This window comes from Niastella yeongjuensis, from assembly GCF_900110245.1.
GTDB classification, from domain to species: Bacteria; Bacteroidota; Bacteroidia; order Chitinophagales; family Chitinophagaceae; genus Niastella; species Niastella yeongjuensis.
This window is the reverse complement of sequence record NZ_FOCZ01000010.1, coordinates 57,672-173,014: the sequence shown is the minus strand read 5'-3', so window position 1 is coordinate 173,014 and position 115,343 is coordinate 57,672. Positions and strand designations below refer to the sequence as shown.

The window sequence follows — 115,343 nt, the reverse complement described above, 5'->3', positions numbered from 1 at the left end:
GATCTACGTTAGTAAATTATATTTTTGATTTATATCAAAAAAAAAGCCCCCCACCAACCTCCCCCAATGGGAGGAGGTTGGTGGGGGGCCATTTATTAATTACCCAATCACTTCAACTCATATTTATACTTATAGCGTTCGTACAATTGCTTTTGTTTGTTCTCAAGACTTACTTCACGGCCCTGGATAAAAGCATGTTGAATAATGCTGGTGCGCATATCGAGTATGTCGCCATCACTTACTACAATGTTGGCATCTTTGCCTGCTTCCAGCGATCCTGTTTTATCATCAACGCCCAGAATTCTGGCTGAATTCAACGTAATGGCCTGTAATGCCTGCTCTTTGCTTAACCCATATGCAGCAGCAGTACCGGCATTGAAAGCCAGGTTACGGTACCGGCTTTCGGCATGTTCATCATTCAACGCAAACAATACCCCGGCCTTTTGCAGCATGGCAGGTGTTTTAAAGGGCTGGTCAACATCATCGTCTTCCGCAGCCGGCAGTGCATGTTCATCAGACAGGATCACCGCAATATTGTTTTGTTTCAAGAGATCGGCAATTTGAAAACTTTCACTGGCACCTACCAACACTACGTCAAAACCAAACTCTTTTACAAAATCAATAGCGATCAGCATTTGTTTTACCTGGTCGGCGTGAACAAACAGCTTTTGGGTTTTATTGAATAACCCTTTCAACGCTTCAAACTTCAGGTTGCTTTCCTTATGGGTTGTTTCCTGCAGGTAAGCTTTTGCCTGGCGAAACAGGTCTTTTATCTCATCTATTTTTTTCAGTGCCTCTTTGGCCGGATCGGTTTGTGGTTGTCGCACGCCGGCAAAAGCAGCAAACCGGTTGGGGCGGGTAACAAAGGTGGGCATGTTCAGGTGAATGCCATTGTCTGTTTTATAGGCAGCATCTTCCCAATTCCAGGCATCCAGCTGTACTACGGTTGAAGAACCGCTGACCGTGCCGCCCTGCGGGGTAACACCTGCCAGCAAAATACCATTTGCTTTCAGGGTATTGATGATCTTTGAATCGGAATTGTAAGCAACAATGGAACGAATGCTGTTATTGTATTCGCCCAGCTCGTTGTAGTCGTTGCTGCCACGTACCCCGCTGCCGATCTCTTTCAATCCCAGATCGGTTACCGGTAATATCAAACCGGGATAAACCTGCTTTCCTTTTGCATCTATTACTTTGGCATCGGCTGGCACAGTGATATTTGCACCTACCTGTACAATTTTTCCATTGTCTACTTCAATGGAACCATTTTCTACTACCTGGCCATTACCAACGTGTATGGTACCGTTAGTGATAAATAACTTTCCGGTGTATGGTTTGGCCGGGTATACATCTTCCTGTGCCTGTACCGTTATCAGCAACGCCAGGCAATGTATCAATATGATTAAATTTTTCATCGATTGCATGTTTTTAGTTGGAGTTAGCATCGTTTTCATCTACATCAACGGTAATCAATCCATCGTGGTGGTCATGATCGCCACAGCTTAAAATAACCTGGTAGCTGGGGACGGCGGGTTGAACGGGGCCACCACTTCTTTTTTCACCCAACATTTTTTGAACGAGGCGGTTCCTTTCAACGGCAATCTTTTTACGCATGTCCGCGTCGCGTGCCCGGTCGAAATAAACTATACCATCAACGATCGTTTGCTCGGCCTTTGCATAAATGCTCAGCGGATTATCGCTCCATACTACCACATCGGCATCTTTACCTGGTTTCAGGCTGCCTACTTTTTCTTCCACATGCAGGGCTTTGGCCGGGTTCAGGGTTACCATTTTGAATGCATCTTCTTCCGACATGCCGCCGTATTTTACGCTTTTGGCGGCTTCCTGGTTCAGGCGGCGTGCCATTTCTGCATCGTCTGAATTGATACATACATTCAGGCCTACCCGTTGCATAATGGTAGCATTGTAGGGAATGGCGTCCTGCACCTCTGTTTTATAAGCCCACCAATCGCTGAACGTAGACGCGTTGGCGCCATGTGCTTTCATTTTATCGGCCACTTTATACCCTTCCAGAATGTGGGTGAAAGTATTTACGTGGAAGTTGAATTTCTCCGCCACGCGCATGGTAGCCGTGATCTCGCTTTGCACATAGGAGTGGCAGGTAATAAAGCGCTTTTTATTCATGATCTCCACCAGGGCTTCCAGCTCCAGGTCGCGGCGTACAGGCGCAGCAGCCGGCGTAACAGCAGCACCTTTCTTTTTAGGTGCGGCAGCAGCCTCTATATCTTTACAGCCTTTTTCATATTCGCAGGCGCGGGTAAAGGCATCCATTAACACTTCTTCAACCCCCATACGGGTATCGGGAAAGCGGTTGTTGTTTTGCGAGGTAGTGCGTTTTACGTTTTCACCCAATGCAAATTTAATGAAGGGGTCAGCACCTTTGAATTTCAGTTCTTCGTCATTGGCGCCCCAACGCAGTTTTATCAATTGTGTTTGTCCGCCAATGGTATTGGCAGAGCCATGCAAAATGTGGGAAGACGTAACGCCGCCGCTCAACTGGCGATAGATGTTTATGTCCTCAGGGTTCAGGTTATCGGCAATACGCACTTCAGACGTTACTGATTGTGTTCCTTCATTAATAGAAGCGGCAGCTATGTGTGAGTGTTCATCGATAATACCGGGAGTAACAAACTTACCGGTAGCATCAATTACTTTAGCACCGGGGTCCGACAGGTTTTTACCGATCTGTGCGATCTTTCCGTTCTTTATCAATACATCGGTATTTTCCAGTTTGCCTTCTTTTTCATTGGTCCAAACGGTACCGTTCTTAATCAGAATGGTTTCAGGCTGTGGCAGGGAATCCCAACCATACCCATCGAACGGATACACCACTTTGCCTAATACACCCAGCGGTTTTTTCTTGCTGGTATCAGGGGCCGGCGTGCCTGCCTTTGCAAAACTGGCCGACCACAATACGGTATTGCCTTCTGCATCAACGCCATTTCCGTTCCAGACGTCGCCATTAACCGTACCACCCAGCCGAATGTTTGCAGCCCGGGGCTTTTTTTCAGTAGCAAAACTGATGGTTACCAGCTTGCCATCGAACGTGAATTTTGTTTTGATGGTGTCTTTGACAAGAATGCTGGCCTCGGTGGTGCTTTTCACATCCAGGGTATAACTGTTGCTACCACCGGCCGACTTTACCTGTAATGTATATTGCCCTGCTATAGCTGACCAGTTTTCGTCTTTTACATTGTAGCGTTGGCCCTGTACCCAGTTTTGCAGGATCACCGTTTTTTCTTTGAACACTTCACCGGTGGTGATTAAAAAGCTCGCCACTTTACCGGCATCGAGACTGCCTACTTTGTCATACACGCCCAATACAGAAGCTGGTGTTTTGGTAAGGGCCTCCAGCGCTTTGGTTTCGCTTAATCCATACTCGATGGCCTTGCGCAAATTGGTCAGGAACTGTTTGGTATCTTTTAATTCAGTAGCGGTTAAACAAAATGGGATGGCTGCTTTTTCCAGCGCAGCCGGATTGGCCGGCGCCAGTTCCCAGTGTTTCATATCGCCCAGTGAAACAAAGCGTGCTTCATTGGGGTCTTCCACATCCATTGCCTGCGGAAAATTCAGCGACAGGATGTAAGTGGCTTTGGTAGCAGCAATGTCTTTTATGCGTTGGTATTCATTGCCCCCGCCTTTGATGATGTATTGAACGCCAAATTCATCCCCAATACGATCGGCGCGCAGGTCGTTCCATTTATCACCTGCATCGAATATCTGGGGTAACGATTGGATCTCGTTCCAGGATCTCAACGACAGGTTCACCCCTTCAGCAGCCGGATTGTTTTTATACCACTGTGCATCGAGGTAAGTCTGGCGCAACAAGGCAATAGTACCCATCATGGAGGAAGGATAACTTTGGGTAGAAGTTCCTTTACTGAATGAATAATGCGCTGCCGCTTTTTCTTTCAGCATTACCAGGTTTTCTTTTTCACTGGCCAGGCTAACCAGAGCACCGGTGCCACGTGCTATGCCATCTTTTTGATGGGTAAGAACGGTACCAAAACCAATGTTCCGTAAAGGTTCTGCTTTAGCGTCATCGGTATTGAACAATTTGGCAGCTTCTATTTCGCTTCTGATGGCCTGGTTCCAGCCAAATACGCCCTTGGTATTGGACGTCAATTGTGCCGGAGCGCGGAAATCGAATGGGGCGCCCTGCCGTTGCGGAACGGCCACGCCATAGTCACTATAGATGTCGATAAAAGAAGGGTAAATAAATTTACCGCTGCAATTGATCACCACGGCATCTTTCGGAATTGTTACCGAAGTACCTACGGAAACTATTTTTCCCTCACGAATAACCAGTGTGGCATTGGCGAGCGTGGTTTGTACATCTTTTACAATGGTGGCATTGGTGAAAGCAAAACATTTTACTTTTGGATCAGCAACGCCATTAACAGGAAAGGTTACCTGAGCCATGGCAGTTGAATGCAGAATGAACATCAGACCCAACAGGAAAAGGAGCTTTCCGGGTGGAAAGAAACAGTACTTTCTCATGTGCTTTTTGGTTTATGATTAAATTCAGGAACAGAGATCGAATTTAGTTAAATGAACTAATTTAGTCGGGTTAAAAAGTTTTTAACCGGTTAATACACTACATGAATATTGCGCAATACATCGACCACACCCTGCTAAAACCTGCAACCACCATACATGAGCTTAAAAATCTATGTGAAGAAGCGATCCGGTATAATTTTTATGCGGTGTGTGTGCCGCCGCCACTGGTAAAAAATGCCAGGGGAATTTTGGTTAACAGCGGGGTAAAAACGGCTACGGTCATAGGCTTTCCTTTTGGTTATTCCATTGCCCGCGCCAAGCTGGTTGAAGCACAGCAGGCCATTCAGGACGGAGCCGATGAACTGGATGTGGTGATAAACCTGATCGCATTAAAAAGCAAAGCCTGGCAATACCTGGAATTGGAAATGGAGGCCATTGTGGAGGCAGCCCATGCCCAGAACAGGCTGGTTAAAGTGATCATCGAAAGTGGGGTCTTAACGGATGAAGAGATCATTAAATGTTGTGAAATATATGCCAAAACCGGGGTGGATTTTCTAAAAACCAGCACCGGATATGCCGAAAAGGGCGCCACCATCGAGGCGGTGCAACTGATGCGGGCACACCTGCCGTCTAGTATAAAAATAAAGGCTTCCGGTGGTATCCGCAGCTATGAGCAGGCGGACCAGTACATTAAAGCCGGGGCCAACCGGTTGGGAACCAGCTCAGGGGTAGCTATTGTAACCGGGGCGCCTCAAAACGGCAATACGGGATATTAATTATGCCCCTTGCAGGTGGCAGCCTGTTGGATTATCTTTGGCGAAGATTTTGCATTTAAATTGGTAGAAGCTGCATAAAACCCATAGTGTCAATTCAATACCAGCTCTATTATGTGGCTTAAAAAAATATATTTCGCATGAAGTACATTATCAGTTGCGTTTTATTGATCCTGTCCCATACTTTATTTGCCCAAACAGCAGATACTAATACAGTGGTGGTGTTTAAAGACCCCCGGATCGATATGCTGGAAAAAAAGCAAATGCAGATCAATGAATTTACCACCCGGGATGCCCGCAGCCGGGTACAGGGGTTTCGGATCCTGGTGATCAGCACCAACGACCGCAATAAAGCCACCAATGCAAAAATCAAGATATACCAGGAGTTTCCCGAACTGAGAGCTTACCTTGACTGGCAGCCCCCTTATATGAAATTAAAAGTGGGTGATTTCAAAAACCGCAGTGAGGCTGAACCCTATTTGTCATCCATACAACGTTTTTTCCCATCCGGTGTGTATATCATCCGGGATGTGATTGAGGTGAACCCGGATAAGTCGAGTACGTTGTAGTGGGGTGCATTGTCTTCGAATTGCTATCTTTTTAGTAAATTTGATTATATCGAATTTTGAGATTATGTCGGTAAATTATGTTTCAGATAATAGTGGTCAGACCATTGCTGTGCAAATTTCCATTGAGGACTGGAAACGGATAAAAAACAAATATCCTGATGTGGATGAGCTGGATGGTCCCCTTCCAGAATGGCAAAAACAATTAATTGATCAGCGATTGGCGGCGATCGCCCAAAATCCTGACAGATTACATCCTATTGATGAATTGTTTTCTGAATTAGATAAAGAAGATTAACAGATTGGTATCGGTTGCAGGTAAAAGGATTAGAGAAACGCTTCGCTCTGGATATCAAAACTGCCATTCTACGACTGAAAGACAGACCCACTGTTCACGCAATCCGTTATAAAAACGTTCGTATTGCCCACCCTGATGTATTTCCCTATGCCATTCATTTTTACATTGATGAACCCTCTCAAACCATTGTTATAACAGCCATTGTTCATAATAGCAGGGCTCCCCTTTACTCTCAAAAACGCACGTAAAAATACCATCTTTTCCCTACTTATCCCCTTTCCGATTATCTTTGTGGGTATGAGCATTTTACAAAAGAAGATCCAAAGCCTGGCAAAAACATACGCTGCTGAGTTTATAGATATTCGCCATCATTTACATGCACATCCTGAACTAAGTTACCAGGAATTCGAAACATCGCGTTTCGTTCAACATAAATTAACTGAATTTGGTATCCCCTTTACCGTTATGGCCGAAACCGGTGTGGTGGGGTTGATTAAAGGAAAGAATCCTGACAAGAAAGTGATTGCCCTGCGGGCCGATATGGATGCACTTCCTATTACCGAACAAAATGATATTCCCTATAAATCAAAGAATGAAGGGGTAATGCATGCCTGCGGGCACGATGTGCATACTACCTGCCTGCTGGGTGCTGCTAAAATTTTACAGGAATTAAAAGATGAATGGGAGGGAACCGTAAAACTGATCTTTCAACCTGGTGAAGAAAGAAACCCCGGCGGCGCCAGTATTCTTATCAAAGAAGGCGTGCTGGAAAATCCCAAACCACAAGCCATCTTCGGATTGCACGTACACCCCCAACTGGAAATTGGTAAACTGAGTTTTCGCGGTGGTCAGGTAATGGCCAGCGCCGATGAAATATACATTACCATCAAGGGTAAAGGCGGACATGCAGCTGCGCCGCATTTAACCGTTGATACCATTCTGATAGCCTCCTACCTTATTGTTAGCCTGCAACAGATCATTAGTCGCAACAGAAACCCCTTATCGCCTTCGGTGTTGTCTATCTGTTCTATTCAGGGCGGACATACCACCAATGTAATTCCCAGCGAAGTGAAACTGATGGGCACCTTCAGAGCACTCGATGAAGAATGGCGTTTTAAGGCACATGAGCTCATTCGCAAACAAGCCACCGAACTGGTACACAGTATGGGTGCGGAAATTGATCTGCACATCGATGTAGGTTATCCAACAGTATTCAACAATGAAGAATTGAGCAAAACAGCCCGTACACTGGCTGAACAATATATGGGTAAAGAACAGGTGGAAACCACCGAAGTACGGATGGGCGCAGAAGACTTTGGCTATTATACCACACATATTCCCGGTTGCTTTTACCGGCTGGGTGTAATGAATGAGGCGAAAGGTATTACTTCAGGAGTACATACACCCACCTTTAACATAGATGAAAATGCTATTGAAACCGGCATGGGCATGATGGCCTGGCTGGGCAGCAGCACAACGTTTTAATGATATACCGGCAGCATTATAGAAGATGAAATGCTGCCGGTATATTATCCTACTCCATTTAGTAAAAAAACATATCGAACCTTGAAATAAAGACGGAAGGTTTGTCGGCAGGATAATCATCTTCCTCATTGTTTACTGCTGGTGTCTCTATCTTCATACCCACCTTGTTATTTTCAACAGCTGTTTCTTTACGGCCGTTGCCAGCAATGATCGTAAGTAATAGTATAGCTACTGCCAGCAATAAGTGTTGCATACAGTTACTTTAAGGCGTTAACATTTTTACCAGACAGCTCAATAGAAGAATTGTTATCAGACCCAATCATGGTCAGCTTCCTGATCACTGCTGAATTATCACTTAGCCTTGAACCAGTCATTTGCAAATTGAGATTGAGGAAAACGGCATGTCTGTTCAGATCAATTCTGGAGCTTTCGCTGTAGACATTTAACTGATTAAAATATGCAGAAGCATTATCAGGGAACAGATAACAGTTTTTCAGGCTGATAGTATAAGATGGCGCCGAGGTAGAATCACTGGTTCCATATATTCTAAAAGTGCTGTAGGCCCCATTGAGTTGTGCAGCAGCTGGCAGATAGATATTCACCAGGCCATTATTCCTGGTTCCCTTTTCCATTTCATAGTCTGTAAATCTTGAATCATTGATAAAAAGGGTATCGTTTACCGTTTGATACTTTACAAAGCGGGCAATATCCTTTTGTATTTCCAATTTAAGGGTATCGGATGTTTTTATGGCACAATTACCCATTCCCTTTAGTGAAATAAACCGGGCGGGAGATACCGGTAAATAGGTCATCGGAGTAAATTCTTCTCTTTTAAAAGCAGTGAATTCACCACGTTTATATTTGGCATATACCATTAGTTGTACAACTGTTGTGAGTATAAGGATGGTAAGAAAAATGCCCAATAATATTTTATTGCTTGTTTTCATTATCAGTTCTTGATTGTATTAAGCAAAATGTTGTTTCTTGAATTTTTCGAACCGGGGTTTTAATTCTTCAGGGTCCATCCCCAGCAGAAACATCGTGCGAAAAACCTGCGGCAGGTCTTTTTCAACGAAGTCATTTTTACGGTAGGTCTGCGCATTTTTTATTGCAGCGGGCGAAACAAAATACCCGATGCCCCGCTGGTTATGAATGATCTCCTGTTGTTGCAGAAAATCATAGGTGCGCATTACCGTATTGGGGTTTACTTCCAACTGTACCGCCAGTTCCCGAACGGAAGGGATCCGCTCCTCTACCTTCCATTCCTTTAGCATGATTTTCTCACACACATAATCGGCAATTTGTAAGTATATAGCTTGCGATTCTCTGAATTGCATATTTACTTTTTTAAACGTTAAACCTCTTTTTCTTTCAACCGGAAGTACGCAACGACCCACAAACAGGGCGCCAATGCGTATTTGGCAAGAAAAAGTAAGATATTACTAAACCATTCCGGCAACAGTATCATTACATCCCCCTGCGCGGTATTCCACACCTTGTAAACAGTAAACGGCTCAAAAAAACTACCGTCTGGCATAAACGAACCCAGCACTTTATGTACAAAGAAAACCAGGATCAAAAAAACAACCAGGCCGGAAACCAGTGTCTTTATATACTGAAACTTTACAAAATATACCGAACCCAATAAAAAGATAGATTGTACTGCAAAAAAGATAAGCATGATGTAAAAAAGGAATTCCTTAGCTGAATCGTCCGGTACAAATACATTTAAAAGATCCTGGGGCGGTCTGGCGGCCTTATGGTGCTGTTCAAGCCAGCTGGCCATAACCCCGTTCGACACTTTAAGCATAATAACATCAAAAACATAAAACACCAGCGTATAACTGATAAAAAACAGGATCACGCCAAAGACAATCGTAGTCAGTAATTTTTCCAGCGCTGAGGCAGGTGTCAATAAAAAGTGAATGCCCTTAGGGGCTTCAGACAGGTCATTGAAGATGGTGCTGGCAAATAAACAACCGGTAAGGAACAAACCTGCATAATAGGTAACCACCTGAATCCGTAACCCCATTGGGTTTTCAGGGTTCACGATCATTAAAAATGAACACCACAAAACCAATAACCCGCCAATGGCAGCCAGTGACAACAGGTATCTTCTTTTATTTTCATTCCAGTGTTTGCCAAGATACAGGAACCAGCGTTTCAAATCAAAAACAGCATTCATAGCATTAGTTTAAGCGTTAAAAACAGATTGAATAGCATTGCCATTTAGTACGATGGCCTTGTACAGTAATTCCAGATCGAGTTTGCTTTCATCACCAAGCGTATTGCGGGTAATAACTGCGCTGCCCCGTAACGTAGGTTCCCGGAACAAAGCCTGTTTTATTTCTTCACTGTCATAAGAAATATGAAATGAAAGCCTGTTAGTAATATTATCCACGGTCTGGTCGAACAGAATGCGGCCCTCATCAATAATGGTAACCCGATCGATCAGGCTTTCGAGGTCTTTTACCTGGTGCGTGCTTATGACGATGCACTTGTTTTCATCGAGACAGCCGGCAATTACTTTACGAAACTGGCTTTTACTCATAATATCCAATCCGTTGGTTGGTTCATCCATCAATAACACAGAGGTATTACAGGCCAGTCCAAAACTGATCAACACCTTTTTCTTTTGCCCATAGCTCATTTGCTGCATGGTGTTGGAGCGGGGAATGTCGAATTCGGTGATAAAACGGTTGAATTGATCCTCGTTGAATTTGGGGTAAAAAGGGGCATTGTATTTTATCAGATGCTCGATAGGCATGTCGGGCAAATAAAACTCTTCAGGTACCATAAAGATGTCTTGCAAAAAAGCAGGTTGCCGTTTGCCGGGTGTAAACCCCAGCACATTTACAGTTCCTTCCTGCGGGAACAACAAACCAGCCATGTTTTTCAACAGGGTCGATTTACCGGTGCCGTTCTTACCAAGCAATCCATAGATGTGGCCGGCTTGCAGTTTCAGGTTAAGGCCCGTAAAGATCTTTTTGCGTCGATACCCAAAATGAAGGTTTTGGACTTGTATCATATTTGGCGTTTTAGTGTACTAGTTAAATAGTACACGCAAACATAGGGGCTTTTTCCGGATTTCCAAATCCGTTTGTCGAAAAAAGGGATGAGTGGGAAACAGTACCGTGAGATAAGCCTATTGTTCAAGGGTAGACTGGTATTTCTCTATTATATCTTTGTCTTTTATCTTCAACGTGTTGTAGGAAAAATCGGTGGGCTTGCAATCGCGGCCGCAAAAAACAGGGATGGCGGTTTCGCTGTTTACAATTTCTTTCATTTTGGCATCGTCCGATGCAGTTATGGCCAGGTTGCTTTTGTTTTTCAGGTATACCAGCGTTTCATAGGCATCTACGGCCATCAGCTGGTTGGGCGAATACAACAGGTTTTTGATGGCATCGTATTCGTTCAGTTTTATTAACTGAATAAATATCTCAGGCGCTACTTTATTATTGTAAGTGCTGCTTTGTAAATAAGCATGTTGAAACAACAGGGATTTTGTGACCTCATTGGAGGCAATGGGAACAAATTTGTAAGCCGGGTATTTATTAGCCAGGTCATTGAATATCGGTTGGTATACCGTATCTACAATAAGGCTATCACAATCAGTACAGCCCTTTAATGGAAAATCAATGGCCGGTAGTACCTTATCTTTTAAATACATGAAATCAAAAAAAGGAATGGGTTGATTATCTTTGGCACATTCCCTTCTCATGGGATTATCGATACTTACTTTCTTATAGAAGATACTATCCCCAATTACAGACAGGGTTATGGTAATGGAAAGATATCCGTTCGGCGGATAGCATTTGTATTCCCTGAAACCGATCAACCCGGCATTTAATGAGCTGGACAGGATCAGGTCATTCTTTTTTGCATCTTGTGCAAATGCTTTATCTGAAGTAACCGTATTGAACAGTTTATTTAAATAACGGATATTCTTTTGATCGAATTTTATATTCTTTTCACTTACTTCAACGGGCTTAATGGAATCGCAAAATGCTTTTATGACTTTGATAACAGAATCAACCCTTTTTACATTGGTTGCATAAAACCGGCTTTGCCCGGTCATTGTTTGTGAAAACCCCGCCTGGGTATATGCGATGGCGGTCATTAAAATTGTGTTTCGTAAAGCGATGCCCCATTTCATGCCGGCTATTTCAGGATGTACCGCAATTCTTATACCTTCCGGTAAATCCTTACGACCGTTTATTCGTAATTATAAAATCCAGAAACAATCCAGAATCCCAATAATCGCCTCAATTATTAACCATTACATATTATTCACATAACATATACTTTCCCCACCCCTGTCACGTAACCCGTTTTCCCGTAAATTGCGCGCCAATTGTTCTTTTAATTAAGTTTCTATGAATCACCCACATGATCACTTTTTCACTATAACTCATTGATTGAAAAGTTATCATGAAACTACCAGCCCAATCCCGAACAGTCGGGGTACCTGGAGACAAATTAAAAAATAACTGATGAAAAAAGAATTGCGAAAGGAATCCGCACTAGAGTACCATTCCAAGGGGCGCCCTGGCAAAATCGAAGTGATCCCGACCAAAGAAGCCAAAACCCAACGCGACCTGTCACTTGCCTACTCACCCGGTGTCGCTGAACCCTGTTTGGAAATTCATGCAAATCCAGAGTCTGTTTATAAATACACCGCCAAAGGGAATCTCGTAGCGGTTATCAGTAATGGTACCGCTGTGCTTGGTTTGGGCGATATTGGTCCCGAAGCCGGTAAACCCGTGATGGAAGGTAAGGGTGTACTGTTCAAAATATTCGCCGACATCGATGTATTCGATATCGAGATCAATGAAAAAGATCCCGAGAAATTCGTTCAGATAGTTAAAGCGCTGGAACCCACTTTTGGTGGCATCAACCTCGAAGATATCAAAGCCCCTGAATGCTTTTATATTGAACAGGAGCTGAAGAAGCAAATGAAAATTCCGGTGATGCACGACGACCAGCACGGAACCGCTATCATCAGTGCTGCCGCCCTGCTGAACGCCCTGGAATTGCAAAAGAAAAAGATCGAGAAATGTAAGTTCGTGGTTAATGGCGCCGGTGCCGCCGCCATTGCCTGTATCAAATTATACGAAGCTCTGGGCGCTGTACGCGAAAACATCCTGGTTTTCGATAGTAAAGGATTGATCCACGAAAGCCGTACCGACCTGGATGTGCTGAAAAAAGAATTCATCTCAAAAGGCAAGAACGTTACGCTGGAAGAATCGCTCAATGGCGCCGATGTATTCATCGGGCTCAGCAAGGGTAATGTGTTAAGCCAGGAGATGGTGAAAAGTATGGCCAAAAACCCGATCGTGCTGGCTATGGCCAACCCCGATCCGGAGATCACCTACGAAGACGCCCTGGCCGCCCGTAAAGATGTGATCATGGGTACAGGCCGCAGTGATTATCCTAACCAGGTTAACAACGTACTGGGCTTTCCCTTCATTTTCCGCGGTGCACTGGACGTTCGCGCCACACAGATCAACGAGGCCATGAAACTGGCTGCCGTTAAAGCCCTGGCTGAACTGGCCAAAACGCCGGTTCCGGATATTGTGAACATTGCCTACAACGAAAAGAATTTATCGTTTGGCCCTGCTTATATCATTCCCAAACCCCTCGATCCCCGGTTATTGAGCACCGTGGCCCCCGCCGTTGCCAAAGCCGCTATCGAGAGCGGCGTTGCACAAAAAACCATCACCGACTGGGAAACTTACGCCATCGAGCTCGACAAACGTTTGGGTCTCGATAACCAGTTGATGCGGGTATTGGGCGCCAAAGCCCGCCGCAATCCCAAACGCCTGGTGTTTGCAGAAGCTGATAACATTAAAATATTGAAATCTGCCCAGATCGCTTATGATGAGCGCATCGCATACCCCATTTTGTTAGGGGATGAAAAAACGATCAGGCAAATGGCATTGGACAACAGCATCGACATCGATGACATGCCCATCATTGACCCGCGTAATGACGAGTATGAAGAAAAACGCAAACAATTCGGCGAGCTCTTCTTCAAAAAACGCCAGCGTAAAGGGGTGAACCAGTACGAAGCCACCAAAATGATGAAAGACCGTACCTATTTTGGTTGTATGATGGTGGAAAATGGCGATGCTGATGCCGTGATCTCTGGTTTAACCCGCAACTATGCAGATGCCATCCGCCCGGCCCTGCAGGTAATAGGCATGGAAGAAGGTGTGAAAAAGATCGCAGGGATGTACATGCTGTTAACGAAAAGAGGTCCCCTGTTCCTGGCTGATACTACGGTGAACTTAAACCCAACGGCTGAAGAACTGGCCGATATCACCCTGCTGGCCGCCAAAGAAGTACGCAGCTTTAACCTGGTGCCGCGTATTGCCATGCTGAGCTACAGCAACTTCGGCAGCAGCGATACACCGGAAGCCAAACTGGTTGCCCGGGCTAAGGATATTGTAAAAGAAAAAGATCCTACTATTATCATAGATGGTGAAATGCAGCCCAACATCGCCTTTAACCAGGAGATCCTGCGCGATAACTATCCATTCAGTGAGCTGGTTGACCAGGAAGTGAATACCCTCATTTTCCCCAACCTGGCTGCGGGTAATATTGCCTATAACCTGATGAAAGAAATTGGCGGCGCCGATGCAGTAGGTCCCATTTTGCTGGGTCTGAAAAAACCGGTGCATGTGCTGCAATTGGGTAGTTCTGTGCGCAGCATTACCAATATGGCGCTGATCGCCGTTATTGACGCACAGTTAAAATGCCAGAATGCAGGCCAGGAAGCGGCTAAAAAGCCAGCCTGGTGGAAGAAGAAATAATTCACTCTCCAGTCCGCCAGCTGGCGGAGAGGAGGAAGTTACAGGTTTCAGGTTACAGGGAATCTTTTACCCTTGCCTGAAACCTGTTGCTTTTTTCGAAACCGCAACAAAAACCCCCTCTTTTGCGTTTTGGAGGTTTAGGCGTACTTTTACATTATTGCTTATCAATCATGACTTTATTTACTGAGTTTGGCCGTTACCTATTGATGATTAAAGGAATGTTTTCGAAACCTGAAAACATGAAGATGTATTGGAAAGAGCTGATGCACCAGTGTAATGAAATTGGGATCGGCTCATTGGGTATAGTAGTCATCATTTCGGCATTCATGGGGGCGGTTTCTGCCTTACAAACAGCGTATCAGCTGGTGAGCCCTGTAATTCCCATGAGTACGGTTGCACAGATTGTGCGGGATACGGTTATTTTGGAGTTTGCCCCTACCCTGGTATGTATTGTGCTGGCAGGTGTAGTAGGCAGTAAAATTGCCAGTGAACTTGGTAATATGCGCGTAAGTGAACAGATTGATGCCCTTGAAATTATGGGTATCAATACCAAAGCTTACCTGGTGTTGCCTAAAATACTGGCAGCCGTTATCGTAATCCCATTGCTGGTGGTAGTTTCGGCCGCATTGGGTATTTATGGCGGACAACTGGCTTCCACCACGGCTGGTATTCTGTCGCCACAACAATATGAAACAGGATTATTACAATATTTTCAACCGTATAATGTGTTCTTCGCCCTGGTAAAAGCTTACACTTTTGCCTTTCTTATTTCCAGTATCCCAGCCTACTACGGGTATCATGTAGAAGGTGGCGCCCTGGAAATTGGCCGGGCGAGCACCAAAGCCGTGGTAGTAAGCTGCGTGAGTATTCTGGGGGCCGATTATGTGCTGGCCGCATTATTGTTACACTAATGGTTGAACACCTATGAATTCATAAACCATGATTGAAGTAAAAAACATAAAGAAAGGATTTGGGGAGAGAACCGTATTGAACGGTGTCAGCGTTACCATGCAAGCTGGTAAGTGTAACCTTATTATTGGTGCCAGCGGTAGCGGTAAAACGGTTTTTATGAAAAGCATGGTGGGCCTGCTGGTACCCGATGAAGGCGAGATCTGCTATAATGAAAAAGACTTCAATAAACTGAACAACGAGGAAAAGAAAGAGATCCGCCAGCAGATCGGTATGTTGTTCCAGGGTTCGGCGTTGTTCGACAGTTTAACGGTTGAACAAAACGTTATGTTCCCCCTTAACATGTTCACCAAGGATACATATGCCAAGAAGTTAAAGCGGGTGAACGAGGTGCTGGAGCGGGTAAAACTGAAGGACGTTAATAGAAAATTCCCCGCCGAACTCAGTGGTGGTATGAAAAAACGGGTGGGTATTGCCCGTGCCATCGTATTAAATCCTAAATATCTTTTTGTTGACGAACCTAACTCCGGGCTCGATCCGCAAACTTCCCTCGTTATTGATAAACTCGTTAAAGAGATCACTACCGAATACGACATTACTACCGTTGTAAACACCCACGATATGAACAGCGTTATGGAAATCGGCGATCATATCATTTTCATGTTCCAGGGTAAAAAAGAATGGGAAGGCAGTAATAAAGAGATCATCTTTAACAAGAACGAACGCCTGAACGAATTCATTTTCGCCTCCGACTTCCTTAAAGACGCCAAAGACATGCGCATGCTGGAACAAACCGGTAAGATCAATAATGACCGGGACATGGACAAACTCTTAAAAGGTTAATACAGCTTTAAGCGGCAGGCAAATACAATTACCGGTTTTCGGGGTCTGTTTTTTGGGGGCCGGTTATTAATTTTCTATTAAACTACCCTTGCACGTGTCCGACAACCGGCGGATCGCTCCCTTGTACGCCTTGTTCGCTGGCCGGCAACGTTGCCGGTAATTCCCTGATACTTTAGGCCATTATCTCATTAGCATATTCAGCTATTATCCCCTATTTTTGCGGACCCGATAAATGTCGGGAATCTAAATATTTCCGCTGATGAGTATTTTAGTAAACAAACAATCAAAGATCCTGGTGCAGGGCTTCACCGGCACAGAAGGTACCTTTCATGCTACTCAAATGATAGAATATGGTACCAATGTAGTAGGTGGCGTTACACCAAACAAAGGGGGCACATTGCATTTGGACAGGCCGGTATTTAATACCGTAGCGGAAGCAGTTAAGGAAACCGGGGCTAATGTGTCTATCATATTTGTACCACCGGCTTTTGCATCCGATGCGATTATGGAAGCCGCTAATGCCGGTATTGAACTGGTAGTATGTATTACCGAAGGTATTCCTGTACAGGACATGGTGAAAGCCAAATTATACCTGCAAGGCACTAAAACCCGTCTCATTGGGCCTAACTGTCCTGGTGTAATTACCGCAGGCGAATGTAAAGTAGGTATCATGCCTGGTTTCGTTTTCAAAAAAGGTAAAATCGGTATCGTATCAAAATCTGGTACCCTCACTTACGAAGCTTCTGACCAGGTAGCTAAAGCTGGTTTGGGTGTTTCTACAGCTGTTGGTATCGGTGGCGACCCAATCATTGGCACTACTACCCGCGAAGCACTGGAAATGTTTATGAACGATCCGGAAACTGAAGCAGTAGTAATGATCGGTGAAATTGGTGGTGGAATGGAAGCCGAAGCTGCCCGCTGGTATAAAGAAAATGGTAAAAAACCTGTAGTTGGTTTTATTGCCGGTCAAACAGCTCCTCCCGGACGCCGTATGGGCCACGCTGGTGCCATCGTTGGCGGTGCTGATGATACAGCTGCTGCTAAAATGAAGATCATGGAAGAATGTGGTATCACCGTAGTATCGAGCCCTGCTGATATTGGTGCAACCATCGCGAAGATCATTAAGAAGTAAGCGAACCGCTTAAACATATACAACCTTGCAGATCTGCCCGGTTACAACAACCGGCAATATCTGCAAGGTTTTTTTATTGGGGATTAGTGAGTACGTACATATTCAGCCAGCTCTTCTTTGCTTTTGCTGAAAGTAAACACATTGTACACCACAAAGTAATTCTTGGGATCAATGGTTTTACCATACATATACTTGGCTATTTCCAGCTTGCTGGCCTCAAAAGAAAATACCGAAAGCAATGCCTTGGCCTGGTTCGATGTAAAGAGATTTTGATCTATGCCCGCTCTGGCAATAGCCATGCGCGAATCATCGAAACTTTCCCGCCGCACCGTTTCCACAAATGAATTAAAGGTATTATCGTCCATGGGTCGGGGTGCTCCATTATTGTAATTATTGCGGGGAGGCCAGCCATTACCCGACTGATTGTTTGGAGGAGGTGGTGGCGGTGGAACAGGACCACCTGGCAGTGGCGGTGGCGCATTAACCGAACCAGGGTTTCTCCAAATGACCTGGTTATTCTGGTATTGATTGTTTGCTAAAGATTGTTCATCCGTCACTACACGGCCAAACCTGTTAATAATAATATCAACATAATATTGCGGTTTTATAGCCACGGCTTTGTTGAACAAAACAAAACGTCGCAGGCTCGCTAAGCCACCGCTTTTTTGGCTGGTATACAATACAACCTGGTGAGCGCCTGGTCTAAGCCCCTGAATATTCAGGTTAACGCCGGCATCGGCATATAACTGGCCATCGATCTCAAACTTTACATCTTCGGCACTTAAATTGGTAATGCTTAAGAGGCTATTACCACTATTAGGATTTTTAAGGCTACTCAAACCTTGTGCATGTGACGAAAAAGCCACTGCCATTGAAAAAATCAGGATACACGTTTGTCTCATACTGGATGTTTTGTGCTAATAAAGGGCTCCCGTAAAACGGGACAAGTTTTGATATACCTAGAACGAAATACCAGGTATTTCCGTTGCACAACTAAATGGCACAACTACTTATATTTAATATTACTATATATAAAATAACGTCAATAGGTTAGCTATTATTGCCAACCGGCAGGCGGGAGCACTTTAACAAATTGCCATATGTATTTTATCGGCAACTTGCATCGAATTACTGAAGTTCAGAAGTCAGGTATGCAAGTCACTTCAGGCTCTAACGTGTAATCCCTTGACTTCAGTATTCATTAACTTGTATAAAATTTGGCGAATGATATTTAAGAGAATTTTAGCGTTAGTATGTACAGCCTTTATTTTTTTATCAACATATGCCCAACAAAAGATGAAGACATACGACAAAGAGTGGAAACATATTGACAGTCTTGCTCAACAAAGCGGTCTTACCGAATCGGCCCTTACCGAAGTGAATAAAATCTATTCACAGGCTAAAAAGGAAGGGAACGACGCCCAGGTAGTAAAAGCACTATTATACCGGGCAGAATTACAACAACAGAAAGAAGAAAACGCAACTCAAAAAAGCATTCTTCAGCTGGAAGCAGAACTTGCGGAAGCAAAAGAACCGGTACGGGCTGTGCTGCAAAGTATAACCGCTAAAACTTACTGGAATTATTTTCAACAGAACCGCTGGCAATTATACAGACGTACCAATACGGTAAACTTTAAAAAAGACGACTTCGCCACCTGGACCATCGACGATTTTAATAAAAAGATCAGTGAATTGTACCTGGTCTCTATAAGCAACGAAAAATTATTACAACAAACAAAGCTGGAGCCGTTTGATCCCATTATTACGAAAGGCAACACGCGGTATTTACGCCCTACCCTGTTCGATCTGCTGGCTCAACGTGCGCTGGAGTATTTCAAAAACGATGAACGCGACGTTACCAAACCCGCCTTTGCTTTTGAAATAAATGATGCTGTTGCATTTGATGAGGCTAAAAAATTCATGCAGCATACCTTCACTACCCGTGATACCGTTTCGCTGCAATACAAAGCCCTGCAACTATACCAACGCCTGCTGCAGTTTCATGCAGCAGATGCCAAACCCGATGCCTTGCTCGATGTGGACATTGACAGATTGCAATTCATACATGATCATGCAACCGTAGAGAACAAAGAACCCCTGTATGTAAAAGCGCTTGAACAAATTGGTTCCCATTATGGCCTGATACCCGCTGCTACACAAGCCTGGTATTTACTGGCCCAGTGGCACAGCAGCCAGGCGCAGCAATACAATCCCCTGAAGGGAGAAACTTATCGCGATGAATATTTGAAAGCGATCAGTATTTGTGAAAAAGTTATAGCACAGAAAGACGACAGTGAAGGAAAAGCCAATTGCTATAATCTGCGGCATGATATACTGCACCGTGAACTGGACCTGCAAACAGAAAAAGTAAATGTGCCCGGTCAACCCTTCCGTACCCTTATCAATTTCCGCAATTTTACTAACCTGAGCTTCAGGATTGTAAAAATGGAACGCAAAACACGCGAATCCCTTGGGGACAATAACTGGTCTGATGAGTATTGGAAAAACCTGCTGGCTTTACCGGTTATTAAAAGTTTCAGCCAGTCATTACCCGATACCAAAGACCACCAGAAGCATTCCACAGAAATAAAAGTAGATGCATTGCCCATTGGTGAATATGCACTGATCGCCAGCGTGAACGGCCAATTTGCCATGGATGAGAACCTGATGTCTGTTCAATTTTTCTATGTTTCAAATATTGCGCACATCAACAAAGGCACCGATTATTTTATTTTGAACCGCGAAACCGGCCAGCCGCTGACAAAAGCCACGGTACAGGTCTGGTACCGGTCATACGACTATATCAAACGTAAGTATACCTACAACAAGGGACAAAACAGCGTTACTGATGAGCATGGGTATGTAAAGCTTGATCCCAAACAAAACAAGGATGAACATAATTTCCAGCTGCAAATAACCCATGGCGATGATCATTTGTACCTGGATGATTACATTTATAACTATACCTATGACGGAAGTCCTGATAAAGAGGAAAAGATCGTAAAAACGGCGTTCCTGTTTACCGACCGCTCTATATACCGGCCGGGACAAACGATCTATTTCAAAGGCATTGTTATAAACTCCAATAGCAAAACAAAAGAGAACACCGTTGTTCCCAATTTTTCAACCAGCATTTCTTTATGGGATGCTAATGGGCAGCATGTAGATTCCATATCGGTTACTACTAATGAATATGGCTCTTATTCAGGCAAGTTTACCATCCCAACCGGTTTGTTGAACGGGCAGTTCCGGCTTGCTGATGAAAAAGCAGTGGGCAACCAGTATATTTCAGTAGAAGAATACAAACGGCCCAGGTTCCTCGTTGAGGTAAACAAACCAACCGGCACCTATCGTTTAAATGAAGATATAACGGTGACTGGTATCGCCAAAGCGTATGCTGGTAACTCCATCGATGGCGCTATGGTTAAGTACCGGGTGGTACGCAGAACTAACATGCCTTATTGGTTTTATGGCGGCTACAGCAAAATGATCTGGCCGCCCCGTGGTGAAGCGAATATGGAAATAGCGCATGGGGAAGTAACCACCGATACCAAAGGCGAATTTAAGATCAGCTTTAAGGCAATACCCGATAATACGGTTGCGAAAAGCAGTCAACCCACCTTCGATTACGAAGTAACCGTTGATGTTACCGATGTAGCCGGTGAAACAAGAAGCGGCAACACCAATGTATCGGTGGCTTACCAGGCATTAAAATTAAACCTGGATCTTCCAAAGACAATTCATGCCGACAGTCTGAATAAAATACACCTCAGCAGCACCAACCTCAACAACCTGTTTGAAAAAACAACGGTTACCGTTTCTGTTCATAAACTGAAAATGCCCAACCGCCTCTTCAGAGACCGGCTTTGGCAGCAACCCGACCAGTTTGTTTTATCACAGGATGAATTCTACAGCCTGTTCCCTTATGATGTGTATAAGGATGAAAACGATCCTTCTAAATGGGCAAAGGACCAAAAGGTGGTTGAAAAAACAGACACCACTTCAAACAGCAAACCCTTCACCCTCGATCATTCTCCTTTAACACCCGGCTGGTATGCTGTTGAAGCCATCACCAAAGACAAGTATGGCGAGGAAGTTAAAGACATCCGGTATGTGCAGGTTTACAATCAGTCAATTGTTAGTCCGCTTGCTTCTGGTGGCATCGAAAGTGGTAATACAACAGTAGAACCCGGTGAAAAAGCCAGTTACCAGGTAAGCACTACAGTAGATGATGCCTTTATCATTCATGAAGTGAATAAAAAAGATAATATCAGCGACAGAAGCTTTTTTACGTTGAATAAGAACAGCCGTTCATTCGATTTACCGGTAACAGAAAATGACCGCGGTGGTTTTGGAATTAAGATCGCCTTTGTAAAACACAACCGGTTTTATTCAGACGACCAAACTTTCTTTGTTCCATACACCAATAAGGAATTGACCATTGGGTACGAAACATTCCGCGATAAAACGCTGCCCGGCAGCACAGAAAAATGGAAAGTGAAAATAAGCGGTTATAAAGGGGATAAAGTAGCGGCAGAAATGCTTACTGCTATGTACGATGCATCGCTCGACCAGTTTCAACCCCATGCCTGGTCTAAGCCTTCATTATTTGACCTTTACTACCCAGCCCGCAACTGGGAAAGCAACACCTGCTTTGCCACCGTGCAGTCACTGGATAAATATTATGAAACCAACGATTATGAAAGCTTTCATAAAGAGTATGATGCATTGATGGACATGCCCGAACACAGGGTGTACGCGTTACTCGCGGGCGGTCGCGGTGGCGACAAGAGAAAGAAAGAATCAGCGAAAATTGCAGCAGCTCCGCAAATGGCAGCAGCGCCAAGAGCAGTGAAAGATGAAGAGATTAGCGCTGACTTTTCCAGTAAAAACATAGCTAACGACACGGCAAAACTAATAAACGACGAAATTGCGCAGGGTGAAAATGAAAAGAAGCCAGATGCGGCTTCCGGCATACAGGTACGCACCAACCTCAACGAAACAGCGTTCTTCTTCCCCGACCTGCATACCGATGCCAATGGCAATATTGAATTTTCTTTCACTATGCCAGAAGCGGTAACACAATGGAAATGGATGAGCCTGGCGCACACCAAAGACCTGGCGTTTGGCATGGACACCAAAACCATTGTTACGCAAAAAGACCTGATGGTGCAACCCAATGCCCCCCGCTTTTTGCGCGAAGGCGACCACATGAACTTCAGTGGTAAAATTGCCAACCTTACCGATAAGGAAATAACCGGTCAGGTACAATTGCTGTTGATAGATGCCACTACCAACCAATCGGTTGATGGCTGGTTCCACAACGTAATGCCCAACCAGTATTTCACCGTTCCGGCCAACCAAACCGTTCCGGTAACCTTTAATATTGAAATACCTTACCAGTACAACAAACCCGTAACCTACAGGCTTATAGCCAAAGCAGGCGACATGAGCGATGGCGAGGAAGCTGTACTGCCGGTAGTGAGCAACCGCATGCTGGTTACAGAAAGTCTGCCCCTGCCTGTTCGTGGTAATGGCACCAAAAACTTTACGTTTGAAAAGCTGTTAAAAAGTGGCAGCAGTGAAACGTTGAACAATCATTCGCTTACTGTAGAGTTTACCACCAACCCTGCCTGGTATGCGGTACAGGCATTGCCTTACCTGATGGAATACCCATATGATTGTGCCGAACAAACCTTTAACCGCTATTATGCCAATGCCCTGGCTACCAGCATTGCCAATGCATCACCCAAGGTTAAAGAAATCTTCGAGCGTTGGAGAACTACCGATACAGCCGCATTGATGAGCAACCTGCAAAAGAACGAGGAACTGAAATCCGTGCTGCTGGAAGAAACCCCCTGGGTAATGCAGGCAAAAAATGAAGCTCAGCAAAAGAGAAACATTGCCCTGCTGTTCGACCTGGTGCGTATGAGCAACGAGGAAGTAAAAGCCATTAGCAAACTGCATGAACTACAAAGTGTGAACGGTGGGTTCACCTGGTTTAAAGGCGGCGCCGACGATCGTTACATGACCCAGTACATAATGACTGGTGTGGGCCACCTGAAAAAACTGAATGTGAACACCAAGAATGACCTGCTGGAAGACATGGTAAAAAAAGCCCTGCCTTACCTGGATGACCGCATTAAGGAAGATTATGAGTACATGCTGAAACACAATAAGGGCAAAGAAGATTCCGACTATATCAGCCCGATCCATATTCAGTACTTATATATGCGCAGCTTCTATCCTGAAGCAGGTGTACCCGGTGGTGTGTTCAAAGCTTATAACTATTACCGGTCACAGGCACAAAAACACTGGGTAAAACAAAGCCGCTACATGCAGGGGATGATCGCCTTGTCGCTGTTCCGTACCGGTGATGTACAAACCGCTAATAATATTGTAAAATCAATAAAAGAGAATGCCATTCACCATGAAGAAATGGGCATGTACTGGAAAGAATTCACAGGAGGTTACTACTGGTACCAGTCACCTATCGAAATTCAGTCGGTATTGATTGAAACCTTTACCGAGGTAACAAAAGATCTGACATCGGTGAACGATATGAAATTGTGGTTGTTGAAACAAAAACAAACCCAGAACTGGAAAACCACCAAAGCCACTGCCGATGCCTGCTATGCATTGTTGCTGCAAGGCACCGACCTGTTGACCAATACGCCTGATGTAACCATTGACCTGGGTACAACTGTTGTACGCAGCAAAGACCAGCAACAGGAAGCCGGCACCGGTTATTTTAAAAAGGTGTTTGATGAAAAACAGGTGAAACCAGAAATGGGCAATATCAAAGTAACTGTTACCAACACCTCCCCCCCCACCCAGGCCCCTGCAGCCTGGGGCGCTGTTTACTGGCAGTATTTTGAGAACCTCGACAAAATAACGTCGGCAGCCACACCCTTGCAACTGACCAAAAAACTGTTTGTTGAAAAGAATACCGATCGCGGTCCGGTTTTGCAACCTATAAACGAAGGAGACGCAATAAAGGTGGGCGACAAAGTAAAAGTGCGCATAGAACTGCGGGTTGACCGTGCTATGGAATATGTGCATATGAAAGATATGCGGGCCGCCTGTATGGAACCAGTGAATGTGATCAGCCAGTTTAAATGGCAGGGCGGACTGGGTTATTATGAAACAACAAAAGATGCCAGCACCAATTTCTTTTTTGGACAGCTACCTAAAGGCACTTACGTTTTTGAATATCCCCTGTTTGTTACCCATACCGGTACTTTCAGCAATGGCGTTACAACCATTCAATGTATGTACGCGCCCGAATTTACCAGCCACAGCGAAGGTGTTCGGGTGAATGTAGAATAATTAGGACCATCATCCACATATTAAGGCTGCATCTGAAAGGTGCAGCCTTTTTTGTTCCAGGTTACAAGTTCCAGGTTGCAGGGAATACATTGAGATTTGGCCGCGTAACGGGAAACTGGTAACCGGAAACCTGGAACCTGAAACTTGAAACCTGTAACTCTTTATTTTTGCACCATGCACGTTGATTTTATACTTATTGGCCAGGGTATTTGCGGCACCTTTTTAAGTTGGGAGTTGCAAAAAGCAGGCTATTCCTTTCTGGTGATCGATGACAACAAACCAGGCACCGCTTCCAAAGTAGCAGCCGGCATCATAAACCCGGTTACCGGCCGCCGCATTGTAAAAACCTGGATGATCGATGAGGTAATGCCTTTTGCCTGGCAACAGTATACAGCGCTTGGAAAACAATTACAAGTCACGGCCATCGAGCAAAAAGACATTGTTGATTTTTTTCCCACTCCACAAATGAAACTGGCCTATGAAAAACGTTATGCAGAAGATACCCAATACCTTTCTATTCACAACGATCCCGACGCATGGAGCAATTACTTTAACTACGACTTTGGTTACGGCACCATTACTCCCTGCTACCTGGTAAACCTGCCGGAGTTGTTGCCAGCCTACCGGCGTTTGTTGTTGAACGATAACCGGCTGCTTGAAGAGCCCTTCGATCACACACAGCTACAGGTACTTGCCGATACCGTTCATTATAAAGGCTTCACCGCGCAACGCATCATTTTTTGTGATGGCATTGCGGGCTTTAACAATCCGTGGTTCAGTAACCTGCCTTTTGCGCCCAATAAAGGGGAAGTGCTGCTGGTAGAAGTGCAGGACATGCCCACACAAAATATCTTTAAAAAAGGGATCAACTGGGTGCCGTGGAAGAAGAATATCTTTTGGGTTGGCTCCTCATACGAGTGGGATTTTGCCAGCGATCAACCCACCGATAATTTCCGGGACAAGACCCTGGCGGCTTTACAGCAATGGATAAAAACACCTGTTCGCCTGTTGGAACATACAGCAGCTGTACGCCCGGCTACTATTGAACGGCGGCCATTTATCGGCTTTCATCCAAACCAACCAGCTATTGGCATTTTTAATGGCATGGGCACCAAAGGCTGCTCCCTGGCACCTTTTTTTGCTCCGCGGTTGGTGCAACACCTGCAATACCAGACGCCCTTACAACCCGAGGCCGATATTCAGCGATTTAAACGGGTATTATCGAAATAGGCATATTTTTGCTTCACCCGCCGAAGCCCTGGCGTAGGTGGGCTGATACATTTATAATTTCAAATCAATTACCGTGGGCGAAGAATCAAACGATTTGTACGTAATACCTGCGAAGTTTCGCAAGATCGAGAATTTGCATATCCTGTTCTGGCTGGTGAAAGACCTTTGCTGGTGCCTGATATTGAAACCGCTGGGAATTGCCATGATCTTCCCCACCCTCATAGTCGCCATCTGGATCGCCTGGCGCAACCGCCACATTGTTGCTGAGCTAACCCATAATGCGGCCATTGCTTTGTGGATCGTTGCCAACTCTATGTGGATGATCTCTGAATTTTATAACGTCGATGAAAAGGTAAGGCCTTATTGCATCATTCCTTTTTCACTGGGCATACTGATCCTGCTTTATTATTATCTTATCTATTCGCCCTTGCAAAAAAAGAAGGCAAAGGCCGCTGTAGAAATAAACAAAAATGCCGAACGCAGCGACTATGCTGCATCCGGCATAAAACACTAATAATCATGGTAGGCGAAAAAGAGGTAAAATAGTGCGTTAGGCTGCCAGTTTATTAATGTTCAACATTTCAATGATGTCCTGCCGCAATAACGAACTCATAGCGGCATATAATTCCGGCATGTCATGCCGCATGCGAATGGGATTTTCAAAAAACACTTCCACACTCACTGCCCAGAATTCGTGGTAATTAGTGCCTGCATAATCACCCAGTAAATTCTTGCGGCCATTTTGCATACTTTCAAAAATAGGACGGGCCACTTTTGAAAAGTTCTTGAACTCCTTTTTAAAATGTTTGTCTTCTTCTGTTTGGGAAATGAAATTTACATAGGCCAGCGCGTGCCCCATTTCATGTAAACCCATGTTCCAACTGGGAGTAAGTCCTTTTACTCCTTTGATAAACTTGTCCCATGACAAATAAATGCCGCTGTGGTCTACGTGCCCTTCAAAGGGGCGGGAATAAAAACCATAGTGATAATCGTCTTTCAACACATAAATGTCTTTGAAAAAGTTAAACAGGTACTTTTCCAGTTTAAATGTTAACTGAACAGCCACGGCACTGATGAGAATGGGCATTTCAGCACGTTCTTCCACCTCGATATAATGGAATTTTTTTGCCTTTTTGAACAGGTAAGCTCTGAAGAGGAATTTGTGCTGGTCATCTACGCTTAATCGGTTGTAATATTTCAGGTGTTGGGCAACAATGGCATGATAAAAGGTTTCCTGTGCCAAAAAGAGCTTATACTGTCTCTTTTCGTACAGGTAATTGTACCATTTTATAACAGGACCTTGCAATACAATGATGCCGAAGACCACCAGAAAAATGATCAAAATCTCCATAAGGGCTCTATTTTTCTTTCGTAATGACTTGACGGGATCAGATCAACGAACAGTGGTTTTCAAATAGAGAAAATGGATCGGTGTACGGCTTTCAGGGATTTTTGGGAGGAATCGTAATTACATTAAAGGGGTGTGATCAACTATAGAGGGTTCTTATCCGGCTACAAAGTATAAAGAAAATTTTAAAAAAGAAAGACCCTACGGGTAAAATTATCGTTAGTACTGGCTGTAATCGTCGTTAACCGGTTCCAGGAAAATGCCCGGTTTTAACATGTCCTGATTCAATAATTTGCAGATAGCATCATATAATTCAGGCAGTTGTATCTTAAATGAAGAAGGCCGTTCAAAAAAATTCTCTACGCAAACTGCCCAGAATTCCTGGTAATTGGTGGCAGCGTAACTTCCCAACAAATTCATTTCCCCAGCCTGCATGCGGTTGAACACTTCCCGGCCGGTTGCTGTGAACATTTTAAACCACCGGTACTGGAACCCTTCGTCTTCCCCCGCATGTTCGTGTTCAGGAAAATTCACATACGCCAGCGCATGCGCCATCTCATGTAAACCAACATTATCACCATCGGAATAGTTCGCAAAAGAGTTTAAAAAATTATTCCACGACAGGTAAATCCCATCTTCACTCACATGGCCCTGAAAAGGTACATTGAACAACCCATAGTGATAGCTGCGCTTCATGACGTAGATCTTATTAAAATGATCCATGAGAAAATGCTGTAACCCGAAAGTGAGTTGCACAGCCGCAGCACTGATGAGGATCGACATATGCTCTTCCTCCTCCATTTCAACAAACTCAAAATGTTTGGTAGCCTTGAATATAATGGCCCGCTTCAGAAAACGCTCACGCAGTGTTTCATTTAAATTACGGTAATAGGGAATGTATCGCTGTAGTATTACATCGTATTCAATGTGTTTATTAACGTATTGTTCCTTTACTTTTTGGGCCAGATGCCTGTTACGCAGGTAATGTGCAAACGAAAGCCCGCCGGCTACTACTACAATCAGCAAAAAAATAATTCCGGATGTCATTATTCGATATTGGTAATTATGGGCTCAAAACAAGAAATTCCCCGACCGAAAAATAGTAAAAAATACCCAACATTGGGTAGTAACGGGCAGCTATTGGGAGGCAGTTGTGTTAAAGTTCATAACAGGAATTAGGTTTTTTCTCTATATTTTGCCGGAATTTGAAAATCAATCGTTACGAAATTGATTTCCCCGCTTACCGGAAGCAGGAAAGCAGCCGTTTTGAATTACCTTTGGCCCCCGCGTATTATAATGCGGGGATTAACTAAGCTTATCAGATTATTTAAATATTATAGGAATGTACAGAACTCATACCTGTGGAGAATTACGAATGGCACAACAGGGGCAACAGGTAACGCTTGCCGGCTGGGTGCAAACCATTAGAAAATTCGGTAGCATCACTTTTATCGACCTCAGAGACCGTTATGGCATTACCCAGCTGTTACTGGGTGAAGAACTGAACAGTCAGCTCGACCAGCAGCCACTGGGTCGCGAATTTGTATTACAGGCCACAGGTGTGGTGAATGAGCGCAGTAATAAAAATCCCAACATTCCCACCGGCGATATCGAGATCAAAATAACTTCTTACACCATTCTTAATAAATCGGCTACCCCACCCTTCACCATTCAGGATGATACGGATGGCGGTGATGACCTGCGCATGAAGTTCCGCTATCTGGACCTGCGCCGGAACCTGGTGAAAAAGAACCTGGAATTGCGGTATGCCGTTAACCGGGCTGCCCGTAATTACCTGCACGAAAACCAGTTCATGGATATCGAAACGCCGTTCCTGATCAAGTCAACACCCGAAGGGGCCCGCGACTTTGTGGTACCTTCCCGCATGAACCCCGGTCAGTTTTACGCCTTGCCGCAATCGCCACAAACCTTTAAACAATTGTTGATGGTGAGCGGCTACGACCGGTATTACCAGGTGGTAAAATGTTTCCGTGATGAGGACCTGCGTGCCGACCGTCAGCCTGAGTTTACCCAGATTGACTGTGAAATGTGCTTTGTTGAGCAGGAAGATATCCTGAACATGTTTGAAGGCATGATCAAACACATCTTTAAGGCAGTAAAAGGCCTCGAGGTCACAGAAAAAGTACAACGCATGAGCTGGGAAGAAGCCATGTGGCAGTACGGGAACGACAAACCCGACATTCGTTTCGGCATGCAGTTGCTCAACATAAAATCAGCTTTCACCAAAGACGGCAAACTGCCTGCTACCGGCGAATTGATTGCCGGCGCTGATTTCAAAGTATTCAACGATGCAGAAACTGTAGTGGCCATTGCAGTTCCCGGTTGTGCAGAATACACCCGCAAACAAACTGATGAACTGACAGAATGGGTAAAACGCCCGCAAATTGGAATGCAGGGCCTGGTGTTCATTAAATGCAATGCAGACGGCACTTACAAAAGCAGCGTAGATAAATTCTTTACTGAAGATAAACTGAAAGCCATTGCCGATGCGGCAGGTGCCAAAGCCGGCGACCTGGTGCTGATACTGGCTGGAGCCGAAGAAAGAACCCGTAAAGCCATGAGCGAACTGCGGCTCGAAATGGGCGAGCGCCTGGGCATGCGTAAAAAAGATGAATTTAAATTGCTGTGGGTACTGGACTTCCCGCTGTTTGAATACAGTGAGGACGACAACCGCTGGGTAGCCCGTCACCATCCGTTCACCTCACCCAAACCAGATCAGATAGAAATAATGATCAAAAACAGCCCTGTTATCGAGAACGCGGCTGAATACCTGAAACATCCATACGCTAACATCAAAGCCAATGCGTATGATATGGTGTTGAATGGTAATGAAATTGGCGGTGGCTCCATTCGGATCTTCCAGCGCGACCTCCAGGAAAAAATGTTCGCCGCACTGGGTATGAGCCAGGAAGAAGCCATGCACAAATTTGGCTTCCTGTTAGGGGCCTTCGAATATGGCGCACCTCCGCATGGTGGTATTGCCTATGGCTTCGACCGGTTGTGTGCTATTTTGGGTGGCAGCGAAAGTATTCGTGATTTTATTGCCTTCCCCAAAAACAACAGCGGCCGCGACGTGATGCTCGATGCTCCAGGCGCCATCGATCAAAAACAATTCGACGAATTACAGATCAAGTTGAATTTGCAATAAACTTTTTGAAGTACTTTAAAGTCCTGATCCCGTGTCGGCTGAGCTGAGACGAGATCGGGACTTTTTAATTAACAGGGGATGAAAGGACTAACTACAAGCTGGAAAGCTTTCCGCACCGCATGCATTGTACAATTAATACTGGTTGCTTTTAAAGGCATGTTCTCATTTCGCGAGGTCTTTATTCAAAACAACGCACTGGTTGGCTTTATAAATATCATCGCATATGCCCTGGTGTTCATTTTTGTTTACCACGGCTTATCCATGCTGAATTACAATTATCCCGATGTGCCGCTTTCGCCCAAACAAAAGCGCTGGTTCAACATCCTGTACCTGATCAATTTCATTTTGATCGCCTTCCTGTTTGCCCAGATCATAAATAACTGGTGGATGGCTCGATTTGTATTTGACCTGGGCACTTTTAACGCAAGCAAAGCCGCCTGGTTGTATGGCTCCGCCCTTTTTTCTATTTCATGGTTCATTTTCATCATACATTTTGTCTTTCTGGCCGGCATGTTTAAGTTACGGCGGGCCATTCATGAAAACACCATCAATACCTGGTACGATCAGTTTGATCAGAAGCCATAAACCATCAGGTAAAATTTTCCTAACTTGAGGGGCTATTTTTCTTCCCAATTACTATGGAAGCAACACCACTCGCAGAAAGGTTACGCCCGAATACATTGGATGAGCTGGCAGGACAGGAGCACCTTACCGGTAAAGGAAGCATTTTGCGTACAGCCATCGATCAGGGAAAAGTGCCCTCCATGATCTTATGGGGCCCGCCCGGCACCGGTAAAACAACCATTGCCAACATCATTGCCCATACTTTACAGGTTCCCTTTTACACACTCAGCGCCATTAGCTCGGGAGTGAAAGAAGTGCGTGAAGTAATTGCCGAGGCAAAAGATAAAGAACGGGCGATCTTATTTATAGACGAAATTCACCGCTTTAATAAAGGACAGCAGGATGCCCTGCTGGGCGCTGTAGAAAAAGGAATTGTTACTCTCATTGGCGCCACTACCGAAAATCCTTCGTTTGAAGTGAACAGTGCCCTGCTCAGCCGCTGCCAGGTATATGTGCTTAAACCTTTACAGGAAGAAAGCCTGGTCAGATTATTACAACAGGCCATTGTAAAAGATGTGCAGCTGCAGCAAAAACACATCGAGCTAAAGGAAACTTCCGCCCTTATTACCATTTCCGGCGGTGATGCCAGAAAATTATTGAACCTGCTTGAACTGGTTGCTGATACCCTGGGCGATAAAGCCATCATAACTGATGATGCGGTAATGGAAATTGCACAGCAACGAATTGCCCTATACGATAAAAGCGGGGAACAACACTACGACATCATTTCCGCATTTATTAAAAGTATGCGGGGAAGCGATCCCAATGGAGCCGTTTACTGGCTGGCGCGCATGATTGAAGGTGGTGAAGATGTAAAATTTATTGCCCGCCGCATGCTGATACTGGCCAGCGAAGATATTGGCAATGCCAACCCTACCGCGTTGGTAATGGCCAATGCCACCTTTGAGGCCGTTGACAAAATAGGCTACCCCGAGGCCCGCATCATTTTATCGCAATGCGCTATTTACCTGGCCTCATCGCCTAAAAGCAATGCCACCTATGTGGCCATCAATGATGCGCTGGCAGCAGTTCGCCAGCACGGCGATTTACCAGTGCCACTGCACATTCGCAATGCACCCACCGGGCTCATGAAAAAACTCGATTACGGAAAGGGCTATAAATATTCGCACGATTATGAAGGAAACTTCTCCAGCCAGGAATATTTACCGCCACCACTCACCGGCCGCGCCTTTTACAGCCCGGGCAAAAATGCCCGTGAGGAAGAGCTAAGAAGGTACCTCAAAAACCTGTGGAGAGACAAGTACGGGTACTAGTGTTTACCGTAATACACTTTTTTACCTGGCATCCGATACCTACAATATATTACCGCTACCCCGTATTATATATATTGCATTACTTATAACCAATTATCACTTGAACGAACTAACCTTTATACATAAGCCATTTAACGAACTCACACCGCACGAGCTGTACGCCATTCTGCAATTACGCAGTGAAGTATTTGTAGTGGAGCAGAATTGTGTTTTTCTGGATGCTGATGATAAAGATCAGGTATCGATGCATGTAATGTGCTGGCAAAATGAATTACTGGCTGGTTATACACGGTTAGTACCTGCAGGTGTTTCCTATGAGGAATCTTCAATTGGACGCGTTGTTACTTCGCCGAAAGTAAGACATGCCGGCATAGGAAAACTACTAATGAATTATTCCATTCGTACATCATACGAACTGTTTGGGAAAACTACGATCACCATTGGTGCGCAATTTTACCTCCGTAAATTCTACACTTCCCTGGGATTTCAACAATGTAGTGACATCTATCTCGAAGATGGTATTCAACACATTAAGATGTTTCTACCAGTTATCGGTTGAAAATACTGGATAGAAACACTTATTTGGATATTTTTTTGAATGCCGCACACAAAAAACAAACAATTCTGCGTTTATAGTATGTGTGACTGGCGTTTACTATTTTAGCGCCAGATATTTTCCCAGTCCGTCTGAAAACTAAATCTGATATTCTCATGAAACAATTTTTACACTCTGTAGGGAGGTGTAGCTTGTTACTACTGGTAAGTGCATGTACATGCATTTCTTCCTTCGGCCAGTCTTCTGAAAGTTCCTCCGTTTTTGAGGCAGGTATTTCTGTTGGACCCACAAACCTTTTGAGTGACCTCGGAGGTAATGCAGGTAAGGGTACCAAATTTATTAAAGACAACAACTTTCCCGCAACCAAATTGATCTTTGGTGCTTATTTAACCTATCAACCAAATGAATGGTTAGGCTTCAGATTAGCATTGAACAGAGGTACGCTGGTAGGTGACGATGCACTGATCAAAGGCAAAGGCGGTCTTGAAGAAGCCCGTAAAAACCGTAACTCAGACGTTCGCTCCAGAATAACCGAAGGTATGTTGCTGGCTGAAGTTTATCCTACCGTATTCCTCGAAGGAGATCCAAGCGATGTAGTAGGAAGAATCAGACCTTATGGGGTAATCGGTATTGGCTTTTTCCACTTCAGACCACAAGGTACTGACCCTTTAACCAATGAATGGGTTGATCTGCAACCTTTACATACCGAAGGACAGGGTTTTGCAGAATTTCCTGGTCGTAAGGAGTATAAGCTCACCGCGTTTCAGTATACTTTAGGCGCCGGTGCTAAATATTTCTTCAGCGAAAAAGTAAATCTTAGCCTTGAATTATTGCACAGAACTACCAATACTGACTATATCGACGACGTAAGTACCACTTATATCGATCCGTCATACTTCTTTGCCCATTTGTCAAATGCACAGGCAACCCTGGCAAAAAGAATGGCCAACAAAAGCGGTAGTGTTGGAGCTCCATACGGACCTGGCCAGAAAAGAGGTACCTCCACCAATAATGATGCTTTTTTCTCAATTAACCTGAAATTAGGCTTCAGATTAGGCCGTGGTGGTAACGACTATAGCCAAACGCGTTGTCCGGTTAGATTCTAATAGTTACATTTTCCGTATTCAAGATATTGTTGATCCGTACCCTTTTTGAAAACTTTTAGCCCGCCTCTGGCGGGCAGGTAATTAGAACCCTGGAACATGCCCAAAACCGTAGGAAATCGTTTTATAATCCGTACCGCAGCTGCGCTGCTTACAACAGCAATGTTGTTCGCAGGTGTCAGTACTTCCTTCGGTAGCCCATTGCCAGCAACCACCTATTCAAACGATACTATTCTGGTACAAAAACTGGTTACCAGCAGAAAGCATAAGATCAAGCTGTTTCAAAACGACGATCAAAGTGCTTTGTTCTTTAGTGTGCGAGGTTTAGAGGGAAAAGTTTACCAGCTGTTTTTATTTGATGTTACAGGAAACCTGGTTTCGCAGGCAAACATTAAAAGCAAGCAAACCACTGTTATTGACAATATTCAAAAAGGCAGTTACCTGTTCGAAGTGTTCAGCGATGATGAGCGCATTGAAAATGGACAGGTGACCATTCGATAAATTGATTGTCGGTTGCCGTTACAGGCAATTGCAAAAGAGCTCTTTGCTACCACAACTTATAAACCAATAAGCTGCAGGGAAATTAGTAAAATCCATATATCCGGTTGAGTCAAAACCTGATCCGTTCCCTATTTCGATAAGTACCCTGAAACACAAAGATTTTATTAATCACTCCCTGCGCTTGCTTATTGGCTTTTTTAAAATTCTTCTGGATTATTCCAGTATCCTCAGTAGCCGGCGATGAACAATTGCCGGCTACTTGTTTTTTATACCCGTCCCAAAAGCAAAACGCCCAATACGATACCACCAGGCTCGCATCAGGCGTTTAAAAATGTGCTGACGAATTTATTATTGCAGGAAGATAGCCGCAGCGTGTTCCCAACTGTTTATACGGTCGTAGCCGGTTACATCTTTATTGTGTGCAGCAGTAAACAGGTGTTTTCTTCCATTGAAGTGTTGCAAATGGCGGATATGATCATCGATCATATGATCACCAAACACCATACGCTTTTCACCACACAATACCAGTTGTTTCCAGGTAAAGAAGGGAAAATACTCCATCAACCAATCCAGCTTATCTTTTAATGAATTAGGGAACTCAGTAGCAGCTGATACGATAAAGATCTCATAGCGCTTATTCATTTCCTTTAACACATCCACACTGTCTTTCATCACCGGCAGGTCCCTGAAAAAGCCAGGCTCATACAAGCGAGCCCGTATAAGGGTTTGGTGTTGTTCAGGAAACCCGGGCAACCACGATCCTTTCATCTTAGCCATGTCAACCGGCAATCCATATTCTTTTTCATACCAGGTTATCATTGCGCCCATAGGATCGGCTATCACCTCATCCATATCAATAATTACTCGTTCCATGAATACACTATTTTAACTCTTCCTTTAAAAATTTAGCAGTGTGGCTTGCCTTTACTTTCAACAGGTCTTCCGGTGTTCCTTCAAACAGGATCAACCCACCGCCATCACCGCCTTCAGGCCCCAGATCAATGATGTGATCGGCTACTTTAATTACATCCATATTATGTTCTATCACCAGCACGGTGTTGCCACGGTCTACCAGTTTATTCAGTACATCCAGCAAATGCTGAATATCTTCAAAGTGCAATCCGGTGGTAGGTTCATCTAAAATGTAAAACGTTTTACCGGTATCTTTTTTCGATAACTCGGTAGCCAGTTTTACCCGCTGCGCCTCGCCCCCACTTAAGGTAACTGCACTTTGGCCCAGTGTAATGTAACCAAGCCCTACTTCCTGCAACACTTTTATTTTCCTGTACAGGTACGGTACATTTTGAAAGAACTCAACGGCATCATCAACCGTCATATCCAGTACATCACTGATGCTTTTACCTTTATACCTGATCTCCAGCGTTTCGCGGTTATACCGTTTGCCCTGGCATTTTTCGCAATGCACATACACATCGGGCAGGAAGTTCATTTCTATTACCCGCATACCACCGCCTTCACACACATCGCAACGGCCGCTTTTTACATTAAACGAAAACCGGCCGGCATTATACCCGCGGATCTTTGCTTCGGGTACCGATGCAAACAGGGTCCTTATATCGGTGAAGAACCCACAATACGTTGCCGGGTTGCTGCGTGGTGTACGGCCAATTGGCGACTGATCTATTTCAATTACTTTATCGATATGCTCAAGCCCCTTGATACTTTTATATTCAAGCGGCGTCATTTTTGAATTATAGGCATGTCTGCTCAGGATGGGATATAATGTCTCGATAATGAGCGTTGACTTTCCGCTGCCACTTACTCCCGTTGCCACAATCAATTTACCCAAAGGAAATTTGGCGGTAACCTTTTGCAGGTTATTGCCATTGGCGCCAATCAATTCAAGCACTTTTCCATTGCCTTTTCTACGTTCTTTAGGTATGGCTATTTCACGTTTGCCGTTCAAATAAGCAGAGGTAAGCGTATCCAGTTTCAACAAAGCATAAGGGTCTCCCTGCGCTACTACCCTGCCGCCGTGAAAACCTGCTTTGGGACCAATATCAACCAGGTGATCGGCCGCCATCATGATATCCTTATCGTGCTCCACCACCAATACACTGTTACCGATGTTGCGCAGGTTTTTCAATGCATCTATAAGACGCATATTATCGCGCTGGTGCAACCCGATACTGGGTTCATCCAATATGTAGGTAATACCCTGTAACTGGGAGCCTATTTGTGTAGCCAGCCGTATCCGTTGCGATTCACCACCGCTGAGTGTACGCGAAGAACGATTGAGTGTAAGATAATTCAAGCCTACATCGAGCAGGAACTGCAGGCGCTCACGAATTTCTTTCAACACATCTTTTGCAATTACATTCTGCTTGTTCGATAATCTTTTCTCGATGCCCTTGAACCACGTCATCAGTTTATCGAGGTTGAGCTCGCTTAACTCTGAAATATTTTTTTCATCTACCTTAAACCACAGGCTTTCTTTTTTAAGCCGGGCGCCGTTACAGGTAGTACAGGTTTTTAATTCCATGAACTGTTCTGTCCACTGACGGATGGCATCACTTGAGCTGGCAGCAAACCATCTTTTCAATTGTGGCACTACTCCTTCAAACTCTTCTGTATATAATTTTGCATCTGTCTCAATGGTATCAAAATCGAGGTGCTCTTCATCCGATCCATTTTCGTTGCCATATAACACCAGGTTCAATGCCTTTTTAGGCATGTCCTTTAAAGGAACATCCAGGCTGAACTTGTTTTTCTTTGCCAGCCTTTGTACCTGGCTGAATACATAGTTATCTCTTTCTTCGCCTAACGGGGCAATACCGCCTTCATTAATACTTAATGAATCATCGGGCATCACAGCGTCCATGCTTATCTGGTATACATTGCCTAATCCTTTACAGGTAGGGCATGCACCATATGGACTGTTAAAAGAAAAACTATTGGGGGAAGGTTCCTCATAACTGATGCCTGTATCTTCACACATCAGTTGGCGGGAATATTGAACCAGCAATTCTGCAGGTGTTTTGCTTTTGCCATTGGTTGTGGCGTCGTGTACTAACAGGAACATTAACTCCTTACCCATTTGCAGGGTCTTTTGTACACTTTGACTCAACCGCACTTTCATATCATCCGTTACGGCCATGCGGTCGATCACTACTTCTATATCGTGAATTTTATATCGATCTACCTGCATTTTCGGAACAAGATCTTTCACTTCGCCATCAACCCGGACTTTCAGGTATCCTTTTTTACGAATGTCTTCAAACAACTCACGATAGTGACCTTTACGCCCGCGCACCAACGGTGCAAGTAATGTTATCTTCTTACTCTTAAATTTTTTATAAATATTATCAACGATCTCTTCCTCACTGAATTTGATCATTTTTTTCCCCGTATTGTAACTATAAGCCTCCCCAACGCGTGCATATAATAAACGAAGGAAATCATATACTTCGGTAATGGTACCAACGGTTGAACGCGGGTTTTTATTGGTGGTCTTTTGCTCAATGGAAATAACTGGCGATAAACCTGTTATCTTATCTACATCAGGACGTTCCATATCACCGATGAATTGGCGGGCATAGGCGCCAAAGCTTTCCATATAACGGCGCTGTCCCTCCGCATAAATGGTATCGAACGCCAGTGAAGATTTTCCACTGCCACTGATACCTGTTATTACAACCAGTTTATTTTTAGGAATGCTAATATCAATATTCTTAAGATTATGTACCCGTGCCCCAAAAACATGTATCGCTTCATCTGTTTCAACACCGTTAACCTGTTGTTTGTCTTTAGGTTGTACCGGTCTTTTAACTTTCACATCTGCCATATATAAGTACGCCTTTTTATAATTTGTGTCGGAAATTACATTAACCTGCGCGATATTACTAAATAATTTGTCAATGTTATACAACAAAAAAACAGTAGGAAAGTTGATAAAGCTTTAAGATATTTGCGCCTCATTTTCAACCTTATAGCTTATCGATTGTATTATGGTATACAATTTGAAAGCTGTGGGCTATCATTATCAAGTCTTTACTAAAACAATATAATATGAGATCAATCCAAAAAACCCTGACTAGTCTTGCAGCGGTGGCTATAATTTTAGCCGGTTGCAAAAGCATGAACAAAACCACTAAAGGAGCTATTATCGGAACTGCAGGCGGCGGCGCCGTAGGTGCTGTGATAGGTAAAGTTGCTGGTAATACCGCATTAGGCGCTGTTATTGGTGCTGCTGTAGGTGGCGCTACCGGTGCTGTTATTGGTCACAAAATGGACAAACAGGCAAAAGAAATTGAAAGCCAGGTACCTGGCGCTAAAGTTGATCGCGTAGGAGAAGGTATCGTTGTTGAATTCAGTGATAAAATATTATTTGCTACCAATCAGTTTACACTGAACGCGGCAGCTTCTACCAACCTCGATAAACTTGCTACGATTTTAAAAGGTTATCCTGACACGGACATCGAAATTCAGGGACATACTGACAGCCAGGGAGCAGATGATTACAACATGACATTATCTGAAAAAAGAGCTGCTTCTGTTGCTACCTACCTGAAAGGAAAAGGTATTGCCGCTGGCCGTATCAAAACAAAAGGTTTTGGTGAAACAGCACCTGTTGCCACAAACGATACAGAAGATGGCCGCGCTCAAAACCGTCGCGTTAACTTCCTGATCACTGCAAACGAAAAAATGAAAGCAGACGCTAAGAAAGAAGCAGCTAAACCATAAGCTTCTTTGTCTATACGCCATTAATTATTTATTTTATCAAACCTTCTAACTATTATTTAAGACATGAAAACTAAAGTTCTGTTGTTCGCCCTTGCTACCACTGTTTTTGCAATTGGTGCTAAAGCACAAGAAAAAACCACTTTTGGTGTACGTGCCGGTGTTAACTTTCAAAATGTGAATGGAGAAGATGCCTTCGGTAAAAAACTTGATAACAAAATAAAAACTGGTTTTAATATCGGTGTAAACGCCGAAATTCCACTGGTACCAGATTTTTATATCCAACCAGGTTTGTTGTTCACCACCAAAGGTGCCAAAACTGAAACCGGTCTTCCAAACACTGATGATATCAAGACTAACGTTTCTTATATTGAAATTCCCATTAACCTCCTGTACAAACCTGTATTAGGATCAGGAAAATTGTTATTGGGCTTTGGTCCTTACATTGGCATTGCTGTTGGAGGTAAAATTAAATCAGGTGACAAGGACATAGATATCAAGTTCGCCAATGATGTTAAATCTAATGATCCAGAGATCTTCAATACAATGAAACGTATGGACTTCGGTGGTAATTTGCTGGCTGGTTATGAATTAAGCAGCAAACTTTCTTTTCAGTTAAATGCTCAGTTAGGTATGAGCAACCTGGAGACAAAAGTGGATGGAAAAAAACTTGATTCTAAAAGAAAAAATACCGGTTTCGGTATTTCAGTAGGCTATCGCTTCTAACTAATAGATATAGCTTAATAGATATTTTAAAAAAACCATCCGCCAGTTGGCGGATGGTTTTTTTTGCTATATGACGATGTACATTTACAAAGAAACACCTATGCAATTTAAATGTAAGCATTACGTTATCTAGCGAGTTTTTTAAGGATATATTAGTAAAAATTCATGTTCTTATTCTCTAGTAAAACCACATCTATTATTTTATGAAATCAAAATTACTCTCGATCGTTCTGGCTACTACTGTTTTTGCATTTGGCGCTAAAGCACAAAATACAACGTTTGGTGTACGGGCTGGTTTTGGTCTTCAAAACCTCACAGGAAAAGATGCAAATGACAATAAATTGGATAACAAAATCAAAGGCACTATAAACATCGGCCTAAACGCTGAAATTCCTTTTGCAACCGATTTTTACATACAACCAGGATTGTTGTTCGCTACCAAAGGAGCAAAAGATAAAACCTTCCGGAAAGTAAATTATAGACTGTCTTACCTTGAAATCCCTATCAATCTTCTGTTCAAACCTGAGTTAGGTGATGGCAAATTATTATTGGGTTTTGGCCCCTATCTCGGTATTGCAGTAGGCGGTTCTTTTACAGACGGCGCTGGCAATAAATTTCAATACAAATTTGCTCACAAAGTAACTAAGGCTGAAAGCCTGTCAGCTTTTTATACAAGACGTACCGACATGGGTTTTAACTTTTTAGCAGGTTATGAACTCAGCAGCAAATTGTCATTCCAATTGAATGCACAACTGGGTCTGAAAAATATCAGTACAAAAGTTGAAGGCGAACCAAACTCGAAAGTCAACAACACCGGCTTTGGTGTTTCTGTAGGCTATCGCTTTAACTAATCACATACAACGATTTTGAATTAAAAGCTGTCCGCCTATGGCGGACAGCTTTTTTTATTTCATTATCTATCAAACCATAATTAACCATGAGTTCAAAAGTTCTTACACTTATTCTTGTCACTTGGTTTTTTGCGTTCACCGCCCATGCACAGGTATCTTTTGGCCTTAGAGCCGGCGTTAACCTGCAAAATATCAGTGGCAAAAACCTGAACGGAGCCGATCTTGAATATGATATTACAACCGGTTTTCATGTTGGCCTTAACGCTGAAATACACCTGGCTTCTGACTTTTATATTCAGCCAGGTATATTATACAGTTCAAAAGGAGCAAAAGGAGAAGATTATATTACCGGCAAAGAAGTAAAATGGGACCTGTCATATATTGAGCTTCCCGTTAACCTGTTATACAAACCATCTGTAGGATTAGGCAAATTATTACTGGGTTTTGGTCCGTATGTTGCCTATGCTGCAGGTGGCAGCGTAAAAAGAAAAGATGCAAAAGACGGTGAGATCGAATATAAGAATGATATAACCATTTCGCAAAATACAGCCGGCGCCCTTTCAGGAACCTACTATATGAAACGGTTGGACGTAGGTGGCAACATGCTAATTGGCTATGAGTTTGCAAAGAAAATATCTGTTCAACTGAATGCGCAACTGGGTATAACCGACATTAACTCCAGGATCAAGGATTACGCCAACGACGAAACAACATTCAAAAATACCTGCTTCGGTATTTCAGTAGGCTACCGTTTTTAAAAGAACATTATAAAAAGAAATTTGACAATTTGAATCCCGTCATTATCTTTGCACCAGTTCTTTACACATCGCTTATCAAGAAAGGCTGAGGGAAATGGCCCTATGAAGCCTTGACAACCTGCACGCTGGTTTGAAAAAACCGCTGTAAGGTGCCAACTCCATCCCGCGGAAGGCGGGACAGATAAGTCAGATAAAAGCTTCTACAATACTGAATTTCAACATATTGAAAGCTCTTCTGACTTACGGAAGAGCTTTTTTTATTTTATCTGCTGAAGCCTTGCGAAGGCGGATTGCCCTAACTCAGGGTAAGCAATAAACTATCTCCTCCTGTAAGAACTCCTCTTGATAAGTGCTGCCGCGAACAACTGTCTAAACAAATTAATCAAACGCTGCAACCAGGATCGATACCCGGTACAAGCTGCAGCAAAAAAATGTTTATCATGCAAGCGACAACACAACTCATTCACAGCATTCCTGTTGATCCACTGACCGGCGCCATATCCGTGCCTATTTATCAAACATCCACCTTTGTGCAGGATGCACCTGGTGTTAACAAAGGATACGACTATTCACGTACCAACAACCCTACCCGGGCTACGTTGGAAAACCTGATCGCTCAACTCGAAGGCGGACAGGTTGGCATTGCTTTCTCCAGCGGTCTGGCTGCCATCGATGCCGTTGCCAAACTATTACGTCCCGGCGATGAGATCGTTGCCGTAGATGACATTTACGGTGGTGCATACCGGCTATTTACCCAGGTATATCAACAATTCGGTGTTACCATCAACTTCGTTGATACTACCGATCCTGAAAAAGTGTTCAATGCTATCACACCCAACACAAAACTCATCTGGCTGGAAACACCCACCAACCCTACTTTAAAGATCAGCGATATTGAAGCCATTGCGCAGATCGCCAAAGCCAACCGGTGTTTACTTTGCGTGGATAACACTTTTGCTTCACCCGCATTACAACAACCTCTTTTGCTGGGAGCTGATATTGTAGTGCATTCTGCTACCAAGTACCTGGGCGGTCACAGCGACCTTATAGCCGGGCTTGTAGTAACCAAAGAAAAAGAGCTGGGTGATAAATTGAAATTCTATCAAAACGCGTGTGGCGCCATTCTGGCCCCATTCGATAGCTGGCTGGTGATCCGTGGTATTGAAACGTTGCATCTGCGGGTACAACAACACTGCCGCAGTGCGCAGGAAGTAGCTGAGTTCCTGCAACAACACCCCGCGGTAGATAAAGTCTATTATCCCGGGTTGAAAGACCATCCCAACCATGCCATTGCCAAAAAGCAAAGCAAAGGGTTTGGCGGTATTGTTTCTTTCACACTTAAACAAGACAATGCAGCAGCAGCTACTGCATTTGTAACCAATACGCAATTATTTAAACTGGCGGAAAGCCTGGGCGGTATCAAAAGCCTGGTTAGCCATTCTGCCAGCATGACGCATAAAACCATTCCGGCCGAAAAACGCCGCGCCGCTGGTGTTACCGACAGCCTGATACGCTTAAGTATTGGGTTGGAAGATGTCAGCGACCTGCTGCAAGACCTGCAACAGGCTTTGGAAAAAACCAATACCATTGTTAAAACCACTGCTAACGAAGCAGTTCCCTGTTAAGGAAAAGGAAAGTATATCCATTTCAAACAAAAAATTAAACACACAAAAACATGTCTGAACAAATATCCCGGGAACCTGTTAAAACATACAAAGATATTGATCGTAGTATCCTGAAACCTATACCCAACCCTACCGATCAGGCCTACGAGATCAAGATCAAAATTCCCGAGTTCACATTTTTGGGTGTAAAAGAACAACCTGACTTCGCTGTCATTTACTGTACGTTTTACCCCGGCAAAAAAATTATTGAATTAAAGTCGTTGAAGCACTACGTTTTCCAACTGCGCAACATTGTAGTGTCATATGAAAGACTGATCAACATTATTTATGATGATCTGGTTGCCGTGTATGAACCTTCCCGTTTGAGACTGGTAATGGTTTGCAATCCACGTGGTGGCATCAGTTCAAAACTGACCATCGATTCTGACTGGAAGATCCGTGGCGGGAAAGAACAGTTCAACGACTGGCAAATTGTTGAGGACGAATGGTCAGTGGAAATGTAAACAACAGCTACAGAAACTACATTTTTATAAAGTAAAAAATTGCAAATTAGTCAACATATGGACGCACACAAGTCACTCACAATTGGTTTATTTGGTTTTGGTGTAGTAGGTGAAGGTTTGTACAAAGTATTGCAACAAACGCCCTCACTGAAAGCCAGTATAAAAAAGGTCTGTATAAAGAACCCCGAAAAAAAACGCAATGCTCCTGACTCTTTGTTCACTACCGACAAAGACGATTTGCTGAATGATCCTGAGATCAACGTGATCGTGGAAGTGATCAATGAATCAGAACCAGCATTTGAAATAGTTTCCACCGCATTGAAGAATGGAAAAGACGTGGTAAGCGCCAGCAAAAAAATGATCGCTGAGCATTTACCTGAGTTGCTTGGTTTGCAAAAAACAACCGAGCGTTCTTTCCTCTATGAAGCGGCTGCCTGTGCTTCCATCCCTGTTATCCGCAACCTGGAAGAATATTACGATAACGACTTGTTACACTCCATAAAAGCTATTGTGAACGGATCTACCAACTTCATTCTTACCAAAATGTTTGAAGACAAGCTGGATTTCCAACAGGCTTTGTTACTGGCGCAACAATTGGGTTTTGCTGAAAGCGATCCTACATTGGATGTAGAAGGTTTTGATGCCGCCAATAAATGGAACTTCCTGCTCACCCATGCTTACGGTATTGTTATCCCACCCGACGCGCTGGTATTTAACGGCATTCAGAATATTCATGGCGGTGATGCTGTAGTAGCTGCTGAAAAACACAACGATATTAAACTGGTGGCCCAGGCAAAGAAACTGGAGAACGGAAAAGTGGCCGCCTTTGTATTACCCCAATTTATTAAACAGGAAGACCACCTGGCTTTTGTAAAGAACGAATACAATGGCGTAGTGATCGAGAGCGGTTTTGCCGACAAACAATTCTTCTATGGTAAAGGCGCTGGCAGTTTCCCTACTGCATCTGCTGTATTAAGCGATCTGTCGGCCCTGCGTTATCAATACAAATACGAATACAAGAAACTGTATCATCATAAACCCAATGAGCTTACCAACGACTTTTACATTCGTGTATATGTAAGCTTCGATGACTGGAAATACATTCCTAAAGAGAAATTTGAATGGATAGAAGAGTGGCATGCTGAAAGTGAGCGCAAATACCTGGTAGGTGTGCTGCATTTTAACGAACTGGCTCAAAACAGCTGGTGGCGCGAAAATAAAACTTCGCTTATCCTGGCTTCCGAAGCAGTGATTGAAGATGTAGAAGTGCGGAAATTAAAAAAGAAAAGCCTCGAACTGGCTGGGATCATTTAATAAGTAGAAACTGATCTAAAAAAAAGAAGGTGTCTTATATAAAAACACCTTCTTTTTTTTAAAAACTTAATGAAGTAAGAAATAGGAAGTATGAAATTCGCGAACTTCTTACTTCCTACTTCTTACCTCCTACCTCGCTTAATATTTCTTCAGCAAAGCTTCTTTCAACGCCTCATAATCCGGTGCTATCAAAGTACTTTGTTTGGTAAGTTTTAACTGATCCTGAATGGCGGCAGGTACCGGAACAGCTTCACCAATAACCGGTTCTACCACATCATAAAACTTCACAGGGTGTGCAGTCTCCAGGAACATTCCTTTATCACCTGCATGTTGTTGTAAATAGCGTTGCAAGGCCAGGTAGCCTACAGCGCCATGTGGATCGGGCAGGTATTTATACTGCTGATACACCTCTTTCAACACCGCTCTGGTTTCATCGTCTGTGATACTGTAACCAGTCAACACGGTTCGCAGATCACCCAGTTTATGATGGAACAATTCCAGTATGCGTACAAAATTGCTGGGATTGCCTACATCCATTGCATTAGAAATGGTGGCAATGGCTTTTTTCGGTTGGTAATCACCATTAGCCAAATACGAGGGCACCACTGCATTGGCGTTACAGGCTGCGATAAAATGTTTTACAGGCAAACCGGAAATATGTGCCAACAAACCTGCACAGATATTACCAAAGTTTCCGCTGGGCACCGAGATCACCGGTGCATTCTTCTTATCAGCCCATTGTTTCCATGCCAGTACATAATAGAACTGCTGCGGCAACCAGCGCGCTACATTGATGGAGTTGGCCGATGTAAGAAAGATCTTTTTAGTCAGTTCCTCATCAACAAAAGCCTGCTTTACCATCTGCTGGCAATCATCAAAGGTGCCGGTCACTTCCAGCGCATGAATATTCCTGCCTAACGTAGTCAATTGTTTTTCCTGTACTGAGCTCACTTTACCTGATGGATACAGGATCACTACTTCCACCCCGGGTACATCATAAAAGCCATGGGCAACTGCCCCACCCGTATCGCCTGAGGTGGCTACCAGCACTACTACTTTCTCACTGCGCTCATGTGCAAAATGGCCCAGGCAACGGCTCATAAACCGGGCGCCTACGTCTTTAAACGCCAGCGTTGGTCCATGAAAAAGCTCCAGTGACGAAATGCGGTCATTCACCGGCACCAGCGGAATGGGGAAATTGATGGTTTCTTTTACAATGTTTTGTAAAGCGGCATCAGCAATGGTTCCGGCCACATAGGGTTGTATAAGCCGGAAGGCGATCTCTTCATTGCTGTACTGTTCTATATTGTCAAAAAATGCCTTTTCGTGTACCGGAATCGTATGTGGGAAATACAATCCCTTATCAGGCGCCTGGCCTTTTATGGTGGCTTCCTTGAAATCTACATCGGGGGATTGCTTATTTAAACTGTAATACTTCATTGTAAATTCATTGAATCTTGAAAAGTGAATAATCAACCTATACCTCGCTAATCACCTTGGCCCCTTCATAATTGATCATCGTCACATACGTCTTGAACTCAATTCCCAGGCGGGTATATACATCGATCATTACATCTTCTACGCCTTTGGCAACATATTCTTCCCTGCTCAGCATAAAGATAGAAGGGCCTGAACCAGAGATACCGCCACCTAATGCCCCGGCGTCTTTGCTTTTCCTTTTCACATCATCAAAACCCGGAATAAGAATGCTGCGCACCGGTTCAATGATCACATCTTCGAGGGAACGGCCAATAAGATCATAGTCGTTCTTTAAAAAGCCGGCTACCAAACCGGCAATATTGCCCCATTGTTTGATCGCTGCTTTCAACTGCACCTCTTTACGCAATATTTGCCGGGCATCTGAAGTACGTACTTCAATTTGCGGATGTACCACTGTTACATACATCGGCGGCGCTGTCAATTGAACAATATTCAAAGGGAATATTGATTGTATAAGCGTTACACCACCATAGATACAGGGTGCAATATTATCGGCATGTTTTACCCCGGATGCTACTTTTTCTCCGTTCATGGCAAAACGAACCAGGTCTTCTTTGGTGAATGGGTTACCCAACAAATGGTTAGCCCCTACTACGGCACCTGCAGAACTGGCGGCGCTGGAGCCCAATCCGCTTCCTGGTTTTATCCGTTTATCGATGATCAGTTCAAAACCTACTTTCTCAGGGTATTCTTCCATTAAAGCCAGTAACGAAGCGCCGGCCACATTCTTCTCCGGTTCTACCGGTAAATCATAGCCGTCTGCATGTGATATCACAATACCAGGTTCTTCCCGCAACCGCATCGTCATTACATCCTGCGGTTGTTGTAATGCCATGCCCAACACATCAAACCCACAAACCAGATTAGCCACTGTTGCCGGTGCAAAAACCTGAACGCCCTTTAATTCTTTTGCCATTGTAATTCGTTTAACTAGTTTGATTCGTTAGACCTGTCTATATTAATGAGCAGCACGGATAATATCTGCAAATACCCCGGATGCAGTTACTTCAGCACCAGCGCCGGCACCTTTAACCACCAGCGGCTGATCGGGATAACGATTGGTATAGAACAACACCACATTATCCTTACCATACAGGTGGTAAAAATCAGACTGCGAGTCCACATGCAGCAAACCTACAGAGGCCTTTCCACCTTCATACCGGGCTACAAACTTCAACTTTTTACCTGCCGCTGCAGCCTGCTGGTATATTTCTTTGAAATGCTTTTCCTGCTTTTCCATTTCCTTGTAGAAATCATCTACACTTCCTACCATACACGAAGCCGGCATAAAGCTGTTATTGGTAATGGTTTCCATTTCAAGTTGTTCGCCTGCTTCCCGGGCCAGGATCATGATCTTGCGCATTACATCGGTGCCGCTCAGGTCAAGGCGGGGATCGGGTTCAGTATACCCTTCATCCTGCGCCTGCTTCACCACCTCGGCAAAGCTGCGGGTGCCGTCATAATTATTGAATACAAAGTTCAGGGTACCGCTCAACACCGCTTCAATGCGGGTAACCACATCACCACTGCGCATCAGGTCATTCAGGGTACCTATCACCGGCAAACCAGCTCCCACATTTGTTTCAAACAGGAAGAAGGCGTTGTATTCGCGTGCCAGGTCCTTCAGCTTTTTGTAATACTGGTAAGCTGATGAACAGGCCACTTTGTTACAGGCTACTACCGAAATGCTTTTGGCAAGTAACTGATCATACACCTGCGCCACATTTTCATTGGCAGTAACATCTACAAAAACGGAGTTACGCAGGTTTTTAGAACGAACGGTTTCTACAAATTTACCCAGATCGCTGCTTTCGCCTTGTTGCAGGTGTTCGCGCCAGCTATCCAGATCAATACCTTCATCACTGAAAACCATTTTTTTGCTGTTGGCCATACCTACAATGCGTACCTGCAAGCGCAGGTTCTGCTGCAGGTATTGCTGTTGTTGCTTCAACTGGGCCAGCAGTTTGCTGCCCACATTACCTGTTCCCGCTATAAACAGGTTTATTTGCTTATAAGTAGTTTCAAAAAAATCTTCGTGTAATACGTTGATGGCTTTTTTAACGTCTGCTGCTGCTATCACGGCTGAGATATTTCTTTCTGATGATCCTTGTGCTATGGCCCGGATGTTTACCCCGTTGCGGCCAATAGCGCCAAACATTTTACCACTGATACCGGGGTGACTTTTCATATTGTCACCAACCAGGGCAACAATAGCCAGCCCGGTCTCAACCCGCAGGGGTTCAACCCGGCCGGTTTCAATTTCGTAGGCAAATGTTTTGTCTACTGCCTGCCTGGCTTTATCAGCAAGGGCTTCGTCGATTCCCACACAAATGGAATGTTCAGAAGAGCCCTGGGTAATCAGGATCACATTAATGAAATCATTAGCCAGCGATTCAAACAAGCGGCGTGAGAAACCGGGGATCCCTATCATGCCGCTTCCTTCCAGACTCAGCAATGCAATTTTATTGATGCTGGAAATACCACGGATGTTATTTCCATTCTTATGTACATCATTCTCGATCACGGTTCCATGATCGTCCGGTGCAAATGTGTTTTTGATCCATACCGGAATGTTCTTACTCATTACCGGTTGAATGGTAGGCGGATAAATTACCTTGGCGCCAAAGTGCGACAGCTCCATGGCTTCCTGGTAAGAGATATGCGGTAATATTCTGGCATTGGGCACCAGTCGTGGATCGGCAGTCATCATGCCACTTACATCGGTCCATATTTCCAGGGTTTGTGCACTCACAGCACCGGCAATGATGGCAGCAGTATAATCGCTACCGCCACGGCCTAAAGTGGTGGTATTACCATGGGCATCGGCAGCTACAAAACCCGGCACAATAAACAAACGGGAAGCAGAAACCGAAAAGAAATTACTACAGAGCGCATTGGTAACAGCAAAATCTACTGCTGCACTTCCATAATGAGAATCGGTGCGGATCAGTTCGCGGGAATCGACCCAGGTATTTTCAATGCCCTGTGCATTCAAACGGGCGGCAATAATTTTAGAGGAAAGCAATTCGCCAAAACTAACAATGCGGTCTTTGGTGCGGGCACTCAGTTCACCCAATAAGAACACACCATTACAAATATCTTCAATTTCATTACAGCGTTGTTTTACCCAGCTTAATACACTGCTTTGCTGGGTTACCGGTATCAGTGCTTTTACAGCTTCCAGATGACGCTGCTCTACTTTCTGTAATAACTCTTTATAATTTTCATCGCCGGCTGCAGCCAAACCACCACTTTGCAACAATACATCGGTCACCCCGCCTAAAGCCGATACAACAACAATCGTTTTACTTTGTGGCATGCGTACCAAAACCTGCTGAACAATGCTGCTTACCTTATTCATATTCTCGGCATTTGCTACAGAAGTACCGCCGAACTTTAAAACCTGCATAACCTGAAATTAAATTGATTTGAAATTAGTTGAAATAACCTGATGCTTTCCTGATCGGGATTCTCTTTCTGAGAATTTGAAGGTAGATTAAACCCCAGTGGTAATATGGAAATGTACAACCCTTAACGGGTTGTTGTAATAGTGGTAGTTGTAGCTGTGGAAGCTACCGTGCCGGAGGAAAGAATGATATGTTGAAAAAGTACCACTATGTTATTTTCATGTGATCAAAGATAACACAAAAGTCTATAACATTTGTTAGTTTTTAAATTTATTTTGGCTACGAGCAATTTTCACCAATGTTTATTTAGATTTATTGAAAACAATTCAACAATTCGGTGCTCTCATTAAATTTTTTCTTGTACTTTCAATGCCCGATTATTGTTGCTGCTTGCTATATTTTTGCATTTTGCATTAATGCCATAAACTAGATATTACATGGATCATCAGTCAACGCGAGGACTGCAGCAATTTAAGAATTATGTAGGCATAAAATTTCAGCTCTACAACAGCCTGTTTACCTCGCTCCCGTTTCATCGAATTGAGAAAACCGGTATTCTGCTTTCATTGTTATTAAATAATTGTGAAGAGGGGTATAAGAAGAAGCAGAGCCCCATGCAGATCATCGATGAATTTTTTGAGAAGCATACTTCCTACATAAAGGAGCAGGATAAACTTGACCTGTTGTTCCGCTTTATTCAATATGTAGAGCGGCAGGTGGTTTTGTTCGATGCGCTGGAAGATGCCTCCTTCAAGGAAATTAACGACTTCAATGGCATCGGCACCTTAAAGTACCTGGCCGCCGATGTTATTCAGGAAGGCAAACAGGAAGAGCTGGCTAAAAAACTGGAAGATTTCTCCATAAGGCTGGTACTCACCGCCCACCCTACCCAGTTCTATCCCGGACCAGTATTGGGCATTATCCACGACCTGTCGAAAGCACTGGCAGAAAATAATACCAGCCAGATAAATATGTACCTGCAGCAGCTGGGCAAAACGCCTTTCTTCAAAAAGGAAAAACCCACGCCGTTCGATGAGGCAGTAAGCCTTATCTGGTACCTGGAAAATGTATTCTATAATGCAGCCGGCCGCATCATTACCTACCTGAACACCCAGTTCCCGCAAATGATCCCGGATACCAACCCGGTGATCACCATGGGCTTCTGGCCTGGTGGCGACCGCGACGGCAACCCGTTTGTCACCGTTGACACCACACTGAAAGTGGCAGATGCCCTGCGTGGCAGCATTATAAAATGTTATTACCTCGAAGTACGTAAGCTGAAAAGACGCCTTACCTTCAAAGGGGTTGATACCATTCTGGCAGATCTGGAAAAACAGTTATACGAAAACATCTTCATTCCAGGTCAGCGCACTTTCCTCAGCAAACAGGGCATCCTGGATGCATTGCAAAAAATAAGAGAAATACTAATCTACCAGCACAATGGGTTATTCCAGCACCTGGTAGATAACCTCATAAACAAAGTGCATGTATTCGGTTTGCACTTTGCATCGCTCGATGTTCGGCAGGATAGCAGCATTCACGGTAAAGTGCTGGAAGCAATTGCCGCCAAAACAGATATTCTTCCAAAGAACTACGCGGAGCTTTCGGAAGAAGAAAAGAAAAAGCTTTTATACAAAGCCAGTGGTGATATTGGCGGACATGTATTTGAAGATGGCATTGAAAAAGATACCCTGCTGAGCATTAAAGCCATTAAAGAAATTCAACAATACAATGGAGTTGAAGGCTGCAGCCGTTACATCATCAGCCAGTGCAACAGCGCACTGAACCTGCTGGAAGTATATGGGCTGTTTAAATTATGCGGCTGGAAAAACGAAGACCTCACCATCGACATCGTTCCCCTGTTTGAAACCATCGATGACCTGCAGGAAGCAGCTGACATCATGGAAGAGTTGTACGCGAATGAGATCTATCGCAAACACCTGCAAAAACGAAACAACCGTCAAACCATCATGCTTGGTTTTTCTGATGGCACCAAAGACGGCGGTTATTTGATGGCCAACTGGAGCATTTATAAAGCCAAAGAAAAGCTTACCAGCATTTCTGCAAAATATGGCATCGATGTGGTGTTCTTCGATGGCCGTGGCGGTCCGCCAGCACGCGGTGGTGGTAAAACCCATAAGTTCTATGCTTCTATGGGCAACAACATCAGCAATAAAGAAATTCAATTAACCATACAGGGTCAAACAGTTAGTTCCAACTTCGGCACCATCGACTCTGCTCAATTCAACATTGAGCAATTGCTGAATGCCGGTATTTCGAATGATGTATTAGCCGATAAAGACAAAACTTTATCAAAAGAGGAAGAAGAATTACTGGGTGAACTGGCCGAAGAAGGTTTGAAGTCTTACAATGAACTAAAGAACAACCCCGATTTCCTGAACTACCTGGCCCATGTAAGTCCACTGAAATTCTACAGCCAGACCAACATCGGCAGCCGGCCGGCCAAACGCGGTTCTTCAGCAAAGTTGTCGCTGAAAGACCTGCGAGCCATCCCCTTTGTGGGCGCCTGGAGCCAGTTAAAACAAAATGTAACCGGTTATTACGGCGTGGGCACTGCCTTACAGGCTATGGAGAAAAAGGGTAAATTAAACGATATAAAGAAGGTTTACCGCCATTCCATGTTTTTCAAAACACTGATGGATAACTGCGAAATGGCCATGAAAAAATGCTTCTTCCCATTAACGGAATACCTGGCGCAGGATCCCCGCTATGGCGAGATCTGGAACCAGATCTATAAAGAATATGAACTGACGCAACGGTATATTTTCTTATTGTCGGGCAAAAGTGAACTGATGGCTGATTACCCGGTTGAACAGTTGTCGGTGCAAATGCGGGAGCGCATTGTGTTGCCGCTGACCACCATTCAGCAATACGCCATGGCGCGTATTCGCCTGATGGAAGAGCAGAACGCCCAACCACAGCATAAAGAAATTTTCGAGAAACTGGTTATACGCAGTTCATTCGGTATTATCAACGCCGGAAGAAACTCTGCATAGTGAGTGGTGAGTGGTGAGTAGTGAGTGAACTGCTGCTATTTGAGCAATCATTCACTATTCACCTTTCATTTATCACCTACTCACAAAAAAGAAACGCACCCGGACGAAACGGATGCGTTTTTCTGATAACTAAAACAACGGTAATGAAAAAAAGCATTAAATACTATTTCATTATATTACCGCACAGCGTTTAGTTAGTTTTGGTTATAGGTGAAAATCCGAAATACTACCGGATCATTTACTGAATACTATTTTATTAGCATTTTCTAATTCCCAACACGCTTTTAGAGCTCTAATCACATTATAATTTATTACATACCAGGTATTCATCCCACACAGCCTAATATTTTAGACTTATATGCGCCTATCAGCCACCGCTATTCTCAAAAATACCATTTTTTAACGGCAACATGTAAATTATAATACATATAAAATAAAAAATAATATTTATTTGTCAGACTCCCTTCTATTCTTTCGCGTGGCCGGGAATCACTGTTCCTTTGCTCAAATTTCATCCATCCTCCATTCATCTTCCATTCATCCTCCATTGTTCTTCCATTCATCTTCCATTACAGGATGGAGAATGAACGGAGAAACGATGGAATAACAATGAAACCACCATGAAAAATGGATATCAGCTTAAGCGCTGGCCAGACAGTGAAAGCAGCCAATAAAAAAGGGTATCCGCCGTGGCGGATACCCCTATATGGAAGCTCGTTAGTTTTGGTTTTAGAAGTGCCAGGTAGCGGCCAACAGGAACGTACCTGTGCTTTTTACCCCTTCATTGGGGTTCTTAGCAAATATTGGGTCTTTTGAACTGTCTAATCTGAATTCAGGAATGATGGTCAGGTTTTCGATATGAATATTGCCCGATAAGGTGGCAGCCATTACACTGGTACCTAAACCGGCAGCAGAAGAAAATCCTGATACCGCATTCTTATCATCGAAATACTCACCACGCAGGGTTAAGCCAAACACACTGGAAGGATCAACATTTAAATAAACAGCAGATCCCCACCAGCTGTCGCCGCTGCTTTTGCCATTGGGCTTAATAGACTGTACCGTGCCATTATAACCAACGCTGAATTTATCGCTCAGGGTAGCGGTAGCTACCAGGTCAACCTGGTTAATGGTGTTTTCTGCCATGTCTTTACCGCCCTGGTAGTTGAGGTAGGCTTTAAATTTGCCATCGGCGGCGGTTTTACTTATTTGTGCTATTGCCATTTTCTTGGCAAAACTGGCGGTCACATTGTCGGTTGGATTGGCCACACCCGCCATAAAACCCCAGCTGCCGGCAGTGTATTCAGCCTTTAAACCGGTATGAAAGAAGGGACCGAACGAGAACATGTACGACATGCTGTAGTTGCGGTTCAAATAGGCATCCACCACTTCGTAACCGATATGTGTAGCCCATTTTCCCATAGTGAACTTTAATTTATCAGAAGCAGCTACTGAAATATACGCCTGCTTGATAGCTGTTCCCAGCCCGCTGCTTTTTTCATTGTAAGAAAACTCTTCTGCCCTTCTGCCAAAACCCAGATCAACCACTCCCGTAACTTTACCGGTGGTATATTCAGCTTTTACCGATGCCATCCCCAATTCAAATGAATTATGTGAATTGGTAAAGCTGGTGTAATTATTCAGATAGCCGGAATCTTTGGCATTATGAAAATTATAGCGATAATATGCGTCAACGGAACCAGTAATATTCAGTGTACTTTTTTTCGTAGAGTCTTGCGCTTCAACATAAGAACCCAGGGCCATGCTAAAAATGGCCAATGAAGAAATTTTTCTTAACATTGCAGTTAGATTTTAAGTGTTAATGAAAAGGGTACGGTGGTAGGAACCGGGCTTGTGTCAGAAGCCCGATCTTATTATTAGCTGTACCTTTTTCTTTTAGAACTCAGCTGCTTTTTCTACCAGTTTACCATTCTCACCATTTACCAGCAAAGTCCCTTGCAAATATTTCTCATTGTGTTGGGTTTCATCCAGACCCAGTTCTTCTTCTTCTTCAGTAACACGTAAAGGAAGTACGTAGTTGATGAATTTGAATATGCCGTAGGAAACTGCAAAGCTGTATACAACTACTATGGCCATCGCCTTAAACTGTGTAAAGAAGAAGGAAGGATTGCCATAGAACAGACCCTGAGGACCGTCTTTAATGCCGTGTGCCAGCTGGTTGGCAAATACACCGGTAAGCAACATACCTACCATACCGCCAATACCGTGACAAGGGAATACATCGAGCGCATCATCCAATGTGGATTTTTGTTTGATACCAACTGCTATGTTAGAGACTAAAGCGCCTACAACACCAATTATGATACTTTGAGGAATGCCTACAAAACCAGCGGCAGGGGTAATAGCTACCAGACCTACCACCGCACCGATACAAAAACCGAGTACGGAAGGTTTTTTACCTTTTACCACATCAAAGAACATCCAGGCCAAACCAGCTGCAGCAGCGGCGGTATTAGTTGTTCCGAAGGCATTTACAGCCAGGCCGGAAGCACCTACAGCAGAACCGGCATTGAAACCGAACCAGCCGAACCAAAGTAAACCTGTACCGATCAAAACGTAAGGCACGTTGGCGGCAGGTGTTTCCTGATGCGCCATGTGCGTTTTTCTACGTTTCAAAACCAGGGCACCAGCCAGGGCAGCACAACCAGCAGTAATATGCACCACAGTACCACCTGCAAAGTCCCAAACACCCATTTTAGCCAGGAAGCCGTTTGGATGCCATGACCAGTGTGCTACAGGAGCATAAACCAGCAAGCTGAACAATACAATAAACAATATATAGGAGGTAAACCGTATACGTTCAGCCACAGCACCTACAACCAGACCGGGTGTAATGATGGCGAACATCAGTTGAAACAGGGCAAACAAACCGAGAGGAATTGTGGGAGCAAGCGGCCAGGCAGCGCCTGATTTAACTCCTTTGAAGAAAAGATAAGTGGAAGGATTACCAATAAATCCACCAATTGAGTCACCAAAACTCAAGCTAAAACCTACAGTGATCCAAAGTACGCCAACCACACCGGCGGCAACCACACTCTTGATCATGGTGGAGATTACGTTTTTGCGGTGCACCATACCGCCATAGAAGAAAGCCAGGCCAGGTGTCATTAAAAACACCAATGCCGTTGAAACCAGCACCCAGGCAATATCTGCTGTGCTATAAGGGGTTTCAGTAGCGCCCGGAACGTGATCCGCTTCGGGTGCGATAAACATGGCAGCCAGGGCTACAACCACCAATACCAGGAACGGCATTACATTTTTAAATGACAGTTTCATTGTTTTCCGTTGTTTAGTTTAGATAATGATATTATTAAAATAAAGCATTTAATAATATTACACCGAAAATATTCATTTTTTAACATAAAACCTGACCTATTACTTACATTTTAATATTTATAATACATATCTTATTTATCTTTTATTCATGTCATAACTTATTGCTGTCCCATTCTTTAAATGAACCGACGTTTTGAAAATAAAAACACCATCCTTTTTGGATGGTGTTCAAAAAATGACAGTCTTTTGCCACAAATTGCGAAAAATATGCCTTTAACCATTAATAATCCAAAATTAACAGCCAAAACAGGCAGAAAACAAGCTTTGCTATAAACAAATCATCACATGCAAATATTTTACATGTATCTAAATTAAAAAAGGCCCTGACGGAATCGCCAGGGCCTTTAAAAATGTGATTTTTTAACCTTATATCGCTAATACAATATTCTGGTCTTTGCTTTCCAGGTAAGAAACGCCTTCATTCAGGAATTCGTCTACCTTACGCGCAGCCTCCCGGCCTTCGCTGATAGCCCATACTACCAGGCTTTGACCGCGGCGCATGTCACCAGCTACAAACACTTTATTGATGCTTGTTTTATATTCTTTTTCAGTAGCCCGAACATTACCACGGCTATCCAGGTCAACTCCCAGCTCGTTTAATAACCCTTCGTGCTGCGGATGTACAAAACCCATGGCCAGCAATGCCAGCTCACAGGGCAGCTCCCGCTCCGATCCTGGTCTTTCAACAAACTGTGCCGGTTTGCCGTCCTCAGTTACCTGCCACTCCAGGTCAACTACCTTCAGTGCTTTCAGGTTACCTTTCTTGTCACCTACAAACTCCTTGGTAGCAACGGCCCAATGGCGATTGGCGCCCTCTTCATGTGAAGAAGAGGTTTTCAGGATCATAGGGAAACTGGGCCACGGCATAAATTCTGTACGCCCTTCTGGCGGTTTGGGCAACAGCTCAAACTGGGTAACTGATTTTGCTTTATGACGGTTGCTGGTACCAACACAGTCGCTGCCGGTATCACCACCACCAATTACCACTACATTCTTATCGGTAGCTAATAAATTTTCGCTGAAAATATTGCTTTCGATGCTCGCATTCGCCAACGGATCGATCCCTGCATTGCGTTTGTTCTGTTGCTTCAGGAACTGCATAGCATAATAAACGCCTTTCAGTTCACGGCCGGGAATTTTCAGATCACGGGGAACTGTTGAACCACCAGCCAGTACAATAGCATGGTATTCGCGCAACAGGTCGTTGATGCGAACATTCACGCCCACGTTGGCATGGCAGCGGAAAGTAACACCTTCCTCTTCCATCAACTTTATTCTTCTGTCAATTACCCATTTCTCCAGTTTGAAATCAGGTATGCCATAACGTAACAAACCACCTGGCGCATCATCGCGCTCGAACACGGTTACCGAGTGACCTGCATAGTTCAACTGCGCAGCAGCAGCCAAACCAGCGGGGCCAGAGCCTATTACAGCTACTTTTTTACCCGTACGTACGTGTGGTTTGCGTGGTTTTACAAATCCTTTTTCAAAAGCTATTTCTATAATATGCTTTTCTATTTCTTCGATAGTAATAGCCGGTTGATTAATACCCAGTACACAGGCGCTTTCGCAGGGCGCAGGGCATATACGGCCGGTAAACTCCGGAAAGTTATTGGTTGAGGTAAGAATATCATAGGCTTCCTGCCAGCTCTTGCGGTACACCGCATCATTAAACTCCGGGATCACATTACCCAGCGGGCATCCGCTGTGGCAAAAAGGAACCCCGCAATTCATACAACGTGCTGATTGCTGGTTCAGCTTTTCATCGCTGTAACGCTCAACAAATTCATTGTAATCTTTTAACCTGTCCTCTACTGGTTTTTTACCTGGCAACTCCCTGGTAAATTCTAAAAAACCCGTTGGTTTACCCATTTTCTATTTTCAGTTTATCGATTCTAGTTAATTGTTTTGGTTGGCCTTACTTCTTTCTGGCACTTTGTTTCACTTTGCTTTTTTCCTGCAACGCTTTCTTGTAATCTGTCGGGAACACTTTAACGAAGTTCTTCAGTTGGTTCTCGAAATCGTCCAATACAAAACGTGCTACGGCACTGCCAGTATAGGCATAGTGGCGGGTGATCATATCGTTCAGCGCCTGTGCATCTTCTGCAGTCAGCGGATCGAGGTCAACCATTTCTTTATTGCAAAGTGTAGCGAATTGTTGTTTCACATCGTACACATAAGCAATACCACCACTCATACCGGCTGCAAAGTTGCGGCCTGTGGCGCCGAGGATCACTACGCGTCCGCCGGTCATGTATTCACAACCGTGATCGCCTACTCCTTCTACTACTACTTCGGCACCTGAGTTACGAACACCAAAACGTTCACCGGCTTTACCCCTGATATAGGCTTCACCAGATGTTGCGCCATAGAAAGCTACGTTACCAATGATGATGTTTTCTTCCGGCACATAGCTGGATTGTTTTGGCGGATATACGATCAGCTTGGCGCCACTCAATCCTTTACCAAAATAGTCGTTGGCATCACCTTCCAGTTCAAGGGTTACCCCTTTTGCATTGAAGGCACCAAAGCTTTGTCCGGCAGTACCATTGAAATTGAAGTGAATGGTATCATCAGGTAATCCTTCGCCCTTATATTTTTTCGAGATCTCGTTCGATAAGATTGTACCAATGGTTCTGTCGGTATTCTTAACCGGGAAGGAAGCTGAAATACGTTCCAGTTTGTCGAGTGCCGGTTGTGCGGCCTTCAACAGTTTCCAGTCCAATACATCGGCAATGCCATGGTCTTGTTCTTCCTGTTTGTATAAACCAGTATATTGACCAGTAGGTTCTTTATATAAAACCGGGCTCAGATCGAGCTTGCTGGTTTTCCAGTGTGTGATGCCTTCGCGCATTTCGAGGCAATCAACCTGTCCAACCATTTCATTGATAGAACGGAAGCCCAGTTCAGCCATGATCTCACGCAGGTCCTGTACCAGGAACTGGAAGAAGTTCACCACGTGATCGGCGTTACCTGAAAAGCGTTTGCGTAATTCAGGGTCCTGTGTAGCCACCCCAACCGGACAGGTATTCAGGTGACATTTACGCATCATGATACAACCTTCAACAACGAGGGCTGCGGTTGCAACGCCCCACTCTTCTGCCCCCAGTAAGGTAGCAATGGCAATATCACGACCGGTTTTCATCTGGCCATCGGCCTGTACCGTAACGCGGCTGCGTAATTTATTTTTCACCAGTGTCTGATGGGTTTCGGCCAGGCCTAACTCCCATGGTAAACCGGCATGTTTTATTGAACTGATTGGTGAAGCACCTGTACCACCATCAAAACCTGAGATCAACACTACATCGGCCTTGGCTTTGGCCACACCGGCTGCAATGGTACCTACACCTGCTTTTGAAACCAGCTTCACGTTGATGCGTGCGGCGCGGTTACTGTTCTTCAGATCAAAGATCAGCTGTGCCAGGTCCTCGATAGAATAAATATCGTGGTGTGGTGGCGGCGAGATCAAACCTACACCTGGTGTTGAGTGACGGGTTTTACCAATCCAGTCATCTACTTTGTGACCAGGTAACTGACCACCTTCACCGGGTTTTGCACCCTGTGCCATTTTGATCTGCAGTTCATCGGCTTCAGTCAGGTAATAACTGGTTACACCAAAGCGGGCACTCGCTACCTGTTTGATAGCACTGCGCATGCTGTCGCCGTTTGGCAATGGCGTATAACGGGCTTCGTCTTCACCCCCTTCACCGGTATTGCTTTTTGCCCCTATGCGGTTCATGGCAATAGCCAGGGTGGTGTGCGCTTCCCATGAAATAGAACCAAAGCTCATAGCGCCCGTTGCAAAGCGTTTCAAAATGCTTTCAGCCGATTCCACTTCATCGATAGCAATGGAAGGTCTGTTCACTTTGAACTTGAACATACTGCGCAGGGTGGCAGCTTTCTCACTCTGATCATTTACCGCTTTTGCATATTTCTTATACGTATTATAATCGTTCATCCGGGTTGCGTATTGCAACAGGTGGATAGTAGTTGGGTTAAACAGGTGGAACTCGCCTTTACGTTTCCATTGGTAAACACCGCCTGCTGGTAAACGATCAACCGGAATGTCTTTACGGCTGAATGCAAACCAATGTTTGGCCAGTGCTTCTTTAGCCAGCTCATCGAGGCCTATACCTTCAATGCGGCTAACGGCACCAGTGAAACATTTTTCTACGAGGTCTTTGTTTAAACCAAGGATCTCAAAGATCTGGGCGCCCTGGTATGATTGCAGGGTTGAGATACCCATTTTAGAGAACACTTTCAGCAACCCGTCGCAAACTGCTTTGATATAATTCTTACGCAGTTGGTCCCAGGTAAGATCTGTTTGCAGTGTGTTGTTCACTTTCATGTTGCGGATGGTTGCCAGCGCCAGGTAAGGGTTGATGGCGGTAGCACCAAAGCCTAACAAGCAGGCAAAGTGGTGTACTTCCCAAACATCACCGGCTTCTACCACAATACCTACTTTACCACGCAAACCTTTGCGGATAAGATAGTGGTGTACTGCAGCGGTTGCCAGCAGGGAAGGAATAGCAGCGTGATCAGAATCTACTGCGCGGTCGCACAGGATCAACACTTCAAATCCATCGTGCACGGCGTCTTCTGCATAGCGGCAAAGTCTGTCCAATCCTTTCTTTAATGAACCGGGTTTGCCATCTGCTCTGAAATACGTTTGCAGGGTTTTAGCCTGGAAGATACCGGTATCGATACTGCGCAGCTTTTCCAGTTCGGTGCTGGTGAGTATCGGATGTTTTAATGCTACAGTATGGCAATGTTTGGGATCTTCTAATAATAAGTTGTCGTTATTTCCAACAAAGGTAGCCAGGCTCATTACCATTCTTTCACGAATGGGGTCAATGGGCGGATTGGTAACCTGTGCGAATAATTGTTTGAAGTAAGAAGATAGGTGTTGAGGCTGATCGCTCAATACAGCCAGTGGCGTATCGGTACCCATTGAACCGATTGGTTCTTTACCATCAACAGCCATTGGGGTGATGATATCATCGATGTCTTCTGTTGAATAACCCAACGCTTTCTGGTATTTCAGAATGGAAGCGTCTGACAGGTGGGTGAAAGCAACACGGGGTTCATCCAGTTCTTCCAAACGGATCTTGTATTGATTCAACCAGTCGCCATATGGTTTGCGTGAGCAGATATCATTTTTCAGCTCTTCATCGCTGATGATGCGGCCCTGTTCCATATCAACCACGAACATTTTACCGGGTTGCAGGCGCCCTTTTTCTATAATGATAGCGGGATCTACTGGTAATGCACCTGTTTCTGATGCCATGATCACGCGGTCATCGTTGGTAACACAATATCTTGAAGGACGAAGACCATTTCTGTCGAGGGTAGCTCCAATGATCTTTCCATCGGTGAAGGAGATAGAAGCGGGACCATCCCATGGTTCCATGATAGAAGCATGGAATTCGTAGAATGCTTTTTTCAACGGATCCATTTGGTCGTTGCCATCCCATGCTTCCGGGATCAACATCATCATTACGTGTGGTAACGGACGACCGGTCAGTGCCAGCAGCTCGATCATGTTATCCAAACAGGCTGAATCACTCTGGCCTTCGGAAACGATCGGCAGCAATATTTCCATTTCTTCATTGGTAAAGAAAGGTGAAGTAAAGCCATGTTCGCTGGTCTTTAACCAGTTCAGGTTACCTTGCAGCGTATTTATTTCCCCGTTATGGGCCATGAAGCGAAAAGGCTGTGCCAATTTCCAGCTGGGGAAGGTGTTAGTGGCGAAGCGGGAGTGTACCAGGCCAAAAGCAGAAACCATTCTCTTATTGCTAAGATCATTGAAATAACCACGAACCTGGTTACTGGTTAACTGTCCTTTGTAAATAACGGTTTTGTAAGAAAGCGATGCAATATAAAAACCGATCGCGTCTTTCTTAACCGTGTTGTTTATAGTATGGCTGGCGTAATTGCGCAGCACAAATAATTTGCGTTCAAAGTCAATGGGGTTGTTGATGTGGTCAGGACAGGCGATAAATACCTGTTCCATTTCAGGCTCCACACTCAATGCTGAGGGACCAATGCCATCGGGATTTACGGGTACCTTTCGGTAAACCAGAATTTCCAGCCCTAATTTCTCGGCGGCGCGATTGAAGATATCGCGGCACTCTTCACGTAAACGGATCTCGCGGGGGAAAAATATCACCCCAACACCGTAGCGGCCAAAGGCAGGCAAATGAACGCCCAGCTTCAGGCACTCGTCGAAAAAGAACTCGTGAGGGTTTTGGATCATAATACCGGCACCATCGCCCGTATTAGCTTCACAGCCGCAGGCACCCCGATGCTCCATATTTTCCAATATGGTTAATGCATCACTGATGTTCTGGTGGCTTTTGTGCCCCTTAATGTTTGCTACGAATCCAATGCCGCAGGCATCACGCTCAAAGGAAGGATGGTATAAACCCAGGTTACTTGCCATGAAAATGCATAGTTTTTTGAAAAATATTCAATTAAAAGTCAGTTTCTCTCTAAATCGTTTAATTATATAGCAAGCAAGCGATTGAAATTACGAAAAAAACTGCTTATTGCCCGGAGTTTATGCAATTTTTTTCACAAAATAACTATCTCTACTTATTAAGTTTTTATGATCCCTGCAATACTATTTAGCGACAAAAGCGTCAACATACATGACAAATAATAACTTTCTATTGTTTACCAGCGGGGTAGACTGACGGGCAGGATGCAGCAGGACAGTTCAGGCGGCTTCCCCCAACACCAAAAAACCAGCGCTAATAATTTATAGCAGAAATTCTTTCCCATAAAACTGTTTTCCCAATGGATTTTAACATCCCGGATACAGTGTAGCATACTGGTTGAATGAAGTGTAGTACAAACTATTACAAAACCTGTAGTTAAAAAACATAGTACTACACAATCTGATTGCCTGTTATTATCATACACTTGTTAAATGGTTATTATACGGGAAAGCTAACGCTCATCAGTGTTCTAAGTGTTTATTACTAATCGTTTGTTATGCACGGTTATATGTGTAAAAGTTTATACAAACAGATTTGTCTGCTGTGCTGTAACGGTGTAAATTTGCAGCGCAAAATCGAATATTCGCAGACAGCAACAGCAGCCAAAATACTCTTCGCTCATTCTAACCATTGTTGTGCAAAAGCCATTAACCTTTGCTATTCCATTTCACTTTGTGTTTTCATCACCATGCATCAATAACCAGTCACTGACAATGCTTTGCCTTAACGGTTAATCAAACATAATTTGTTTCATTTGAATATCCTTTCTCCCAATAAATCGGGAGAACCAGTATTCCATTATCCGTGGAAGACCAAGATCATAATATCCAATATCAGTCCATGTGCACTTTTTAACACTATTATTTCTGATATCCGCGAAAAACCAGGCTACGTAAATCCAATATCGATCTATGTATCGTTTTAATCCCTATTAGTATTTCAATATCCGGGGAAAACCATGTGTACAGAAATCCAATATCAATTGCCCTGTACCATTTAATTAACCTATTAGTTAGTTCCAATATCCAGGAAAAGCCAATCCGGTTCTATGAGGACAATCCATTTTATTTGTCCCCATTAGACGCATATATGTTTTGTCCCGTCCCGCAGATCATTGACGGCCCAATATCCGTGAAAAGACCATCCATAAGCAACCGATAGCAATTCTTCCGTAATCCAGTATCCTGTAAAAGAAGACCACCCGTCGGATTTTTTTCAAAAGGCCTTCCCGGTAATCGGGAGGGCTTTTTAATTAGCGGTAATTGGTAAGCATAAAAAAGTCCCCCCGATAAATCGAGGGGACCACCACTTAAACAGATAACATATGTTTTATACCAAATACCCAAACAGCGTATCGTTCTTATTTAACGCTGTATAGTCTATGTTATAACGTTGCATGTTTTGCAACAGTATATCGTAATCTTCTTTTTTCTTCAACTCAACACCTACTAATGCAGGACCGGTTTCTTTGTTTGTTTTTTGCATATACTCAAACCGCGTAATGTCGTCATTGGGTCCCAGTACATGATTCACAAACTCTTTCAGGGCGCCTGGTCGTTGTGCAAACTTTACCAGGAAATAATGTTTCAACCCTTCATACTGCAGGCTTCTTTCTTTTATCTCCTGCATTCTATCGATATCATTGTTGCTGCCGCTAATAATGCATACAACAGACTTTCCTTTTATCACATCAGCATAATCATCTAACGCTGCAATTGATAAGGCACCTGCCGGCTCAACCACTATCGCATCTTCATTGTATAATTTCAAAATGGTTGAACAGGCTTTTCCTTCCGGTACCAGGTGCATATCGTCCAACACTTCTTTACAAATCGAGAAGGTGATGTCCCCTACTCTTTTCACCGCTGCGCCATCTACAAAACGATCTATTTCATTCAACAACACAGGTGCACCGGCTTTCAATGCTTCGAACATGGAGGGAGCACCTTCGGGCTCACAACCAATAATTTTTGTTTTGGGTGAATACGTTTTCATGTACGATCCTACCCCGGCACTTAAGCCACCACCACCAACCGGTATAAATATATAATCTATCTCGGTTTGTTCTTCCAGTATTTCAACCGCCACGGTTCCCTGTCCTTCAATAATACGATAATCATCAAAAGGCGGAATGAAGGTCATGCCGTGCTGCTCGGTAAATTGCTTGGCAGCGATGGCACAATCATCGAACGTATCGCCAATGAGTTGAATTTCGATGTTATCTTCCCCAAACATGTTGGTTTGGTTCACCTTTTGCCTGGGTGTTATAATAGGCATAAATACCACCCCCTTTACGTTGAGCTTTTTGCATGAGTAAGCAAAGCCCTGTGCATGGTTACCCGCACTGGCACACACCACGCCCCGCTGTAACTGCTCGGCAGGCAACATACTCATCATGTTATAGGCTCCCCGCAGTTTGTACGATCGTACTACCTGCAAATCTTCCCGCTTCAGGTATACATTGCACTGGTATTTCTTCGACAGGTTGTGGTTGTACATAAGAGGTGTTTTGTTCACCACTTTTTTCAACCGCAAGGCTGCTTTATGAAATTCCAGTTCAGGCCTGGTTTGTGTGAATGCGCTCATACTTTGAATTAGTCCTTCTACTTCGTTCAGGGATAAAATAAAATTAGCCACCGTCCTTGACTCGAAATTTGTTTCCGCTGTTTTAGTTATCAGAAATTTCGGAACGGTGGCTAATCTTTTACAGTACTATGCTATTAAGCAACTACTTCGGCTGGTTTTTGATTTTCCGGACGAAGGCTGCGAACTGTTTTACCAGCTTGCCACATTTCGCTTTCACGCAGTTCTTTCAGCTCAGCTTCCAGTTTCTCACGGTAATCAGCCTGGCTGTTGCTGTCGATTGAACGTTGAGATTCTTTACCGGTAGCAACGCTTTCATACAAATCGTTGAATACAGGCAACGTTGCATCGCGGAACTTCTTCCACCAATCCAATGCACCGCGTTGAGCAGTAGTGCTACAGTTGGCATACATCCAATCCATACCATTTTCTGCAACCAGTGGCATCAGTGACTGGGTCAGCTCTTCAACAGTTTCGTTGAATGCTTCTGAAGGGGTGTGACCTTTACTACGCAATACCTGGTATTGAGCAGCGAAGATACCTTGAATAGCACCCATCAGGGTTCCTCTTTCACCGGTTAAGTCGCTGTATACTTCTTTTTTGAAATCAGTTTCAAACAGGTAACCGCTACCAACAGCAATACCCAGGGCAACTACTCTTTCTTTGGCTTTACCAGTAGCATCCTGGAAGATAGCGTAGCTACTGTTCAAACCACGACCTTGCAGGAACATACGGCGCAGTGAAGTACCAGAACCTTTTGGAGCTACCAGGAACACGTCTACATCTTTAGGAGGAACGATGCCGGTTTGCTCGTTGAAGGTGATACCAAAACCGTGTGAGAAATATAATGCTTTACCAGCAGTTAAATGTTTTTTAACGGTAGGCCACAATTGAATTTGGGCAGCATCGCTCAGCAGGTAGCAAATGATAGTACCGCGTTGTAATGCTTCTTCAATTTCAAACAATGTTTCGCCGGGTACAAAACCATCTTTCACCGCTTTATCCCAGGTTTTTGAATTTTTCCGTTGGCCTACGATTACATTGATACCATTGTCTTTCTGGTTCAGCGCCTGGCCAGGACCTTGTACACCGTAGCCGATCACAGCTACTACTTCATTTTTCAATACCTGTTGCGCTTTGGCAAGTGGGAACTCATCACGAGTTACTACATTTTCTTCCACCCCGCCGAAATTTAATTTTGCCATTGTTGAGAATATTAATTGTTATTGGTTTTTTGTTTGGTTCTATTTTAGAAGGGACAATTCAAATTACATGGTAAACACCTGGTCGCCTTTGCCTAAATATTCATTTTCTATTACTTCTTCACCGGGTTCTTTTTTCTCGAACTCTTTCAGCTTGCTGTGGAAACCACTGCTGGCTTTAATGATGGCCACCCGGGCGCTGCGTACGAATTCAATCAAACCATACGGTTCCAGTACTGCAATCAGCTTATTGATTTCTTCGCGCTGACCGGTTGTTTCAAACACTGTATAATCTTTTCTGATCACCACAGCTCTTGCTCCGTACTCACGCAACAACCGTTCTACTTTTACTTTTTCAGCAATTTCATCGGTAGGCACTTTGTACAAAGCCAGTTCCTGCCATACAATTTCGTCGTTGGTATTGTAATAGGCTTTCAATACTTCCACTTGTTTTTCAATCTGGCGCGCCAGTTTTTTCACTACTTCTTCCACTTCGTTGATGACGATGGTAAAGCGGTGGATGCCTTCTATTTCTGAAGGAGAGGTATTCAAACTTTCGATATTGATCTTACGGCGCGAGAACATGATAGCGATCCGGTTCAACAACCCAATCTGGTTCTCAGTATATACCGTTACGGTGAATTCCTGTTTCATAATATAACTTATTATCACCCGTGCCACGGTTTCGAACCGTGGCATGGGTTCGATTTGAGCTTTAATTTTCTTTTATGGCTACTACGCGTAACCTTTTATAATCTGCATACCATTTCTGGTTTCTGAACTGGGTTAACCGCAATGTTTCCTGTGCATTTTCCAGGATCTTCTCTTTTGCTTCCGCATCTACACCTTCCAATAATGCACCACAAAACATCTGCACCCAATCCCTGATACCATCCGCTGCATCTTTCAATTCAGTCTCACGATTATAATGAGCCGCGTAGGTAACCCTGAATCCCTGTTTTTCCAACAGACCGGTATACTCACTTAAAGAAGGATAGTACCATATTTCGTGTTCGCGGTCAGCATTCTGTGGGTATCCGAAAGCTTTCAGCGCATTGTTCAAGGCACGCATGATCAGTTGCACATTCCCTTTTCCACCCATCTCCAGCACCAGGCGGCCGCCGGGTCTCAGGTTCTTGTACATGCATTGAATGGCCTGCTCTTTTTCTGTTACCCAGTGCAGTACTGCATTGGAAAACAAGGCATCGAATGTTTCATTGAAGTCGAAATCGGTTACCGATGCCAGTCTGAATGGCAGGTGCGGGTATTCATTTCTCGCCTTCGCGATCATATCTATTGAACTATCCATCCCTGTAACCATAGCGCCTGAAGCGGCGATCAGGCTGGTTAAGTAACCGGTTCCACACCCTATATCCAGAATACGTTCGCCTTCCTGTGGGGTCAGCAGCTGTTGTACCAGGTACTCCCCATACTTAAAAACAAAATCATGTTTTTTATCGTACAGTGAAGTGTTCCAGGTATTTTTTTCTGTTATAGCCATTCGTTTCCTTTTTAATTATTTTAAACGGATCTCTGCTACGCTGCAACCTTGCGGTACCATCGGGAATACGTTGTTTTCCTTCCCTACCATTACTTCCAACAGGTAAGCACCTTTTGTATTCAGCATTTCACTCAATGCTTTTTTCAGGTCCTCCCTTTTTGAAATGCTTTGTCCTGGTATTTTGTATGCACTGGCCAGTGTTACAAAATTAGGACTGGCAATATCTACGAATGAGTAACGCTTGTCATTAAAGAGCTGTTGCCACTGGCGTACCATGCCCAGGAACTGGTTGTTCAGGATCAGGATCTTAACATCGATCTCTGTTTGCATAATGGTTCCCAATTCCTGCAGGGTCATTTGGAAACCGCCATCGCCAATGATAGCAACGGTAGTTCTTTTGGGCGCGCCTACTTTGGCACCTATTGCTGCTGGTAAGCCAAAGCCCATGGTCCCCAATCCACCGGAAGTGATATTGCTTTTTGAATTGGTGAATTTCGCATACCGGCAGGCTACCATCTGGTGCTGGCCTACGTCGGTTACAATAATGGCATCGCCACCTGTGAGCTCATTCAGGGTTTTTATTACCTCACCCATGGTCATTGCTTCGGTAGTAGGATTCAACTCAGGGTTGATGCAGGCTTCTTCTTCCTCTTTCATCATATCCTTGAACTTCTGCAACCATTGCGGATATACTTTTTGTTCTACCAGTGCGGTCAACATGGGCAGGGTTTCTTTACAGTCGCCCCAAACCGGAACAGTTGTTTTTACATTCTTGTCAACCTCCGCCGGATCAATATCCAGGTGAATCACTTTTGCCTGTTTGGCATATTTGTCTAACCGGCCGGTAACGCGGTCATCAAAACGCATTCCGATCGCGATCAATACATCACATTCATTGGTGAGTACGTTGGGGCCATAGTTGCCGTGCATACCCAGCATACCTACGTTCAACGGATGGTCTGAAGGGATAGCGCTCAAACCCATAACGGTCCAGGCGGTAGGGATACCTGCTTTCTCAATGAATTTTATAAACTCCTGCTCAGCTTTACCCAGGATTACACCCTGACCAAAGATCACAAATGGTTTTTGCGCTTCGTTGATCAGTTTGGCGGCTTCAGCCACGTATTCTTTACGTACGATTGGTGCAGGGCGGTAGCTGCGTACGTGATCACATTTGGTATAACCTTCGTAATCGAATTTTTGTATTTGCGCGTTCTTGGTAATATCGATCAACACCGGGCCGGGACGTCCGCTGCGGGCAATGTAGAACGCTTTTGCCAGTACGGCTGGAATTTCGGTAGCATCTGTTACCTGGTAATTCCATTTGGTTACCGGTGTGGTAATATTGATCACATCAGTTTCCTGAAAGGCATCTGTACCCAGCAGGTGCGCAAACACCTGACCAGTTACACACACCAATGGCGTACTATCGATCATTGCATCTGCCAAACCTGTTACCAGGTTGGTAGCGCCAGGACCACTGGTGGCAAATACGACACCGACCTCGCCGGATGAGCGCGCATAACCCTGGGCAGCATGGGTAGCCCCCTGTTCATGACGCACCAGTATATGATGAAGTTTTTCCTGGTAATCGTACAGCGCATCATAGATAGGCATAATGGCGCCACCTGGGTACCCAAAGATGGTACTGACACCCTCTTCCAGGAATGCTTCCAACACTGCGACCGAACCGCTGATATTTTTTACTGCTGGTTTCTTTTCCGTCTTTCCTTTGGCAGGTGCCTTTTCGATTGTACTCATAAACTTTTTTTTGTGATTCAATTGTCGTTTAGTTCCATTTCTTTTTTTGTGAGATGGAGCGGCATCGTTTATTCCGCTTCATCAGTTACACATCCTTCAGAAGCATCTTTTACCTGCTTCGCATATTTATACAAAAGTCCCTTTGTTACCTTTAACGCTGGTTGCTTCCAGGCCGTTTTGCGTTTTGCCCATTCGTCGGCATCAACCTTTGCATTGATGGTATTCTTCACGGCATCCAGTTCAATGATGTCACCATCTTTCAGGTAGGCAAGCCCACCGCCATCAAATGCTTCGGGCGTAATGTGTCCTACTACAAAACCGTGGGTACCGCCACTGAAACGGCCATCGGTGATAAGGGCTACGCTTTTACCTAAACCGGCACCGATCAGGGCCGATGTTGGTTTCAGCATCTCGGGCATACCAGGTCCGCCTTTGGGACCTACGTAACGGATCACCACTACGTCGCCAGGTTGTACCTTTTTACTTTGAATACCGGCAATCAGTTCAAACTCGCCATCGAATACGCGGGCGGGTCCTTCAAAACGTTCGCCTTCTTTACCGGTGATCTTGGCTACACTACCGTTTTCGGCCAGGTTACCATACAGAATTTGTAAGTGACCGGTAGCTTTTATCGGAGTTTCTAACGGGAGAATGATTTTTTGTTTGTTGAAGTCGAGATCAGGAACGCCGGCCAGGTTCTCCGCCAGTGTTTTACCAGTTACGGTTAAACAGTCGCCATGCAGCAACCCTTTTTGCAACAGGTATTTCATTACTGAAGGCAAACCACCATGCTCGTGCAGGTCCTGCATCAAATACTTGCCGCTGGGTTTAAAGTCGGCCAGCATGGGGATCTTATTGCTGATGGTCTGGAAGTCGTCTTGTGTGAGGGGAATGTCTACGCTCTTGGCGATGGCGATCAGGTGCAGTACAGCGTTGGTACTTCCACCGAGGATCATAATGGTGGTGATGGCGTTTTCGAAAGCTTTGCGGGTCATGATATCCTTTGGCTTGATATCTTTTTCCATCAACAGGCGGATGGCTTTACCCGCATCATAACACTCTTTTCTTTTTTCTTCACTGAGCGCCGGATTCGAAGATGAATAAGGCAGGCTCATTCCCAATGCTTCAATGGCCGATGCCATGGTATTGGCCGTGTACATACCGCCACAGGCGCCAGCACCCGGACAACTATTCATTACAATGCCTTTGAAATCTGCATCACTCAACTGACCGGCTATCTTTTGACCCAATGCTTCAAAGGAAGAAACGATATTCAGGTCTTGTCCTTTATAGTGACCGGGTGCAATGGTTCCACCATATACCATGATGGCGGGACGGTTCAACCGGCCCATGGCCATTAATGAACCCGGCATATTTTTATCGCAACCAGGAATGGTAATTACAGCGTCATAATATTGTGCGCCACAAACTGCTTCAATGGAGTCGGCAATTACGTCGCGGCTAACCAGTGAATAGCGCATACCATCAGTTCCGTTCGACATACCATCACTCACCCCAATGGTATTAAAGATCAACCCTACGAGGTCATTTGCCCAAACACCTTCTTTTACAATTTTAGCCAGGTCGTTCAGGTGCATGTTACAGGTGTTGCCATCGTAACCCATGCTGGCTATACCTACCTGTGCTTTTTTCAGATCTTCATCGGTTAAGCCAATGCCGTATAACATGGCCTGGGCGGCAGGTTGTGTTTCGTCCTGCGTAAGTGTCTTTGAATATTTGTTTATTTCTGCCATAGTACCTGTCTAAAAACTATTAAAATTGGATTTACTTATTATTTTGTCTGAATCATCGTTGCTTCGGTCACGCGCTCTTTGTATGCCAGTTGAATTTTTCTTCCCAGCGTATCGTTCCAGTTTTTGGGGAATAGGGCTTCATCAAGCGATTGCCAGCCGATCACTTCTGCTGCAGTACCGCAAAAGAAAGCAGCATCGGCCTGTTTCAATTCATCGGTAGTGAACAGGCGTTCTTCAACGGGAATGTTCATTTCTGCACAGATCTCCATTACCGTAGCCCGTGTTATTCCGGGTAAGATATTTCCTGTGGGCGGAGTAACCAGTTTACCATTCTTTTCAAAAAATACATTGGCGCCCGGACCTTCTGCTACATAATCATTCATATCAGTCAACAGGGCTTCATCAAAACCTTTTGCTTTTGCTTCCTGGCTGGCCAGTATCGAGTTCACATAGTGACCGCTTGCTTTGGCTTCAATACGAAAACCTTTGGGGTTGGGACGTTGAAACGATGAGGTCATTACGCGGAGTAATTTTTCTCCCAGGAACAAACCCATTTCCCAGGCAGCGATCATAATATATGATTCGTTGTTAGGATTGAAGCTCATATTGGCCGGTGCGTATACAACTGGCCGGATGTAAGCATTCTGCAGGTTGTTTTTTGCCAGTACCTCGTACGTGGCTTCAATCAGTTCATCAGTATCCCAGCTATAAGGCATGTTCAATGCGACGGCTGAGTTCTTCAACCGGTCGTAGTGTTCTTTTGCCTTAAAGATCTTTGTTTCCCCGTTGGTTGTTTTGTACGATCTGATGCCTTCAAAAACGGCATAACCATAATGAAGTGACTGACTGTAATAGTCAGTAGTAGCCTCGGCCGCTTTTACAAAAGTGCCATTGAGGTAAATGATCGTATTATCGTGATAGTAAGCCATGTCTGTTTTATTTAGAGTAAGGTCAAAAAAAAGACCCGCCTCGTTGGAGGCGGGTCTTTATGCTGATTTTTAGTATACGTTAAGCACCACCTCCATGAATTGCAGGAATAACCACCACCACCACAATAATTATTATTGCAGTAACCACAGAGATGATGTTATTAAAGCTGCTTTTTTGCATAGAGGAATTCGTGTGGAACAAATATACACCCGCCGTTTTGAATTATAAAGAGCTTTTTTCTAAATTTTTGTTTTTCCGGCCCTGATTTGCAGAAGTAAGACGTATGAAGTACGAAGTATGATTTTTCTGCAAGCACAGTCTTCCTTCAAATTTCTTACCTCTTATCTCCTACCTTCTACTTCTTCATCTCATCAATCACCAGCTGTTTACCAGCTAAATGATCGTTGATTTCCTCAATTCTATATTGGCCTTATTCACCCCACCTGGTATCCGGTTCGCTACAAAATCACTAACCAGTTCACCAATGGTTGACGTGAAATAAAAATTAATCGGATCAATATCTTTTGTTACAAAACCATTTACCAGCGTCCATTCTACTCCAAGCCTTACTGCCTCAGCTTCTTTAGCCAGTCCCAAATGGTCGAGCAACATGGCGGCAGACAGAATACATCCCAGCGGGTTGGCGATGTCTTTACCGGCTGCCTGCGGATAGGAACCATGGATGGGTTCAAACAGTGCTACTCCGGCCCCGATCGATGCGGAGGGTAATAAACCTAAGGAACCGCTGATCACGCTGGCTTCATCACTGATGATATCGCCGAACATATTTTCTGTAAGTATTACATCAAACTGTTTCGGGTTCAGGATGATTTGCATGGCAGCATTATCAACAAACAGGAAATCGACTTTCACCTCAGCGTACTGGGTTGCTATTTCCTGTACTACTTTGCGCCATAAGCGCGATGTTTCCAGCACATTGGCTTTATCAACCAGCGTTAATTTCTTGCGGCGCTGTTTGGCATACTGAAATGCCAGGTGCGCAATGCGTTCAATTTCCGTACGCGTATATACGCAATCGTCAGCAGCCCGGGTCCCATCTTCACTTAATTCCTTCTTCCCAAAATAAATGCCGCCGGTCAGTTCTCTGAAGATTATAAAATCAACTCCTTCTAATTGCTGTGCTTTTAAAGGAGATAAGTGTTGAAGTGAGGGGTACGTAGTTACAGGTCGAATGTTGGCAAACAATTGTAAGCTTTTCCGCAGTTTCAGCAGGCCCTGTTCGGGGCGTACTTTGGCGGAAGGATCGTTATCGTATTTTGGATGGCCGATAGCGCCAAATAATATTCCATCGCTGTTCAGGCAGGCTTCAATCGTTTCATCGGGCAGCGGGTTGCCGGTTTTATCTATGGCATCGGCACCCATTAAGCAATACTGGTAGTGGAACTCATGACCAAATTGCTCGGCAATGGCATTCAATACTTTTACCGCCTGCCGGGTTACTTCAGGCCCTATGCCATCACCTTCTATAACAACAATCTTTTTTTCCATAAAACGGAGTTTCAAAATACGGTTATCAAATCCCCGCATTCTTTCATACACCTATAGCCTAACCAGTGCCAACCGTTTGTAATGAAACATAACTTTCATGGTTATTTTTTCAATCAATGGTTGCACCATCAGGCGCGATAAAAAACTTTTATTAGTAATAGGGCTGGTTGGTTTTGAGAAAAAGCGTGGTGCAGACGCACCACGCGTAACAAAAACTACATGATTATGAGAAAATACTGCTCACTACACTGTGGCGGCCTGGTATTGATTTGCCAATACCTTCAGATCCTCATCTTCTACTTCTTTTTTCCTGTCTGCTACTTTCAAAAACTGTTCGTACAACACATCAATATCATTGCGGTTGAACATGAATCCCAGTTTATGAAAACGATGAGCCAAAGCGCTTCGGCCGCTGCGCGCTGTTAATACGATCTTACTTCCATCTGCCCCTACTTGTTCGGGGTTAATGATCTCATAGGTTTGTGCATCTTTCAAAAATCCATCCTGGTGAATGCCAGATGAATGAGAGAATGCATTGGCGCCTACAATAGCTTTATTCGGTTGAACGGGCATCCGCATAGTATCGGAAACCAGTCTGCTCAATGGGTTCAGTTGTTGTGTTTTGATATCGGTATAAAAACCGAGGCTTTGGTGCTGCTGGATAACCATAACCACTTCTTCCAGTGAGGTGTTTCCGGCTCTTTCACCTAAACCATTTATCGTACACTCGATCTGACGGGCTCCATTCATTGCACCGGCAATTGAGTTTGCGGTAGCCAGTCCCAGATCGTTGTGACAATGACAGCTGATTACTGCCTTGTCGATATTTGGTACATTGTTGATCAGGTAAGCGATCTTTTCGCCATACTGATGCGGCAGGCAATACCCTGTTGTATCAGGAATATTAACTGTGGTGGCGCCGGCAGCGATCACTGCTTCTACCACGCGGGCCAGGTACTCATTTTCGGTACGGCCAGCATCTTCGGCATAAAATTCAACATCATTGGTATAGTTCCGAGCCCATTTAACGGCTTGTTTAGCGCGTTCCAGGATCTCTTCACGGGTTGAGTTGAATTTCGATTTAATATGGAAATCGGATGTTCCGATCCCCGTGTGAATACGAGGCCTTTTAGCTGTCTTTAAAGCTTCGGCTGCTACCTCGATGTCTTTCTGCACAGCCCGGCTTAAACCACATATGACTGCGTTCTTGATCACTGATCCAATTTCACTCACACTTTTGAAATCGCCGGGTGAGGAAATGGGAAAACCAGCTTCAATGATATCTACACCCAATTCTTCAAGGGCCAAAGCAATCTCTATCTTCTCCTTGGTATTTAATTTACAGCCTGGCACTTGTTCGCCGTCGCGCAATGTTGTGTCGAAAATATAGACTTTGTTCTTTGGCATAGGTGACTCTATAAAGTAGGATTTTATTTAAAAAAAGCAGGCTGTTTGATTTTGTGTTGCTTGCTATTAAAGAGAATAACAACCTGCTGAACCGAAATTATTCCTGATTAAGTAACTTCAAAAACCAAATTTGTACTTAATTTACACTATTTAAATAGGTTGAACCCGTCCAAAACCCCTGAGGGTCAAGGACTTTAATGACTTTTGATTACGATGCCCAACCGTTCCACAGACGCCTTATTCCAGCTGGTGAAATCGCTGGAGAAATCGGAAAAACGCAATTTCAAGCTGTATGTACAAAGAAATTCATCCAGTGAGAACCTGAAAATTGTGCAGCTTTTTGACGCCCTGGATAAAATGGACACTTACGACGAAAATTTGCTGTTGAGTAAGTATAAAGATCTGAAAAAGCAACAGTTATCGAATATAAAGGCCCATTTATACAAGCAGATCCTGAGCAGCCTGCGCCTCATTAAAAATGAGAACAACATCGATATTCAGCTGCACGAAATGATGGACCATGCCCGCATCCTGTACAACAAAGGATTATATCTCCAAAGCCTCAAGATGCTGGACCGCATGAAGGAGCTGGCCCGCACCAATAACCAGATCACCTACTTGTTGCAGGTACTGTTTTTTGAGAAAAAGATCGAGGCCCTGCACATTACGCGCAGTATGACCGACCGTGCCGAGCAGCTGACAGGCGAGGTAGATGAAACCAATCGCCGCCTGGTAATGGTAAGCAAACTGAGCAATTTATCACTGCTGCTCTATAGCTGGTATATAAAGAACGGCCATGCCCGCGATGAAAATGATGAAAAGGAGATCCAGCAGTTCTTCGCCCAGCATTTCCCCAAAGGGGCCGATGAAGCCAAAGGCTTTTACGAACGCCTGTACCTGTACCAAAGCTATTGCTGGTACGCCTTTATTCGCCAGGACTTTCTGCAATACTACCGAAGCACCCAAAAATGGGTGGAATTGTTTGAAAAAGAACCATTTATGATAGAAGTGGAAACGGCCCACTTTATCAAAGGCATGCACAACCTCATGGGTGCCCACTTCGATCTGCAGAACCATACCAAGTTGAAAGAGTCCCTCGAGAAATTCGAAACCTTTTGCAACAGCGACCTGGTGATCAACAACCACAATAACCGCATCCAGACTTTTGTATACCTCCATGTGAGCAAGATCAACATGCACTTTATGGAGGGCACGTTCTCTGAAGGGTTGAAACTGGTACCTTATATCGAAGAAAAGCTACAGGAATACGAGATCTATCTCGATCGCCACCGCATACTTGTTTTCTATTACAAATTCGCATCCCTGTATTTTGGCAGCGGGCACTACGAAAAAGCCATCGATTACCTGAATAAGATCATCAACTGGAAGGTTGACCTGCGTACCGATCTGCAGTGCTATAGCCGCCTGCTGCATTTAATAGCCCATTACGAACTAGGTAATTTTCAGTTGCTGGAATACCTGTTCAAATCGGTTTACCGCTTTATGGCCAAAATGGGCAACCTCAGTGTGGTGGAAGAAGAGATCTTTCGCTTTTTACGGCGTACGTTCCATTTGTCGCCCCGCCAGTTAAAACCCGAGTTTGCCAAACTGCTGGAACAGTTAAAGCAATTACAGGCCAACCGGTTCGAAACCCGGGCCTTTGCTTACCTGGATATCATCAGCTGGCTTGAAAGCAAAATGGAAAATATTCCGGCTACGGAGATTGTGATCAGGAGGAAGTTTTTGGCGAAAATGAAACGGAAGGCAGATCCGGCTCCTTAGTTTTAAGTTGAAAGTTTAAAGTTGAAAGTTGAAAGCCGGGTTTGTAAGTTTTTAGGTTATTGAGTTCTTAGGTTATTGAAGTTATTGGGTTCTTGGGTTATTGAGTTTTAAGCTACCTAAGAACCTAAAAACCTACGAACCTAATAACTATTAGCTTGCCCTCTATCAACTTTGTCAACCCTATCAACGCTATCAACTAGTATCTCGTCAATTCCGGCTTCACTTCATCGATATAAGCGAGTATGCCCCCTTTCAGGTTGTACAAATTAGTGAACCCGAACTTTTCTTCCAGTTCCCGGATGGCTTTGGCGCTGCGGCCACCCATTTTGCAGTGAACGATCACGGGAATGTCTTTATGGAACTTATCAGCCTGTTCGGCAACAGTGGCCAATGGTATCAGTTCGGCGCCGATATTTACAATGTCGAACTCATGCGGCTCACGCACATCGATGAGTTGAAAGGGCTCACCCTTCACCTGCAGCTCATATAATTCTGCAGGGGTAATTTCCTTTACCGGTTTTTCTACTGCTTTTACCCCACAGAATTGTTCATAATCTATCAACGTGGTAATACCGGGATTTTTTCCATTCAATGGATTGTCGTCACGGCGGGAGATGTTAAACGTGCGGCTTTCGAAATTCAGGGCATCAAAAATATAGAAGCGTCCGGCCAGTGGTTCCCCTACCCCGGTGATCACCTTGATCACTTCCAGCGCCTGCAAACTTCCAATGATGCCAGGTAATACCCCTAAAACGCCGCCTTCGGCACAACTGGGCACTAATCCCGGTGGTGGCGGGGTTGGATACAGATCGCGGTAATTCGGTCCCAGCTCACCGTTGGCATGGGTGTAGTTGAATACCGATACCTGTCCTTCAAACTGGAAAATGGAAGCATAGATATTAGGCTTACCCAATAATACACAGGCATCATTTACCAGGTAGCGGGTGGGAAAATTATCGGTACCATCGGCCACTACGTCGTAATCTTTTATAATATCCAGTGCGTTTTGTGAAGTGAGCTGGGTATTGTACAACACCAATTCAATATGCGGATTCAATGCCTGCAGCCTCGCTTTGGCGGCTTCTACTTTTGGTTTGCCTATTTCATTTACGCCGAACAATACCTGGCGTTGCAGGTTGCTGTCGTCTACCACGTCAAAATCAACAATCCCTATGGTGCCAATACCGGCAGCCGCCAGGTACAATAACACCGGACTTCCCAACCCGCCGGAACCTACTACCAGCACTTTGGCAGCTTTTAGTTTTTGTTGAGCCGCTAATCCGAATTCAGGAATTATTATGTGACGGTTATATCTGGCTAATTCTTCTTTTGAGAATGTCACTTGTGTACTCATAGTGCTTTGGTTTATTAGCTTACAAACTCAATAACTTAAAAACTTACAAATTTCCCCGCCTCGCCCGCCGAAGCCTTGGCGTAGGAGGGCCCTCTCCCTTTCATTACTGCCTACCCCCCGCAATCGCCGGCACAATACTGATCACAGAATCCTGTTTTACGCGTGTATCTCCCTGCTGCAGATCACGAATGTCGTCATTTCCCACAAAAATATTTACAAATGAACGGATCTGTCCGTTATCATCCAGCAGGTGCTTTTTAAGGTCAGGAAAGTTACCTGTCAGCTCATCCACTGTTTGGGCAATGGTATCTGCCTGAACATTCAGTTTAGCGGTATTGTTCGTAAATTTTCGTAATGGAGTCGGGATAATAATTGTTGCCATAAGTTGATTAATGTTTATTTATTTTTTAATAAAAGATGTTTCTGGTTCTGAGTTCTATGTTACCGCGTCGCGGCCTATTGCCTACTGCCCATTGCCCTCTGCCTTTCTTCTCTGCCCTCTGCCTTTCTTCTCTGCCCTCTGCCTTTCTTCTCTGCCCTCTGCCTTTCTTCTCTGCCCTCTGCCTTCTGCCCTCTGCCTTTCTACATTGCCAGCAAATGATTATTCTCTTCTTCAAATTGCATATCATCATTTAGCCGCCACGAGCGAATAGGTCCCGGTTCCTTGTCATTCACAGAAATGATCAAATACGAGAAGAAGGGTTGTGCCGCTGCCCGGTCGTGTTCCGATGGTATCGCCGGATGATTGGGATGCGAATGATAGATGCCCAGCAATTCAATCTGTTGCTCTTCTGCATAATTCTCCGCGTTTATATAATCCTGGGGCGCAATTTCGAACCGGCGGCGTTGGTCGCCCTCTTTGGCATTGGTTACAGTACGTGCCTGTGTGATGTGGCGGCGGCCATTGCTGTCTTCATGGCCAAAAACAAAACCACAACATTCATTGGGGAAGGCCTGTACGGCATCATCCACAATTACTTTTTGTACGTCGTTTTCCAGTATGATCATGTTATAATAGTTTTTTGATGAGGTCTTTGTATTTGTCGGCATTGTCGGGCAGAACCGTTACCACTATCCCGCGATCGAGTTTTTCGGCCACCCTGATTGCACCTGCCAGGTTCGCCGCAGAAGACGGACTCAACAGCAACCGTTCATAATGAAAAGCAGCTTTGATCATTTCCCAGGCTTCTTCGGTACCAACTTCCAGGTTGTCGTCAGCCAGCGTATTGTCGTAAATGCCGGGCACAATGGCGGTTTCCAGGTGTTTCCACCCTTCCAGCCCGTGCAGGGGATTATCGGGCTGTAATGACGTCAGGTGAATGTCCGGGTCCAGTTCTTTCAATCGCCGGCCAGTACCGGTAAAGGTGCCGGTAGTGCCCAACCCGGCAACAAAATGAGTGATGCCCGGCTGTTCATTAAATATTTCCAGGGCGGTGGAATAATAATGTGCTTTCCAGTTGTTGTCGTTCCTGTACTGATCGGCATAGAAATAGGTACCAGGTTGCACATCGGCCAGGGCTTTAGCCACCTGCTGCGCACCATCGGTACCTTCAAAACGGCAGGTGTAAATGATTTCGGCACCAAGGGACTTTAAGATCTCTTTTCTTTCAGGGGAAGCGTTTTCCGGTAAACACAAAGTAACGCCAATCCCTAACCGGCTGCCAATGGTGGCATAGGCAATACCGGTGTTGCCGCTGGTAGCATCGAGCAATACTTTTTGTTTGTTAAGGTCGCCGCTTTCAATAGCTGCTTTAAAAATGGCATAACCGGCCCTTGCTTTTACACTACCCGATAATTGTTCCCATTCCTTTTTGGCATAAATGGTCACCCCAGGTTTATTAAACAGCCTGGTAATGCGGTGCAATGGCGTATGGCCAATTTGTACGCCCAGCAAATGTACCTGCCGCATCAGCTGGTGATCGATTGTCATGCCTGGCATGTCCGGCATAGAAAAGGTTTTAAATAAAAAAAAGACCCCACGGTCGGTGGAGTCGTTTCATGTATATATAAAATATTACATAACCTAAGTAGTGCTACCCTCCACCATAATAACCTTCTTTTGCTTACAACAGCAACAACAACAAGCAGTGTATGGAGCAAGATTGGTCATTGGATGAATTGTATCTATCCGAATATACGAAGAAAATCGGGAAATTGGCTATCTTTTGAACCAATTATGTTTTTCCATTTCAGACAAAAATTCCCGCAATTAAACGCCTATTGGGACAAGTACCTGCCTTTTCAAAAACGACAGGAAGTGCCCGCCAAAACCTTGTTGTTAGCGGAAGGCAGGCGATCACAGCAATATATCTTTATCGAGAAAGGTTGTTTACGGGCATTTCTAAATAAAGACGGGAACGATAAAACCGTGCAATTCTTTTTTGAACAGGAAGGACTGGCATCGTTTGAAAGTTTTGTCAACAACACCCCCAGCGTGATCTCCATCGAGACCATCGAGCCATCGATCCTTTATATGCTGCCAAAGAAATATGTGTTACAACTGGTAGAGGAACTGAGCCGGGAACCCAACTTTGCGCAAATGGTGCTGCAAATGAGCGCCCAGCGGCAAGCCCATTATATGAATGAGTTTGTTTCCTTTATCCGCGATACACCCGAACAACGTTACCAGAACCTGCTGAAGAAAAAACCCAAGATCGTTCAACGGGTGCCCCAGCATTACATTGCTTCTTACCTGGGAGTTAGTACGGTTCACCTGAGCCGCATAAAAAGCAAACTGGCCAAAGGGAAATCCCATTTCTAAAACTTGATAACATATGTTATCGTTCAAGGGCTTTGCGCTGCGCTAATTTTGTGCTATCAAAAACAAATCAATATGAAAGCAGTGATAGCCTATCCAAACGGATCAATTACCGAAAACCTGAATTACCCCGAGCCGGTTGCCGGGCACAGAGATGAATTGCTGGTGACTGTTAAGGCAGTAGCCATTAAACATATCGACAGAAGCCGGGCAACGGGCCAACATTATTCAAGTGATGGTACACAGGAAGATGGCCGTATTATCGGGAGCGATGGCGTTTGCCTGTTACCCAATGGCAAGCGGGTATATGCCATAGGTGAAACCGGTATGATGGCAGAAAAAGCCATTATTGACCGCGACAGGATTGTACACATACCTGACGGTGTTGACGATGCCCTGGCAGCCGCCTTGCCCAATGCCGTTATTGGCGCCGCCATGGGACTGAAATTCAAAGCTGAGATTCAACGGGGCGATATCGTGCTGATCAATGGCGCTACCGGTTTTACCGGCCGGGTAGCTGTACAAATAGCCAAATGCCTGGGCGCTAAAAAAGTGATCGTTACCGGTAGAAACCCCGATTCGTTAAAGGACCTGGTGCTCCTGGGCGCCGATGAAATTATTTCCATAACCCAGGATGATGACAGTTTCAAAAAACAATTGTCAGACATTCACGCCCAAACACCCATCGATATAATTGTAGATTACCTGTGGGGGCACAGCGCAGAATTGATCCTTTCCTGCATCAAGGGCAAAGGTATTTTTAGCAACAAAATACGGTTTGTATCAGTGGGCAGCATGTCGGGTGACAGCCTACAGTTATCTGCCGCCGTCCTGCGCAGTGTTGATCTGCAACTAACCGGGTCAGGACTGGGCGCCTGGACAAAATCCCAGGTTGGTCAGTTCTTCAGTGATATAATGCCCGAAGCGTTCAAACTCGCAGCAAAAGGAAAGTTGAAGGCAGATACCGTTACCGTACCAATCAGTAATCTCGCCACCCTGTGGGACGTTGAAGTTCCCAATGGACAACGCCTCGTTGTTACCCTTTAGCCATTCTCCTTCTTTTAATCACTTAATTTATCATTATGATAGCAGCATTATTAATTGCCGCCTGGTCGTTCCTTGCCATTAAGTTCCGTAAGTATCTTCCATTGGGCAGAAGGCAGAGGGCAGAGACGAAAGGCAGTAGGCAGTAGGCAGCGACGCGGCCTTCCTGTGGTCGAAGCAATCAAAACAAAAACTAAGAACTCAGAACTAAAAGGCCAGAACTTGGAACTCGGAACCCAATAACTTATCTTACATGAATGTTCGCAACCATCAAACAATCATTGCAAAAAATAATGCCTTCCATTACCGAAGAGGAAATGGTATTATTTATCAGCAAGCTGGAACAAAGGACGATTGCAAAACATGATTTTTTTGTGAAGGAGGGACAGGTGGCGCATGAGATGGGCGTGGTAACCAAAGGCGCCTTTAGAATGTTTTTTACGTACCGGGAACGGGAACAAACCGGTCATTTTATGTTCGAGGGACAATGGCTGGGCGACTATGAAAGCTTTCTAACCCAAAAACCAGCCATGAACAATGTACAAGCGTTGGAAGATAGTGAGGTATTCTGCCTGTCGTACGACAACATGCAGCAACTGTACAAATTGGGCGCGCACTATGAACGGTTTGGCCGCCTTATTGCGGAATATGTTTACCTGGTGGCCATGAACTCGTACAAATCACTGTTGCTAAAAACTGCCGAAGAAAGATATATGGAATTACTGGATACGCAACCACATATCCTGGAACGGTTGCCACAACACTACATTGCCTCCTACCTCGGCATTCAGGCCCCCAGTCTCAGCCGCATACGAAATAAGCTGGCGCAAAAACATTAACCCATGTTAAGAAAACGGAGTTGCTTTTTGCCTCTGGTTAATGGTTTTGTGGGTTAACCATAGCAATTTTGTGGAGACAATCCTAAATGTTATGGCATTCTTAATCGGACTTATTTCCTTCTTTGGTATTGGCTTTTTGATCAGCCTGTTATCGGGTGGCAGTTGGTTACCCGCTTTAAACGACAAAGGCGCCTTTGCCCTTACCATCATGTTTGTACTGGTAGGTACCAGCCATTTTGCCAAACGCGAAAAACTGGAAGCAATGATACCGCCCCGCTGGCCATACCGGCGTGCGATGAACTATGTCAGCGGGGCGGCAGAAATTATCCTGGGGATCCTGGTATTGTTCGCAGCTACCCGTACCTGGGCAGCTTACGGACTGTTATTATTGCTAATAGCCGTATTTCCGGCCAACATATACGTGGCACGGGCAAAACCTAACTGGTACAACGTTTCGAGGCTGTTCTTCCAACCCGTGTATATGTTGTGGATCTGGTATTTCTGTTTGCGTTAATTCTCTTTTACATCCACCCTATTCACCATGGTGCCAATACCATCGATGCTGATGGTAACGCGGTCGTTGGGTTGTAACGTAAAATCGGTAGGCGGCACCAGGCAGGTGCCGGTCATCAGGAAACAACCGGGTTCAAAATCGCATTCTTTGTACAGGTAAGCAACCAGCTCGGGCAACATCCGTTTCATGCGGCTTACCGTGGTACTGCCTTCGTACATTTTTACCTCATTGCGATGAATGGTCATATAGATGCCTGTTTCCGCGGAGATCGGTTGTTCGGGCACATACAGACAAGGTCCTAAACCCGCGCTTTTTTCGTAAACCTTGGCCTGCGGCAGGTACAGCGGATTTTCTCCCTCTATGCTTCTTGAGCTCATATCGTTGCCAATGGTATAACCCTGAATAACACCAGCCGCATTGATATACAATGCCAGTTCCGGCTCGGGCACATTCCAGGTAGAATCTTTACGGATGAACACCGTTTGCTCATGACCCACTACCCGGTGTGGCAATGCTTTAAAGAATAATTCGGGACGTTCGGCTTCATATACCCGGGAATAACAATCGGCTCCGCCGGTATCTTTTGATTCTTCCATCCGCGCATCCCGGCTGCGTAAATAGGTAACACCGGCCGCCCATACTTCCTGCGAGCCAATGGGAGGTAACAGCTCACGCTGCCACTCGGCCGCTTCCGCGCTGGTGATTTTCTTTCCATTCAAATATTCGCCCAGCAGGCAGGCATACAAATTATCGCGATTGATCAGTTTATCCCATTCCTGCTGCAATACATAATATTCCTCTTTAAACTGTAACAGTATTCCTTTGGCCGTTTTGTATAATTTCATATGTGCAGGTATTTTATTACCGACACTAAAATAACGAATAAATATCTTTCCTGCTACCGGTGTTTATCGTGCAATGACTGCTCAAAGATATCCGTCAGCCCTTCATAAAACTTTGCGAGGGTGTAACGCTGCATAAAACGTTCCCGGGCGCTATAGCCCATTTGTATACGTGCTGTTTTATTTACTAATAAATGCTGCAGCCGGCCGGTTAATTCTTTTATATTGCCCGGTTGCACCAGTAGTCCGTTTACGCCATCCTGTAGAATATCGGGAATACCGCCTACGCTGGTGGCCACCACCGGTAATCCGAACTGCATGGCCTCCAGGATCGTCAGCGGCACACATTCGCTAAAGGACGGCAATACGAAAATATCGGCCCTGGCCAGTTCGTTGAATTTATCGGCGCCGAACTTAGGTCCCGTAATCTCAACCAGGTGCGCAATACCAGCCCGTTCACAAAATGCATTTGCATCATCGAGCGTATAATCAACCGGCGCGCCCACTACACTGGCATGAAATGCACAGCCCTGTTTATGCAATTCAACCAGACTTTGCAGAAACACTTCTATGCCTTTATTTATTACCAGGTTGGAAAGGTATAAGATGCGGGGCGCGGCCGGATCACGTTCAATGATCTTTTTATTTACGACCTCGATGCCATTGAGCAGCACAAAGGGCTCCGGTTTATATACCGTACGAATGTCTGCCGTCAGTTTTTTCGACAGGCAGATCACCTTTGTATTGCGGAATGTTTTCTTTAACAGCCACCGTTTGTGGCGGGAACCGGCGGCCATCTCTTCAATGCCTCTTTTGTGCAAATGAAAAACAATACGGCGACGAAACAATTTGATCAGCGAGGTGATCAATGCGTCCCGGTAAAATATTTTTCCCGTAGGCACAATGGTAAAATATACCAGGGATGGCCGGAAGCTAATGAGAATACCGCAAAGCCTGAACAAAAACCCCACCATATGCACCATTTTCAATGGGGTTATTTTGCCAATGTCGCCCAATGTTTGGCCAAAATGCAGCGGTAAAGTTTTTACATCATACTTCGATTTCCAATTAGGATTATCAACCGTATGTTGGTTCATTATGGTTACACCATGAATAGGAGGCGGAAGTTGAACAATGAATAAGATCCTTGGTCGCATCATCCGGATAATTTGATTTTTCGTAGGAAAACAACAAGATATATGGCGGGATCATGATCTGTAAAATAAGGAACAGATCAGCGTAGCAAGCGTAATGCCCAGGAAATTACTGGTCATATCCAGCAGGGATACTGACCTTCCGGGAACAAAGGATTGGCATATTTCAAAAAGGCCGGAAGATAAAAATACCGCTATCCAGAACACGCCTTTATGGCGGCCACGGCAGAAAATAATATACAACAGAATGGTGATCACAAAATAATACCCCCCGTGAAAGATCATATCGAGCCACCAATGATATTCGGCGCCGAAATAATGCTCGGGGTGAAAATTGGGCCATTCACAAAATAATCCGGTTATAATAAGCAAGGCGATAAACAAAAATATCTTACCCGCCCCTTCACTTCTTTCTACTTTCGTTATCTCTGTCTTAGAATGCATTCTCTTCGCCTTTTATAGTGTTAAATACGGTCAGGAACATGATCTTCATATCCAGCCACAAACTCCAGTTCTCCATATACCACAGATCGTACTCAACCCGCTTTTGCATTTGATCGAGTGTTTTTGTTTCACCTCTGAACCCGTTCACCTGCGCCCAGCCGGTAATACCGGGTTTCAGAAACTGACGGATCATATATTCATCGATGATCTTTGAGTAGTCTGCGGTATGCTTCAACATGTGCGGACGTGGTCCTACAATACTCATATCGCCCATCAGCACATTCAAAAATTGCGGAAACTCATCCAGGCTGGTACGCCGCAGGAACTGCCCCAGCTTGGTAATGCGGGCATCGTTACGGGTTGCCTGCATGGTGTTCGCATTGTCATTCACCTGCATACTTCTGAACTTAAAACACCAGAAAGATTTATTATCCTGTCCGCTGCGTTGTTGTCTGAAGAAAATGGGTCCTTTCGATTCCAGTTTTATCAACAACCCAATAAGGGGGATCAGCCAGGAAAGAATGAAGATGGTAACAAGGCCACTCACTAAAATATCAAATATGCGTTTTCTGATCTTGTTGCCCAGGTCATCCAACGGTTCTTTTCGTAACGACAATACCGGGATCTCATTCAGGTAATCGATATACACCTGCCGTTTTACCAGGGCCCCAATATCGGGCACTATGCGGAAACGGATACAGTTTTGATCGGCTTTTTTGATCAGCCGGTAGATACCCGGATTTTGTTCCGGCACTATGGTTGAATATATTTCTGTAGCTCCATAATCTTTACATACGTCCAGTGCTTTATTGATACTCCCCAGAATAGGATACCGTGACAACTCATGGATGTTTTCCACTTCTTCGCAATAACCAACTACTTCTTTATTCACACCGTCTTCTTCGAGGTAATCAACCAGTCGTCTCGACAGATCGTTGTATCCCAGCACCACCACTTTATGTGAAAAGGAATCTTTCTTTTTAAAATAATGATAAACGGCCAGGTATAAAAACCGGTTACAGGTAAGCAGTAAAGGAGTTCCGCAAATGATCACTGCAATAAACAACCGGGAGATAATAAACCAATGGGAGAAGAACAAAAACGCACAGATCATGAGCAGGAAGTACAAAAAGGCCCGGGTCGATCGCCCGGCAAACAATTCAAAGGTAAATATATTGCGCTCATGGTATACGTTGTTCGAGAAGGCAACTATCAGCCAGGCTACGGTTAGGTAAACCCCAAAATAGGTATACTCTACATACGCCTCTATCAGCATTTCCCTTCTGAAAAAGAACCGGGCTATAAAGAAAACCATATTAATGGCCACCAGGTCCATTGCCAGTAAGGTCAGCTGTAAATGGCGCAAAAATCTGCTATTCATACACGCTAGTTATTGATAATGGTGAAGGTGAAGGCAAAGGGCAGAAGGGCAGAAGGGCAGAAGGGCAGAAGGCAGAGGGCAGAAGGCAGAGAGAAATACACTCCTGGTTAACTGGTTAACTTGTCAACTGGTTAACTTGTCAACTGCTCAACTTGTCAACTGCTCAACTTGTCAACTTCCTCACCCCATGTACCTTAAAGATCTTCTTGAAGAATAAGTATATAAACAGGGAATTAGTAACAACATACCGTTTAAACAACCGTCTTGGTTCCTGCATCAACCGGTACAACCATTCAAGCCCCATGCCCTGCAACCAGGATGGTGCGCGTTTTTGCATGCCTACCATTACAGGCAGGGCCCCTCCTACGCCAATCATCACGGCATTGATCCGGCCTTTCATCGATGCCATCCATCGTTCCTGTTTGGGACAACCGAGGATCACCAGTACTACGGCAGCGCCCGAGTTATTGATCCGCTCCACCAGCTGGTTCTCCTCTTCCGGTGTCGCTGGTCTGAAGGGCGGACTGTACATACCGGCAATGGGCAAATAAGGAAATGCATATCGTAAGTAGTGTTCCGTTTTTTCCAGCAAGGCAGGCGTACCACCATAAAAGAAAGCCGGCAGCCTTTTCAACATCATTTGTTGTAACAGGTCTGGTAACAGGTCCATACCGGCTACCCGATCCTGCCTGATGCCATAAACATAGTTCAACACCCAGGTAAGCGGTTTGCCATCGGGTGTTACCATGGTAGCATCGTTGATGATGTTGTTGAATGATTTGTCTTTGTAGGCTTCAATGAACATGTGCACATTGGCTACGCATACATTGGCGCTTTCTTTGTGATGCGCCATCGTAACAATGTTGCTTACGAAAGAAGAATAGTTGCCCGTTGTAATACCAAAGTTGATAATACTTTTCCTTTCCATACCAATAAGTATTTTGGGGATGAATTTTACAGTTTGCCGTAATATTTGGACTGAACCAGTTTAAGGTGGGTTTGTAAGTCGAGGGGATCGTCAAAACGGCTTCTTACTTTTCGGGCAGGAACGCCTGCATAAATGGAATAGGGCTCCACATCTTTTGTTACCAGCGAACCGGCGCCAATAATGCTTCCTTCCCCAATGTTCACACCACACAGTACCGTAGACCCGTATCCGATCCACACATCATCTTCGATGACGGTGACCATACCGAGCCCTTTCCAATTATATGCAGGATCCCTGATCTGTTCTGCCAGGCGAATAGGTACTCCTGGCTTTTGATAATGATGATCGTAGCGTCCTATAATGGCCACCCTGTTGCCGAACATTACATTATTGCCAATTACTACATCCGCTTCAATAAAGGAATCCCTGCCAATATAGAAGTTACGCCCAATCACAACTTTTTGCCTTCCCCAGATACGCACCCGTAAACCGGCATGGAACCCTTCTGCTATATCATAGCGCCGGTACAGCACTTTGCGCAGCAAAAGGTCTCGCATTTGCCTGATTACATTTATAATCGACATATTGATTATTTACAGGGTTTGTTTTAACTAAGTGGTCGGTCATCAACATTTAGTCAGGAATGACTAAGCGACATCATTACTTCGTGCATGCCGGCACATACTTCCAGCCGGGTAAACTTCTTTGCGATTATCCGGTTGTTTTGTGACATGGCATTTCGTAATGCATGGTTATCGTATAACGTATCGATTGCTTTTGCTACACTTTCTGCCGACTGGCCATCTACCCACAACACATTATCGGGTTCTGATAAATGATCTTTGGCGGCCCTGATGCAGGAAGTGATCACCGGCAAACCGGCTGCAACCGATTTAAACAACGCCATGGGAAATCCTTCACTGTCATAGGTAGGGAATGCAAGCATATCGGCATTGGCGTAAAAATGATCACATTCATGATCGGGAACAAAACCCGGGAAACGTGTATAGGCAGTTATGTTCAACTCCTCCGCTCTTTTCTTCAACGCTGCCATGTCGGGCCCATCGCCCACAAAAACGATCTGACAATCGTCCTTACACGAAAGCAACGGAATGCTCTCCAACAAACTGAACACCCCTTTCGCACGCACCATGCGGCCGCAAAACAATACTTTGAATTTGTTTTCGTCCAATGAATATTTTTCCCGGAAGGCCAGTGACGCTACCGAACGACCGGGGTCAACTATATTGGCAGTAACAAATACTTTCCGTGCTAATTCGGGATCATATTTCCGCACCAACTCTTTCTCATCGTTCGATAAAAAGAACCATGCCACCACATGTTTCCTCAAAAAGGGGATCAATAGCCGACGGTAAAAAAACGCTTCCCGTTCTAGTATGGAGATATCCGAACCATGGGTCTTGATTACAATTTTTACATTGTGGAAATAAAAGAGCCTGATGATGAGAATGGTTATAAAATCACGAACAGAACCAACAGGTTCAAACCGTGAGTTGAGATATAAGATATGCGGTTTAAAAGCATAGAGCTCTTTCACCACATTAAATGCTTTCCCCACAGTGCCCCATACTTTTTTGATCTTGCCGGCAGTTGCATCGTTACGGCCATACGTAACAGGTTTACAGGAATATCCCAGGTCGGTGAAACCTGCAATTTCATCCTGTGATAAAAGAACGTGATGTTTTGGTGGCACCCCCACCAAGATCCGTTGAGCCATTAATTGTAGAATTGAGAGGTTATTAAATGCACTTTGCGTTCCCAGGTATTGCTCTTGGCATAGTTGTATGCATTTACCGAGCATTCCTTTCTGAACCCGGTATCTTCATGCAAGCGGATGATTGCTTTGGCAATTCCCTGTGCAGTTTCTTCTTTTGTTGTAGGTTTTACCTTTATACCGCAATCACTGCTTACCGCCAGCGAAGAACCATGAAGATCGAGACAGATTATCGGCAGCCCGAAAGCCATCGCTTCATTCAACTGGGCCGGACAGGAATCGCGCAGCGAGCAGAAAATAAAAACATCTGCCTGCTCATAGTGGTGCACCACTTCATGAAAAGGGATCTGGCCCAGGATGCGCAGGCGTTTCGGGTCCAGCCCATATTGTTCTATCCAGCCTTGTAAAAACTGGTATTGTTCGCCGCCGCCGACAATCGTAAACGTGTAGTCAACGTCTTCAGGCACCAGCGACAACGCATGCAGGATCAGGTTCAAACCTTTACGGGGTAACATTCTGCCCACCCACAGCAGGTTGATCTGTTTGCCCGGTTTGCGGTCAATGTATTCCATGTGCTGCATGGATAACGGAATGGCATTATCCAGGATCAGGTGAATGTTTTGCGGGGCTTGTGTTTTTATCTTCTGTACAATATTGGCGGTATCCTGGTTGGTTACCAGAATATGATCTGAACGGGTAACAGTGTTCTTTAAGTTAGCACTGAACTTTATACTCAGTTTTGAGATCAGGCTGCGGATCTGTTCAATTTGCCAGGCCTTTCCAAAATATTCTTTAAACGCCGGCAGGGCTTCCTGTCCGCCCCCTACGGGGCCAAAGATGATGCGGGTATCTTTCAGCTTCCATAAAAAAGTACCCTGCTGAAAACTACCAAACGTTACGTGATGCGCTACATCGAAATGCATTTTCCGGTGTAACTGCATGGCAATACGGGCAGCTTTTTTGCGCCACAGGTAGTAATGCAGATATATGGTTTTGGAAGAAGCGTTCAACAATCTTTTATCGAGGTTGAATTTCAGTTCCACAAAAACAATGTGCAGATTGGGCAACCCCAATTTGCGCAATTCTTCTTCTGTCGCTTCCCTGTCTTCTACATTGGTTAAACACCATACATCATACCCTTGCAATGCCAGGTTCAACGCCCAGCTCCAACCATTGCCAGGTTCGCTTCCTCTAATAGGCGAACAGGCATACGCACTTAATAATACTTTCTTCATGAGAATATTGTTGTTTGAAAACAGCTGTAAGCTATAAGCGGTAAGCAGTGTCGGCCGCCCTCCATATCAACTTTGTCAATCCTGTTAACCCGTCAACATGTTAACTCGTCAACTGATTAACTGATCAACTACGATGCATATGCTTTTAGTAAAATCTCGGTATTTCCTTCCCACATTTCCTCAGCCTGGGTACTATTAATGTTTTGAGCAAGTACTTTATAATGGTCGTTACGTAAAGCAAAGCATATACCTTCTGCCAGCTTTTCCGGGTTATTGGGTGGAACCAGTAAGCCATTCACATTTTCCCTGATAAATTCGGGGAATGATCCCACATTGGTGGCGATCACCGGGGTATTCAATCCAAACGCGGTCATCAGTACGCCGCTTTGTGTAGCATCTTTATATGGGCAAACAATAAATTTTGCTTCCTGTATCAGCATGGCCAGCTCTTCATTGGGAATGTGTTTATCAAGTATCGTGATATTATCCCTGTATTTGCTGGTAACCTCGCCATCTATGTCAAACCCGTGAACCGTTTTACCGGCAATGACCAGGTGTTCATTGGGAAACTCCCTGAATACCGCCGGCATGGCATTTAACAGATCATCGATGCCTTTGTAAGGCGATAAGCGGCCAAAGAAAAGAATATATTTCTTCTGTACCTGATCTTTTGATTTTACCAGATTTTTCAAAAAACTGTATGGGCTCATTTGCAACACTGTTTTATGCTGCTTTTGTTTTTTATAATGCTCTTCAAATTGTTGTTTGGCAAATTGAGAATAGAACATGTATTTCTTTTTACCCGGCATGCCAAACATGAACGTGCGGGGCAGCGTTACCTTCCAGCTATCCTCGCCGGTATGCGGTACCGGATCGTGAATGGTGATACATACATTCCTGAATGCTTTCAGGTAGAATAACATGCCAACGGTGCGCAAGCCGAATGTTTCAAAATGAAGGATATCCGGCTTAAACTGTTTGATGTATTTCCAGGTGTCGAACGAGGCCTGCAGCGTACTATAAGAGAAACCCGTTCTATGCGGATGCATCACAAAATGTACGCTGGCCGTTCCATTAAAATAGGGCTTCAGGTTCTCATAACATCGTTTGGTCAGTATTTCTTCTGGCGTAACCAGTGTTTTTCTCTCCGGGAATTTCTCAATCTCCAGCACGGTCAGGTTCTTGCCGTGGGGTGTTAATTCTATCAACACATGTAACTGTACATGCTTCTTCAACACATTGATCAGTTCAATGGAAATATCCAAAAAGGAAACCTGCATGTAATACACTACTGTCATGGTAAACTATTTTCTGGTTTGGTATTGGGCGACAGCTGAAAATTAAAAACCGGTAACTTTATAAAAGCCAGTCCCAGCAACAGCCAATACCCGGTGAATAATGCAACCGGTGGAAATTTCATTGACAGCAATACATAGATCCCTGCCAAGGAACCGGTGAGTAAATAGAATTTGAGTACATGTCCCATGGTGACCATCCCCCTTCGCAGCAGTAATATATCCTGACAAATATGAAAGATCAGGAAGGAGAAAAAGATGGCCAGGTTTACCGTAGTAAGATTTTTTGCGAACAGGAATCCCGTAAAACAAAAGATTACATTCAGGATCAGGCTAACCACATTGAACCACATATCGGCCCGTTCCATATTCATAGCCACCAGCACGTTCGCCTGTAACAAGGCAGTAGGAAAGATCAAAATGGTCAGGAACATCTCTTTGGTGAATACGCCGGTACCATTGTAGGTACTGCCAAATGCCCAGGGAATTAAGGCATCGGCAAACGAATAAATAAAAGTGTAGGCAAAAAGGCCAAACAGCAAGTAATAGTTGAATACCTTCTTGTAATAATTTCTGAAATCCTGCCCCGTACCATTTTTATGATGCTGCACCAATGCCGGAAAAACCGACATGGATACGATCAGCGGCAGGATCTGTGCTATGGAAAACACCCGGAACGAGATCTCAAAATTGGCCACATCAGCCAGGGGTAGCGTTTTTGAGATAATGATGTTGGAAATGCGCCAGTAGGCAATGGACACACTCCCAATGATAATAAAGGGCCAGTTGGCAAATACGATCTTTTTCACCTCACTCCTTGCCAGCGGATAACGTAATAACGACCGCAGGCTGATGGTTTTTGAAGAACCAAAGGCCAGGAAAAAATTGAGCGTAATGAACCGCACCCCTATCAGCAACAGGCATAAGGTCATAATGGAAAATGGAAAAAGAAACAGCAGGCAACCGATCGCAAACCTAAGCACCGAATCGATGATAAGGATAATAAATGTTTTGTTCTGATTGAACTCTGCAATGTTCAACGATTTGATGGCATAGATGATGTTATCGAAAATGATGTTCACCCCCAGCAGAACGATCAGGTATTGCAGCACCGGATCGCTGTACAATAGAAAGGCTACCCCTATGCTGAGCACATAAAAGAAAACACCACTGTATAATTGTATTTTAACAAACCGGCTAACCAGTTCCTGTTTGTCGGTTATATCAACCAGCTCCCGGGTGAACCACTGTCCCAACCCCATGGTGGAGATAGCTGCGAGAAACTGATAAATGGTATTGGCTATTAAGAAAAAGGCAAATTCATTGGTAGTGTATTTACGCGCTATAATCACAAAAAACAGGCTCAGCAATATGCTTTGCAGGCCATTGGCCGCAATACCCCAGAAGCTGTTCTTTATTAACCGCGACTTAAACAAGCTCCCCGCTAACTTCATCAGTTTGTTCATTAACAATTTTTGAGCGATTTGATAAATAGATCAGGAATGCACACAGGCTCACCAGCACAATCTGGTTCCTTCTATCGGTAATGGAATACAACGATACAAAGGATACAAGCCAGCTTATTACAGGCGCTATAATTAACAATACCCGCGCATCCGTTTGCCCTTTCACCCAGGCCCGCATGGCCCCTACTCCCGAGCCAATGATGAGAATGAATACAATTAAAAATGCCGGGCCGCCAAACTCAGTCAGGATCTTGAGGTACCCGTTCTCTGGTTGGTCCAGGAATATGACCTCATCTTCCAGTATCAGGTATTGATCCTGCGCATACAGAGTTACATAATCCTGGTAATTACCGATACCAATACCTAAATATGGATTTGCTTTGAAAATGCCATAGGCTTCTTTCCAAATGCTGGTCCTGAAATCGAGTGAGTTATTGATATCATCATCCCGGTTAAATACCACCAGCGAGTGTGAGAAAATAGCAATCGCTATACCACCCGCCATACAACCGGCAATGATGTACTTTTTAAATTGCATGCCGGTAAACAACAACAGGAAGAACACGCCGGCGCTCAAGCCTATAAAGGCCGAGCGGCCGCCGGTTAAAAACATACCTGCAGTCACCGCCAAAAAAAGCAACAGGTTTACCAATCCGGGCCGCCGGATGTTCTTTCTGTTTATCAGGAACAAAAAGCTCAGCATAGCCAGGAACTGCGCATACTTCTGTGAATCGTGGAAATAACTGGGGTACCGGGTACCGTTGCTGTCGTGGGTATTCTGGTTCAATTCCGAATAAAGCCGGAACTCCAGCCCCACTACCAGCTGCACAGCCAAAAAGACCAACGAGATCAAACAGGCAATTTGTAAAGCCCTGACCAGCTTATCGAAAAACTTTTCATCATGTATACACTCCAGTATTATCAGGCGGCCGTAAATAAATACCGGGAATACCGATAACAGGGTGAACAGCGAATTGGTGACGAAGGAGGAAGTCAGACTGCCGATTATCAAAAGAAATATCAACGTACAAAAACCACCAAAATAGAATCTGTTTGGTTTAAATATGCTCATGAAATCTTTGTACCGCAAAAACAATATCGCATATGAAAGCCCGTCGAACAGGGTTAAGCTGCCTAATGGATAGGGCGTAATTTTCATATCTATCAGCGGCATCGCATACAACATAAACAACAGGTATGTTCTTCGCGGCTGCTTGCTGAGCAGTAATAAAACTACAAATACCAGTATTGCGGCGGCGGTTAATACCACCCCTAGTGATTTCATAAATTATGTTTGGTGATGTCAGCTGATCAGATGTTCAAATTGTACTTTGCCGGTCTTTTCAAATTCCAGTACATCATTGGCTACCATTTCTTTTACCAGCATTTGCAGGTCGTATTGGGGTTCCCAACCTAACTTTGTTCTTGCCTTGGTAGCATCGCCGATCAAAAGTTCCACTTCCGTAGGCCGGAAATATTCAGGATCTACAGATACTACCTGTTTACCAATGCCGATTTGATAACTGTCATTGGTACAGGCAACTACTATGCCCCTTTCATTTATACCTTCGCCGGTAAACTCAACCATAATGCCCAGTTCGGCAAATGCCATCCTAACAAAATCCCGTACGGGGGTAGTAATACCGGTAGCAATTACAAAATCTTCAGGCTTGTCCTGTTGCAGAATACGCCACATGGCTTCCACATAATCTTTTGCATGGCCCCAATCGCGCTGGGCATTCAGGTTACCCAGGTATAAGCAATCCTGCAAACCCAAAGCAATAGCTGCTACGGCCCGCGTTATTTTACGGGTAACAAAGGTTTCACCGCGGAGAGGACTTTCATGGTTGAATAAAATACCATTGCAGGCATACATGCCATAAGCTTCCCTGTAATTAACGGTGATCCAGTAGGCGTACAATTTGGCTACTGCATACGGACTGCGTGGATAGAAGGGCGTTGTTTCCTTCTGTGGTACTTCCTGTACCAGTCCATACAATTCCGAAGTAGAGGCCTGGTAAATGCGCGTCTTTTTTTCCAGCCCCAGAATTCTCAGTGCTTCCAGTAGCCGCAGGGTACCAATACCATCGGCATTGGCAGTATATTCAGGCGTGTCAAAGCTCACCTTTACGTGGCTCATAGCCGCCAGGTTATATATTTCGTCAGGTTGTGTTTCCTGAATAATGCGAATAAGGTTCGTGCTATCGGTCATATCGCCATAATGCAGGCGAAAGCGTACTTCCTTTTCGTGTGGGTCCTGGTACAGGTGATCGATACGATGGGTATTGATCAGCGAGGAACGCCTTTTTACCCCATGGACCATATATCCCTTTTCCAATAATAATTCCGCCAGGTACGCACCGTCCTGACCATTAACACCTGTGATGAGCGCTGTTTTCATGTTTTTTATTAGGTCTTATTTATTTAAAAAGTGCATTATAAAAGTTGTTGGCATAAGAGGTAGCCATGGGTATCACCTCTACATTGGCCTTTTCTACTTCCGCGGTAAGAGCATAACCGAGAGAAGGAAGCTGTACTTTTACTGTTTTGCTTCTTACTTCAATTACATCGCCTTCACGCGCCATCAACGGACCACTGGCTATCCGCACCCTGTCGTGCATGTTTACGTGTATCTTTTCCAGTTGTACGTTATGGTATTCATCGAGGAATTGTTTCACCGCCTCTATTTCCTCATCACGAATAACAGCGGGTTGTCCCAGCCAGTATACGAAATTGAGAATGCCATCTGTTTGTCTAATAGCCAGCTGTTCCTGTGGCATGGTGTGCACAAAAACATAGGAGGTGAATAAGGGTTCCAGCACCAATTTCTTTCTGTCGGCCCATTGACGAACTATTTTGTTCAAAGGACAATACGTTTCAATGTGCTTTTTTACCAGCAGATCAGCTACCTTCTTTTCCCAACGTGGCCGTGTATAAACGGCATACCATTTCTTATTCGCTTCCATATGCTACTATGATTTTGAGTTTTTGTTTAAAACAGGCTCCGCCCAACTCAGTTACAGCACGCCGTAACTGGCAATTAATTTTCAATTTGTTATACTAATGTGGTAGAGAGAAAGTGAGCCATCCGCCATTGGTGAATGGCTCACCTGAGGTCAATCTTATATTGGCTTGAATGATGTCTTTTTACTTCTTTTTTCTTTGTAAACATAGCCGTCGCCATATCCATAGCCATAGCCATAATGCTGTTTACCAAAGCCGCGTGGACGAATGCCATTAAATACAATGGCCATATTCTTCAGGATATTCACTTTACTGCTCTTGTCTAACTGTTCAACCAGCACTTTTGGCGTATGCCGGTGTCTGATAATATATAAGGTTGCATCGCATAAAGGCGATATAATATACGCATCTGTTACCGGGGCAACTGGTGCCGAATCGATGATAATATAATCAAAGATGCCATCGAGGTAATTCAGCAACTCAGGCAACCGGTTGTTCATTAATAACTCGGTTGGATTACCCGACAACGGCCCCGCAGGAATAAAGAACAAATTATCATTTAAGGTGGTGCGTTTAATGATCTCTTCCGGATCACGGGTGCCCAGCAGGTAACTGGACATGCCCACTTCTCTGTCAACACCCATGTTCTCGCTAATAGCCGGACTATGCAGGTCCATTTCAAGCAACACTACTTTTTTACCGGTCAATGCCATGCTCAGTGCCAGGTTGGTAGCAATAAAGCTTTTCCCTTCTCCTGAGATCCCTGAAGTAACCAGTACTTTTTTATGCGTGGTATTTACACCCAGGTAATTGAGGGCCACCCGCAGTTTGCGGAACTGTTCAGCCACAAACGTGCGGTTATTTGCTCCTATTACGATGGGTTCTTTTGCTTTACTCTTCGATACTTCTGCAATTATCGGATGACTGGTTAACCGTTCAATATCCTGGCGATACATGATCTTCCGGTTAAATAATTCTTTCAGTGTTACCCATATCACAAAAAACGCCATGGCAACTACGATAGCAATTGCAAATACGATCGGTACTTTAGGACTAACCGGTGCTACAGTAGAAGAAGCACGGTCAACCACCCGGCTGTCGGAAACATTGGCTGCATAAGAAAGCGCCGTTTCTTCCTTCTTTTGCAACAGGAAAGCATAAATGCTTTGCATGGTGTTTTGCTGACGGCTTATTTCTATCAGGTCACGTTCCTTTTTAGGAATGGTTTGCAGTACTGAGGTATAAGAACTGTTGGTACTGGCCAGGTTCGATTTGCTGGCCTGTAAATTATGCCGCTGATTTTGAATGTTCTCCAGGATCCCCGGTTTGATCCGGTTGATCTGGTCAGCTACTGAGGTCAACAACGGGTTACCTTCTCCAGTAGTTGATTTCTTCTTTTCGTATTCCAGCTCCTTTTCATATAATTTATCAAGCAGACTTGACAACACAGGATCAGTAACTCCCAGTGTAGATGGAGCAATGCTGCTGTTGTCATCTTTTTGTTTCACATAATGCTCTACCTGGTCAAGCGCTGCCAGTTTCATATCTATCTCACTTAACTTCTGGTCGTTCGCACTTACATTTTCCAGGAACAGCTTTCCCTGCTCACTTACATCCACTGCCTGTTGGGATGACTTATATCCTTCTATCTTTTTTTCAATGCCGCTCAAATCGCGTGATACGTGGTTCAACCTGTCTTCCACAAATTTGAGGGTATTGGCGGCCAGGGTGTTTTTGTCTTTCAACATGGCCACGTTATACGCTGTCAGTAATTCGTTCAGGATGTCTTCCCCGCGTTCAGGCACCTCATCGCGAATGGTGAGGTTGAGAATAGAAGATAATTTACTGGCCGATGCAATCACCAACCGGTTCTGAATATCTGCTATTGCTTTCTTGGGCTCCTGTAAGGAGAAATAGTATTGTCCGTTTGGAATATACGTTGAATCGCTTAACCGGGGATTAGGTAAGAATTGCAATGTACCATAAGGAGTATGCACCCATTCGTTTATTGCATAACCTTCTGAACCGAGGACTACTTTATTTGCAGCCCTGTCATAGACAAAAGGAACTTTCTTCACTTCACGCAGGCTGTCGGGACTTTGTACCTTCACTATTACCGGTGAGGTGGTATAAGCAGGTAATCCGCCGGGCGACATCCCTTTTTTTGTCATCCAGCCTGTAAACCGGTTGTCAGAGAGCCATTTGTTCGATTCCAGCCAGGAATTGAGCTTTCTTTCTTCATACACCGGTGCGTACAGTTGTAAATTGTTTACAACTTCTTTTACCAGGGTGCGGGATGATAAGACCTCCATTTCATTCTCAAGGATCTTTTTGGTAGAGATCAGGTTGAGTGATTCAAGGCCTTTGGAATCTTCTACCCCTTTCTTTTCATCTTTAATTAATAACCGGGCGGTAGATTCATATTTTGGAATAGCAAACCGCATGTACAGGCAAGCCCCGCCAACTGCCAGTAACAACATAAATACAAACCAGGGCCAGTAAGATGCGTAACGGTTCCATAACTGGGCAGCACTGGTTTCCTTGCCCTCCATCTCCAGTCCGTTTTTGTGTGTCACTTGCATAAAAAATATTTTTCTTATTTTATAATTCTGTCAGCAACTATTACTCCCAATGACAAAGCACTGAATAAGATCGGCAACCAGGTATTTGTTCTGCTTGTGCTGGCTACTTTTGCTTTATTTGGTTCTACATATACCACATCGTTTGACTTTAAATAATAATATGGTGAAGAGAATAACTCAGTAGAATTAAGGTTTAAGCGGTGAGTAAGCTTTTTACCATTTTCATCCCGGATAACAAGCACGTTATCGCGTTGTGCATAGATGGTTAAATCACCGGCCAGGCCCAACGCTTCCAGTAACGTGATGCTTTCACTGGGCACTGTCACCACGGTGGGATGTGCCACTTCACCCAATACTGTTACTTTAAAATTCAGAAAACGAACTGTTATAATAGGATCAACCAACAGCTTTTTATCAACCAGCGATTTGGTGAGTTTATCTTTCAGCTCGTCTTTCGTCATGCCAGACGCCTTTATAGTACCTAAAAACGGAAATTGAATATTGCCTTCACCATCTACCAGGTAACCGTTTGCCGGTGTAGTAGTGGCCGTTGGCTGCGAATTGCTGTTATTATTGTTATTAGCACCACCAGGCTGATTGAACACAGCCGATGCTTCCGGATTTAAACTGCTCACAGTTATATTCAACAGATCGTTGTTCTGTATAACCGGCTTTTCCATGGCGGGTGGTTGGAATGAACCCGTTTGTTGACCTGAGAAGTATACGGCCCTCTTTGTATTGGTGCAGGACGTTATACTAAACAGTATCAATAATAAAAGACAAAAGCTATGTAGTGCACGCCAAACGAGTGGCTGCGTTATATTTCTATAACCCATATGTTATTTAAATTTTTGCTTTTTAAAGCATTTCAGCTACAAGGGGATCATCCCCATACAATCAGGAAATTACTACGCCCACAGGCAGGGAGTTTTTTACTGGTACGATCAGGGTTGGTAAGGTCAGGCTGTATCTATCAAAAAGCTTGCACATTATCAGCGACTATCATATTATTTTTATGTGCAACCTGCGGAAAACTATTGTTCAGTAATGATTATCAGTACACAAACAATACTACTTAATAAACACGTTCAACTACAGCGGCTGCTGGTTTTACATTGTCGTTAACAGAATATAAATAGCGCTCACCTTTCAATTTCTTCACTTCAGTTACGTATTGTTTTATATCCTGTTCCTTTTCTTTCTGGCAGATCAACAACACATCTTTTGTATCGACCACTATATAATTATGCAGGCCTTGTAACACCACCAGTTTTTCGTTTGAAGCATGTACCACACATTGGGTTGTATCTATTACCAGTACGCCATTGCCGGCCACTGCATTGTTCCGAACATCTTTTCCCATGTTCTCCCAGGCGCTGTTCCAGGTTCCCAAATCGCTCCATCTGAACGATGCCGGTATGATGTATACATTGTTTGCTTTTTCCATTACGCCAACGTCGATCGATACGTTTTCACATACTGCATAAATATCGGTGATCATTAATCTCTCAAAACTTGTTCCAAGCCAGTTTTCTTTTTCCTTAAACAACTGATACAGATCACCGAGATATTTTTCAATTGAATTAATAATTGATCTTGCCTTCCACATAAATATGCCCGAGTTCCACAGGTATTCCCCACTACTTACAAATTTTGCCGCGCGTTGCGCATCTGGTTTCTCAGTAAAGGTAATTACCGGGTGTACCCCATCTTTTTCTGTTTCTTTGTTGAATTGTATATATCCATACCCAGTATTGGCATACGAAGGTTTGATTCCAATGGTAAGGAGTGCATCACAAGTTTCAATGAATTGTAATCCCTTGTTACAAACCGCTTCAAACTCCTGCTGATCAAGGATCAGGTGATCGGCAGGTGCCACTATAATAGAAGCGTTTGAATCTTTCTGTAGTATCCTGAAAGAAGCATAGGCAACACAGGGAGCTGTATTTTTTCTATCAGTCTCACTTAAGATATTTTCTTTAGGCAACAGCGGTAATTGTTTTTCTACAATCCCGGTATAATCTGTGGAAGTAACTACATAAATATTTTCCAGTGGCGCCAACCGCTCAAATCGACGGAACGTTTGCTGGATCAACGTTTCACCTGTTCCCAGAATATCAAGAAATTGTTTTGGATAATCAGTTCTGCTTACCGGCCAAAAACGAGAGCCAATTCCACCAGCCATAATTACCACATAAGTTGATCGTTGCATACACGTTTTTATTTTGTTTAGCAATAAGATGCGCTAACAAACATTAATCTGTTTGTGAAATGTTAGTAGCAATCGTTAATAATTGAAATGGAAAAACTAAATATCCCCCTCGAAGCAACTCATGTTCTTATTCACTCAAAGATTTTAGTGGTCGGTCTCCAAATAGGTTTTGCATGGAACCCCACTCCATAATGCAAATGATAAGCCCGAATAATAATATGTAGGATATTGCTATATATTTACTTCATTAACAAAAACTGACCGTGGTTATGTGTAAATAAATACTCAAACCCCATTCTTTTTAGACCGAAACGATCAAAAAGAATGGGGAAAGGAAAATATTACCCAATATTATTGTGGATTGTTATATTATCTGAAACTCCGCTATTTAAACATACAGATAACCGTAGATGATTGTATCATTTTTCCGTTCTCAAAGCTCATGAGCATGAACATGAGGATGGTTTTGCCACTGTCTTTGATCTGTCCAATATCAAAAGTGATGGTAGAAGCAGTGAGATTTTTAGGATCATTGTCCATTACATCGCCATAATGCTCGTAAGAGAAATGGTAGCCGTTCCAGGGGCTTTTAAAAGGATTATCACTATTATCGACACCTGATTTGTTGGTAAGTTCCAGCTCCCTTCCATTATAAAGCGGTTCATTCAAAGCCGTATTGAATCTTATGGAGTCCAGTACTTTTAACCGGCCTGTGCCCTGAAAAACGAGGCTGTTCTTCTTTTTGGTGATCAACAGGGTTTCTTCGCCGGTTTTCACCAGTTCGGGCGTTGTCTTTGTTTCACCAGAAAGCAGGTATTCATCAAATTCAGCTTTTGTTAAACCAAACTTTGCATAGATAACAGAAGAATCGGTAACATTCGGAAGAGAGTCACGTACCCAGGCGGCATTCTTTGTCATCGCCTGCCTCACTTTGTTGGAGAGCTCCACCTGCCGCGGTGTGATGTTTTGTTTTACACTCATCAGATCAACCTGGTGTTCACCCAGCTTCAACCAGGATTTAATATCCTCTCCAAATTCCTGCCCATTGGCAGACTGGCAATAACCTTTACCAATAAAAGACACGAGGGTAACCAGGATTAATGTAATGGATTTCATAGATATAATGATTAGCTCCCAAGATAATATACTTTTTTAAAATATTATAACCTTCTTTTTTTGGCGGTTTCAATTTTCTGCTGACATAATGTTGTCACTACCCATTATTTACTTTGTATTAATAAACACATTAATTATGACAACCCAACACATGGCTCCGGCCACCTCAACAGAAACAGCTATTGCCTATTTAATGAAGAATTATGCGAATTACAACCTTTGGGCAAATACAACCCTGGTAAAATGGCTGAATAGCAAGCCTATCACCGATCTGGAGCAGGAAGTGGCCAGCAGCTTTCCCAGCATAAAACTGACCCTGCTGCACATTTGGCAAACTGAACGCTACTGGCTTTCCATTATCAAAAAACAGGATCAGCTTCCTTATAATGAATTCACCGGCACCATTCAGGATGTTTTTGATGTCCTGTTAAAAACCTCTGGCGAACTGGCTACTTATATTAATAGTATGACCGATGAAACCGTGCAGGACAGAACCTTTATTGAAAGCCCCTGGTTTAGCTGTGATTTCAGGAACTTCGAGTACATTATGCACTTTGCTAACCACAGTACCTATCACCGCGGACAAATAATAACCATGGGCAGAACCCTGGGTTATACCGACGCACCCATGACCGATTATAACTTGTATAATATAGATGGTAAGGAGTTCTAATTCATAAATACCACGCCGGACTTCATAAATGTGGGTTTTACTATTAATGGATCAGGAGGCAGATCAGGTGCAATCGTTACCGGTATCGATTGCACAAATTATTGTTAAAACATAACTCTAACAATTTAGTACAAGTGCTAAATTTAATAGAGAACATTTTTTTTAACGATTAAACTTGCCTTAAAGTATGAAAAAAAATTTCGGCGCCCTGGCGCTTGTAATCCTTTTTGCCAGTTGCGCAAAGAACCATGAACTGCCCACAGATCCATCAGATCGCTCCGCTGCTACAGAAACCAACACCACTGTTACTACCGAATCGGCTTTAAAAACAGCCATCGCCAATGCGAAAGCCGGTGACATCATTACGGTTAGCGGTACTATTAAATTAACTGCTACCCTGCAATTGCTGAACAGTGGTACAGCCAGCTCCAAGATCAATTTTACCGGAGGTACCCTCGATTGCTCAGGCCAGCCAAGCGGCAGCTGGGGAGTAAAATGTAATGGCAGTTATTGGAACATCACCAATATGGTGATCAAAAATGCACCCGATGCCGGCCTGGTATTCCAGACAGGTGGTTACAACTATTGTAATAATGTTACCACTACGGGTAACCACGACACCGGTTTGCAGATCTACAATGGCGGGCATGACAACAACATTCAATCCTGCAAATCGAATGAGAATTACGACAATGCCGACGGCGGTGAAAACGCCGATGGCTTTGCCTGTAAATTGTCAGGCGGCAGCGGCAACAAGTTCCAAAGCTGTACCGCTAACCACAACTCCGATGACGGCTGGGACCTGTACGGACAACCTTCCAGCGTTACCATTACCGGTTGCACCGCCTCTAATCATGGTTATGGAAGCGCCGGCGATGGCAATGGTTTCAAACTGGGGAGCGCCGGTCAAAACGTACCCCATACCGTTACAAATTGCACTGCTACCAACAACAAAGCCTGGGGCTATGATGGCAATGGAAATACCGGCCATATAACTATCACCGGAAGTGGTGGCTCCGGAAATGGCTCGGGATTAATGACAAGAATTTATTAATCGAGGAGGTTGCCATGTAAAGTGGGAATCCTCTTGTCTTAAGTATCAGGTGCCGGTTACAGGTTACAGGATTCAGGGATTCCCTGCAACCTGTAACCTGTAACCTGTAACCTGTAACAGTTACGTATTTGTCTTTTGCTCATCTCTTACTTATAGCTTCTTCTAAAAGGGCAATACTCTCTTTGTCTCCTGCTCTTTTAGCATGGTCCAGCGCTGTTTCGCCATTCTCATCTTTAATGGTTTGATCAGCATTGGCAGCTAACAATACTTTTACTACATCGGCGTGGCGGTTACGGCAGGCAGCCATCAATGCGGTGGTTTTGTAAGTGGTTTCGGCATTTACCTGGGCACCATTGTCAATCAACAATTTGGCCAGGTCTGCATAGCCCTTGGTGGAAAGGACCATTAATACGGTTTCACTGTCGTGCAGCATGAAATTCACATCGGCTTTGTGCGCGATCAACTGGCTGGCAATGTCTTTATGATTGTTGTTACAGGCATAAACAAGCGGGGTCAGTTTTTCCCTGCTGACCACATTTACCAGGGCCTCATGTTTTAATAATAAAGAAACGATGGCATCAAAACCATAAGCAGCGCTGTACATAAGAGGGGATACATTATCGAGGTTTACCGTGTTTACATTTGCCTTGTTCTCCACCAGTATATGGGCAACTTCTGTACGTCCTTTCATGGCTGCTACCGACAGCGGTGTTTCACCAAACCGGTCTTTCTCTTCGGTATACGCACCATTAGTGATCAGCAGGTGAACAATGTCTTTTTCACCCAGGCTGGCAGCCAGCCACAAAGGAGTGCGGCCATCGGCATCTTTCTCGTTCACATTTACACGCCCCTTCCTTAGCATATGGTCTATACTTCCAATGTCATTCTTATTGACGGCATCAAACAGATCGTTATCGAACCTCCCGCAACTGGCCAGTAACAGGATACTAATCGGTATAAATATGGATAAAGCTTTTTTCATTAAGTGGGTTGTAAGCTACAAAACAATCGGTAATCGAACAATCGGGGCTGGTTAATACCAATCCCGGGAATTTTTAAAAGCTCACTAATTTACGTTAAAACCAGGCTTTGCCGCAAAAAGAAAGTCAATGTCCTCGGATTGGGAGAATAGTGAGTACTGTGTTTTTTCTTCCATTAAAGTTACCGGTGTTCGTTAGAATCACTTGAGAGCAGCCGTATTTTTTGTACCTTCGGCTTATACATTAATTTTCATGCAATTATGTAACGGAACGGATAGCGTCAGTTACAATCAGAAACAAAAATGAGCCAAATTAAAGTAAAGAACTTTGGTCCTATAAAGGAGGGCCTGCTCGAAAATGACGGCTGGTTAGATATAAGTAAAGTAACAGTTTTCCTGGGGAACCAGGGAAGTGGCAAAAGTGTGGTCGCCAAGCTGATCTCTACCTTTACCTGGATGGAAAAAGTGTTGACCCGAGGAGATTATGACAAAGAAGAGTTCGAGGAACAAGGCCATTTTGTCCAGGAGCGTCTATCATTCCACCGGATCGACAATTATCTCGACAGGCATGGAAGAACACTGATTGAATATAAAGGGGAATCAAGACATTTTCGGTTTGCCGAAAATAGACTGACTATTTCCGAAATTCAGAATGGATCATATGAGCTTCCACAGATCGTGTATGTACCGGCTGAGCGAAACTTCATTTCTTATGTGCAGACACCGATGGCATCCAAGCAAATCTCACCAGCACTATCGGAGTTCGTAGAAGAAGTGAATAACGCGGCAAAGAATCTTAGCCGTTCGCTGATTCTTCCAATTAATGAACAGGTTTTTGTCGAATATCAGGCAAATGGGAATATATTCTATCTTCAAGGAAAGGACTACCGTCTTAACCTTACAGAAGCTTCCAGTGGGTTCCAATCGCTTGTACCACTCTATCTGGTAGCACAAAATCTTTCGGAAAGCGTTTACCAGGATAGCCATTTCCAGGGTAATGTACTGACCCCGGAACAACGCGAACGTATACGGGAGCGGCTTCGAAAGATTATTGCTGATTCGTCTCTGTCAGAAGATCTTCGACGGATCGCGCTTCAGGAAGTGGCGAAAGACTTCAAGAAGACAGCTTTTATAGATATTGTAGAGGAACCGGAGCAAAATCTTTTTCCAGAGTCCCAATGGGATTTACTTATTGAGTTACTGGAATTCAATAACAAGAACAAGGGAAATAAGCTGATAGTAACTTCGCATAGCCCTTATCTGGTAAATTATTTCAGCATTGCAATACAGGCTAGCTATTTACAGGATAAAATAATACAAACATCTCTAACTCAAAGCGAGCGTGATAGCAAATTAGATCAACTTCGGCGTGTTATCCCGCTCGAGGCTGCGATTGCCAGTAGCCACGTCATCATATATGAACTAGACGAAAGAACCGGTTTGATCGGTCGTCTGCCCAGTCCAGAAGGGATACCTAGCGATAAAAATTATTTGAATCAGTCATTGCGCCATGGCAATGAACTATTTGATCAACTACTAGATATCGAACAGGAATTATGAGTTTGAATTTTTTCCGTACTGACTGTCAGTTCCCCCCGATCACCAGCGAAAGATTCGGACTTTGTGATAAGAACGATGGAACTAAAGCCTACCCGGACACAGTGAATGAGCCGGAGTGGATTGCAACTGTAGGCAATCCAGAACATCATACGGTAACCTTTACTGCCATTGATAATTGTGTAATGAAGAATACTGAATATCGGGAGAGAGGTCGTTGTGATGTAATGCTTACAACGACCGTTCACCTGTATTTAGTCGAGCTCAAAGATCAGATGGCAGCCTGGAGACCCCATGCTGTCAGTCAACTAGTATCAACGATCGATTTTTTACTCGAAAACCATCCCCATGAAATCCGTCAATTCAAGAAAAAGAAAGCATTTGCAGCCAATAGGCGTCATCCACGCTTCGCTTTCATCGAAAATGAGGATAATCTAAAGCTTTTTCGAAGGACCGGATTTCGAATCGACAGCCAGGCCGAGATTATCTTGATTTAACCAGTAAGCATTGAAGATTGATAATGAAAAATCATGAATACAAATCCATTCATTCAATATGGCCATGCAAAAAAACCTTTTGAGCAGCTGAATGCCGAGGAATTGGCAGAGTAGCCCAGCCATCCCCACCACCCTGGTTTTCCAATACTTAAGATTTCTTAAGTCATTATTTGCAAAAAATAACGACTTTGCAGCAATTGATTTCTTAAGGGAAAACTAAAAGCTACTACATGGAATATAAATTACAAAAACCGGTTCATGGTACTATTGGCACTTCCAAATACCAATGTGTTATTGAATGGCGCAATGGGCAATTTATTGCCGATGAGCCGGTAGTTCAGGGCGGTAAAGACACTGGCCCCGATCCTTACACGTTGTTATTGTCATCACTGGCCTCCTGCACCCTCGTTACCCTGCGGATGTATATCGACAGAAAAGGCTGGGATATTCCTGAAATTAAAGTGAATACCAATATGTGGCAATCGAAGGAAGGGGACAATACGATCACTATTATCGACCGCGACATTATCTTTCCCGCCGGGTTGGAACCGGAGAAAAAGAACAGGCTGTTGGAAATTGCCTCCCATTGCCCGGTTTCAAAAATGCTCGAAGGCAATATCAAGGTGCGGAGTTATGTTTTTCACGAGGAGGAGGTTGACAGGAAACTTAAATACTCCAATGAAGATATTACCGTGGTTTGGAAACCGGAACTCTGTAAACATTCCGGCCGTTGTGTAATGCAATTACCCAAAGTATTCAACTTAAAAACCAAACCCTGGGTAACCATGTCAGGCGCCGATACGGAAGCCATCAAGGCCCAGGTGGAGAAATGCCCTACCGGAGCACTTTCATGGGTTTATAATAAACCCGAGTCTCCTGAAGAACCTGCTATTGATTCAGAATTCTAGTTATAAGTATATGTGCTGGTAGCTGGTTCCATTCAGGTAATCAGTTACCAGTTTAAAGTTTTAGGTTTAAAGTTCGGGCTCCACGCTCTACCCCTTTGACTTTCGTCTCTGCCTTCTGCCCTCTGCCTTCTGCCTTCTGCCCTCTGCCTTCTGCCTTCTGCCCTCTGCCTTCTGCCCTCTGCCTTCTGCCCTCTGCCTTCTGCCCTCTGCCTTCTGCCCTCTGCCTTCTGCCCTCTGCCCTCCCCCACTGCATTCCCATTTTCACCCCATCTGCTTCCGTTAAGTAATCTTTACCAAACCGTTTCCGAAACTTTAATTTAATTAAATTTATACTCAGAATAGATTTACTTAACTTTAATTACAGTTATTTTTGTTTCACAAGTGCTGCACTTTCTCTTTTATTATAGCCTGAAACACACCCGGTTCGAAGCACCCGTTATTTTATTATTCCCTGTATTTTAATTATTGTCAATCAATAATGAATAATCTATTTCCATAAACCAATATTTAAACACGAAAAAGTACCAACTAAAACTTTATCAACATGAAAAAAGGTAATTCAATCCACCGGCTGGCGGTCTGCGCCTGGTTAATGGCGCTTGTCATTGGATTTGCAGCCTGTAAAAAAGCCGCTTTTGAGCAGGCAGCTAATAATCCTGGAACTACCACCCAGTCCAATGCCCGGACAGCCGTAGCGGCTTCTACCATTTCCGACATGGACCCCATTAAAGTGATGTCGTTTAATGTCAGAAATGACGCCGAAGGCGATCCCTTCAGCCAGTATGTACGGAAGGATTATTGTCTGCAGGTTATTCTCGAAAATGACGTAGATATCGTAGGCTTGCAGGAAATTGCCGTTACCGATATCGAAGAATGGTTCAATACCCAACTGGCAGCAGCCGGTTACGGTTATTACAAATCCGGCACCTCTAACGGTTCGCCAAAAACGATCTACTACAAAAACAGCCGCTTTACCCGTACCAATGCAGGTTGGTTTACCATGATGACGCCCGATTTCCGCACCGGCAAATGGGTGGTGCTGCAGGACAAACTCCATACCGCCAACAGCTATTTTGTGGTGAACAGTCACTGGACAACCGTAAGCTCTGCCGAACGCCAGCTTGATGCCGACACAGTTCTTCTGAACATCAATAACAACAATACCGCCAACCTGCCGGTTATTTGCTTTGGCGACTTTAACGCCAAACCCGGCACGGCCGAAATGGGGATCATGAAAGATGCCAGCGGAAATAATATGGTAGACGCATTGTTCGACTCCAGCGGCGATCCTACTTTCCATGGCTGGGATGCCGTAGGCGATGCCAAGATCGACTGGCTGCTCAGCACCCGCAACATGGCTTTCACCAGTTCCAGCGTAATCACCAAAACCTTTACCGTAAACGGACAAACACTTTATCCTTCCGATCACTACCCGGTGATGGCTACCTATGTGCCCGGCATTTTTGGAGGTGCCCATACCGATGCCAATGGCATCAGCGCCAGTTCGGCAACAGATTACTTTTTCGCTGATGTGGATGGCGATGGTAATGCTGATAAAATTTACTGGAACGCTACTTTCGATAGTGGTAAACCAAGGGTATTCCTCTCCAACGGCGATGGCACTTTTGCTGCTACGGCTGTTACCCATGCCGCCGGTGCATCTACGGCTGCTACCACCCGTTATTATTATGCAGATATCAATGGAGATGGCAAAGCAGATGAGGTTCGCTGGAACCCTACCCTCAACGCCGGACATACCCTCGTTTACCTGGCAACATCGGGAGGCAACTTCAGCGCCACGGCAGTTGACAATCCGGAAGGAACCAGCGCGGGCACTACTACCCTTTATAATTTTGCCGATGTGAACGGAGATGGCAAGGCGGATAAAATTTACTGGAACTCCACCTTCGATGATGGTCACACGCGGGTATACTTAGCTACTTCCGGTGGCAACTTCAGCGGTACGGTGGTATCCGGTACCGAAGGCGCCAGCACTACGGCGGGTACACAATTCTGGTATGCCGATGTAAATGGGGATGGCAAGGCTGATAAAATTTACTGGCACCCCGATCTCAACTCGGGTAAAACCATGGTGTACACTTCTGATGGCGATGGCACCTTTACCGCCAATGCTTCTTTCAGCAATTCTGCCACCAGCGGTTTATCAAACACCCGGTTCTATTTTGCCGATATGAATGGCGATGGTTTTGCGGATAAGGTATACTGGAACCCGACTAACTATACCGGTTTCCTGAAAGTATATTATTCCGAATCAGGCGCCTTTAACGGACCTGTTTATACATTAAGAGGCACTTCTCAAAGCGAGAACACGTATTTCTATTTCAATGACATCAATGGGGATGGAAAGGCGGATCAAATCCGATGGAATTATGGAGAGAATTCAGGGGAACTAAGGAACTATTTCGCTAAGTAGTCTCTTTTGAAGTAGGAAGTAAGAGGTAAGAAGTAAGAATTTCGCGCACTTCTTACCTCTTACCTCTTCCTTTAAAAAGTGAGTCGTCCACCAGCTGGCGAAACGACCCACTGGTTATTGATTAAGAAGTAATCGCCTTTTTCCAACCTTCATACCACACCTTATTCCTTTCTATATCGGCAGGAACAAGCGTATCTTTTATCACCTTCAACTGTTGTAATTGCTGCAATCCGCTATACACGCCTACCTTTAACCCCGCCATATACGCGGCGCCTAAGGCCGACACTTCAGGGAAACCGCTGATAACCACTTTACGGTTTAACTGGTTGGCCAGAAACTGCACTACAAACCGATTACCGGTAATTCCACCATCCACCATCAACTGGTTCAACAACAAACCGGCATCTGTTTCCATAGCGCCAATTACGTCTTTTATCTGGTAAGGAATGGTTTCCAGCGCTGCCCGTACCAAATGATTTTTGGTAGTAGCGAAGGTCAACCCATGGATACTTGCCTTGCGGTTCATTTCCCAATAAGGAGCGCCCAACCCGCTGAACGCGGGAATCAGGTATACGCCCTGGTTGTCTTCCAGCGCCATGGCCATGGCTTCGGTATCCCGACTGTCATTAAACAACTCCCATTCGTTCTTCAACCATTCAATGGTAGCGCCGCAGGTAACGATCACGCCTTCCAGCGCATAGCAAACCTGCTGCCCGGTACTCCAGCAAATGGTAGTCACCATACCGGTAGTAGAGGCTTTGGGTTTGTCGCCGATATTCATCATTACGGAACAGCCTGTGCCCAGCGTAGCTTTGGCAGAACCGGGTTCCAGGCAGGCCTGACCAAATGCCGCAGCGTGCGAATCACCGATCATGCCGGTAATGGGAATGGAATGCTCCAGCACTCCCAGCAAATTGGTTTCACCAAACATAAAGGAAGCGGGAACACAACGCGGCAGGTTGAGTGACTGCAGGTTGAATGCTTTTAACAGGTCTGCATCCCAATCGAGTGAAGCGATGTTGAAAAACAGGGTACGGGATGCATTTGTATGATCGGTATAATAGCTTTGTCCGTTTGTGAATTTATACAACAACCAGGTATCGATGGTACCAAAGTATGCCTCACCGGCATCGATCGCCTGTTTTACTTCGGTTACATTTTCATACAACCAAACCAGTTTGGTACCTGAGAAATATGGATCAACCAGTAACCCGGTTTTTGTTTTGATGTCGTTGGCAATGGGCAATGTTTTTAAGCGTTCGCAAATCTCTAGGGAACGTTTGCATTGCCATACCACTGCATTGTATAACGGTTTGCCGCTTTTATCCCACACAACAAATGTTTCGCGCTGGTTGCTGATGCCAATGGCCTTTATAGCCCGTACATCCAGTTGCTGACTGGCAAAATCTTCCAGGCAATGTTTTACGGAGGCCAGTACGTTTTGCACAATGCCTTCGGGGTCCTGCTCTACAAAACCATTGGCGCCATAATTCGTTTGCAAAGGCTCATGACCACGCGCCACTACTTTTCCCTGCTCGTTAAAAATAATGGTTTTGGTGCTGCTGGTTCCCTGGTCTATTGCCAGCACATATTGTTGTTTGCTCATGTTCTTTATTTCTTGTTACCGCCTTTGTCAATTATTACTGCAATTAAAATAACAGCCCCTTTTACTACCTGTTGCCAGAATGGGGATACGTTCAACAACACGAGGCCGTTATTCAATACGCCGATGATCACCGCGCCCATTACGGTACCGCCAATGCTGCCCTTCCCTCCTGATAAAGAAGTGCCGCCGATCACTACCGCTGCAATGGCATCCAGTTCATAACCAGTGCCGGCATTGGGCTGCGCTGAATCGAGCCGGGAAGTGACCATAATGCCACCCACGGCTGCCAATGCACCAGCAATACTATATACAATGAGTTTTACTTTATTGATGTTGATGCCAGAGAGAATAGCCGCATTCTCATTGCCGCCAATGGCATAAATATACCGGCCCAATCTTGTTTGCCGGGTAATAAAGATGGCCAGCAATACCACCACACCTGCAATCCAAACCGGCACGGGAATGCCCAGCAACCAACCGGTACCGATAGTGGCAAACGGAGCCCCGAGGTTACTGATGGGATGACCTTGCGTCCACAACATGGTTAACCCGCGGGCAATGGTTAACATGGCCAGCGTTCCCACAAAAGGCGGCACCTTGAATTTCGTGATCACAAACCCGTTGAACCAGCCAAGCAGGGAGCCTACAATAATGCCACCCAACAAGGCACCTAAAAGGGTAAAACCAATAAACAGATCTGCCGATGGCAGTTTAATCCCATTCTTTGACAACCCTGCGGTAATAGCGCCACATAAAGCCAGGATCGAACCTACAGAAAGGTCGATGCCGGCAGTGAGTACAATAAGGGTCATACCCACGGAGATACAGATGTTCACCGCTATCTGCCGCAATACATTCCATCCATTGTCCATGGTAAGGAACTTGTCGCTTAAAATGGCAATGATGGTGCACAGCACAACCAGCGCGATCACGGATTGCAGCCGGGCAAGGTTTATCGTATTATTTCTTTGAATCGCAATCATCAGGCAGTAATATTATGTTGTATGGCATGTTTCAAAATATAGCTTTCCGTTGCTTCGGCAATGGGAATATTGGCCGTCAGCCTTCCTTCCGCCATTACCAGCACGCGGTGCGAGGCAGTGAGGATCTCCGGTAATTCTGACGATACCAGCAGAATGGCCATACCCGACGCCGCCAGTTTCTTCATCAGGTTGTAGATCTCGAACCGGGCGTTGATGTCGATACCACGGGTAGGTTCATCCAGCAGCAAAATACCCGGATGGGTAGCCAGCCATTTGGCCAGTACGATCTTTTGCTGATTGCCGCCGCTCAGGTTACCGGCCACATTGTTTTCAGAATGGGTTTTAATACCCAGTTGCTGAATGTATTCTTTCGATAACTCGGTTTCTTTTTTATTACGCAGTACAATGCCCCATTTTTCCAACTGGTTCAGCACCGTGATACTGATGTTGGTTTTTATTTTCTGGTCCAGGATCAGTCCGTGCGCCTTTCTGTCTTCAGGTACTAAGGCGATGCCCTGGTTGATGGCCTGAATGGGCGATTGGATCTGTACGGCCTTTTCATTTACAAAGATGTTGCCACTGGCTCTTTTAGGATGAAGCCCAAACAGGGTTTCCATTAATTCAGTACGGCCCGCGCCCATCAATCCATACAGACCCACGATCTCACCTTTGTGCAGCGTAAATGAAATATCAGTAAGCACATTGGCCTTCACGCGGGAGGCGCCTTTCAGGCTTATGTTCTCTACCCGCAAGGCCGGTTCGGTAAATGTTTGCGTGGTATGGTTGGCAGTACCGCTTACGGCGCGGCCTGTCATTTTACGGATCAGGTCATCCTGCGTCATATCGGCCATTAACCCGCTTTCGATGGAGCAGCCATCACGCATTACCACAAACCGGTCGGCAATGGTGAACAGCTCTTTTAATTTATGCGAAATGTAAACGATGGTTTTGCCTTCGCTGCGCAGTTCGTTGATGATCACAAACAGGTTGTCTACTTCTTTATCGCTGATGGCCGAAGTAGGTTCATCCATGATGATCACATTGGCCTTTGTATGCAGCGCCTTGGCAATTTCAACCAGTTGTTGCTGCCCCACTTTTAAGGACCCTACCAGTTGACCGGGTTCCGCATCCAGTTTTACTTTTTCCAGCAGCGTTCTGGTTTCCCGCGCCATTTCTTTTTTATCGAGTATGCCCATGGCATTGCAGCGCTCGCGGCCCAGGAAAATATTTTCGGTAATACTCAGGCCCGGTACCAGGTTCAGCTCCTGGTGAATGATCACAATGCCTTTTGCTTCGGCGTCTTTGGTGCCGGCGAGTTTTAAAGGCTCGTTGTTATAAACAATAGCGCCCTCATAATCTACATACACGCCCGACAACACCTTCATAAGGGTTGATTTACCGGCGCCGTTCTCCCCGATGATGGCATTCACCATACCGGGATGCAGCTCCATGTTCACCTTGTTGAGGGCGGTAACCCCGCCAAACTTCTTCGTTATGTTTTGTGCAATCAACATTCTTATTGTTGAATGATTTTACATTGAACAGGTATAATTTCCAGGTCGTTGAGCGAAAAATGCGCCTCATTCAATTCCAACGCGCCAATTACAGACACGTTATCATCCTTC

At 44.5% G+C, this 115,343-nt stretch carries 92 protein-coding genes and 1 riboswitch (1 of these 93 only partly in view); of the genes, 37 read left to right on the top strand and 55 right to left on the bottom strand.

What is annotated here, in order from left to right:
• Positions 1 to 107: 107 nt before the first annotated feature.
• Both BMX95_RS24615 and BMX95_RS24610 read right to left on the bottom strand, forming a co-directional pair.
• Entirely contained in the window at positions 108 to 1,415 is a 1,308-nt protein-coding gene (locus tag BMX95_RS24615) for an amidohydrolase family protein (RefSeq protein ID WP_081197166.1), read from the bottom strand.
• 13 nt (positions 1,416 to 1,428) lie between these two features.
• The gene (locus tag BMX95_RS24610; RefSeq protein ID WP_081197167.1) at positions 1,429 to 4,521 is read right to left on the bottom strand and encodes an amidohydrolase family protein; all 3,093 of its coding nucleotides are present in this window, start codon (positions 4,519 to 4,521) and stop codon (positions 1,429 to 1,431) included.
• A gap of 101 nt (positions 4,522 to 4,622) precedes the next feature.
• On the opposite strand from BMX95_RS24610, the gene deoC reads away from it, so the two are divergent.
• The 4 genes from deoC (at position 4,623) to BMX95_RS24585 (ending at position 7,643) form a co-directional block, all read left to right on the top strand.
• Positions 4,623 to 5,297, top strand: coding sequence for a deoxyribose-phosphate aldolase (gene deoC / locus BMX95_RS24605; protein ID WP_081197168.1), 675 nt, complete (start codon positions 4,623 to 4,625; stop codon positions 5,295 to 5,297).
• 137 nt (positions 5,298 to 5,434) lie between these two features.
• Positions 5,435 to 5,863 (top strand): sporulation protein, encoded by a 429-nt coding sequence (locus tag BMX95_RS24600; protein ID WP_081197169.1) that lies wholly within the window; start codon positions 5,435 to 5,437, stop codon positions 5,861 to 5,863.
• 64 nt (positions 5,864 to 5,927) lie between these two features.
• On the top strand, positions 5,928 to 6,158 hold the full coding sequence (locus BMX95_RS24595; protein ID WP_081197170.1) for an addiction module protein: 231 nt from the start codon (positions 5,928 to 5,930) through the stop codon (positions 6,156 to 6,158).
• A gap of 297 nt (positions 6,159 to 6,455) precedes the next feature.
• Positions 6,456 to 7,643 (top strand): M20 metallopeptidase family protein, encoded by a 1,188-nt coding sequence (locus tag BMX95_RS24585; protein WP_081197172.1) that lies wholly within the window; start codon positions 6,456 to 6,458, stop codon positions 7,641 to 7,643.
• Positions 7,644 to 7,701: 58 nt separating this feature from the next.
• Here BMX95_RS24585 and BMX95_RS24580 read toward each other — a convergent pair whose 3' ends face one another.
• The 6 genes from BMX95_RS24580 to BMX95_RS24555 all read right to left on the bottom strand — a co-directional run bounded on the left by BMX95_RS24580 (position 7,702) and on the right by BMX95_RS24555 (position 11,763).
• The gene (locus BMX95_RS24580; RefSeq protein WP_081197173.1) at positions 7,702 to 7,896 is read right to left on the bottom strand and encodes a hypothetical protein; all 195 of its coding nucleotides are present in this window, start codon (positions 7,894 to 7,896) and stop codon (positions 7,702 to 7,704) included.
• Positions 7,897 to 7,900: 4 nt separating this feature from the next.
• Positions 7,901 to 8,590: a hypothetical protein gene (locus BMX95_RS24575; RefSeq protein WP_081197174.1), complete on the bottom strand. Its 690-nt coding sequence runs from the start codon at positions 8,588 to 8,590 to the stop codon at positions 7,901 to 7,903.
• An 18-nt stretch (positions 8,591 to 8,608) separates the two neighbouring features.
• A complete protein-coding gene (locus tag BMX95_RS24570; protein ID WP_081197175.1) occupies positions 8,609 to 8,980 on the bottom strand; it encodes a GntR family transcriptional regulator in 372 nt (123 codons plus the stop codon).
• 17 nt (positions 8,981 to 8,997) lie between these two features.
• The gene (locus tag BMX95_RS24565) at positions 8,998 to 9,828 is read right to left on the bottom strand and encodes a hypothetical protein (protein ID WP_081197176.1); all 831 of its coding nucleotides are present in this window, start codon (positions 9,826 to 9,828) and stop codon (positions 8,998 to 9,000) included.
• Positions 9,829 to 9,837: 9 nt separating this feature from the next.
• Entirely contained in the window at positions 9,838 to 10,671 is an 834-nt protein-coding gene (locus BMX95_RS24560; RefSeq protein WP_081197177.1) for an ABC transporter ATP-binding protein, read from the bottom strand.
• Between the two features lie 117 nt (positions 10,672 to 10,788).
• Positions 10,789 to 11,763 carry a hypothetical protein gene (locus BMX95_RS24555; protein ID WP_081197178.1) on the bottom strand — a complete coding sequence of 325 codons (975 nt, stop codon included), beginning with the start codon at positions 11,761 to 11,763 and terminating at the stop codon, positions 10,789 to 10,791.
• Between the two features lie 373 nt (positions 11,764 to 12,136).
• Here BMX95_RS24555 and BMX95_RS35705 point away from each other — a divergent pair, with 373 nt between their 5' ends.
• From BMX95_RS35705 to sucD, 4 genes are all read left to right on the top strand, one after another.
• Entirely contained in the window at positions 12,137 to 14,458 is a 2,322-nt protein-coding gene (locus BMX95_RS35705) for an NADP-dependent malic enzyme (RefSeq protein WP_081197179.1), read from the top strand.
• A 239-nt stretch (positions 14,459 to 14,697) separates the two neighbouring features.
• A complete protein-coding gene (locus BMX95_RS24545; protein ID WP_242672960.1) occupies positions 14,698 to 15,369 on the top strand; it encodes an MlaE family ABC transporter permease in 672 nt (223 codons plus the stop codon).
• A gap of 28 nt (positions 15,370 to 15,397) precedes the next feature.
• Positions 15,398 to 16,210: an ABC transporter ATP-binding protein gene (locus BMX95_RS24540; protein ID WP_081197181.1), complete on the top strand. Its 813-nt coding sequence runs from the start codon at positions 15,398 to 15,400 to the stop codon at positions 16,208 to 16,210.
• A gap of 259 nt (positions 16,211 to 16,469) precedes the next feature.
• Positions 16,470 to 17,342, top strand: a complete 873-nt coding sequence (gene sucD / locus BMX95_RS24535; protein ID WP_081197182.1) for a succinate--CoA ligase subunit alpha — start codon at positions 16,470 to 16,472, stop codon at positions 17,340 to 17,342.
• 83 nt (positions 17,343 to 17,425) lie between these two features.
• Here the strand turns inward: sucD and BMX95_RS24530 are convergent, their stop codons facing one another.
• Positions 17,426 to 18,244: a proline and serine-rich protein 1 family protein gene (locus BMX95_RS24530; RefSeq protein WP_090519606.1), complete on the bottom strand. Its 819-nt coding sequence runs from the start codon at positions 18,242 to 18,244 to the stop codon at positions 17,426 to 17,428.
• A gap of 394 nt (positions 18,245 to 18,638) precedes the next feature.
• Between BMX95_RS24530 and BMX95_RS24525 the strand changes: the two genes are divergently transcribed.
• The 3 genes from BMX95_RS24525 to BMX95_RS24515 all read left to right on the top strand — a co-directional run bounded on the left by BMX95_RS24525 (position 18,639) and on the right by BMX95_RS24515 (position 26,415).
• Positions 18,639 to 24,671: an alpha-2-macroglobulin family protein gene (locus BMX95_RS24525; protein WP_242672961.1), complete on the top strand. Its 6,033-nt coding sequence runs from the start codon at positions 18,639 to 18,641 to the stop codon at positions 24,669 to 24,671.
• 174 nt (positions 24,672 to 24,845) lie between these two features.
• Positions 24,846 to 25,901: an NAD(P)/FAD-dependent oxidoreductase gene (locus BMX95_RS24520; protein ID WP_081197185.1), complete on the top strand. Its 1,056-nt coding sequence runs from the start codon at positions 24,846 to 24,848 to the stop codon at positions 25,899 to 25,901.
• Between the two features lie 73 nt (positions 25,902 to 25,974).
• Positions 25,975 to 26,415, top strand: coding sequence for a hypothetical protein (locus BMX95_RS24515; RefSeq protein WP_177193717.1), 441 nt, complete (start codon positions 25,975 to 25,977; stop codon positions 26,413 to 26,415).
• A gap of 36 nt (positions 26,416 to 26,451) precedes the next feature.
• Here the strand turns inward: BMX95_RS24515 and BMX95_RS24510 are convergent, their stop codons facing one another.
• On the bottom strand, positions 26,452 to 27,252 hold the full coding sequence (locus tag BMX95_RS24510) for a zinc-dependent peptidase (protein WP_081197186.1): 801 nt from the start codon (positions 27,250 to 27,252) through the stop codon (positions 26,452 to 26,454).
• 216 nt (positions 27,253 to 27,468) lie between these two features.
• The gene (locus BMX95_RS24505; protein WP_081197187.1) at positions 27,469 to 28,296 is read right to left on the bottom strand and encodes a zinc-dependent peptidase; all 828 of its coding nucleotides are present in this window, start codon (positions 28,294 to 28,296) and stop codon (positions 27,469 to 27,471) included.
• Positions 28,297 to 28,591: 295 nt separating this feature from the next.
• On the opposite strand from BMX95_RS24505, the gene aspS reads away from it, so the two are divergent.
• The 6 genes from aspS (at position 28,592) to BMX95_RS24475 (ending at position 34,476) form a co-directional block, all read left to right on the top strand.
• Positions 28,592 to 30,418, top strand: a complete 1,827-nt coding sequence (gene aspS, locus BMX95_RS24500) for an aspartate--tRNA ligase (protein WP_081197188.1) — start codon at positions 28,592 to 28,594, stop codon at positions 30,416 to 30,418.
• A 78-nt stretch (positions 30,419 to 30,496) separates the two neighbouring features.
• On the top strand, positions 30,497 to 31,003 hold the full coding sequence (locus BMX95_RS24495) for a hypothetical protein (RefSeq protein ID WP_081197189.1): 507 nt from the start codon (positions 30,497 to 30,499) through the stop codon (positions 31,001 to 31,003).
• A gap of 53 nt (positions 31,004 to 31,056) precedes the next feature.
• Complete coding sequence (locus BMX95_RS24490; protein ID WP_081197190.1) at positions 31,057 to 32,316, top strand: replication-associated recombination protein A; 1,260 nt, start codon at positions 31,057 to 31,059, stop codon at positions 32,314 to 32,316.
• Between the two features lie 100 nt (positions 32,317 to 32,416).
• Positions 32,417 to 32,875: a GNAT family N-acetyltransferase gene (locus BMX95_RS24485; protein ID WP_081197191.1), complete on the top strand. Its 459-nt coding sequence runs from the start codon at positions 32,417 to 32,419 to the stop codon at positions 32,873 to 32,875.
• 152 nt (positions 32,876 to 33,027) lie between these two features.
• Positions 33,028 to 33,978, top strand: coding sequence for an outer membrane beta-barrel protein (locus tag BMX95_RS24480; protein WP_081197192.1), 951 nt, complete (start codon positions 33,028 to 33,030; stop codon positions 33,976 to 33,978).
• 96 nt (positions 33,979 to 34,074) lie between these two features.
• The gene (locus tag BMX95_RS24475; protein WP_081197193.1) at positions 34,075 to 34,476 is read left to right on the top strand and encodes a T9SS type A sorting domain-containing protein; all 402 of its coding nucleotides are present in this window, start codon (positions 34,075 to 34,077) and stop codon (positions 34,474 to 34,476) included.
• 348 nt (positions 34,477 to 34,824) lie between these two features.
• Here the strand turns inward: BMX95_RS24475 and BMX95_RS24465 are convergent, their stop codons facing one another.
• On the bottom strand, positions 34,825 to 35,349 hold the full coding sequence (locus tag BMX95_RS24465; protein WP_081197195.1) for a 5' nucleotidase, NT5C type: 525 nt from the start codon (positions 35,347 to 35,349) through the stop codon (positions 34,825 to 34,827).
• Positions 35,350 to 35,356: 7 nt separating this feature from the next.
• A complete protein-coding gene (gene uvrA, locus BMX95_RS24460) occupies positions 35,357 to 38,281 on the bottom strand; it encodes an excinuclease ABC subunit UvrA (RefSeq protein WP_081197196.1) in 2,925 nt (974 codons plus the stop codon).
• Positions 38,282 to 38,505: 224 nt separating this feature from the next.
• Here uvrA and BMX95_RS24455 point away from each other — a divergent pair, with 224 nt between their 5' ends.
• The 7 genes from BMX95_RS24455 to BMX95_RS24425 all read left to right on the top strand — a co-directional run bounded on the left by BMX95_RS24455 (position 38,506) and on the right by BMX95_RS24425 (position 44,954).
• Positions 38,506 to 39,180, top strand: a complete 675-nt coding sequence (locus tag BMX95_RS24455; protein ID WP_090519604.1) for a YiaD family glycine zipper/OmpA-like lipoprotein — start codon at positions 38,506 to 38,508, stop codon at positions 39,178 to 39,180.
• Positions 39,181 to 39,243: 63 nt separating this feature from the next.
• A complete protein-coding gene (locus BMX95_RS24450; RefSeq protein ID WP_081197197.1) occupies positions 39,244 to 39,903 on the top strand; it encodes a porin family protein in 660 nt (219 codons plus the stop codon).
• 203 nt (positions 39,904 to 40,106) lie between these two features.
• On the top strand, positions 40,107 to 40,754 hold the full coding sequence (locus BMX95_RS24445) for a porin family protein (RefSeq protein ID WP_081197198.1): 648 nt from the start codon (positions 40,107 to 40,109) through the stop codon (positions 40,752 to 40,754).
• Positions 40,755 to 40,840: 86 nt separating this feature from the next.
• Positions 40,841 to 41,512: a porin family protein gene (locus tag BMX95_RS24440; RefSeq protein ID WP_081197199.1), complete on the top strand. Its 672-nt coding sequence runs from the start codon at positions 40,841 to 40,843 to the stop codon at positions 41,510 to 41,512.
• Between the two features lie 69 nt (positions 41,513 to 41,581).
• Positions 41,582 to 41,700: riboswitch (SAM riboswitch) on the top strand.
• Between the two features lie 252 nt (positions 41,701 to 41,952).
• The gene (locus tag BMX95_RS24435; RefSeq protein ID WP_081197306.1) at positions 41,953 to 43,137 is read left to right on the top strand and encodes a cystathionine gamma-synthase; all 1,185 of its coding nucleotides are present in this window, start codon (positions 41,953 to 41,955) and stop codon (positions 43,135 to 43,137) included.
• A gap of 50 nt (positions 43,138 to 43,187) precedes the next feature.
• Positions 43,188 to 43,640 (top strand): preQ(1) synthase, encoded by a 453-nt coding sequence (gene queF / locus BMX95_RS24430; protein ID WP_081197200.1) that lies wholly within the window; start codon positions 43,188 to 43,190, stop codon positions 43,638 to 43,640.
• Between the two features lie 57 nt (positions 43,641 to 43,697).
• A complete protein-coding gene (locus BMX95_RS24425) occupies positions 43,698 to 44,954 on the top strand; it encodes a homoserine dehydrogenase (protein WP_081197201.1) in 1,257 nt (418 codons plus the stop codon).
• A 138-nt stretch (positions 44,955 to 45,092) separates the two neighbouring features.
• Here BMX95_RS24425 and thrC read toward each other — a convergent pair whose 3' ends face one another.
• Genes thrC through thrA form a run of 3 tightly spaced genes read right to left on the bottom strand, consistent with a single transcriptional unit; the run spans position 45,093 to position 49,863 of the window.
• Complete coding sequence (gene thrC / locus BMX95_RS24420; RefSeq protein ID WP_081197202.1) at positions 45,093 to 46,394, bottom strand: threonine synthase; 1,302 nt, start codon at positions 46,392 to 46,394, stop codon at positions 45,093 to 45,095.
• Positions 46,395 to 46,431: 37 nt separating this feature from the next.
• The gene (locus tag BMX95_RS24415) at positions 46,432 to 47,370 is read right to left on the bottom strand and encodes a homoserine kinase (protein ID WP_081197203.1); all 939 of its coding nucleotides are present in this window, start codon (positions 47,368 to 47,370) and stop codon (positions 46,432 to 46,434) included.
• 42 nt (positions 47,371 to 47,412) lie between these two features.
• Positions 47,413 to 49,863, bottom strand: coding sequence for a bifunctional aspartate kinase/homoserine dehydrogenase I (gene thrA / locus BMX95_RS24410; protein ID WP_081197204.1), 2,451 nt, complete (start codon positions 49,861 to 49,863; stop codon positions 47,413 to 47,415).
• A gap of 435 nt (positions 49,864 to 50,298) precedes the next feature.
• Here thrA and BMX95_RS24405 point away from each other — a divergent pair, with 435 nt between their 5' ends.
• Positions 50,299 to 52,878, top strand: coding sequence for a phosphoenolpyruvate carboxylase (locus BMX95_RS24405; protein ID WP_081197205.1), 2,580 nt, complete (start codon positions 50,299 to 50,301; stop codon positions 52,876 to 52,878).
• 729 nt (positions 52,879 to 53,607) lie between these two features.
• On the opposite strand, the gene BMX95_RS24400 is transcribed toward BMX95_RS24405, so the two are convergent.
• The 12 genes from BMX95_RS24400 to leuB form a co-directional block, all read right to left on the bottom strand.
• Complete coding sequence (locus tag BMX95_RS24400; protein WP_081197206.1) at positions 53,608 to 54,678, bottom strand: porin; 1,071 nt, start codon at positions 54,676 to 54,678, stop codon at positions 53,608 to 53,610.
• A 96-nt stretch (positions 54,679 to 54,774) separates the two neighbouring features.
• Positions 54,775 to 56,175, bottom strand: coding sequence for an ammonium transporter (locus BMX95_RS24395; protein ID WP_081197207.1), 1,401 nt, complete (start codon positions 56,173 to 56,175; stop codon positions 54,775 to 54,777).
• A gap of 426 nt (positions 56,176 to 56,601) precedes the next feature.
• Positions 56,602 to 58,107: a glutamate synthase subunit beta gene (locus BMX95_RS24390; RefSeq protein ID WP_081197208.1), complete on the bottom strand. Its 1,506-nt coding sequence runs from the start codon at positions 58,105 to 58,107 to the stop codon at positions 56,602 to 56,604.
• A gap of 46 nt (positions 58,108 to 58,153) precedes the next feature.
• On the bottom strand, positions 58,154 to 62,677 hold the full coding sequence (gene gltB, locus BMX95_RS24385; protein WP_081197209.1) for a glutamate synthase large subunit: 4,524 nt from the start codon (positions 62,675 to 62,677) through the stop codon (positions 58,154 to 58,156).
• A gap of 1,387 nt (positions 62,678 to 64,064) precedes the next feature.
• Positions 64,065 to 65,321, bottom strand: a complete 1,257-nt coding sequence (gene ilvA / locus BMX95_RS24380; protein WP_081197210.1) for a threonine ammonia-lyase — start codon at positions 65,319 to 65,321, stop codon at positions 64,065 to 64,067.
• 134 nt (positions 65,322 to 65,455) lie between these two features.
• On the bottom strand, positions 65,456 to 66,523 hold the full coding sequence (ilvC, locus tag BMX95_RS24375; protein WP_081197211.1) for a ketol-acid reductoisomerase: 1,068 nt from the start codon (positions 66,521 to 66,523) through the stop codon (positions 65,456 to 65,458).
• Between the two features lie 63 nt (positions 66,524 to 66,586).
• A complete protein-coding gene (ilvN, locus tag BMX95_RS24370; protein ID WP_242672965.1) occupies positions 66,587 to 67,219 on the bottom strand; it encodes an acetolactate synthase small subunit in 633 nt (210 codons plus the stop codon).
• A 16-nt stretch (positions 67,220 to 67,235) separates the two neighbouring features.
• Complete coding sequence (locus BMX95_RS24365; protein WP_081197212.1) at positions 67,236 to 68,021, bottom strand: class I SAM-dependent methyltransferase; 786 nt, start codon at positions 68,019 to 68,021, stop codon at positions 67,236 to 67,238.
• Positions 68,022 to 68,036: 15 nt separating this feature from the next.
• Positions 68,037 to 69,782: a biosynthetic-type acetolactate synthase large subunit gene (gene ilvB / locus BMX95_RS24360; RefSeq protein ID WP_081197213.1), complete on the bottom strand. Its 1,746-nt coding sequence runs from the start codon at positions 69,780 to 69,782 to the stop codon at positions 68,037 to 68,039.
• A 68-nt stretch (positions 69,783 to 69,850) separates the two neighbouring features.
• Positions 69,851 to 71,536 carry a dihydroxy-acid dehydratase gene (gene ilvD, locus BMX95_RS24355; RefSeq protein WP_081197214.1) on the bottom strand — a complete coding sequence of 562 codons (1,686 nt, stop codon included), beginning with the start codon at positions 71,534 to 71,536 and terminating at the stop codon, positions 69,851 to 69,853.
• A 38-nt stretch (positions 71,537 to 71,574) separates the two neighbouring features.
• A complete protein-coding gene (locus BMX95_RS24350; RefSeq protein WP_081197215.1) occupies positions 71,575 to 72,465 on the bottom strand; it encodes a branched-chain amino acid transaminase in 891 nt (296 codons plus the stop codon).
• A 394-nt stretch (positions 72,466 to 72,859) separates the two neighbouring features.
• Entirely contained in the window at positions 72,860 to 73,975 is a 1,116-nt protein-coding gene (leuB, locus tag BMX95_RS24345; protein WP_081197308.1) for a 3-isopropylmalate dehydrogenase, read from the bottom strand.
• 97 nt (positions 73,976 to 74,072) lie between these two features.
• On the opposite strand from leuB, the gene BMX95_RS35700 reads away from it, so the two are divergent.
• Positions 74,073 to 74,198 carry a hypothetical protein gene (locus tag BMX95_RS35700; RefSeq protein WP_262493522.1) on the top strand — a complete coding sequence of 42 codons (126 nt, stop codon included), beginning with the start codon at positions 74,073 to 74,075 and terminating at the stop codon, positions 74,196 to 74,198.
• A 20-nt stretch (positions 74,199 to 74,218) separates the two neighbouring features.
• Here the strand turns inward: BMX95_RS35700 and BMX95_RS24340 are convergent, their stop codons facing one another.
• Positions 74,219 to 75,382 carry a 2-isopropylmalate synthase gene (locus BMX95_RS24340; RefSeq protein WP_081197216.1) on the bottom strand — a complete coding sequence of 388 codons (1,164 nt, stop codon included), beginning with the start codon at positions 75,380 to 75,382 and terminating at the stop codon, positions 74,219 to 74,221.
• A gap of 213 nt (positions 75,383 to 75,595) precedes the next feature.
• Here BMX95_RS24340 and BMX95_RS24335 point away from each other — a divergent pair, with 213 nt between their 5' ends.
• Positions 75,596 to 77,164, top strand: a complete 1,569-nt coding sequence (locus BMX95_RS24335) for a hypothetical protein (RefSeq protein WP_081197217.1) — start codon at positions 75,596 to 75,598, stop codon at positions 77,162 to 77,164.
• Positions 77,165 to 77,360: 196 nt separating this feature from the next.
• Here BMX95_RS24335 and moeB read toward each other — a convergent pair whose 3' ends face one another.
• The 4 genes from moeB to BMX95_RS24315 form a co-directional block, all read right to left on the bottom strand.
• Complete coding sequence (gene moeB, locus BMX95_RS24330) at positions 77,361 to 78,518, bottom strand: molybdopterin-synthase adenylyltransferase MoeB (protein ID WP_081197218.1); 1,158 nt, start codon at positions 78,516 to 78,518, stop codon at positions 77,361 to 77,363.
• A 103-nt stretch (positions 78,519 to 78,621) separates the two neighbouring features.
• Complete coding sequence (locus tag BMX95_RS24325; RefSeq protein WP_081197219.1) at positions 78,622 to 78,900, bottom strand: MoaD/ThiS family protein; 279 nt, start codon at positions 78,898 to 78,900, stop codon at positions 78,622 to 78,624.
• A 200-nt stretch (positions 78,901 to 79,100) separates the two neighbouring features.
• A complete protein-coding gene (locus BMX95_RS24320) occupies positions 79,101 to 79,526 on the bottom strand; it encodes a M67 family metallopeptidase (protein ID WP_081197220.1) in 426 nt (141 codons plus the stop codon).
• A 1-nt stretch (position 79,527) separates the two neighbouring features.
• The gene (locus BMX95_RS24315) at positions 79,528 to 80,466 is read right to left on the bottom strand and encodes a PLP-dependent cysteine synthase family protein (RefSeq protein WP_207631456.1); all 939 of its coding nucleotides are present in this window, start codon (positions 80,464 to 80,466) and stop codon (positions 79,528 to 79,530) included.
• A gap of 228 nt (positions 80,467 to 80,694) precedes the next feature.
• Here BMX95_RS24315 and BMX95_RS24310 point away from each other — a divergent pair, with 228 nt between their 5' ends.
• From BMX95_RS24310 to BMX95_RS24295, 4 genes are all read left to right on the top strand, one after another.
• On the top strand, positions 80,695 to 81,279 hold the full coding sequence (locus tag BMX95_RS24310) for a Crp/Fnr family transcriptional regulator (RefSeq protein ID WP_081197221.1): 585 nt from the start codon (positions 80,695 to 80,697) through the stop codon (positions 81,277 to 81,279).
• A 72-nt stretch (positions 81,280 to 81,351) separates the two neighbouring features.
• On the top strand, positions 81,352 to 82,323 hold the full coding sequence (locus tag BMX95_RS24305) for a quinone oxidoreductase family protein (protein WP_081197222.1): 972 nt from the start codon (positions 81,352 to 81,354) through the stop codon (positions 82,321 to 82,323).
• 254 nt (positions 82,324 to 82,577) lie between these two features.
• Entirely contained in the window at positions 82,578 to 83,159 is a 582-nt protein-coding gene (locus BMX95_RS24300; protein WP_081197223.1) for a Crp/Fnr family transcriptional regulator, read from the top strand.
• Positions 83,160 to 83,250: 91 nt separating this feature from the next.
• The gene (locus tag BMX95_RS24295) at positions 83,251 to 83,673 is read left to right on the top strand and encodes a DoxX family protein (RefSeq protein ID WP_081197224.1); all 423 of its coding nucleotides are present in this window, start codon (positions 83,251 to 83,253) and stop codon (positions 83,671 to 83,673) included.
• Here BMX95_RS24295 and BMX95_RS24290 read toward each other — a convergent pair.
• The 17 genes from BMX95_RS24290 to BMX95_RS24210 all read right to left on the bottom strand — a co-directional run bounded on the left by BMX95_RS24290 (position 83,670) and on the right by BMX95_RS24210 (position 103,027).
• Entirely contained in the window at positions 83,670 to 84,518 is an 849-nt protein-coding gene (locus tag BMX95_RS24290; RefSeq protein WP_081197225.1) for a fumarylacetoacetate hydrolase family protein, read from the bottom strand. The two genes, BMX95_RS24295 and BMX95_RS24290, sit on opposite strands and share 4 nt — an antisense overlap.
• A gap of 53 nt (positions 84,519 to 84,571) precedes the next feature.
• A complete protein-coding gene (locus tag BMX95_RS24285; protein WP_081197226.1) occupies positions 84,572 to 85,675 on the bottom strand; it encodes a glycosyltransferase family 4 protein in 1,104 nt (367 codons plus the stop codon).
• 48 nt (positions 85,676 to 85,723) lie between these two features.
• Positions 85,724 to 86,113 carry a VanZ family protein gene (locus tag BMX95_RS24280; protein WP_081197227.1) on the bottom strand — a complete coding sequence of 130 codons (390 nt, stop codon included), beginning with the start codon at positions 86,111 to 86,113 and terminating at the stop codon, positions 85,724 to 85,726.
• A complete protein-coding gene (locus BMX95_RS24275) occupies positions 86,103 to 87,494 on the bottom strand; it encodes an undecaprenyl-phosphate glucose phosphotransferase (protein ID WP_081197228.1) in 1,392 nt (463 codons plus the stop codon). The genes BMX95_RS24280 and BMX95_RS24275 overlap by 11 nt, the downstream gene beginning before the upstream one ends.
• 163 nt (positions 87,495 to 87,657) lie before the next feature.
• A complete protein-coding gene (locus BMX95_RS24270) occupies positions 87,658 to 88,422 on the bottom strand; it encodes a WecB/TagA/CpsF family glycosyltransferase (protein WP_081197229.1) in 765 nt (254 codons plus the stop codon).
• A 26-nt stretch (positions 88,423 to 88,448) separates the two neighbouring features.
• Complete coding sequence (locus BMX95_RS24265; protein WP_244898123.1) at positions 88,449 to 88,979, bottom strand: acyltransferase; 531 nt, start codon at positions 88,977 to 88,979, stop codon at positions 88,449 to 88,451.
• An 80-nt stretch (positions 88,980 to 89,059) separates the two neighbouring features.
• The gene (locus BMX95_RS24260; protein ID WP_165758788.1) at positions 89,060 to 90,160 is read right to left on the bottom strand and encodes a glycosyltransferase family 4 protein; all 1,101 of its coding nucleotides are present in this window, start codon (positions 90,158 to 90,160) and stop codon (positions 89,060 to 89,062) included.
• Positions 90,160 to 91,392 carry a glycosyltransferase family 4 protein gene (locus BMX95_RS24255; RefSeq protein WP_081197232.1) on the bottom strand — a complete coding sequence of 411 codons (1,233 nt, stop codon included), beginning with the start codon at positions 91,390 to 91,392 and terminating at the stop codon, positions 90,160 to 90,162. Before BMX95_RS24255 ends, BMX95_RS24260 begins: the two co-directional genes overlap by 1 nt.
• A 128-nt stretch (positions 91,393 to 91,520) precedes the next feature.
• A complete protein-coding gene (locus tag BMX95_RS24250; protein WP_081197233.1) occupies positions 91,521 to 92,690 on the bottom strand; it encodes a glycosyltransferase family 4 protein in 1,170 nt (389 codons plus the stop codon).
• Positions 92,687 to 94,153: an oligosaccharide flippase family protein gene (locus BMX95_RS24245; RefSeq protein ID WP_081197234.1), complete on the bottom strand. Its 1,467-nt coding sequence runs from the start codon at positions 94,151 to 94,153 to the stop codon at positions 92,687 to 92,689. The genes BMX95_RS24250 and BMX95_RS24245 overlap by 4 nt, the downstream gene beginning before the upstream one ends.
• On the bottom strand, positions 94,116 to 95,438 hold the full coding sequence (locus BMX95_RS24240; protein WP_081197235.1) for an O-antigen ligase family protein: 1,323 nt from the start codon (positions 95,436 to 95,438) through the stop codon (positions 94,116 to 94,118). Before BMX95_RS24240 ends, BMX95_RS24245 begins: the two co-directional genes overlap by 38 nt.
• Before the next feature lie 18 nt (positions 95,439 to 95,456).
• Positions 95,457 to 96,554 (bottom strand): GDP-mannose 4,6-dehydratase, encoded by a 1,098-nt coding sequence (gene gmd / locus BMX95_RS24235; RefSeq protein ID WP_081197236.1) that lies wholly within the window; start codon positions 96,552 to 96,554, stop codon positions 95,457 to 95,459.
• 19 nt (positions 96,555 to 96,573) lie between these two features.
• Positions 96,574 to 97,119, bottom strand: coding sequence for a UpxY family transcription antiterminator (locus BMX95_RS24230; protein ID WP_081197237.1), 546 nt, complete (start codon positions 97,117 to 97,119; stop codon positions 96,574 to 96,576).
• A 156-nt stretch (positions 97,120 to 97,275) separates the two neighbouring features.
• On the bottom strand, positions 97,276 to 99,699 hold the full coding sequence (locus BMX95_RS24225) for a GumC family protein (RefSeq protein ID WP_081197238.1): 2,424 nt from the start codon (positions 99,697 to 99,699) through the stop codon (positions 97,276 to 97,278).
• Between the two features lie 14 nt (positions 99,700 to 99,713).
• Positions 99,714 to 100,379, bottom strand: coding sequence for a polysaccharide biosynthesis/export family protein (locus BMX95_RS24220; protein WP_242672969.1), 666 nt, complete (start codon positions 100,377 to 100,379; stop codon positions 99,714 to 99,716).
• 395 nt (positions 100,380 to 100,774) lie between these two features.
• Positions 100,775 to 101,911: a mannose-1-phosphate guanylyltransferase gene (locus BMX95_RS24215; protein ID WP_081197240.1), complete on the bottom strand. Its 1,137-nt coding sequence runs from the start codon at positions 101,909 to 101,911 to the stop codon at positions 100,775 to 100,777.
• Between the two features lie 384 nt (positions 101,912 to 102,295).
• A complete protein-coding gene (locus BMX95_RS24210) occupies positions 102,296 to 103,027 on the bottom strand; it encodes a hypothetical protein (RefSeq protein WP_081197241.1) in 732 nt (243 codons plus the stop codon).
• Between the two features lie 136 nt (positions 103,028 to 103,163).
• Here BMX95_RS24210 and BMX95_RS24205 point away from each other — a divergent pair, with 136 nt between their 5' ends.
• The gene (locus BMX95_RS24205; RefSeq protein ID WP_081197242.1) at positions 103,164 to 103,700 is read left to right on the top strand and encodes a DinB family protein; all 537 of its coding nucleotides are present in this window, start codon (positions 103,164 to 103,166) and stop codon (positions 103,698 to 103,700) included.
• Between the two features lie 187 nt (positions 103,701 to 103,887).
• Positions 103,888 to 104,754, top strand: coding sequence for a right-handed parallel beta-helix repeat-containing protein (locus BMX95_RS24200; RefSeq protein ID WP_081197243.1), 867 nt, complete (start codon positions 103,888 to 103,890; stop codon positions 104,752 to 104,754).
• Between the two features lie 139 nt (positions 104,755 to 104,893).
• Here BMX95_RS24200 and BMX95_RS24195 read toward each other — a convergent pair whose 3' ends face one another.
• Entirely contained in the window at positions 104,894 to 105,736 is an 843-nt protein-coding gene (locus BMX95_RS24195) for an ankyrin repeat domain-containing protein (protein ID WP_081197244.1), read from the bottom strand.
• Between the two features lie 300 nt (positions 105,737 to 106,036).
• Between BMX95_RS24195 and BMX95_RS24190 the strand changes: the two genes are divergently transcribed.
• The 4 genes from BMX95_RS24190 to BMX95_RS24170 all read left to right on the top strand — a co-directional run bounded on the left by BMX95_RS24190 (position 106,037) and on the right by BMX95_RS24170 (position 111,129).
• Positions 106,037 to 107,293 (top strand): AAA family ATPase, encoded by a 1,257-nt coding sequence (locus tag BMX95_RS24190; protein WP_081197245.1) that lies wholly within the window; start codon positions 106,037 to 106,039, stop codon positions 107,291 to 107,293.
• The gene (locus BMX95_RS24185; RefSeq protein ID WP_081197246.1) at positions 107,290 to 107,787 is read left to right on the top strand and encodes a hypothetical protein; all 498 of its coding nucleotides are present in this window, start codon (positions 107,290 to 107,292) and stop codon (positions 107,785 to 107,787) included. Before BMX95_RS24190 ends, BMX95_RS24185 begins: the two co-directional genes overlap by 4 nt.
• A 230-nt stretch (positions 107,788 to 108,017) precedes the next feature.
• Complete coding sequence (locus tag BMX95_RS24180; RefSeq protein WP_081197247.1) at positions 108,018 to 108,695, top strand: (4Fe-4S)-binding protein; 678 nt, start codon at positions 108,018 to 108,020, stop codon at positions 108,693 to 108,695.
• A gap of 544 nt (positions 108,696 to 109,239) precedes the next feature.
• Positions 109,240 to 111,129 (top strand): FG-GAP-like repeat-containing protein, encoded by a 1,890-nt coding sequence (locus BMX95_RS24170; protein WP_081197248.1) that lies wholly within the window; start codon positions 109,240 to 109,242, stop codon positions 111,127 to 111,129.
• 121 nt (positions 111,130 to 111,250) lie between these two features.
• Here BMX95_RS24170 and BMX95_RS24165 read toward each other — a convergent pair whose 3' ends face one another.
• The 4 genes in view from BMX95_RS24165 to BMX95_RS24150 are tightly spaced (at most 5 nt apart) and all read right to left on the bottom strand, a layout consistent with a single transcriptional unit that may run on beyond the window.
• Complete coding sequence (locus BMX95_RS24165) at positions 111,251 to 112,735, bottom strand: FGGY family carbohydrate kinase (protein ID WP_081197249.1); 1,485 nt, start codon at positions 112,733 to 112,735, stop codon at positions 111,251 to 111,253.
• 5 nt (positions 112,736 to 112,740) lie between these two features.
• The gene (locus tag BMX95_RS24160; protein ID WP_081197250.1) at positions 112,741 to 113,718 is read right to left on the bottom strand and encodes an ABC transporter permease; all 978 of its coding nucleotides are present in this window, start codon (positions 113,716 to 113,718) and stop codon (positions 112,741 to 112,743) included.
• Positions 113,718 to 115,232: a sugar ABC transporter ATP-binding protein gene (locus BMX95_RS24155; protein ID WP_081197251.1), complete on the bottom strand. Its 1,515-nt coding sequence runs from the start codon at positions 115,230 to 115,232 to the stop codon at positions 113,718 to 113,720. Before BMX95_RS24155 ends, BMX95_RS24160 begins: the two co-directional genes overlap by 1 nt.
• Positions 115,233 to 115,234: 2 nt before the next feature.
• A protein-coding gene (locus BMX95_RS24150) for a DUF2291 domain-containing protein (protein ID WP_081197252.1) crosses the window boundary here: on the bottom strand, positions 115,235 to 115,343 show its 3' portion. It continues 527 nt past the right edge of the window; only the last 109 of its 636 coding nucleotides appear in the window; the start codon falls outside the window, past its right edge; its stop codon occupies positions 115,235 to 115,237.

Coding starts and splice junctions, on each gene's coding strand:
- BMX95_RS24495 (WP_081197189.1), top strand. CDS start 30,497: ATGAAAGGACTAACTACAAGCTGGAAAGCTTTCCGCACCGCATGCATT.
- BMX95_RS24300 (WP_081197223.1), top strand. CDS start 82,578: ATGTTCGCAACCATCAAACAATCATTGCAAAAAATAATGCCTTCCATT.
- ilvB (WP_081197213.1), bottom strand. CDS start 69,782: ATGAGTACAATCGAAAAGGCACCTGCCAAAGGAAAGACGGAAAAGAAA.
- BMX95_RS24190 (WP_081197245.1), top strand. CDS start 106,037: ATGAGCCAAATTAAAGTAAAGAACTTTGGTCCTATAAAGGAGGGCCTG.
- BMX95_RS24180 (WP_081197247.1), top strand. CDS start 108,018: ATGGAATATAAATTACAAAAACCGGTTCATGGTACTATTGGCACTTCC.
- BMX95_RS24505 (WP_081197187.1), bottom strand. CDS start 28,296: ATGACATCCGGAATTATTTTTTTGCTGATTGTAGTAGTAGCCGGCGGG.
- BMX95_RS24405 (WP_081197205.1), top strand. CDS start 50,299: ATGGATCATCAGTCAACGCGAGGACTGCAGCAATTTAAGAATTATGTA.
- BMX95_RS24155 (WP_081197251.1), bottom strand. CDS start 115,232: ATGTTGATTGCACAAAACATAACGAAGAAGTTTGGCGGGGTTACCGCC.
- BMX95_RS24335 (WP_081197217.1), top strand. CDS start 75,596: ATGCCCAACCGTTCCACAGACGCCTTATTCCAGCTGGTGAAATCGCTG.
- BMX95_RS24315 (WP_207631456.1), bottom strand. CDS start 80,466: ATGCCGGACATGCCAGGCATGACAATCGATCACCAGCTGATGCGGCAG.
- BMX95_RS35700 (WP_262493522.1), top strand. CDS start 74,073: ATGGTTATTTTTTCAATCAATGGTTGCACCATCAGGCGCGATAAAAAA.
- BMX95_RS24230 (WP_081197237.1), bottom strand. CDS start 97,119: ATGGAAGCGAATAAGAAATGGTATGCCGTTTATACACGGCCACGTTGG.
- BMX95_RS24245 (WP_081197234.1), bottom strand. CDS start 94,153: ATGAACAAACTGATGAAGTTAGCGGGGAGCTTGTTTAAGTCGCGGTTA.
- BMX95_RS24520 (WP_081197185.1), top strand. CDS start 24,846: ATGCACGTTGATTTTATACTTATTGGCCAGGGTATTTGCGGCACCTTT.
- BMX95_RS24445 (WP_081197198.1), top strand. CDS start 40,107: ATGAAATCAAAATTACTCTCGATCGTTCTGGCTACTACTGTTTTTGCA.
- BMX95_RS24290 (WP_081197225.1), bottom strand. CDS start 84,518: ATGAAATTATACAAAACGGCCAAAGGAATACTGTTACAGTTTAAAGAG.
- BMX95_RS24600 (WP_081197169.1), top strand. CDS start 5,435: ATGAAGTACATTATCAGTTGCGTTTTATTGATCCTGTCCCATACTTTA.
- BMX95_RS24565 (WP_081197176.1), bottom strand. CDS start 9,828: ATGAATGCTGTTTTTGATTTGAAACGCTGGTTCCTGTATCTTGGCAAA.
- BMX95_RS24480 (WP_081197192.1), top strand. CDS start 33,028: ATGAAACAATTTTTACACTCTGTAGGGAGGTGTAGCTTGTTACTACTG.
- BMX95_RS24510 (WP_081197186.1), bottom strand. CDS start 27,252: ATGGAGATTTTGATCATTTTTCTGGTGGTCTTCGGCATCATTGTATTG.
- BMX95_RS24165 (WP_081197249.1), bottom strand. CDS start 112,735: ATGAGCAAACAACAATATGTGCTGGCAATAGACCAGGGAACCAGCAGC.
- BMX95_RS24240 (WP_081197235.1), bottom strand. CDS start 95,438: ATGAAATCACTAGGGGTGGTATTAACCGCCGCCGCAATACTGGTATTT.
- BMX95_RS24575 (WP_081197174.1), bottom strand. CDS start 8,590: ATGAAAACAAGCAATAAAATATTATTGGGCATTTTTCTTACCATCCTT.
- queF (WP_081197200.1), top strand. CDS start 43,188: ATGTCTGAACAAATATCCCGGGAACCTGTTAAAACATACAAAGATATT.
- BMX95_RS35705 (WP_081197179.1), top strand. CDS start 12,137: ATGAAAAAAGAATTGCGAAAGGAATCCGCACTAGAGTACCATTCCAAG.
- BMX95_RS24545 (WP_242672960.1), top strand. CDS start 14,698: ATGAAGATGTATTGGAAAGAGCTGATGCACCAGTGTAATGAAATTGGG.
- BMX95_RS24570 (WP_081197175.1), bottom strand. CDS start 8,980: ATGCAATTCAGAGAATCGCAAGCTATATACTTACAAATTGCCGATTAT.
- BMX95_RS24320 (WP_081197220.1), bottom strand. CDS start 79,526: ATGATCATACTGGAAAACGACGTACAAAAAGTAATTGTGGATGATGCC.
- leuB (WP_081197308.1), bottom strand. CDS start 73,975: ATGGAAAAAAAGATTGTTGTTATAGAAGGTGATGGCATAGGGCCTGAA.
- ilvN (WP_242672965.1), bottom strand. CDS start 67,219: ATGCCACGGTTCGAAACCGTGGCACGGGTGATAATAAGTTATATTATG.
- BMX95_RS24450 (WP_081197197.1), top strand. CDS start 39,244: ATGAAAACTAAAGTTCTGTTGTTCGCCCTTGCTACCACTGTTTTTGCA.
- BMX95_RS24595 (WP_081197170.1), top strand. CDS start 5,928: ATGTCGGTAAATTATGTTTCAGATAATAGTGGTCAGACCATTGCTGTG.
- BMX95_RS24325 (WP_081197219.1), bottom strand. CDS start 78,900: ATGGCAACAATTATTATCCCGACTCCATTACGAAAATTTACGAACAAT.
- BMX95_RS24435 (WP_081197306.1), top strand. CDS start 41,953: ATGCAAGCGACAACACAACTCATTCACAGCATTCCTGTTGATCCACTG.
- BMX95_RS24305 (WP_081197222.1), top strand. CDS start 81,352: ATGAAAGCAGTGATAGCCTATCCAAACGGATCAATTACCGAAAACCTG.
- BMX95_RS24530 (WP_090519606.1), bottom strand. CDS start 18,244: ATGAGACAAACGTGTATCCTGATTTTTTCAATGGCAGTGGCTTTTTCG.
- BMX95_RS24540 (WP_081197181.1), top strand. CDS start 15,398: ATGATTGAAGTAAAAAACATAAAGAAAGGATTTGGGGAGAGAACCGTA.
- BMX95_RS24425 (WP_081197201.1), top strand. CDS start 43,698: ATGGACGCACACAAGTCACTCACAATTGGTTTATTTGGTTTTGGTGTA.
- BMX95_RS24310 (WP_081197221.1), top strand. CDS start 80,695: ATGTTTTTCCATTTCAGACAAAAATTCCCGCAATTAAACGCCTATTGG.
- BMX95_RS24285 (WP_081197226.1), bottom strand. CDS start 85,675: ATGATGCGACCAAGGATCTTATTCATTGTTCAACTTCCGCCTCCTATT.
- BMX95_RS24280 (WP_081197227.1), bottom strand. CDS start 86,113: ATGCATTCTAAGACAGAGATAACGAAAGTAGAAAGAAGTGAAGGGGCG.
- BMX95_RS24170 (WP_081197248.1), top strand. CDS start 109,240: ATGAAAAAAGGTAATTCAATCCACCGGCTGGCGGTCTGCGCCTGGTTA.
- BMX95_RS24160 (WP_081197250.1), bottom strand. CDS start 113,718: ATGATTGCGATTCAAAGAAATAATACGATAAACCTTGCCCGGCTGCAA.
- BMX95_RS24395 (WP_081197207.1), bottom strand. CDS start 56,175: ATGAAACTGTCATTTAAAAATGTAATGCCGTTCCTGGTATTGGTGGTT.
- BMX95_RS24610 (WP_081197167.1), bottom strand. CDS start 4,521: ATGAGAAAGTACTGTTTCTTTCCACCCGGAAAGCTCCTTTTCCTGTTG.
- BMX95_RS24200 (WP_081197243.1), top strand. CDS start 103,888: ATGAAAAAAAATTTCGGCGCCCTGGCGCTTGTAATCCTTTTTGCCAGT.
- BMX95_RS24555 (WP_081197178.1), bottom strand. CDS start 11,763: ATGACCGCCATCGCATATACCCAGGCGGGGTTTTCACAAACAATGACC.
- BMX95_RS24255 (WP_081197232.1), bottom strand. CDS start 91,392: ATGAAGAAAGTATTATTAAGTGCGTATGCCTGTTCGCCTATTAGAGGA.
- uvrA (WP_081197196.1), bottom strand. CDS start 38,281: ATGGCAGATGTGAAAGTTAAAAGACCGGTACAACCTAAAGACAAACAA.
- BMX95_RS24415 (WP_081197203.1), bottom strand. CDS start 47,370: ATGGCAAAAGAATTAAAGGGCGTTCAGGTTTTTGCACCGGCAACAGTG.
- BMX95_RS24275 (WP_081197228.1), bottom strand. CDS start 87,494: ATGAATAGCAGATTTTTGCGCCATTTACAGCTGACCTTACTGGCAATG.
- thrC (WP_081197202.1), bottom strand. CDS start 46,394: ATGAAGTATTACAGTTTAAATAAGCAATCCCCCGATGTAGATTTCAAG.
- BMX95_RS24475 (WP_081197193.1), top strand. CDS start 34,075: ATGCCCAAAACCGTAGGAAATCGTTTTATAATCCGTACCGCAGCTGCG.
- BMX95_RS24270 (WP_081197229.1), bottom strand. CDS start 88,422: ATGGAAAGGAAAAGTATTATCAACTTTGGTATTACAACGGGCAACTAT.
- BMX95_RS24350 (WP_081197215.1), bottom strand. CDS start 72,465: ATGGCTTACTATCACGATAATACGATCATTTACCTCAATGGCACTTTT.
- BMX95_RS24185 (WP_081197246.1), top strand. CDS start 107,290: ATGAGTTTGAATTTTTTCCGTACTGACTGTCAGTTCCCCCCGATCACC.
- gmd (WP_081197236.1), bottom strand. CDS start 96,554: ATGAAAACAGCGCTCATCACAGGTGTTAATGGTCAGGACGGTGCGTAC.
- sucD (WP_081197182.1), top strand. CDS start 16,470: ATGAGTATTTTAGTAAACAAACAATCAAAGATCCTGGTGCAGGGCTTC.
- thrA (WP_081197204.1), bottom strand. CDS start 49,863: ATGCAGGTTTTAAAGTTCGGCGGTACTTCTGTAGCAAATGCCGAGAAT.
- deoC (WP_081197168.1), top strand. CDS start 4,623: ATGAATATTGCGCAATACATCGACCACACCCTGCTAAAACCTGCAACC.
- ilvD (WP_081197214.1), bottom strand. CDS start 71,536: ATGGCAGAAATAAACAAATATTCAAAGACACTTACGCAGGACGAAACA.
- gltB (WP_081197209.1), bottom strand. CDS start 62,677: ATGGCAAGTAACCTGGGTTTATACCATCCTTCCTTTGAGCGTGATGCC.
- BMX95_RS24340 (WP_081197216.1), bottom strand. CDS start 75,382: ATGCCAAAGAACAAAGTCTATATTTTCGACACAACATTGCGCGACGGC.
- BMX95_RS24490 (WP_081197190.1), top strand. CDS start 31,057: ATGGAAGCAACACCACTCGCAGAAAGGTTACGCCCGAATACATTGGAT.
- BMX95_RS24365 (WP_081197212.1), bottom strand. CDS start 68,021: ATGGCTATAACAGAAAAAAATACCTGGAACACTTCACTGTACGATAAA.
- BMX95_RS24220 (WP_242672969.1), bottom strand. CDS start 100,379: ATGGAAAAGCCGGTTATACAGAACAACGATCTGTTGAATATAACTGTG.
- BMX95_RS24560 (WP_081197177.1), bottom strand. CDS start 10,671: ATGATACAAGTCCAAAACCTTCATTTTGGGTATCGACGCAAAAAGATC.
- BMX95_RS24250 (WP_081197233.1), bottom strand. CDS start 92,690: ATGACAGTAGTGTATTACATGCAGGTTTCCTTTTTGGATATTTCCATT.
- BMX95_RS24295 (WP_081197224.1), top strand. CDS start 83,251: ATGGCATTCTTAATCGGACTTATTTCCTTCTTTGGTATTGGCTTTTTG.
- BMX95_RS24400 (WP_081197206.1), bottom strand. CDS start 54,678: ATGTTAAGAAAAATTTCTTCATTGGCCATTTTTAGCATGGCCCTGGGT.
- BMX95_RS24440 (WP_081197199.1), top strand. CDS start 40,841: ATGAGTTCAAAAGTTCTTACACTTATTCTTGTCACTTGGTTTTTTGCG.
- BMX95_RS24260 (WP_165758788.1), bottom strand. CDS start 90,160: ATGGCTCAACGGATCTTGGTGGGGGTGCCACCAAAACATCACGTTCTT.
- BMX95_RS24585 (WP_081197172.1), top strand. CDS start 6,456: ATGAGCATTTTACAAAAGAAGATCCAAAGCCTGGCAAAAACATACGCT.
- aspS (WP_081197188.1), top strand. CDS start 28,592: ATGTACAGAACTCATACCTGTGGAGAATTACGAATGGCACAACAGGGG.
- BMX95_RS24455 (WP_090519604.1), top strand. CDS start 38,506: ATGAGATCAATCCAAAAAACCCTGACTAGTCTTGCAGCGGTGGCTATA.
- BMX95_RS24195 (WP_081197244.1), bottom strand. CDS start 105,736: ATGAAAAAAGCTTTATCCATATTTATACCGATTAGTATCCTGTTACTG.
- ilvA (WP_081197210.1), bottom strand. CDS start 65,321: ATGAGCGCATTCACACAAACCAGGCCTGAACTGGAATTTCATAAAGCA.
- BMX95_RS24615 (WP_081197166.1), bottom strand. CDS start 1,415: ATGAAAAATTTAATCATATTGATACATTGCCTGGCGTTGCTGATAACG.
- BMX95_RS24465 (WP_081197195.1), bottom strand. CDS start 35,349: ATGGAACGAGTAATTATTGATATGGATGAGGTGATAGCCGATCCTATG.
- ilvC (WP_081197211.1), bottom strand. CDS start 66,523: ATGGCAAAATTAAATTTCGGCGGGGTGGAAGAAAATGTAGTAACTCGT.
- BMX95_RS24390 (WP_081197208.1), bottom strand. CDS start 58,107: ATGGGTAAACCAACGGGTTTTTTAGAATTTACCAGGGAGTTGCCAGGT.
- BMX95_RS24215 (WP_081197240.1), bottom strand. CDS start 101,911: ATGCAACGATCAACTTATGTGGTAATTATGGCTGGTGGAATTGGCTCT.
- BMX95_RS24225 (WP_081197238.1), bottom strand. CDS start 99,699: ATGCAAGTGACACACAAAAACGGACTGGAGATGGAGGGCAAGGAAACC.
- BMX95_RS24210 (WP_081197241.1), bottom strand. CDS start 103,027: ATGAAATCCATTACATTAATCCTGGTTACCCTCGTGTCTTTTATTGGT.
- moeB (WP_081197218.1), bottom strand. CDS start 78,518: ATGAGTACACAAGTGACATTCTCAAAAGAAGAATTAGCCAGATATAAC.
- BMX95_RS24580 (WP_081197173.1), bottom strand. CDS start 7,896: ATGCAACACTTATTGCTGGCAGTAGCTATACTATTACTTACGATCATT.
- BMX95_RS24525 (WP_242672961.1), top strand. CDS start 18,639: ATGAAGACATACGACAAAGAGTGGAAACATATTGACAGTCTTGCTCAA.
- BMX95_RS24265 (WP_244898123.1), bottom strand. CDS start 88,979: ATGCGAGACCTTTTGCTGCGCAAAGTGCTGTACCGGCGCTATGATATA.
- BMX95_RS24205 (WP_081197242.1), top strand. CDS start 103,164: ATGACAACCCAACACATGGCTCCGGCCACCTCAACAGAAACAGCTATT.